The following is a 113,261-nucleotide window of genomic DNA, read 5'->3' as shown; positions in this document are numbered from 1 at the left end:
AGTTGTTCGCTGCCTGTAAAACGCACTTGGCCAAACTGATAGGCTTCGCCGGTATTGAGCTCGATGTTAATAAATACTTCGCCAGTATGAGGATTCACCCGGAATTCACGCTGAGTAAACTGCGCATCCAAAAAGCCATTATTGTGTGCTAGGGTGCGAAGGTCACTGAGGGTATTAATATAATGGTCGTGACGAAATATTTCTCCCTCGGTGAGACGTTGATTAAATTGACGATATTCGCGCCAGACATTTAAGCGCCGACCCTCGCCGCGAATACGGAGTTGATAGTCTTTAATTCGTACCGGCTCGCCAAGCGTCAGGGTAAAGCGTGCACGTGTGCGACCCTCAAAACGATTGAGTTGAGACGCTACTGTTGCTTGATAGTAGCCCAGGCCGCGTAAAATTTGTAAGATCTCATTTTCAGTGCGATTGAATAAAAAGTCGGTTTGTGCCGGGAATTGATCGTGACTGAGTAGATTTAAGCGGAGTTCTTGCAGTAGGCGTCGCTCAATGTCAGCATTTGGCGCATCAGTAAAACGAATTTGTACTTCTAGTTCGGGATGCGCTACCGCTGGCTGGCTGACCAGAAAGCTACAGGCAATACACCAAAATGCTATCAATAGCCGCAGATGAGGCGTCTTTAGTAATGGCAAGCTAGGTATCACGGTAACCTTGGATTAGTTTTCAGCCAGGGACTGGTGGGTTTCGCTGACTGGCTGGTCTTGCATCGCAATATTTTTCATCAGCGACTCTAATTGTTCTTCGAGGTGATTGGAATAACTTAAAGTATCTTGTCGAAGACGGATATAGTCGTAACATAGGTTAAGCGCAACCATCAGCACTTTATTTTCACCTTTTAAATGGGGTACTTGGTCTAATTTATCTTCTAATAGTGTTGCTGCCTGAATAAGAGTTGGACGATCCTCTTCAGTGCAGGGTACATCGAAATGGTGATTAAGCAGTGTTAACGTGACATGAGACATATTTTCAACCTATTTCGGTAGCGCCAGTAAAGGAACGAATGAACAAGCATATTCTAAATAAGATGCTATGTTATTATTTATCGTTTATTGAATTGTAACAAAAGACGTTTATTTAATGAGTACAAAGTTAGATTTTGATCACTACCATCAATGGATCGCCCCGATTTCACAGCTTGAGTCGCCGGCCTTTGTGCAAGGCTTAATGATTGGACAAATTTGCGCTGACACCAGTTTAACCGAAGCTTTATGGTTAAAGCAGTTTTTGACCGAAGCCGGGATAACTAAAATCAAAGAAAGTTGGCTGCATGACTTGCATCAGCTTTATGAGCAAACTCTACTCGGTCTTAATAGTGATGCATTTGAATTAGAGTTGTTATTACCCGATGATGCGAGCAGCTTAGCGCAACGTGTTCATCACTTAGGTTTGTGGTCAGAAGGCGTGTTGCATGGTTTAGGACTTGGCCAATTACCAGAACTGAATACCGAGCTGACTGAATTGATTCAGGATTTGAGCGAATTGGCAATGGTCGCGCCGCCAGAAGATGCTGACGATATGGCTGAAGAACAATACATGCAACTCTATGAATTTGCCCGTTTGGCGGCGATGATGTTTTATGATCAGCTGCACCCAATGGCGACCAAGGCACCGGCCAAAGCAGCGTCGGATGCAGCGGTCACATTGCATTAAAACATTGATTTAAAACGAGGTCATCTTAAGTTAGGTTATATATGAATATTGAGCCATCTCAGATTGCGTTTTCTTGCGCACAACGTCAAGCGTTACTGGCATCTTTACCGCCTTGCTCGATTTGGTTGGTTTTTGCCGGCCAAGAGCAGATTCGTAATCGGGATGTCGATTTTCCTTTTCGCCCCCAGAGTGATTTTTGGTACTTAACCGGATTCAATGAACCTGATGCCACTTTGGCGCTGGTCAGTGCAGATTTAATTGCACGTTTACCCGCTGAATGGCAAACCCAGTACCTAATCAACGATACAGCGCACAATGAAACAGCGCAATCTCAGGCCTGGTTGTGGCTTAGACCAAAAGACTCACTGCAAGAACGTTGGCAGGGTCGGCGTTTAGGCGTTGATGCCGCTGTTGCCGAACTAAAGGTGCAGCAGGCCTGGTCGCATGAGCAGCGTGATGAGATGCTCGCTCAGTTGGTTGGTTTTGCTGACCAAATTCATATAAGTTTCAGTATGATGGATTATTGGTCGCCTTATTTACCAGATTGGATGGCGAAAGCCCAGCGCAAAGTTCGTCAGGGCGGTCAAGTGCCCAGTCAAATTGTTAATGCCGATGACAGGTTACATGGCTTGCGGCTGATTAAATCCCCTTACGAAATAGTCCAGTTGCGTCAAGCGGCGCAACTATCGGTGCAGGCCCATTTAGCGGCGATGCAAGCCACGCGTCCAGGTGTGCAGGAGTATCAGGTGCAAGCTGCTTTGGAGGCCAAGGCGCACCAGCTGGGTGCAAGGCGCATGGCGTTCAACTCGATCGTGGCAGGTGGCGAGCGCGCTTGTATTTTGCATTACACCGAGAACCAGGCCTGCTTAAGTGAGGGTGAATTGGTGCTGATTGACGCAGGCGCTGAATGGCAGGGCTATGCGGGTGATATTAGTCATACCTATCCAGTATCTGGGCGCTTTATTGAGCCACAACGCCAACTCTATGAGTTGGTGTTAGCCGCGCAGCAAGCCGTTATCGCGATGATCAAGCCTGGTATTGCCTATGACACCCTGCATGAGACGGCGGCACGCGTGATAACCGAAGGATTGTTAAAGCTAGGTATCTTAACGGGTGAGTTAGAAGAATTGCTCAAAAGTCAGGCTTACAAAGCCTACTTTATGCATGGTACTGGACACTGGCTCGGCTTAGATGTTCATGATGTAGGGCCTTACAAATTGCAAGGCCAATCGATTCAATTGCAGCCTGGGATGCTGGTAACCGTGGAGCCTGGTTTATATATCGATCAGGATGCGGCTGAAGTAGCTGCTTGTTGGCGGGGTATCGGCATTCGTATTGAAGATGATGTGTTGGTGACTGAGCAGGGGTGCGAGGTTTTGAACCTTGGACTACCACGATCTTGTGAGGAGATAGAGCAATGGATGCAACAGAATCGTCAATAAAGGCTTCACAGGCTTTGCCGATGGTCATTGCCGGAGGCGGGCCAGTAGGCTTAAGCTTGGCATTGGGTTTGGTGAAGCAGGGCCATCAGGTCTGTTTGGTCGATCCGACCGAGCCACAACAGGTTTTAAGTGAAAGCTTTGATGGCCGGATGTTGGCCTTATCGGCTAGCTCTATCGAATTATTTCGTCAGGTGGGTGTTTGGGATGCGCTAAAGGCGTGTTGTACGCCCATTAAGCATATTCATGTATCGCAAAAAGGTTACTTGGGTTTGACGCTAATCCATGCGGAAGAACTTGGTTTAGCCGCCCTGGGTTATGCGATTCGTGCCGCTGATTTAGGGCGCGTATTATGGCAAGCGGTGTTAGCTGAACCAACAATTCAGGGCTATTACCAGGCACGGGTAACCGACGCTGAAGTTCAAGAAGAACAGGGCTTAGCGGTGATGATTGAAACCCCTGCAGGTTTAACAACGATTAGCGCGCAGATGCTGATCGGAGCCGATGGCACCGAGTCGAAAGTGCGCGAATTGATGGGCGTGGCGTTTGAAAAAACGCATTACCAGGCCTGGGCTTTTTTAGCGCAAGCGACCAGTCGCGAGCCTCATCAAGGCTGGGCTTATGAGCGCTTTACGCAGCAGGGTCCAGTTGCCTTGCTGCCTATTGATAGCCATGATCATAAGCTGGTTTATGTAGTACCCGACGCTGAAAAAGCGCGCGTAGCGGCTTTGAATGATGAGGCTTTTTTAGCTGAGTTCTACCAGCAGATGGGGGTTAGAATGGGTGGTTTTAGCCGTGTTTCGAGTCGCATGGCCTACCCGCTCACCGAAGGACGCACGACACAACTAGTTAAAGGGCGGATGTTGCTGATGGGGAATGCCTGTCACACCCAGCATCCAGTTGCAGCCCAGGGTTTAAATCTTGGCTTACGCGATGTCAGTGATTTTTTGGCTATCAGTGCCGATCATAAGCTGTCTTCCAGTGCCTTAGCCGACTATGAATCTACGCGACTGGCTGATCATCAACAAGTGATGCGTTTAACCGATGGCCTGATACGGGTATTTCAACATCCATCGCCTATAGTGGGTCATTTACGAGGCTTGGGTTTGATGGCCTTACAAGCGCTGCCGCCGTTAAAAAAACGCCTAGCCAAATTTGCCAGTCGTGGTCGCGCCGCGGTGAAAGTAAACGGGAGGGCTTAGTTATGCAATCAAATGCTTATGATGTCGTGGTGGTTGGCGGGGGCATGGTCGGTGCGGCCTTGGCTTTGGCACTTAAAACGCAGGCGCGGCTAAGTGTAGCGCTGATTGAGCAAGATCCGGGCAGTGAACATTGGCCTAGCACGGATTTGGCGGCTTATCCTACCCGAGTTAGTGCGATTAGTCGTGCGTCGGAAAACTTATTAAAGAATTTAGGCGTTTGGTCTTGGTTGCTTGAGCAACAGCCGCTTTATCCATTTGTCGGCATGCAGGTATGTGATGCGGACATGACGGGTGAAGTTCATTTTGATGCAATGGATATTGATGAACCTAATCTGGGTCATCTGGTCGCCAATCAAGCAATTCAAATGGCGCTCTGGCATGGCTTGCGTCAGCATGGCATCACGGTGATGAGCGGTCAAACTATTACGGCTTTAGCGGTCGATACCGAATGGGCGGAAGTGGGTTTTGCTAATCATGCCCCTTTAAATGCCAAGTTAGTCGTTGGGGCTGATGGCGCCTTTTCAAAGGTTCGTCAACTGGCAGGCATTGGGCTTGATCAGCATGATTATCAACAAATTGCGCTTGTCGGTTGTGTGCAAACTCAAGCGGATCATCAGCAGATTTGTTGGCAGCGCTATACGCCAACCGGCCCGTTTGCATTTTTACCCATAGCACCTAAGATTAGCTCGATTGCTTGGTATATGCCTGCCGATCAGCAGGCCTGGGCCATGTCGCTTTCAAAAGACGCCTTTCATCAGCAGCTGTATCAGGCGAGTGCCGGTCATTTAGGCGAGATTGTTGACTCCTGGGAGCGTGCCTCCTTTCACCTCAGTCGTCGCCATGCGCAAGCCTATGTTAAACCTCGCATAGCCTTGGTGGGGGATGCGGCGCACACGATTAACCCGCAAGCTGGCCAAGGAGTTAATTTAGGGTTTTTGGATGTGGCAAGTTTAGTGGATGTGATCATACAGGCGCAATCAGCGATAGACGATCCGAAACTGTTTGATCCAGGTCGTTTTAGCTTGCTGCGCCAGTATGAGCGTTGGCGACGGGGTGATAATGCCCTTATGCAGCGTGCGATGGAAGTGTTTGATTGGGGGCTGGGTCAACAAGCAGGCCTGGTGAACCAAGTGCGCCCTGAGTTAATGAAACTCGCCAATATTGCGCAGCCCGTTAAGAATAAGTTGATGCGTGAAGCGCTTTATGGGCGCCAGCCATATCCGCAGCTGACCAGCAATCCATAGACTAAGGTCAAATTAAACCCCATAAAGCTTTGACATTTGAAATTCAAGGTTTTATAGTTTGTGCAATAATAAAAAAATTTTATACACTTTGATTAATTCAAAAGTTAGATAAAAAATTTAACTACGAGTAGTTTACTAAACGAGGGATAGACGGGCATGGCTGATAGACGACTTCAAGTATTTCACACCGTTGCGAAAGTAATGAGCTTTACCAAGGCGGCAGAAACCTTGCACATGACCCAGCCTGCCGTCACATTTCAAGTCAAACAGTTAGAAGATTTCTTTAACACCCGCCTTTTTGACCGCACCCATAACAAGATTACTCTGACTGAAGCCGGTCGTATTGTGTATGACTATTCCGACAACATCTTGGAGATGTATGAAAAGATGAATGCGGAAGTGCGTGATCTAACCGGTGAAGTATCAGGTAGTTTGGTGATTGGTGCCAGTACCACTATTGCAGAATATATGCTTCCATTTTTACTTGGCGCGTTTAAAAATCAATTTCCTGATGTCACAATCCGTTTGCAAGTGGGTAACACCGATGCTGTTGTGTCGATGGTTGAAAACAATATGATTGATTTAGGCTTGGTGGAAGCGCCGGTTCACAATAAAAACCTAGATGTTGAGGTTTGCCGTATTGATGAGATGCAAATGATTTGTTCGGTCAATCATCCTTTAGCGAAGCGTGAAAAGGTATCGGTTGAGGATTTCCGTAAGTATCCATTTATTGTCCGTGAGGAAGGTTCGGGTTCGCGTGCGGTCATAGATAACTATATTCGCGAGCAGGGCTTAAGTCTGAGCGATTTAAATATTGTCATGGAGCTTGGTGCACCTGAATCGGTTAAAATGGCGGCAGAAGCCGAAGTTGGTTTGGCGATTGTGTCGCGTTCTACCTTAATGAAAGAGCTGAAGCTGGGGACGATTAAAGCGATTCCGTTAGATCCACCGTTGACGCGTCCATTTTCTCATGTACGTCAAAAACAAAAATTCCGCCACCGCGCAGTGGGTGAACTGCTAGACTTCGCAATAGATTATTGTAAGCGTCGTGCTTTAGAGTTTGGTTTTGAGGTGCCTAACCCGCCTAAAGATTTAAAGAAATAGTTTAGTCAGCTTAGGGTGATAAGCCAAGTATGCCAATTTTTTTTGGGTTGGCACAAGGGCAAGGTTTGGTTTTTGTTTGGGTTAATCACGACAAACCCGAGATGTTGATAAAACCGGTCTAGTTCAGGTTTTGCCATTGCATAGATTCGAGTGGTTGAATTATCCGTCATTGTACGTGTTAAACAAAAGTTTATTAACTGAGTCGCTAATCCATTGCGGCGTAGGCTTGGGTTTATCCATAATCCACGTACAAGCCAAGCGTCGTTAATAATGTCGTCGTCAGCTAAATCCATTGGTACCAACCGCATTAACCCCACTGGATTATTGTCAACAACGTCTTCTATCCAAAATACATTATCATGCTGTTGTGGCTTACGCTGTTTACTAGTCTTGCATAGTTTAGTTACTTGGGTGCTGAAGGGCGCACTTTCATGGTGTAATCTATAGTTTCGTTTATCAAGCTGAACAAGGTGGTTATGCGCAAAGTCTGTGATCATTGTCAATTACCTTTAAAAAGCTGTTTGTGCCAATGGACTCATTCTATTGACTATGAGTGTGATTGGGCGGTTTGGCAAGATCCTGCTGAAGCAAAGCATGCTAAAAACACCTTGCGTTTATTATCCTTATGTTGGCCAAAGCTAAAGCTTTTTAGATATAGCCAATTGGACGATGTGTCCCATTTTCAGCAATGGCTTGCGAAAGGACCTGTTTATTTAGTTTTTCCAGTAAATAAGGCTTGTTTACCGGGTTATCCGGCACCTAAAAGTCACCATCTAGACGATTGGTTATCATCGTTAACTCATTCTAACTCAACAGAGTGTATTAAGCCTAGGTTGCTTTTTATTGATGCTACATGGCGTAAGGCAACGGCTATGATTCTTCAACACCAAGATATCGCTTGTTTGCCTCGATTAAGTTTGAACCTACCCGAACACGCGCAATATGTGATTCGCAAAAGCCCGAATGCACAAAGTTTATCAACCTTTGAAGCCGTTATGGGTTGCTTGTCTATTTGGTGTCAAGCTAATCGTCAGTTGTCAGGAGGTTCGGATGAAGATGAAGTTCATTTGCAAAGATTATGGCAAGGTTATCGCGCTTGGCAAGCGAGTATTATGGCGTTTAGAAAAGCCGGTGAGATGGGGTGCCAGCACAAGGGTTAATGTGCTGGCTGTTAAAAGTTACTCCTATTTATACCTGTTCGACCTGTTTATCTTTTTGTGTCGTTGTAGCAGGCGTTTTTTTAGACTGCTCCTCTGACTCGGTATCTGTAGCTTCTTGGGTCGCAGTGGTTTGTACAGCAGCTTGGCTCTGTTCAGGTACGACAGGTGCCGGCGTTTCTGGGTTTGAACCTTGCGCATTCTCATGCCCCTCGCTAGCCTTGTTACTATCACTAGCAAGCTTAGTGGTTTCAGTGGCTTGTGGCACAACAGGGGATTGCTCATTTGGTGTCGTCGATAGGTCTTGAGATTCAGCCGACTCAGCACTGAAATCATGAATACTCAGATTTATTGCATCACGAGGGGCGCGCCTACGATTAAGTTGCGTCCGCGTGTTATAGCGACTACGGCGACGACGAGGTTGTGATTCGCTCGCATCAGGAGCTGATGTTTGACGAGTTGACTTCGTTTGAATGCCAGTATCTTCTGAACTCACATCACTATTGGTACGCGCTTGGTCAGTATTGTTAACTGAGGGTTGCGCTTCCGCTTGTTGTTGTTTGTCAGTAACATGAGGCTCGGTATTTGATCGATTGCCTTTTGGACGATTGCGTCGACGTGGCTCATTGGTCGCGTTGGAGTCTTCTTTGGCGTTATTGGGTTTTTCGATCGAATCAACCTTATCTGTTTCACCATGGTTACGACGACGATTGTTACGACGACGATTATTGCGACGCCCAGTTTCTTGGTTGTTTTGTGACCGAGATTTTTGTTGTTCTTGCTTCGAACGGTTTGGCTGTTTCGACTCTTCTGATTGGTCTTTAAATAACCATCCCCAAAGTTTGCTTAGCAGGCCTGGCTCCGTCTTAGCACTGGCAGTAGGACTCGCTTTTTCAGCGGGTGCTGGCATGGCCGGCAAGTTAACACTCTTAATAACAGGCTCTTCTTTTTTATGTTCTGTTTGTTCAAGAGCAGGTATGTCAGACGGTAGGATGGTTTTAGTTTGATAGCTTGTTTCACGGCCAAGCTGTTCACCAACACGTGAGCGCTCAATGATATATTGGGGCGTTTCCATGTGCTCATTCGGCACGATCAAAATATGCAGTTTGTATCGGTCTTCGGTTTTGATGATTTGTGCACGTTTTTCGTTTAATAAAAAGGTCGCTACATCGACTGGAATTTGTATCGTTATTCGTTTGGTACCCTCTTTCATAGCCTCTTCTTCAATGAGGCGTAAGATAGAAAGCGCTAAAGACTCTACGCCGCGAATAACCCCGACCCCTTTACAGCGAGGGCAAACAATTTGGGTTGATTCTTCAATCGAAGGGCGTAAGCGCTGACGCGACATTTCAAGCAACCCAAAGCGCGAAATTTTGCTAATTTGAACGCGTGCACGGTCGTTTTTGACCGCTTCACGCATTTGGTTTTCGACTTCACGCTGATGGCGTGATGAGTGCATGTCGATAAAATCAATAACGACTAGGCCACCTAGATCACGTAAGCGCAGTTGGCGAGCGATTTCGACCGCCGCTTCCATGTTGGTGTGGTAAGCCGTTTCCTCAATGTCTCCGCCTTTTGTAGAGCGGCTTGAGTTAATATCGATAGCGGTTAGCGCTTCAGTGATATCAATAACAATGACGCCACCAGAGGGCAGTATCACTTCACGTTGATAAGCACTTTCAATTTGAGACTCTATTTGGAAGCGTGTAAATAAGGGTACTTTGTCTTGATAGGGTTTTACTTTATTGGTATATTGCGGCATGACTTGTTGGATAAAGTCGCGGGCGCGGTGGAAGGTGTCCATATCATCAATCAAGATTTCCCCGATATCTTGACGCAAATAATCGCGAATGGACAGGGTTACAATATCAGATTCTTGGTGAATTAAAATGGGTGCTGCACTTTCTTGTGCGGCATGCTGAATCGCTTCCCAGAGTTTAACAAGATAATTGATGCCCCATTGTAATTCTTCCGGGTTTTTCCCTACCCCCGCCGTTCTGACAATAAGCCCCATTCCTTCTGGTATATCAATGTTGCGTAAGGTTTCTTTTAAATCTGAACGTTCATCGCCATCAATGCGGCGTGAAATACCCCCTGATTTTGGGTTATTCGGCATCATGACGACGTAAGGACCGGCAAGGGTAATTTGAGTTGTTAGAGCCGCGCCTTTATTGCCACGCTCTTCTTTTTGGACTTGAACAATGACATCTTGTCCTTCTTTCAATACTTGCTGAATATTGAGCTGAGGGTCATAGTCTTTATTGGGGTAGTATTCTTCGGCAATTTCTTTGAAGGGTAGAAAACCATGACGTTCAGCGCCGTAATCTACAAATGCAGCTTCCAAACTCGGCTCAATACGAGTGATTTTGCCTTTATAAATATTGGCTTTTTTCTTTTTTTGTTGCGGTGTTTCGATATCAAGGTCGTATAAGTTTTGACCATCAACTAGAGCAACCCGCAGCTCTTCTTGCTGGGTTGCGTTGATCAGCATTCTTTTCATGCTCTTCTCTTTTGTATGTTAAGGGCATAGGCACAGGCAGAGTTGGATGCAAAAGAATGTTGCAAGGAAGGTCAACGTAATGACATCTTGAAATACTTATATATCGCGGCAGGTCACTGACACTGCACATAACCGGGTGGGTTGTTAAGTATGTTTCGTTTTTGTCAAGCTAATCGATTTTGTGCACTCGCTAGCTTTTAGTCTTGTTTTAGTTGATGCAATGCGTATTCATTCTAACTCGGTGATTGTGACGTCTTATATTCATGTTTAGCGATAAAATTGCGTGACAAATCGAAGAGTTGTGGGGAGTTGTGTGCCCCGTCTCATCCAAATAACACTGTGGCTTAGCCAGGTTATTAATCAATAATTAACTGTTTGTTTAATTCTGTATCTTTGTTTAGCATGGGCTATTTTTCATAGGTTTCATGCATTGTTACTGACTCGCTTTATTGGAATCAAAATAACTTTCTGAATATAGCACCCATTGATCCATAGCGCAATCTAAAAAATAAAGCTTAAGCCAAGTCAATCAGTTATTATAAACAAAATTTTTGCAGTGGAGTGTTTGAGTGGCTGGGGTGCGATTTATTGAAGTGGGCACGGAAGAGGCCGGACAGCGTCTTGATAATTTCTTATTAAAACATTTACGTAAGGCACCTCGTCCGCTTATTTATCGCATAGTTCGTAAGGGGGAGGTGCGAGTTAATAAAGGCCGTGCCCAGGTTTCGCAACGTTTACAAACCGGCGATGTGGTTAGGGTGCCGCCAGTAAAACTTGCGGACACGCCCGAACGGGTTACGCCTCCTGTTGCACAAGTACCGCGTATTGAGCAGGCCATATTATTTGAAGATGATGATTTGATCGTGATTAATAAACCACCGGGTATGGCGGTGCATGGCGGGAGTGGTGTTAGCTGGGGGTTAATTGAATTGGTGCGTAATGCTCGTCCATTGGCTAAGCGGGTGGAGTTAGTGCATCGTTTGGATCGCGATACGTCAGGTGCGATTATCCTAGCCAAAAAAATGTCGGTGTTGCGAGACTTACATCAACAGGTGCGCGATCATCAGGTAACGAAAATTTACTGGGCGCTGGTCAAAGGTCAGTGGCCCAAAGCACGCACGAAAGTTGAGCAGCCGTTACGTAAGTTTAATCTGCCATCTGGCGAGCGTCGCGTTGAGGTGCATCCCGCGGGCAAACCAAGTCTAAGCTTTGTACGGGTGTTAGCGGATCTACCCAATGCCAGTTTATTGGAAGTCAAGTTGGCAACCGGTAGAACACATCAAATTCGGGTTCATTGTGCTGCAAATGGTCACCCCATTGCGGGTGATGATAAGTATGGCGATGCTGGCTTTGATCGCTGGCAGCGACAACAGGGTATGACGTCTTTAGCTTTGCATGCCAGGCTGGTGAGCTTCAGACACCCAAAGACCGGCGAGCAGGTGACACTTACCGCGCCTTTATACCCCGATTTTGACAAGTTATTAATGAGTCAGCGTATTAACCAAAAGGATGTAACGTGAGTAGAGTGCAGTATCGCGGGGTGATTTTTGACTGGGATGGCACCTTAATGAACTCGGAAGCGAGAATCGTGGCCGCCATTCAATATGCTGCAAAAAAAAATGGTTTGCCCGTGTTAAGTGACCACGAGTCTAAACAAATCATTGGGCTGAGTTTGCAGAACGCGGTAGCGCGCCTTTATCCCGAGATTGCAGATAACAATGATGCCATTCAAGCGGTTGCTGATGCCTACACGGAGCACTTTCTTCATCAATCTGCTGTACCCATGATGCCGTTTCCGTTTGCCTATGAAATGCTAGAAGCTTTACTTGATCATGGCTATAAGTTGGCGGTCGCAACAGGTAAGAGCCGTCGCGGTTTGGATGAGGTGTTGAAGTTGACTGGGTTTGGACGATTTTTTGATATTACCCGCACTCCGGTGGAGTCGGCTTCTAAACCCGATCCATTGATGTTGCGACAGATTTTAACCCATTGGAATTGGGCGCCTGAGCAAGCTGTCATGGTGGGTGATACCACCTTTGATATGGAGATGGCGGCCAATTTAGGTATGGATCGTATTGCCCTGCATCACGGTGTTCATCAGCCTGCGCAATTAGCTGAATTTAAGCCGGTGGCGTCATTTAATGACTTGTTGGCGCTGCAGAATTACTTGTTAGGCTCTGCCGTTTAGTGGCAGTTGCAGGCCTGCTGAATTCAATAAATCACACAACTTAATGAGCGGTAGGCCGATTAAGGCGTTTGGATCTTGGCTGTGAATTGCGCTAAATAGCATGATGCCTAAGCCTTCTGATTTAAAGCTGCCGGCACAATCGTAGGGCTGTTCCTGTAATAGGTAGTTATTAAGGGTTTCAGTGGGCAGGGAGCGAAAGATAACCTCAGTAGGTTCGTGTGCATAATGATAGGTTTGTTGCTCAGGATTATATAGACACACCCCAGTATGGTAAATGAGCGTCTGGCCTTGTTGTTTTTTGAGTTGCTCAAGCGCTTGACCATGTTCATGGGGTTTGCCAAGGATGTCAGTACCAAGTGCGGCACTTTGATCCGATGCAATAATCCAACTATTTGGAAAGTGTGTGGCAATGGCCTGCGCTTTTTGTTGACTGAGGCGCGCCACAAGATCGGCAACCGACTCTCCAGGCTGGCGAGTTTCATCAATATTGGGGCTGTGACAGTCAAAGTTTGCAATGAGCTTTTTTAACAGCAGTTTGCGATAAGGCGATTGCGAGGCCAATATGAAATGCGGTTCAGATTGATCGAGTGTGTGGTTCATAGTGAATAAAATTTCATTTGTTAGGGTGTTGGGCATTTTAGAACATTTATGTCAGGGTTCAAGTTATTATTATTTTTGACAAAATTATCGACAAGAGGTATTATCTCGCGCCATGTTTACTAGACTTCCAGATTTAGTCGATCCGTTGTTTTATGCAGAGCAAAGACGACAGATAAAAGCCAAGGTTCCGCAATTTCAGTGTCCTAGGCTTTTAAAAGCCATTTCTGAGGCTAATGGTGAAATTCTAGTTGAAATGGATTTTTTTAGACAAAAGCAAACGGGTGCTCCTGCATTTGATTTGCGACTAAAAACGGAATTAAAACTAAGGTGTCAACGAAGTCTGCAAGTCTTTGATCTTCCGGTTGATGTCTGTATTCAAGGCGTATTTTTGCCCTCTATGCAGTTGGCGGATGAACTGGATGCAGATTGGGAAGTGTATAACTTACCTGATGATAAGATTTCATTACTCCCCATCATTGAAGATGAGGTGTTATTAGCTATTCCCATGGCGCCAAAATTAGCTGATGAGGCTATGCCATGGCCCGATTCATTGAAGTCGGATGAAGTCGATGAGTGTACCGATAAGCCTAATCCTTTTTCGGCACTAGCAAAATTGAAAAGTCAGTTGAAATAATTTTGACTGACTAAAGTTGTTTTAAATTTATTCTGCAGAATTTTCTGCTTTTTTAGGAGTAACTACCATGGCTGTTCAACAAAACAAAAAATCACCTGCTAAGCGTGGTATGCGTCGTTCGCATGATGCATTAACTGCAACCGCAATCACTACCGACCCAACTACCGGTGAACTTCACCGTCGTCATCATGTAACTGCAGACGGTTACTACAAAGGTAAAAAAGTTGTTCAAGATAAGGCCTAATTTCTCTTGAATATTCGTATTGCTATCGATGCGATGGGCGGGGATAAAGGCCTTGAGGTCACAATCCCTGCCAGCATAAACGCGCTAAATAAATTCTCAGATCTCCATTTAATACTTGTCGGCGATGAGCCGAAAATAAACCAAGTACTTGCCAATTTGGATGATTTTCCTCGCGAACGTCTTAGTGTTCAGTCTGCTTCTCAAGTTGTGGATATGGATGAACTTCCTTCCCAAGCGCTTAGAAGCAAAAAAGATTCTTCGATGCGTGTTGCATTGGACTTGGTAAAACAAGATCAAGCTCAGGCCTGTGTGAGTGCGGGCAATACGGGTGCCTTGATGGCTACGGCAAAGTTTGTGCTTAAAACCTTACCTGGTATTTATCGTCCAGCTATTTGTACGGCGATGCCGACGATGAAAAAACCGGTTTATATGCTGGATTTAGGTGCCAATGTTGGCGCAGATGGTGAGAGTTTAGCGCAGTTTGCGATTATGGGATCGGTACTCGCTAAAACACTTCATCCAGATATGGCGCCCCGAGTTGGCTTACTTAATATCGGTGAAGAAGAAATGAAGGGGCATGACCGTATTAAGCTTGCCCAGCAATTATTGCGTGATGCGCCTATAAATTATATTGGCTATGTTGAAGGCGATGATATTTTCAAAGGCGATGCCGATGTCATTGCTTGTGACGGCTTTGATGGCAATGTTGCCCTTAAAGCAAGTGAAGGCGTAGCTAAGATGATTAGTTATTACCTTAAACAAGCCTTTATGCGTAATGCGTTAACCAAGGTCGTCGGTTTAATGGCTGCGCCGGTATTAAAAGCCTTTAAAGCGAAAGTAGACCCACGTAACTATAATGGTGCTTCATTTTTAGGTTTGCGAAAATGCGTCATCAAAAGCCATGGTGGTGCAGATAGTTTGGCCTTTGAAAATGCGATTAAAGTCGCGCGCATTGAGGTTTTGCATGATGTGCCTAGTCGGATTCGTGATGAAGTCGCCCGGTTATTAGATGAGCAAAATCACACTACTCACAAGGACGGATTAGATGACTAGCTCACGGATAAGTCGGATTATCGCAACAGGAAGCTATTTACCTGAGCGGGTTATGTTAAACGCAGACCTTGAAGCCATGGTTGAAACGACGGATGCCTGGATTCAAGAACGTACAGGTATCAAACAGCGCCATATTATTGCCGATGATCAAGTCACCAGTGACTTGGCGGTGGCGGCTGCCAAGCAAGCAATAGCGCGTGCAGGCTTAACCCCAAATGATATTGATTTGGTATTGGTTGCGACCACTACACCGGACAAAATTTTTCCAAGTACCGCAACGATTGTCCAGCGCGAGCTTGGTATTACCAATAGCTGTCCTGCCTTCGATTTACAAGCCGTGTGTACTGGATTTGTCTATGCCTTAAGTGTCGCTGATCAATTTATCAAAACAGGCATGGTGAAGCGTGCGCTCGTTATTGGTGCGGAAAGCTTATCACGGATTACCAATTGGTCAGATCGCAGTAACTGTATTCTATGGGGTGATGGTGCCGGTGCGGTGATACTAGAGGCCGTTGCACAGCAAGATGGCCAGCCGGTAAAGTCTGGCATTATTGCGACGCACATTCATGCTGATGGTCAGTACGAGCAGCTGTTGCACGTCCCATCTGGACCATCGCGCGTTGCTCAAACCGACGATGTTGCCGAACGTACGATGACGATGAAAGGCAATGAGGTGTTTAAAGTTGCGGTGAATACCTTAAGTCGCATTGCAACTGAGACCCTAGCCAAAAATCAGATTGATGCCAATGAACTGGATTGGCTCGTTCCCCATCAAGCCAACTTGCGTATTATTAAAGCGACCGGTAAAAAACTAGGTTTAGATGATAGTCAAGTCGTGGTTACTGTTGATCAGCACGGTAATACCTCCAGCGCGTCCATTCCACTCGCCCTAGATCAAGCGATTACTGATGGGCGTATTCAGCGCGGCCAATTAATGCTACTAGAAGCCTTTGGTGGTGGCTTTACTTGGGGTTCAGCACTGATTCGCTACTAGGTTGTTACTCTACAATCTGATACCAAATTTTAATGTTAAACAGAGGGTTGTTATGAAAACTGCGGTCGTTTTTCCTGGTCAAGGTGCACAGTCAGTCGGTATGTTGTCAGATTTGGCGGCAGCAAATCCTGCGGTGAGTGAATATTTTGCACGTGCCTCTGCTGTACTGGGATATGACTTATGGCAGGTGGTCTCGGCAGGGCCTGAAGATAAGTTAAATGATACTGCGGTGACGCAGCCCGCTATGCTGGTAGCCGGTTATGCTTGCTACGCCAGTTTAAAAGCCCAGTTGCCTGAGTGGCAGCCCAATTACTTTGCAGGCCATTCGCTAGGTGAATACACTGCTTTGGTGGCCGCGGAGGCCTTATCGCTGGAGCAGGCTGTGGCCTTAGTTGCCAAGCGAGGTAGTTTGATGCAGCAAGCGGTTGCACCCGGTGCCGGTGCGATGGCTGCCGTACTTGGGTTAACCGATGAGCAGGTTGAGCAGGCCTGCTTATCAGCTGCACAGGGCGCAATAGTGTCGGCGGTTAACTATAACTCGCCGGGTCAAGTCGTGATAGCGGGTGAGGCGGCTGCCGTGGAGCGTGCCATGGCGCATGCTACCGAGCTGGGTGCTAAGCGGGTAGTCCCTTTAGCGGTCAGTGTGCCATCTCATTGTGCCCTGATGAAACCAGCTGCCGATGAATTAGCAAAAGCGATTGCGGACGCAGACTGGCAGATGCCTAGAATCCCTGTTTTGCACAATGTGAATACGCAGGCCTCAACCTCTATTGTGGATTTGCAAGCTGCATTAGTTGCGCAACTTTATCAGCCAGTGCAATGGGTTAAAACCATTGAATATTTGGCGGCAGACGGCGTGACGCAACTGGTTGAATGCGGACCAGGCAAGGTATTAGCCGGTTTAAATCGCCGCATTGATAAGAACATGGCGGTTGCAAGTATTTATGATTCTGCTACATTAGCCAACACAGTTAACGCAATAAAGGACAACTAAATGCTGGAAGGACAAATCGCATTAGTGACGGGCGCAAGCCGCGGTATTGGTAAGGCTATCGCACTTGAATTAGCGCAACAAGGCGCGACGGTTATTGGTACGGCTACCAGTGAAGCCGGTGCTGCGCAAATTAGTCACTATTTAGCAGAGGCCGGTTTGCATGGTGAAGGGCGTGCGCTTAACGTCACTGAGCCAGCGCAGATTAGTTCATTAATGGATTGGATAACGACCAGCCACGCTACTCCTACTATTCTAGTGAATAATGCGGGTATCACCCGCGATAATTTGCTGATGCGTATGAAAGATGATGAATGGGATGACATTATTCAGACTAACCTAAATTCAGTTTATCGGATGTCAAAAGCCTGTTTGCGCGGCATGATGAAACAAAAACATGGTCGGATTATCAATGTGGCTTCGGTAGTGGGCGTGATGGGTAATGCCGGTCAAACCAACTATGCCGCCGCTAAAGCCGGTATTATTGGTTTTGCCAAATCCTTGGCTCGAGAAGTCGGTACGCGTGGTATCACTGTAAACACCGTTGCGCCTGGCTTCATCGATACGGATATGACGCGTGATCTGGCTGAAGAACATCGTCAGCAATTAATCAATCAAATTCCACTCGCACGTTTAGGTCAGCCAGAGGACATAGCTAAGGCCGTGGCATTTCTAGCGTCCCCTGGTGCCGCATACATTACCGGTCAAACGATTAATGTCAACGGCGGGATGGTGATGGTTTAAAGCTTATAAGCGTTTATAAGCCTCTTTCAACCCTGCTATGTTTAGTCTTGTGATGACATAAAAATAAAAAGCTTGAAAAAAGCAGGCGAGCAGTACAAAATAAGCGAAATTTTTTCATTATTATTAATTCGGAGAGAAATCCATGAGCAGCATTGAAGATCGCGTAAAGAAAATCGTAGTAGAACAATTGGGTGTTGAAGAAGCACAAGTTACTCCAGATGCGTCTTTTGTTGATGACTTAGGTGCCGATTCACTTGATACTGTTGAGTTGGTCATGGCCCTAGAAGAAGAATTCGATTGCGAAATTCCTGATGAAGAAGCAGAAAAGATTGCGACTTTGGCGCAAGCTGTTGCTTACATCAACGAGAACCTAGAATAAGTTTCTAGCAAGCCTTGTTAAGAAAAGCCGTGAAAACGGCTTTTTTTTTGTCTAAAATCATAAAGTATCGCCTTCTAATCGGAAAAAAGGAGAACTGCCTTGTCAAAGCGTCGTGTAGTTATTACGGGTATGGGGTTAGTGACCCCACTTGGGTTAAACGTTGAGCAAACATGGCAGAATATTCTGGCCGGAAAAAGTGGCATCAGTAAGATTGAAAAATTCGATACCAGCGCCTTCTCGGTGGGCTTTGCCGGCATGATTAAAGACTTTGATGTCACTGATTATATTTCGGCTAAAGAAGCGAAGAAAATGGATCCCTTTATTCACTATGGTATTGCCGTAGGGAGTCAAGCTTTTGAAGACAGTGGACTGGTGGTAACCGAACAGAATGCCGAACGTATCGGTGTGTCGATTGGTTCGGGAATTGGCGGGATTGGCACCATCGAAGCGCAGCATAGTGTGTATGCGGCATCAGGGCCCCGTCGTGTGTCACCTTTTTTTGTGCCCAGTGCGATTATCAATATGATTTCGGGTCATGTATCGATTAAATATGGTTTAAAAGGCCCCAATCTTTCAATTGTAACGGCCTGTGCAACCGGTACGCACAGCATTGGGGATGCGGCGCGTTTAATTGAATACGGCGATGCCGATGTCATGATTGCGGGTGGAGCCGAGTATGCGACCACGGAACTCGGTTTGGCTGGTTTTGCTGCGGCACGTGCATTATCGACCCGAAATGATGATCCGCAGGCGGCAAGTCGTCCATGGGATAAGGACAGAGATGGCTTTGTATTAGGTGATGGTGCTGGCGCCGTGGTACTTGAAGAATATGAGCATGCTAAGGCTCGTGGCGCCAAAATCTATGGTGAAGTGCTTGGTTTTGGTCTCAGTGGTGATGCGTATCACATGACGCTGCCTGCAGAGGGTGGGGCTGGCGCCGCGCGCTGTATGGCCATGGCGCTGAAAAATGCGCAATTACGTCCAGAGCAAATCGGTTATATCAATGCGCATGGTACCTCTACGCCGGCAGGGGATGTCTGTGAAAATGCCGCGGTTAAATCGGTATTTGGTGAGCATGCCTATAAGCTAGCGATGAGTTCAACTAAGTCAATGATTGGGCACGCGCTGGGCGCGGCAGGTGCGATTGAGGCGATTTTGACTGCCTTGGCATTGCAAGATCAAATGTTACCGCCAACCATTAATCACGATAATCCAGAAGAGGGATGTGACTTAGACTATGTGCCTAACCAAGCCCGTGCGGCGCAGTTTGATTATGCACTATCCAATTCATTTGGTTTTGGTGGCACGAATGCCACGCTCGTGCTTGGACGAGTCGCTAATTGATTGTTCAGCCGTTAAATAGTGTTTGCGTGACGCTAGTCCGTCAACCTTGGGCTGCGCAGGATTTATTGCCCTTGCATCGACAGGCTCCGCAGCGCTATCAGCAGCTGCTAGAAAGTGTCGCTAAATCAGATGCCACGCTAGTTGACTCAGCCGCCTTAGGGCGGTTTGATATTTTATTCGCCTATTGTGAAGCGCCATTGCGTTTAGATGTGCTGGAGCAAGCGGCTCATTTTCGTCATAACTTTGAGCAGGCCTGGTTTTCTGAGCAACGTCAGCTTTCAAAAGTGGATCGTGAGTTGCTTGGGGATGTGCCTTTTTGGGGGGGCTGGTTTGGTTATTTTGCCTATGAGTATGCGGCGGTCATTGAACCCAGTTTAAAGCTCACCACCAGTGATTTGCCGCTAGCGTGGTTGGCTAAAGCACCGGCCGCGATTATCCTTGACCATGCTAAACATGACGTCATTTTTGTTGCGCCAATGGATCAACCCGCAATGTTAGCGCAGATGCAAGCGGATTATGCTGCGCTAACGGCACAGACCCAGACACCTCCATCATCGACCCAGCTTGTTGCCGGTGCGTGGCAGGAAGATCAGCCCGCGAGCTATACCGACAGTGTGTTAAAAATTCGTGACTACATTTTGGCCGGCGATGTGTTTCAGGTCAATATATCGCGGTTATGGCAGCAAGCTCAGGTGGACTTTACGCCTGTCGAGCTGTATGCCCAGTTGCGAGTACATAATCCGGCACCGTTTGCTTGCTTGGTCAACCTAGACCAAGCCAAGGGCCAGGCCTGGTCGATTATCTCCTCTTCGCCCGAACGCTTGGTGAGAGTGCGGGATCAATGGGTAGATACTCGTCCTATTGCTGGGACGCGCAAGCGTAGCGACTCTTTAGTGGCAGATCAGGCGCTGATGGCTGAGTTGATCGCGCATCCTAAAGAGCGGGCTGAACATATTATGTTGATTGATCTTGAACGCAATGATTTGGGGCGTATTTGTCAACCGGGTAGTGTTGAGGTCAATGAGCTGATGGTGATTGAAAGTTATCAGCATGTTCATCATATTGTGTCTAACGTACGCGGCAAACTACAAGCCCAGTTGACGCCATTGCAAGTTATAGAGGCGATGTTCCCAGGTGGCACGATTACGGGTTGTCCAAAAGTGCGTTGTATGGAGATTATTGCCGAGCTTGAGATGTCGCCACGTGAAGCCTATACCGGTTCGGTGGGTTATATTAATTATGATGGCAGTATGGATTTTAATATTTTGATCCGCAGTTTTATTCAGCAAGGACAAGCATTACGTTTTCGAGCCGGCGCGGGCATTGTTATCGACTCGGATCCGGATGCTGAACTTGCTGAAACTCGCCACAAGGCGAAGGGGTTATTGAAAGCCTTAAATGGTGGTGAGTGCTAATGAGAAAGTTTTGGCGGCAGGGGCGAGGATTAACCGATACCCAGACAGAATTACTCCAAAGTCGTGCCGGTCATTATGGTGATGGCTGTTTTACTACCGGTGTAGTGGTGCAAGGAAAATGGTTGGATGGTCAGGCGCATTTAGCCCGCATGGATTGGCAGTTGTCACGGTTAAAGTTTGCCCCTATATCCCAAGATCATTGGTATGCTTGCATTGAGCCGGCTTTGCAAGCGAGTTTAGTCAGTGAACAAGCTTATGTCATCAAACTTTGGGTGGCGCGACAAGGACCTTTAGGTTATATGCCAGAACCCAATAGTCAGGCAGATATTATGGTGAGCCTTGCACTTATGCCGCCAGAGGCTTCGGCGGCGGCACTGAAACTCGGTGTTTGTCAAACACCTGTTTCGGAAAACGCGGCCTTAGCAGGTATAAAGCACCTCAACCGCTTAGATAGCGTATTGGCGAGAGCAGAACTACCCGTTTATGGTTGGGATGAGGGCATTATGCTCAACCAACATCAGCAACCGGTTTGTGCCACGCAGGGTAATCTGGTCTGGTATGCGCAAGGGCAATTTTTTACCCCTGCGATTACGCAGGCGGGTGTGGCAGGATTAGGTTTACAGCTATGGCAGCACTCCGAAACGGCCAGTAATTGGCAGCAAGATTTAGTGGCGCTAGATCAGCTTTTTGAGGCGGAATGTTTGTGTGTTTGTAATGCGGTACGGGGTGTTCAGTGGGTCGAGTCCTTAGAATTGCCTAACATGACTACTCATAGTGAGGGCAGAATATTTTCAAAAGTATGGCCTGCTGAGGCACAAGATTTGGCCCAATGTTGGCAACAAAATTGGTTGCAAGCTCGCGCTGCAGCGCCAGCGCTAACCTTAAAATAATGCCTACATTTTTGCATTATGAGTCAATAAGATATTTCAAATCATGACAGATCCGAGTAACTCAGACGCAAACACAGATTCAGGGCAATCGAATAATGCGCCTAAGAAGCCTAAAAAACTGGCTTGGGTTAAACTGATCCAGTGGATGTTAGTTATTAGTGGATTACTGGTGCTACTAGCAGGCCTGGGAACCGCGATTTCAGTTTGGCATTGGTGGCACGCGCCGATTGCCGGCAATACACATTCTCAACAGCTAGATGACACTGAACTGGTACGCATTACACTGCAACCCGGCCAGTCTGCGCAGCGCATTGCTAATGAACTTGCCAGTCAGAATTTACTTGAACGTCCAGAATGGTTTGTCTGGTGGTTACGTTGGCAAGATCAAGCGCACCTAATTCGGGCTGGTGAGTATGATATCAATCCATACTGGACACCCGCACAACTGCGAGATGCGTTACTGGTCGGTGGCCGGGTGCGCCATCCTTTTACGATTTTGCCAGGGGAAACCTTGGCGCAAGTGCGGCAAAAAATACAAGGCTTGGATAATATTCGTCACACCCTAAACGACGAGGCGTGGTTAAAGCTAGGCGAACGCTGGGCTGCCATGGGCGTGACGCCTTTTCTAGAAGGCTGGTTGCTACCTGAAACCTATTTTTATCAAGCCGGCGAAGCGGATTGGCAGCTTGTTGAACGTGCAGTACTGGCAATGGTCGCCACCCTTAACCAGGCCTGGTCATCATCGAATGAGGCTGAAGGCCTGCCGTTGCGCTCGCCGTATGAGGTATTAATCTTGGCATCAATTATCGAAAAAGAAACCGGGGTTGCGCACGAGCGTGAGATGATTAGTGGCGTGTTTGTGCGGCGCTTACAACGTAATATGCGCTTACAAACTGACCCCACGGTGATTTATGGCATGGGTGATGCCTATCAGGGCCGCATTGGGCGCGCAGGTTTGGATACCCCTACACCCTATAATACCTACATTATCAGAGGCTTGCCGCCCACGCCGATAGCCATGCCATCTGCGGCAGCGGTCATGGCCGGGGTGAATCCAGATCAGGGCGATTACTTGTTTTTTGTCGCCAAAGGCGGTGGCGAGCATCATTTTTCGGTGACCTATGAAGAACACCGTCGAGCTGTGCGACGTTACATTCTCAATCGTCCATAATTAATTAGGCGCAAAGGAAAGAGATGACAGGAAAATTTATCGCGTTAGAAGGCGGCGAAGGCGCTGGAAAATCCACCAATGCGCAATTTATTAAGCAGCAACTTGAGGCGCGCGGTCTTGAGGTGCTGTTGACACGAGAGCCGGGGGGGACGCCACTTGGCGAAAAGGTGCGAGCGATTTTGTTGGATGCGACCTTACCAGCCATGACGCCGACCACCGAAGCCCTGCTGATGTTTGCCGCCCGCGCCGAGCATTATGCGCAAGTGATTGCACCGGCCTTGGCGGTGGGGCAGTGGGTAATCAGTGATCGATTTGTCGATGCCAGTTTTGCCTATCAAGGCGCGGCGAGAGGACTTGGCAGTCACAAAATCGCTGAATTGACCGACTGGACCTTGCCGAATGTGCAAGCCGATTTGACCTTGGTCTTTGATTTGCCGGTTGAAGTCGGCATGATGCGGGTGCAAGCGCGCGGTGGGGTCATTGATCGTTTTGAACAAGAGCCCCCCGCGTTTTTTGAGCAGGTACGTCAAGCCTATCTTGAGCGTGCAGCGAAAGCACCTAGCCACTATTGTGTGTTGGATGCCAGCCAAGATTTAAGCGCCGTGCAGCGGGTGATTGCTGAACAATTGGATCGCCTATGTCTAGGCTAGCGGCCTTAACAGACTATCCTTGGTTAACCCCGGCCTGGCAGGCCTGGTTACAAGCCAAAACGCGACTGGGTCATGCCTATTTGTTGAGCGGCTCGATGGGTATTGGCATGGATATCTTGTTGCGTCACATGGCGTATTCGTTGATGTGTGATCAAGTGGATGAGTCCGGCCATAAATTAAAACTTGATCAACATCCTGATTTTATGAACCTGATACCCCTTGAAGGTAAAAAAGAACTGACTATCGATCAAGTGCGCAACCTGCAACTCTGGTTAAGTCAAACCGCGCATCAGGGCGGCCGCAAACTGGTGGTCATTGAACAATTAGAGCGCCTTAATCTAGCGGCGTTTAACGCCTTGTTGAAAAGTCTTGAAGAACCTCCGGCTAATTGTATTTTTTTGTTATCTACCTATCAGCCTGGACGGTTGCCGGCCACGATTCGTAGTCGCTGTCATTGGCTAAAAATTGCCTCCCCCACAATGGAGCAGGCTAAAAAATGGTTAGCCATTCAGCAGCCTCATTCGGATGCTCAACTTGAACGCGCACTCTTAATGAATTGGCAAGCGCCTTTAGCAGCCTTAGCTTGGTTAGAGCAGGGGTTCTTAGAATTAGATGCGCAATGGCAAGCCGATTTAGCAGGCCTGGTGGCGCGCCAAAAACCTGTTACAAAAGTGGTGCAGAGTTGGTTAAAGTGGGATGAAAACTTTAATATCCTGCAGGCTTTTCAGGTTGCGGTACAACAAGCCTTATGGGCGAGTTTGGCGGATGAGGGGCCGCAGCAGGCCTGGTTAGACCTAGCGCAGCAGCTGTTGTGGGCCGAAAAAGATCTGCGCGGCAACGCCAATAAAACACTGTTGTATGAAAACATCACCATGGCCTACTTAATGGCTCACCATCAACCAACCCAGCCCTTAACTCGAATTGATTTTAGTCCTATTCCGAGTCAAGGTTTTGGGTTGTAAAGTTTTAGGCTTTGCAGCCAGCGAAAAGTGGTAGCCGCGAACATGCCTTAAGTTTACTGAATCAAGTGAGCGATAGCCCAGCGGAAAAACTAGCTCAGCTTGGTTGAGTGAGATTTTAATTAGCTTTTGCAATTGGAGGGTTAGAAAGTTAGTACTGAACCCAATTTTCAACAGGTAAGCCAACCACACGTTCAAACTCTTTGGCATTGTTGGTAATTAGGGTAGCCTGTAAATTTATGGCGTGTGCAGCAATGAGCAGGTCATAACCCCCAATAACCAAGCCTCTAGACTCTAAATCTGACCTGATATCCCCATAAATTGCAGATGCACTTTGATCAAATTCAAACACCTGTAAGGGAGATAAAAACGTATCAACGGCCTGCTTTAGTTTTTGGCTATTCTTCTTTTTAACGCCGTAATAAAGTTCGGCCGTCGTGATGGATGACACACCCAATGTGGCGGTTTTAGCCGCTAGCTCAAATTTATCAACCAACTTTACATCTTGTGCCTTGATGATATAGGAAACAATATTCGTATCAAGCAGGTAAATCAAAACAAGTCTCGCGTTTGCGGTGCGGGTTGTTCTCTGGTTAAGTCTAGGTTTTTTAACAAGGGTAGCGCTTTACGCATGGCATCCCAGTTATTTTGTAGAGATTGATCCACATCCATATTTTGAACACTGACTTCACCATCAGGCAAACGTTTAATAAATGATAGGAGCTGTTGCCAAGTTTCATCGTTATTGATTTTGAGTGTTAAAGTGTGCATAACTTTATTCTCCAATATTTAGTTTGATTTAATAATTTTAGCATAACAATTAATCTGCAAGCACAGTAAAAGCCTGCTCAATAACTTATGATAACTGGGTTTTTTTTCGAAAAAATCCACTTGAAAAACGCCGCATCCGAAAGCACCAAAAAACTGGATGCTAATGAGGTGGTTGAAATAATGAAACGTGCCGTAAAGCGCGAACTCAACCGCAAACGCGCGCTCGGGCAATATGCCGTGATTTGCGAAAACGGCGTGGTTAAGAAGATCCAGTTTTAGCCTCACAACCAGCAAAGGGTATTTTGACCGATTGCATAGAAATTGAACTTGTCATACACTGTAAGACGATTTTTTAGGAGAACAATATTATGGGTTCTTTAACGATTCGCTTGGATGATGAAACCGAACATTTATTAGACCATTTTGCACAGGTTTTAAATCAAAATAAGTCAGCTGTGGCGCGTGCCGGAATTTTGGATTATCTACAGCGTCAACAGCATCTTGAAGCGCAAAAGCGAGAGCTTGAGAACTCAATCAAGGTTTCAAGCATTGAGGCGGTTCAAAAACGCGTTGCGGAATCGGAAAGCAGTTGTCGGCTTTCCGATGAAGAGTATGAGCACTCCATGAATGAGTTTTTTGCTAGTGAGCTTGGCTTGGTTCGATGAACTTGATAAAAACGCGGTCTTACGTTGCAAGTTTGCAATCGATACTTCGTTATATTGCATTAGATAATCCACCTGCGGCACTGAGTTTTGAGCGTGAATTACAGGTCAAATTTGAATTGATTAAAAATCAACCGCTTATGTGCCGACCTTCCCATTACCTCAATGATGAAGCTTATCGTGACCTCATTCATCAGGGATACACCATCATTTATAAAGTCGAGCAGGATTCGATTGTATTGCTTGATATTTTTAAATGGCAACAACGTTAAATTTAACCAGGCCTGGCGGGCTGGTTGAAAATTAAAACTGCAGCCAAAATAGTTTGATTTTTGAATGTGAAGTTAAAAGTTTAAAAGCGAGTGTCCGCCAAGTAAGTCAGAAATTGTTCAATTTCAAGCTTACCCATTTCAGCAGGGTGACGCTTACTATGAAAAAATATAAATTTTTTAATACAGCCTACATAAGTATCCTCGGTGCGTAAGGAATAATACTTGGTTCAGATGCGTTCACGCACAAGGTTTAAAAAGCGTGGTTTAGTCGCCATAATTTATGCAGCATAAAACGGAAAGGATTAGGATCATATTCAATAATAACATACTGTTATGTTAATTAAACTGTAATCATCGAAAGGGCTTGGATAGTCAGGCTGTTAGATACTTTGGAGTTTTAAACTGTGAAACCAAAATGCCACCGTAAAGAAATTACAAATCCTGCTGTTAGCCTCCCCGAATTTTCATGATATCCGGCAGGGCGTTCTGATTAAGATTAACAAATTGTCATGACACTGTCACGACAATTGCGTTAGACACTTTTTTTCAGTAGTGATATCATATTTGATATTAAAGAGTGGGTTATCTAATGAAGATCGTATGTGACACCAATGTTTGGCTTTCTGCGTTGACATCTAATCAAGGTGCATCTCATGTTCTAGTGAAATGGTTATTTGAACAATCTAGCCAACTTCATTGTGTTTCTACCCCTTTTATTATGGAGTTGGAAGATGTACTGCTCCGCCCAAAAAATAGAGAGCGAATGCCTCAGTTTTTAGAGCAAGACTTGCGACGTTTTATTGATGACATTTGCTGTATTTCAAATCACCAACCCATTTATTTTTTATGGCGTCCGTTGATTAAAGACCCCAAGGATGACATGGTGCTTGAGCTTGCGGTTAATGCTCAGGCTGACTACCTCATTACCTTCAATATCCAGGATTTTAAAGCCATCGAAGGTAAGTTCAACTTTACTCTCTGCACCCCTAAAGCGTTTTTGCAACAACAAGGAGTTTTAAAATGAACTATGCATTAAGACTGCCCGACTATTACAAAAAAGAAATCGAAAACCTCAAGGGTGAGGTATCCATCAATCAATTTATCGTTACCGCAGTGGCTGAAAAAATAGCCTCACTTAAAACGGAGGATTATTTAATGCAGCGAGCGAAAAGCGGTAGCCGCGAACATGCTTTAAATTTACTAAATCAAGTTGGTGATGGCCCAGCGGAGAAACAAGACCAGCTTTAATAGGGTTCTTTAGGGTTACTGTGGATTATCTAGATTGCACCTTTACACTGAAAGTTTTTATTCATGATGAAAATGTTAAAACTGTTACAAATCTTGTACATGCTTGGTTAAAATGATAAAAATTCTAACCAACCCAGCCCTTGGCTCCAATTGATTTTAGTTAGCTTCCAAGCGAAGGTTGTGGCTTACAGAGGACGTTATGATTATCGATTCACACTGTCATTTAAATATTCTCGATCCAGAAGTGGTGGGTACCACCGAACAGGTTATTGCTCAAGCGGCTGATTTGGGCGTCCATAGAATGATGTGTGTCGCGATAGGCCCAGATGCCTGGGATGAGGTGCTGGGTTTGTGTGATCGTCACGACCCAGTTTATGCCAGTATTGGTGTGCATCCTTGTAGCGGACCGGAGGTGGTGGTCAGCGATGAGCAATTGCGCACAGCCTTGGCGCATCCTAAAGTCTTGGCGGTAGGCGAAGTCGGCTTGGATTATTTTCATCAAAAACCTGATGAGGTGGACTTGAGCTATCAGCACGCGCGTTTTCGCCAGCATATTCGGATGGCCAAAGAAGTCAATAAGCCGCTGGTGATTCATACTCGTGCCTCCACACCCGATGTGTTGCAGATTTTGCAACAAGAGGGTGCTGATCAAGTGGGTGGCATCATGCATTGCTTTGTCGAAGATTTAGCCACGGCTGAGGCGGCGATTGCACTGGGCTTTTATATTTCCTTCTCGGGGATTGTGACCTTTAAAAACGCCAAAGCGCTGCATGAAGTGGCGAAAGCCTTACCATTAGAGCGGATTTTGGTTGAAACCGATGCGCCTTATTTAGCGCCTGTTCCTTATCGAGGCAAAACCAATCAACCGGGTTATACCCGTTATGTGGTAGAGCAACTCGCGCAATTGCGCGGTGAATCATTCGAAACCGTTGCTCAGGCCACTACGGCCAATTTTGCGCGTCTATTTCGGCTGGAGGCCTAAACCATGAGTCAGTCATCAACGCTTAACATCAAAGACGGGCAAGTGACCTTAGCGGCTGATGCGATTGGTACGCAATGTACCCCGCCTTATTCATGGCAGCGCATTTTCGATTTAGTGTTGCAGCACAAGGGTTTGTTGGTTAAAGCGCATATTATTGCGATTTTAGCGACGCTGGCCACCGTGCCGCTGCCATTATTGCTGCCCTTGTTGGTTGATGAGGTGTTGTTAAATGATCCTGGTTGGATTGTAGCAGGCCTGCAAGCTATCGCACCGGAGAGCTGGTATGGGGCGATTTACTATATTGTTGCCATAACGGTGATTACCATTCTGTTACGCGCTATTGGCGTGGGTCTTGGTGTGTGGCAAATGCAGCAATTTACCGTGATTGCCAAGGATGTAACCTATCGTATTCGCCGCGATTTATTGGCGCGGGTGCAGGGCGTATCCATGGCGCAATATGAAACCTTGGGTACCGGTTCGGTGAATGCCACCCTGGTTAATGATGTCAATACCATCGACACTTTTATTGGCACCACGGTGGGCAAGTTAATTGTCGCGGTGCTCAGTTTGGTGGGTATGACGTTGATTTTGTTGTGGTTACATTGGCAACTGGCGGTGTTTATTTTGTTGATGAACCCGATAGTAGTCTATTTCACCATGCGGATGGGACGTCATGTTAAAAGCCTGAAGAAAAAAGAAAACTCCGCGCTGGATGCCTTTCAACAATCCTTATCAGAAACGCTGGAAGCTTTGCAACAAGTGCGGGCGGCGAATCGCGATCGTGCTTTTTTTGATCGCGTCCGTGGCAAGGCCAAAAACGTCAAGCAACATTCTGAAGCCTTTACCTGGAAAAGTGATGCGGCTTCGCGCTTGTCCTTTTTAATTTTTTTAGTCGGCTTTGATATTTTCCGTGGCGTGAGCATGCTGATGGTGGTGTTTTCAGATCTGAGCATTGGGCAGATGATGGCCGTGTTTGGTTACTTGTGGTTTATGATGGGCCCAGTACAAGAATTATTGGCGATTCAGTATAGTTATAACGCGGCAGACGGTGGCTTATCGCGAATTAACAGTGTGCTGAATTTACAACAAGAGGGTCAGTATCAACCTAAAGTACAGGCGTTTAATCAGGCAGATAAAACCAAAGTGGAAGTACGCGATTTGGTATTCCATTATCCAGGCAAGCAACACAAGGTGTTAGATGGGTTGAGTTTTACCCTCAATCCGGGTGAAAAACTGGCGTTGGTTGGGGCCAGTGGCGGTGGTAAAACGACCTTGGTGAGTATGTTATTGGGCTTTTACCAACCTGATTCCGGCCAAATACTTTATAACGGCCATGATATTCGTGATATTGGTTATGAGCCGTTGCGTGAGCAGGTCGCGACCGTTTTGCAAACGCCGATGCTGTTTAACCAGTCGGTGCGATTTAACTTAACCCTTGGCCGCGATTTGGATGACCAGGCCTGCTGGGACGCATTAAGAATGGCGCAGTTAGATGAAACCATTCAAGAATTGCCTGAGCAGTTAGATACCGAATTGGGGCGCAATGGTATTAAGCTTTCCGGTGGTCAGCGTCAGCGTTTAGCGATTGCGCGCATGATTTTACAGGATCCAAAAGTGGTCATTATGGATGAGGCGACTTCAGCACTGGATATGGCTACAGAGCGAGAGCTGTATCAAGATCTCGCACCGTTTTTTGCCCAGCGCACCACGCTGATTGTTGCACATCGCTTGAGTTCCATTAAGCAGGCGGATCGGATTTTGGTATTTGAAGATGGCAAAATTATTGAAACTGGCGACCATGAATCTCTGTTGCAGCAACAAGGGACGTATCATAAGCTATACCGGTAATAGATTGTCTTAACTAAGGAGTATTCGTGATGACATGGCAGCAGATTAAAGCAATTCCAGTGGTCACTGCGCTGAGCTTGGGTTTGGCCGCAACGTCAGTATCAACTCAGGTATTGGCTGAACGCAACTTTGTATTGGCAACCCCTGTTGTGGTGTTGATGCCACACGTGATGCCAAATGCTGATTTATTGGAGCTGACGCCTGAGCAACGTCAAGAAGCGCGCTTGATTGCGAATCAGATGAATCATGAGCGGGAAGATAACGAAATCCTGACGCGTTCATTGCGTCGTGAAATGTGGGAGTTGCTATCCAGTTCGCAAGCGCCCGATCCTGACGAGTTGCAAAAATTAGTCAAGCTAATTAGTGAGGCCGAGCAAGCCCGTGTCGCCATGAGCGTTGAGTGTGCCACGCGTCTGCGCGCAGTTTTAGACAACGATCAGTGGGAGTTGTTAGTTGATCTTGCAAGCGACTTGCAATAAGTCGCTTGCATATCATTAACGATATTGGCGTAAATAGAGTTTCTCAAAAACCCGCTTCGCATAATGCATGATGCGCAGCGGCGGTAACATTAGCGTACCTTTATCGGTGCGCTTAATCAGTATGCCTTTGTCTAAGGTATCGACAATACAAATCAGCTCGTGTTTTATTTTGGTCTGAGCAGGTTTTTGGTTCAGGTACTGGCTCAAGTTGATGGCGGCGGTTTTGGCCTGAATATCAGCAGCATGTGCTTGTTTGGGCTGCCACTCCGGCCCAGGGAAGCTGCCCGAATCACCAGCAACAAAGGTACCAGGGCAATCCACTACTTGGGTAAATTCGTCAGCTTGAATCATCCCACCGGGCGAGAGGGGAAGGTCGCTGTTTGCAAGCCAAGCGGGACCGGTCATGCCCGGCATAAATAAGATTAAATCAGCAGTAAAGCTTTCATTGGCTAATTGAACTTGTTTAGAACCAAACCCCATGACTTTTTGACCGAGCTTAGCTTCGATGCCGCGGTCGGTCATCATTTTGAGTATTTTTTGCGGTACTTTTTCACCTAGGCGCTTACCGGGTTCTTCAGCTGGATTAAAAAACACAATTTTGAATTTGTCACGACGGCCTTGGCGGCGTAATAGCGTGTCAATGCCAAATAAAAACTCAAACATCGGGCCGCCCCGCATCGCGCTGGGTTCTTTTGGATTGCCGCCAAAACCGATCGCAATGGTTCCGCCGTCAAGTTGGGTGAGTCTGTCACTCAACGCCATCACTGGGTCAATGCCTTCACAAGGGGTAAAGGCGTGTTCAATGCCGGGGAGTTTTTTGATAAAACGCCCACCTGATGCAATGATTAAGCCGTCATTGTGTAATTCACCAGCACTGGTCTGAATTGAACGACCCTGTGCGCTGACACCCGTCACGCTGGCTTCAACCCATTCAATTTGATTGCGGCTAAAAAAATTGTTTAAGTTGACAGTTAAATCACTCGGCTTGCGTAAGTCAGATGGTAACCAAATTAAACTCGGGTAATATACCAATTCATCACGCGGTGAGATGAGTTGAATGCGTGCCTGAGGTTGTTGTTTGCGTAGGTTTTTGGCGGCAGTCAGCGCGGCAAAGCCACTGCCGATGATGTGTAGAGTTGATGCTGTTGATGATGTCATAAGTTACCTTGGTATAGTAATGAACATTAAGCAATACGCGCTTTTAGAATAAGTTTTTTAACGGGTTTACTCGGTTGCCCTAAGCAGGGAAGGTGTGCATCTTGAGGCATAAAAATGACAAAATGATGTTGTGCTACATGGATCATTTGTCCCTGTAGATCATAAAGAGCAAAGTCTTGCTGTTCTTCGTAAGCTTGCACAGGTGTTTGGTCAGTTAAAGTGGCTACTTGCATCATTTCACTGCCATCAAGCATTAGCTGCAAATCGACAAAACGACGATGCGCTTCAAGATAGCGGTCTTGTGATTGTCCGGTCATATACTGATCAACAATGGCATCAAGCTGGGGTGAAATGGTTTGGCGACCAAAAGAAAGTTGTGCAATCGCACTTGGGTCTTGAATAAATTCAATCGCTTCGTCAATAGCCTTGTGCAGGCCAAGATAGTGTGATGCATGCAGCTGGTGATCAAATATCATAACGTAATCCAAAAAACTTACATTATATTATAACTTGCTTATCTAATGCAGTTGGTGCTGATTTCTGGGCTATGGTAGAATTTACCCTTTGAATTTTAATATCGGGTAAGTCCACATGCTAAGGCTGAATCGTTTATGGGGGTTGCTGTCACTATCGGCAGTATTTGCGCTTTCTGGTTGTGCGCAGGTACAAGTTCAGGATTTGACTCCGGCCTCTAGTGAAGCTTCGCAAGAAAAGCCACTTGAAACTTATCGATTAACCCAATTTCGTGATGCCGCACCAAGCAGTTTTGAAAGTCGCGCACTCCGCAAGCAGGCTGAGAGCTTGTGTCCAAATGGCTACAAAATCTTATCACGGCAAGCTTTTGCTCATGAGGTGCTAGCCAACCATCAAGCCGAGTGTTCGAGCGGAGCCTGTGCGCATCAACTTGAATGGCAGGTTCAGTGTGGTGATATTCCGCGAGAGCCATTTCGCTTTTTTGGTCGAATTGAATAAGGAAGAATGAACATGGTTGAGCAATCACAACGGATCGCAGCAGGCCAGCAAGTCGCTATAGCATTTGAAATAGCTTTGCCATCTGGGCAGGTGCTTGATAGGGCAGATGAAGCTGAACCTTTGGTTCTTGAATTGGGCGATGGTCAATTACACCCGAATTTGGAAGCCCTTATCACTGGCTTAGAAGTGGGTACTGAGGCAAAGTTTAGTGTGCCGCCGGAAGATGGTTTTGGTTATCCTGATCCCAATAATGTTTATGACATTGATAAGGTTGAATTTGCCGGGGATATGGATCTTAAACCAGGCCTGGTCATTGGCTTTACCACGCCGACAGGCGATGAGATACCTGGTACCGTTGTGGCGGTTGATGATGAGCAGCAACAGGTGAAGGTTGATTTTAATCACCCATTAGCGGGTGAAAACTTCGTGTTTACTGTTAAGGTCTTAGCTGTAAAGGGGCATTAATCGTCATCTACATCAGTGTAGGATGAATTAGGGGCGACCTTGGGACCTTTACGCATGTGGCCCTCCGAGCAATAGGTGTGACGTCCATCAAAATAGGCTTCTGATTGGGGGAGGTGGATCCCGCAGTGTGCACAGCGTACCATTTGTTGCGAATCCTCTAGTTTTGGCTGCTTGTCGGATGAGTTAAGTTTTTCGCGCGCTTCAACAATAAGATTGAGGAGCATGCGTAATACCAAAAACACCAGTATAGCTAGGCTAATGAACAGGATAGCTTGCATTATTTTAGACCCATATTTGTAATTTAATTTTTATTCTGATGAATTTAACGGTATTTTGCAATCAGTTATCGTCAGCTTCAATCTATTTAATTTTTTGCGTTTAGGAGAAGAGCGTTTCATGAATTTGCATGAATACCAAGCAAAAGCATTATTTTCAGACTATGGTTTGCCGGTGCCTGCTGGCCAGGTTATTAGATCGCTAACGGAACTAGCCGATGCTTATCAACAATTACCGACGGACGCTTGTGTGGTAAAAGCACAAATTCATGCGGGCGCGCGCGGCAAAGCGGGCGGGGTGGTATTGGCAAAGAGTTTGACCGATGCACAAGCCGCGGCCGAACGTTTGTTGGGCAGTGCACTCGCCACCCATCAAACTGCAGGTAAGGCCTTGCCTGTTGATGCCTTGTTGATTGAGCAAACGCTCGATATTGAACATGAATATTATCTAAGTTTGTTGTTAGATCGGGTGACTAAACGCTATTGCTTCGTATTGAGTTCTGAAGGCGGGATGGATATTGAAGAGGTAGCGGCTGAGCAGCCAGAAAAAATCCACCGTTTTAGCGTTGATCCATTATTAGGTGTAATGCCCTATCAAGCCCGTGAAATGGGTTTTGCGCTTGGATTAACGGGCACCACTTTCAAAGCACTTGGACACTGGTTAAATCAGCTTTATACCCTGGCTGTTGAGCGCGATTTAATGCAGGTGGAAATCAATCCATTGGTGAGCACGGCTGACGGACAACTGATTGCGCTGGATGCCAAGGTCAATATTGATAGCAATGCGCTTTATCGCCAAGCAGGCCTGCTAGCCCAGCGTGATATGCGCCAAGAAGATGCGCGTGAAGCAGAAGCCTCCACCCATCAACTTAACTACATTGCGCTGGAAGGCAATATCGGTTGTATGGTAAATGGTGCGGGTTTAGCCATGGCCACCATGGACTTAATTCAATTACAGGGCGGTCAGCCGGCTAACTTTTTAGATGTAGGTGGTGGAACGACGCCGGCACGAGTTGCGGCGGCATTTAAATTAATTTTGTCAGACCCCGAAGTGAAGGCGATTTTAGTCAATATCTTTGGCGGGATTGTGCGTTGTGATTTAATTGCGGAAGGCATTATTACTGCGGTTAAAGAGGTGGGTTTAACCCTGCCGGTAGTGGTGAGATTAGAAGGCACCAATGCTGAACTAGGGCGTCAGATGTTAGCGGATAGTGGTTTATCCATTGAAGCGGCCAATGATTTAGCGCAAGCCGCGGCGCGCGTAGTGGAGTTAGCATCACAGGGAGGCGCGCAATGAGTATTTTAATCAATCAGCATACTAAAGTGATTTGCCAAGGATTTACCGGCAAGCAAGGGACGTTTCATTCTGAGCAGGCTATTGCCTATGGTACGCAGATGGTTGGTGGGGTGACGCCGGGCAAAGGTGGCCAAACCCATTTAGGTTTACCGGTGTTTAATACGGTTAAAGAGGCGGTAGCGACCACTGGCGCTCAGGCCTCAATGATTTATGTGCCGCCAGCCTATGCTGCCGACTCTATTATTGAAGCGATTGATGCGGGTATTGAGGTCATTGCATGTATTACCGAGGGTATTCCGGTGCAGGATATGCTGAAGGTGCGCGCGGTATTAGAAAGATCAAACAGTTATTTAATTGGTCCGAACTGTCCGGGACTCATTACCCCTGGCGAATGTAAAATCGGCATTATGCCGGGGCATATTCACCTGCCGGGCAAAATCGGCATTGTATCGCGTTCGGGCACCTTGACTTATGAAGCGGTTCATCAAACCACCCAAAATGGTTTAGGCCAATCAACCTGTGTCGGGATAGGGGGTGATCCTATTCATGGTATGAACTTTATTGACTGTTTAGCCTTGTTTGAACAAGACCCTGACACGGCTGGGATTATTATGGTCGGTGAAATTGGCGGGCAAGCTGAAGAACAAGCCGCTGAGTTTATTCAACATCATGTGACCAAGCCTGTTGTGGCGTATATTGCCGGTGTTACGGCGCCGGCTGGTAAGCGAATGGGCCACGCCGGTGCTATTGTCTCCGGAGGGCAAGGTACAGCAGAAGCCAAGTTTGCCGCACTTGACGCTGCAGGGGTGACTATTGTGCGACGGCCTACCGATTTAGGTTCGGCGATCTTGGCAAGATTAACTGAAATGGGCGCTCACTAAAATGTCGCACCTAGTCATTGTAATGGCGCAAATTAATCCGCTGGTGGGTGACATCGTCGGTAACGAACAACGTATTGTGGAGACTATTGCTCAGGCTAAAAAGCAGTATCAAGCCGATATGGTGGTATTTCCAGAACTGACTTTAATCGGTTATCCGCCAGAAGATTTACTGTTGCGTGATGGTTTATATTTGCAAGTGAATGCGGCGCTTATGCGTATCGCGCAACACACCCAAGATTGTGCCGTTATTCTAGGCGCTCCTTGGTGTAATGAATCTGGTCAGCGATTCAATGGTGCGATTTTGTTGGAAGGTGGCCAGTTGATGGCCCGCTATGCCAAACAGGTTCTGCCTAATTACAGTGTCTTTGATGAGCAGCGTTATTTTAGTTCGGGTACGGAACCCTGTGTGGTGCCCTGGCAGGGTATCAAGGTAGGTTTGGTCGTATGTGAAGATATTTGGCATCCAGAACCGATTGCCAAGGCGCAGCAAGCCGGCGCTCAGTTAATCGTAGCGTTAAACGCGTCGCCATTTAACGCTGATAAACATGAAGATCGTCTTGCGGTGGTGCGCGCGCGTATCGCTGAAGCAGGCCTGCCGATTATTTATGTCAATCAGGTGGGAGGCCAGGATGAGCTGGTGTTTGATGGTGCCTCCTTTGCCATGTCGGCAAAAGGGGAGCTGATGTGCCAAGCTGATGCCTTTGTCAGCGGACTTTACCCGATTAAGCTTGATTGTAATGCCAACCACTCTCAACCTGACCTCGGCGGAAGTCAGCACCCTTTTGCGCAGATACCTAAAGATGAGGCACGCGTTTACCAAGCCTTACAATTGGGTATTCGTGATTATGCGCTTAAAAATGGTTTTAAAGGGGTGTTGTTAGGCTTATCTGGCGGTATTGATTCTGCTCTTACGTTAGCCTTAGCTGTTGATGCTTTAGGTGCTGATCGAGTTACAGCAGTGATGATGCCATTTCACTATACCGCCCAAATGAGTATTGATGATGCTCAAGAACAAGCACAGCTGTTAGGCGTGGCCTTTGAACAGATTGCGATTGCGCCGGTATATGATGCGTATGATCAGCTATTAACTCCGATTTTAGGTGATGCACCGGCTGATATTACCGCTGAGAACCTGCAAGCGCGTATCCGTGGCACGCTGTTGATGGCGCTGTCCAATCGCTATGGCGCATTGGTATTGGCAACCAGCAATAAGAGCGAATCGGCGGTGGGTTATAGCACGCTGTATGGCGATATGGTCGGTGGTTTTTCGCCGTTAAAAGATGTACCTAAAACCTGGGTTTATCGTTTAGCGCGTTATCGCAATAGTCTCGCCGAGGTGATTCCAGAGCGGGTCATTACGCGACCACCCTCAGCCGAATTGCGTCCTGATCAGTGTGATCAGGATTCGTTACCTGATTATGACGTGTTGGATCAAATTATTGCGGCCTATGTGGAACAAGATTTGTCACCGAGCGAAATGCTGGCAGCGAATTTGGCCGATGCGGCGACGATTGAACGAGTTGTGTCGATGATTCAGCATAATGAATACAAGCGTCGGCAGGCAGCGCCCGGCATTAAGGTGTCAATGCGCGCTTTTGGTCGCGATCGTCGCTATCCGATTACCAGTGGTTATCAAGAAAAGTTAGAGTGAGTGCTCACCTGTGCAGCAGCAGATCCTGATTCACCTTGCAACCCAACAATTGCAACTGATTGAGGACGATCTGACGGTTGCGAACTACCCGATTAGTAGTGCCAAGCAAGGCGTTGGGCAGCAACTGGGCAGTATGCAAACGCCCTTGGGGGAGCATTATATTCGCGCTAAAATTGGCGCTGGCGCAGCAATCAATAGTGTATTTGTTGGACGACGTCCAACCGGTGAAATCTATAGCGCGGCTTTAGCCGCAGCCTATCCCCATCGCGATTGGATTTTAACCCGAATTATGTGGCTTTGTGGTTGTCAACCTGGCTTTAATCGATTAGGTTCGGTTGATAGCTTTCGTCGCTATATTTATATTCACGGTACTCCTGATTCAGGGCCAATGGGTAGGCCCGCATCCCATGGCTGTATTCGTATGCGCAATACCGATGTGGTGAGCTTATTTGATCGTGTTCGCTTAGGCACAACGGTGAGTATTCAATTATGACCGGATATCTTAGCCGTCTAGTCGTATCAACGTTACTGGTTACTTGGGTAGTCAGTAGCCTAGTGTTTTTATTGATTCATTTGGTACCTGGTGACCCTGTCGCCGTAATGCTAGGTGAATGGGCCAGTCCTGCGGATGAGGCCGCGTTGCGAGCACAGTTAGGTTTAGATCAACCGCTGTGGGTGCAGTATGTTCAGTATTTTGGGGGATTATTACGATTAGACTTAGGGCAATCGCTTTATTTTGAGCAGCCTGTAAGTCAAATTCTGGCGGAGCGGATTCCGTTAACGGCTTATTTGGCGGTTATGGCGTTATTGATTGCTGTGTTGATTGCTTTTCCCTTGGGGATGATTGCCGCCTATTATGCTGGCCGATGGCCTGATTATGCCGCCATGTCTATTTCACTCCTAGGGGTGTCGATACCTAATTTTTGGTTGGGTCCGCTGTTTATTTTGTTGTTTGCTATTGTGTTGGGCTGGTTGCCGGTGAGTGGCGCGGCACACCCGCTTGCATGGGTTTTGCCGGCGCTGACCTTAGGCACGGCTTTGGCGGCGATTTTAGCGCGCATGCTGCGTTCATCCTTACTCGAAGTGTGGCATGAAGACTATATTCGTACTGCGCGAGCTAAGGGCTTGTCGGGCGCGAGGGTTTATGGTGTGCATGCATTACGCAACGCATTGTTACCGGTGGTGACTATTCTCGGCTTGCAGCTTGGTACCCTGTTAGGGGGAGCGGTTATTACCGAGGTGGTATTTGATTGGCCTGGTCTAGGTCAGCTGCTTGTCGAGTCGATTCAGCGTCGTGATTATCCAGTGGTGCAGGCCTGTATCCTTATTATCAGTTTGGCCTATATTGTGGTGAATGCGCTAACAGAGTTGGTCTATGCGTGGTTAGACCCTAGGATTCGTTTAGCATGATCAAGTTAGCACTCGCCATCGTTTTGTTATGGGTGTTGATGGCGCTATTGGCCTTTGGTTTAGGTGAAGGTGCCAATGCGGTTAATCTTGACCAACTCTTAACGCCGCCGCACCTTGGTCAGTGGTTAGGTCATGATGAACTTGGACGGCCGGTCTGGCAGCGCCTGATGTTAGGCGCCCAAACTTCGTTGCTAGTGGCGATAGGGGTCGTGACCTTGTCGGCTATCATTGGCATTAGCCTTGGATTATTAAGTGGCTATATCGGTGGTCTGTTTGACCGCATGATGGTTAAGGTTATTGATGTGTTTTTGGCTTTTCCAGGCCTGCTGCTGGCGATTGCCTTGGCCGCCGTGTTGGGCCCGGGTATTGAAAATGTCATTATTGCCTTAGCGGCAGTGGGCTGGGTAGGTTTTGCGCGCCTTACGCGCGCCCAAACGCTAAGTGTTAAAAATCGTGAACATGTGATGGCGGCACGCGCCTTAGGGGTTGGCTCGCCGACCATCATGCGTCGTCATATTTTGCCACTCGTTAGTGCACCGCTGTTGGTTGAGGCGACCTTTGGCTTTGCCGGTGCAGTCATTGCCGAGGCTGGCTTGTCTTTTTTGGGTCTGGGTGTGCAACCGCCAGCCGCCTCCTTGGGTAATATGATACGAGAGGGCACGCGTTATTTATTGGTGGCACCGCATCTGGTGCTGATTCCCGGTTTAGCCCTGTTACTGATGGTGTTAGCGATCAATATTTTAGGGGATAGATTGCGAGACCGTTTTGATGTGCGGGATATATCAAGACGAAAGTGAAGATAACAACAGCAATCAAGCGATAGGGAGCAGGTGTTTGGCGAGTCAATTAGGGTATTTGATGATAGGTATTGCTGGGCCAAGATTGAAACAGCATGAGCGAGAATGGTTAGCCCATCCAGCGGTGGCTGGGGTTATTCTATTTCAGCGTAACTTTGAATCAGTCAATCAGCTACAAAGTTTATGTGCAGACATTCATAGCATCCGACAACCACGCTTATTAATTGGCGTAGACCATGAAGGAGGGCGAGTTCAGCGCTTTACTCGTGAATTTACACGCTTACCGCCGATAGCCGCATTAGGTGAACTTTATGCAAAAGATACGCGTGAAGGGCTTGTTACTGCTGAGCAGCTTGGCTGGTTGGCCGCGACCGAGTTATTAAGTTGTGCTATTGATTTGAGTTTTGCGCCAGTCTTAGATATTGACTATGGCCATAACCAAGTGATTAGTCATCGTGCTTTTGCTGCAAGCGGTTATGAGGTATCTGAGTTAGCTTTAGCGTTTCATCAGGGTATGCAACGAGCCGGCATGGCGGCTGTGGCGAAACATTTCCCTGGGCATGGTTATGTGAGTGTCGATACGCATTTAGGTGTGGCAGAAGATTCGCGCAGTTATTTAAGTATTGAGCAGCAGGATATGCAACCTTTTGTTGCGTTAGTCAATGCAGGTGTATCTGCGATTATGCCCGCACATGTAATTTATTCAGATTGTGATGCTGAGCCTGCAGGTTTTTCGCATTTTTGGTTACAGCGTGTGTTGCGAGAGCGTCTTGGTTTTGAGGGTGCGATTATTAGTGATGATTTAGGCATGCAGGCGGCGGTTGCGAAAGGTAGCCTTATAGAGCGAGTAGCCTTAGCGCTAGAAGCAGGATGTGATTTGGTTTTGGTCTGTAATGACTTAACAGAAATACCCAAGCTATTAGATCAGGCTTCAGATAAAGCACAGGATCCACTGTCACAGCTTCGCTTGATTCGTTTGCATGGTCGTAAAGGTGTTGGGCGCTTTGATAAGCTCAAGTTAAATAGCGATTGGCAAGCGGCTCAACATTCTCTTCAGTCTATGCAGACAAAGTTAGCCAGCTTTTAAGCGCATCCGGCGCAGGATAGTGGGGTTTAAATTAGATTAACTTCAGGTTCTAGATGAATACCAAACTGGTGCATAACCTGGTCTTGAATCTTATGTGCTAAGTTTAAAATATCATGGCCACTCGCTCCGCCCAGGTTAACCAACACTAGAGCATGCTTATCTGACACTGCAGCGCGCCCTTCGGTGAGTTGGTTAGCACCACTTCGTTCTATTAGCCAGGCAGCGGGAATTTTAATCTGACCGTCAAGTGTGCGATGGTGAGGTATAGTCTTGAACTCATTGAGTAAACTTTCAAAGTAGTCATTGTCGATAATCGGGTTTTTGAAAAAACTACCCGCGTTACCCATGTATTTAGGATCAGGGAGTCGTTTTTGTCGAATCGCAATGACGGCTTCAAAAATATCACGTGGTGACAGGTCAGGTTTTTCTAAACTATGAACCGCTATTTTTAGCGGTTCATAAACTAAGTTGGCCTGCCCAGCATGGCGTTTACGCAATCTAAAAGTAACCCGATGTAATAATAGGCGGTTTTGATATTCTTGTTTAAAAATACTGGTGCGGTAACCAAATTCACAGTCACTATTGCGAAATTCAATACGTTCACCATCAAAAATATTGAGTGCTTGCACACGTGTGATGGTATCACGCGCCTCAGCACCATAAGCGCCAATATTTTGCACGGGTGCGGCTCCAACCGTGCCAGGGATATAAGCTAAGTTTTCAAGCCCCCACCAGTCCTGATTGATGGTATATTCGACTAATTCGTGCCAGTTCATGCCCGCACCTACCGATAGCCAGACCCCGTCTTCATCCTCTTTTACTATTTTGATCTTATTATAGCGACAGCGTAAAACAACCCCTTCAATATCGTGGGTTAAAAGCACATTACTCCCATCGCCTAAGATTGTCCAAGGCAAAGAAGCGAGTTTTGGATCTGAGCGCAGCACGCGGATATCACTTTGTTTATCAAGCTCCACAAGGTAGCGTGTTTTGGCTTTAATATGAAAGCTATTAAGTTGAGTGAGAGGAAAATTGGCTTGAATGTGCATGGCCGTATGAACTTGTTATAAAATGCTGTTAAAAATGCAATTATTATAAAGGAAAAGCCATGGCGCAAACGAAAGTTTCCATCCCGGTTTGGTCATCACAATGGGTGTTTATTATGGCCGCTGTGGGATCAGCGGTGGGGTTGGGCAATATATGGAAGTTTCCCTATATTGCTGGGGATAATGGTGGTGGCGCATTTGTTTTAGTTTACTTAGCCTGTATTGTGTTAATTGGCTTACCTATTTTAATTGCAGAAATTAGCCTGGGTCGTGCAGGTAAGGCAAATCCTATTCAGGCCATGCTAAATAATGCTTTGGCCAATAAAGCCTCTAAAGCATGGGCGGGTTTAGGGGCTAATGGAGTCGCTGCGGGTCTATTAATTCTTTCTTTTTATGCCGTCATCGCGGGTTTGGCTTTAGCTTATTTTGTTAAAAGTGTTCAAGGTGGTTTTTTAGCCATGGATGCCAGTGAAGCTCAAGCACTGTTTGATAGTGAAGTAGCCAGTCCTTGGGTGTTAGGTTTTTGGCACAGTGTATTTATATTGCTTACGGTACTTATTGTGGCCCGCGGTGTTCAAGCGGGATTAGAAAAAGCGATTAACCTAATGATGCCCGGGCTGATGCTGATTTTGCTGATCTTATTGGGTTATGCCACCATGACGGGCAGCTTTGGTCAAAGTGTCAGTTTTATGTTTCGTCCCGATTTTAGTCAGCTCACTTGGAATGCTGTTTTGGTAGCAATGGGGCATGCTTTTTTTACCCTGAGTATTGGTTTGGGCACGATGATGGCCTATGGCGCTTATGTCGGTCGTAAAATGTCAATCGTCCAAGCCAGTGTATGGATAGTTGTGATGGATACCTTAATTGCTATTATTGCTGGTTTGATTGTGTTCTCAATTGTATTTGCCAATGCACTTGAACCCGGTGCTGGACCAGGTCTGCTGTTCCAAACCTTACCAATCGCGTTTGGTCAAATGGCGGGGGGTTGGTTTTTTGGGAGTTTGTTTTTCTTATTGGTTGTGATGGCAGCGTTATCCTCATCCATTTCACTACTTGAACCTGCGGTTAGTTGGGTGGAGCAGCAAGGGCGTTTGAGTAGGATTCAAGCTACGGCATTGCTTGGTGGACTAACCTGGTTTGTTGGCTTGGGAACGGTGCTTTCATTTAATTACTGGGAAAGTATTTATATCTTTGGTGAGCGTAATATTTTTGGAACACTGGACTTTTTAACATCAAGTTTAATGTTGCCATTAGGTGGATTATTAATTGGCGTTTTTGCCGCATGGACTTGGCAAAAAACAAAGCGCAAAGAGGTGGTTCGTTTTTCGAGTCAACTGGCAGAAGGTTTGTTTGACATGAGCCTGCGCTATATTACGCCATTTGCAGTCTTGGCAGTCTTTGCGTTTAATTTAGCCTTAGGCTGGGTGTGTACATTATTGATCTTAATGATAGGTGTGCTGGTGTATTTGGGTTACGCTTGGCGGTGCCACCAAGCGCGGGTCAACTAATCTCGCGATAAGCAGGCCTGCTAGTTTATCAGTCAACAGATGATTACATGTATTGGTTGGTCACAAAGCGACTCATTTCCATGAACTGGGCGTTCATATCACGCTGTAGTTGATGTGAAGCTCGTAAAATTCCCCGCATCAGGTTGAAAACCAAGCGTGGTTGGGTGTCAATCAGAGGTTCAAAGTCTTGGCGTTTAAATTTTAAGACTTGCGCCTTCTTCTGAGCGCGAAGAGTTAGGGTGTGGGCATCGCCATCAATAAAACTTAACTCGCCCGCTAAGGCACCTGGTTTTAGGGTCGAAAGCACCATTTCGCCCTTTAAGCCAGCGTTTTTAACTACTTCTAGTTTGCCTGTAAGCAAAATATAAAGCGTATCACCTTTTGTTTCGGCATGAAAAACTACCTCATTCTGATTATAGTCAGTCGGATGAGTCAGCTCAATCAGCAAATCAAGCTCAGTTTTTGAGAGCTCTTTACCCCAAGTGGTTTGAGCGATAATATCCACTGGATTAGTTACATCTATACTCATATTAGTCCTCGCAGAATAAGTAATGGTTGAAATGTTAATAAAGAGGTTGTGGCGCAAACAACATATCAAATGCGGCCGTCATGCCAAAAATAAACAAAAAAATTAATATAAACACAATGATCAACGATAAGGCTTGCTTATTTTTAATAAACTTTTCTTTCCAGTTCTCATCACGAATCATCGGCCAGACCAGCCAAGCAAAACCAAGTACTGCTGCGATTTGAATAAATATAAGAAAAATCGTAACCCAGCCAGGTGTTTCCATTTATACCGCCTTTACCAATAAATTGACGAGAGTATGATAGTAGATATCGGTTAACTGGTTTAGGTCAGCTACGCTTACACGCTCATTAACCTTATGAATGGTGTCATTTAGGGGGCCAAACTCAATAACCTGCGCACCGGTCGGGGCAATAAAACGACCGTCAGATGTCCCGCCACTTGTAGAAAGAGTGGGGCGATATCCCAAGCAGTGTTCAATTGCATCACTGGTGGCTTGAATCAGTATGCCTTCTGCGGGTGTGATAAAAGGTAATCCCGATAAATTCCAGTTAAGTTCATAGTCTAAGTCAAACGCGGCTAAACAACCGATGACCCCTTGTTTGAGTGTCTCTGGTGTATGTTCAGTTGAAAAGCGAAGGTTAAACATGACTTGTAAGTCGCCCGGAATCACATTGGTGGCACCGGTGCCGGCGTGAATATTAGAAATTTGTAAGGACGTGGGTGGAAAATAGTCATTGCCCTGGTCCCATTCAATTGCGGTTAAGGCGGCCAGTGCCGGCAAGGCTTTATGCACCGGGTTATCGGCCAGTTGTGGATAGGCTATGTGACCTTGCACACCTTTAATCGTCAGGGTGGCATTGAGTGAGCCTCGGCGGCCATTTTTAATCGAATCGCCAAGTTTTTTATCACTAGAGGGTTCACCTACTAAGCAAAAATCAATTTTTTCTTGGCGTGCTTCTAGCGTTTCGATCACTTTAACCGTGCCATCAACAGCGGGGCCTTCTTCATCACTGGTGATTAAAAAGCCAATCGAACCAGGATGATCGGGATAGTCATGGATAAAGCGCTCGGTCGCGACCATAAAACAGGCGATAGCACTTTTCATATCGGCGGCGCCACGAGCACAAAGCATATCTCCATCAATTTGGGCACTAAAAGGCGGGTGCTGCCACTTTTCAATCGGTCCTGTTGGCACCACATCTGTGTGGCCAGCAAACACGACCAGAGGCGCCGTTTGTCCACGACGAGACCACAAGTTGGTTACCTCACCAAATGGCATGGGGTCGTTATTGAAACCTAGCGGTGTTAAAAAATCAGCAATGATTGTCTGGCACCCTTTATCTTCCGGTGTAACAGAGTCAATACGTAATAAAGTTTGTGCAAGGGTGATGGTAGCCGTTTGATTCGAGTTCATAGTTGTTGATACTCACTGGCATTAAAGCCGATTAGTAATCCAGACCCGGTATCGAGTAGCGGGCGTTTAATTAGAGTGGGGTGTTGACAAACTAGTTGTAGATCTTGTGATTCAACAGCCTGTTGCTCTAATTCGTTGAAGCCTTTCCAAGTTGTGCTGCGCTTGTTGATCAGTTTGCTGTAATCGGTATGCGTTAACCAATCTTGTATCATTTCGGCGGTTAAGCCTTCTTTACGAAAATCGTGAAAAAGAAAGGAGTGTCCTGCTTGCTCTAGCAGTTTTCTGGCTTTGCGAACCGTGTCGCAATTAGCTATGCCGTAGAGAATCATAAGCGTCCTCAAATATGGTTTAGGCGTTGTTTTACGCCTAAACGATTGCATGAGAATAGATCAAAGGTATTAAATATCGCGTAAAAGGTCGTTAATGCCCACTTTACCAAGGGTCTTGGCATCCACTTTTTTCACAATCACAGCGCAATATAAGCTGTATTTACCGTCTTTTGATGGCAAGTTGCCTGATACCACAACCGAACCGGCCGGTACGCGGCCATAATGAATTTCACCGGTTTCACGATCATAAATACGCGTGGATTGACCGATATAGACGCCCATTGAAATCACCGAACCTTCTTCAACGATTACACCTTCAACAACTTCAGAGCGTGCGCCGATGAAACAGTTGTCTTCAATAATGGTTGGAGCAGCTTGTAATGGCTCTAACACACCACCGATACCTACACCGCCAGATAAATGGACGTTTTTACCAATTTGTGCGCAAGAACCAACGGTTACCCAGGTATCAACCATCGTGCCTGAGTCAACATAGGCGCCGATATTGACATAGGAAGGCATTAAGACTGTGCTAGGGGCAATATACGAACCACGACGAGCCATAGCGGGTGGGACCACGCGAACACCAGCCGCTTCAAAATCTGCTTGTGAATAATCGGCGAATTTTGAAGGGACTTTGTCAAAATAACGTGTTTCAGATGAATTCATCACCACATTGTCTTCGGTACGGAAAGAGAGTAGTACCGCTTTTTTTAACCATTCATTAACGGTCCATTGGCCTACGCCTTGACGTTCAGCGACACGCATTTTGCCAGAGTCAAGTAGATGTAATGTTTCTTGAATGGCGTTTTTGGTTTCAGTATCGACATTTTTAGGTGTAATTTCGGCACGACGTTCAAAAGCTGATTCAATGATTTGTTGCAATTGGTTAGACATAACAATCCCTAGTTAGCGAGAGTAGATAAAAATTTATTTAGATATTGTAACATTGAACCGAAAAAACCGAAAAGCATAATCACAGGAGCGGACTATGATTACGGGAATCCATCATGTTAGTTTAGTTGTTAGCGATGCAGAGCGAGCGCTGGCCTTCTATCAGTCGGTGTTGGGTTTGGCGCAAGTACCACGACCGGAATTAGGTTTTCCCGGTTATTGGCTGGATTTAGGTTGTGGTCAAACGTTACACCTATTGGAAGTCGAAGACCCATACCAGTTTGTTGAGCGACCACAACACCCAGGGCGTGATCGTCATATCGCTTTGAGCGTGGATAATTTAGACGATATTTGTACAAGGTTGGACCATTTTAAAATTGCGTATAAATTAAGCCAATCTGGGCGGGAAGCCATATTCTTTATGGATCCAGATTTAAATGTAATTGAGTTAACTGAAGTCTAATGCGTATGTGTGCGCACTATACTTATTTGACGGGTTTTATTCGTTTTTTTAAGTAGATAGTATAGCCTCCTAAAGGAGTGAATATGGAAAGAATGAATATTATTGTTGCGCACCCTGAGCGGCTAGTTGGTCAAGCAGTAGCCGGTCTTCTTCAGTCTAAGTATGACAGATTAAGTGATTGTCACATACATTTGTATGATGATATGACAAGGATCCAAGCTTGTATGTTTAATCAACAAGCTTTAAATCTATTAGCGCATTTTGATGTGCAATTAAACTGGCTTTTGATTGTGGATCTGAACGGATTTTTACCCAAAGCTAGTGGTCAAAGCATGGCTCGTGGCTTAGGTGTTTTTTTATTACCAAAGGTTGCTTACAACGCGGGTAGTCTTGTTGTAGCGGCGGACCTGCTACCTTTGGGTGAATTATCTTATAACCTCAATAGCAAAGACTTTTTACCCATGCTGCGTGATTTAATCGCACGCATTCCTTTTCTCATAGCCTCTGAAACCACGTATTTTTCTAATGAGTTAAATAGTATTAATTGCTTAGAAGTGGCTGATAGTGTTGGCTCTAGTAATTTGAAATCAAGAGTTGGGTTACAATAGCAGCTTTAGTTTAGACACATTGAGAACCCTTAAGTATGAGTACTGTTGTATCTGCCCGTAACCCCAAAGTAGGTGTTGTTAGTTTAGGTTGCCCGAAAGCAACGGTTGATTCTGAGCGTATTTTGACCCAATTACGCAGTGAAGGGTATGAGCTGACCAATTCTTATGAGGGCGCGGATACGGTGATTGTTAATACCTGCGGGTTTATTGATTCGGCGGTACAAGAGTCGCTCGATGCTATTGGTGAAGCGCTGCAAGAGAATGGCAAAGTAATCGTTACAGGTTGTTTGGGTGCGCGTGATGAAGAAGTACTGGAACATTATCCTCAGGTGTTGTCGGTTTCAGGTCCACAGGCTTATGAGACGGTACTCAATGCCGTACATGATGTGGTAGAGCCACCTGAGCACAATCCATTTATCGACTTAGTGCCACCTCAGGGGATTAAGTTGACGCCGCGCCACTATGCCTATTTAAAAATTTCTGAAGGCTGTAACCATAATTGTTCGTTTTGTATTATTCCTTCAATGCGAGGCAAGTTAGTGAGTCGACCCATTGAAGAGGTGCTAGATGAAGCTAAGCGTCTCGTTGAAGCCGGGGTGCAGGAATTACTTGTCATCTCACAAGACACTTCGGCTTACGGAGTTGATGTCAAACACAAGCTTGCCTTTTGGAATGGTCAGCCGGTTAAAACCTCGATGACAGGACTGGTCAAAGCGCTAGGTGAGATGGGTGTCTGGGTGCGTTTACATTATGTCTATCCCTATCCTAATGTTGAGGAAGTGATTCCGCTAATGGCTGAAGGCAAGTTATTGCCCTATCTGGATATGCCGCTGCAACACGCAGACCCGCGCGTGCTTAAAGCCATGCGTCGCCCAGGTAATATTGATCGCCAATTAGAGCGGATTCAACAATGGCGTGAGCAGGTACCAGATTTAACTTTGCGTTCAACCTTCATTGTCGGCTTTCCCGGCGAAACTGAAGAAGAGTTTCAGCGTTTATTGGACTTTTTAGAGGCGGCGCAGTTAGATCGCGTTGGCTGTTTCCAGTATTCGCCGGTCGAGGGCGCGGCGGCAAACGAGATTGCCGAGCAGGTGCCAGATGAGATTAAGCAAGATCGTTACGACCGTTTTATGCAAACCCAGCAAGCGATTAGTGCGCAAAAAATGCAGGCTAAAATAGGTCGTGTTTACGACGTCTTGGTGGATGAAGTAGATGAGGAGGGCGCCATTGCGCGTTCTCAAGCCGATGCGCCCGATATTGATGGTATGGTATTTATCCCGGATGGTCATGAGTTGTCACCGGGTGATCGTCTCAAAGTAAGGATTTTTGCTGCAGATGAATATGATCTTTGGGGTGAACAGGTTGACCTAGATGCTAAATAGTTTTAGGCTTTTAGATTAAATATTTATATACCCATAGTTTATTTTTATCTTATTAAGGAGTGTGTTGTGAAATCAGGTTTTATTAAAGTTGTTAGCTTGTGTGCGTTATTGGTTTTGGCCCCTTTTGCTAAGGCACAAACGCTGAATGCTATCGAGTTTGAAGATCAGCATGGTGCACCTATTGTTCTCAATGAAAGCGTTACTTGGATGATTTTTAGTCATCACAACGATGGGGCTAAGTTAGTTAAAGAAGCGATAGACCGTGCCGGTTTGACGAATTTTGCGCAATATAACGGCTTGTATGCCGCTGATATTTCGCGGATGCCTGCACTCGTGACGCGTTTATTTGCGATGCCTGCAATGCGTAAATATGAGTTTAATATGGCGTTGGATCGTGACGGTGATTTAACTGAGGGCTTACCACGTGAAGCAGAACAGGTTACTTTGGTAAAGCTAGATAACCTTAATGTGGTTGAGAAAAGCTATGTTAGCTCAGTAGATGAGATTCTCGCCTTCATTAACGCTAACCGATAATCACACTTGTTAGCGCGCATGAATCTATGCAGTGTCATAGCTTAGCGCCTGTTGTGCCCCAACCCGCTGTGATGCGGGTTTTGATTTTAGGCTCCATGCCAGGTGAAGCCTCGCTGCAGGCGCAGGCTTATTATGCCCACCCACGCAATCAGTTCTGGCCCATTATGGCGCAATGCCTAGGGGTAAAAACCTGGCCGTCTCATCTACCAACGCGTTATCAACTTCTGGCTGAACAGGGTATCGGCTTGTGGGATGTGATTGCTCAATGTCAACGCCAGGGCAGTCTAGATAGCGCAATAAAAGCCGATAGTATCACCCTTAATCCCATATTGTCGTTACTTGAGCAACAGCCTAACTGCCAGCTTATTATGTGTAATGGTCAAAAAGCAGGCCAGCTATTTAAACGTTATCTTGCCGCGTCGGTCATTGAAAGCTTTCCCAATATCGAATGGTGTGTGATGCCTTCAACGAGTCCTGCCCATGCTGCGCTAAGTTTTGCTGACAAATACCAGGCCTGGCAAGACAAACTGATTAATTTCCGATAAAATAAGTCGGGAATTTTTGAGGGGACTCCACGCATGTTTAAATCTGAACTCTTATCACCCGCTGGCACCATGAAAAACATGGAATATGCCTTTGCCTATGGTGCCGATGCTGTTTATGCCGGCCAGCCTCGTTACAGCCTGCGCGTGCGTAATAATGAGTTCGATCACGATAACCTTGCTAAAGGCATTGCGCGCGCGCATGAACTGGGTAAAAAGTTTTATGTGGTGACCAACATTGCCGCCCACAATTCTAAGTTAAAAACCTTTTTGAAAGATATCGAGCCGGTGATCAATATGAAACCGGATGCATTGATTATGTCAGACCCCGGCATGATTATGATGGTGCGTGAGCACTTCCCTCAGCAAGAAATTCATCTATCAGTACAATCGAATGCGGTGAATTGGGCTACCGTTAAATTTTGGCACCAAATGGGCATTACGCGAGTGGTGTTGTCGCGTGAGCTGTCAGTGCAAGAAATTGCCGAGATACGTGAGCAAGTACCTGAAATGGAATTAGAAGTTTTTGTGCACGGCGCTTTATGTATTGCCTACTCGGGGCGCTGTTTGTTATCAGGTTATATCAATAAACGTGACGCCAATCAAGGCACCTGTACTAACGCTTGCCGCTGGAATTACAACACCTATGAAGGCAAGGAAAATGCAGCGGGCGATGTGGTCGGCGTCGAGCGGATTACCGATTTAACCGGTACGACGGACCGTCCTGCGCCCAGTGTTAATGAATTAGCAAATCCGGAGCCGACCTTGGGTGTCGGTGAGACCACGGATCGCGTCTGGTTGCTTGAGGAGCAGGGGCGTCCAGGTGAATTGATGCCGGCCTTTGAAGATGAACACGGCACCTATATTATGAACTCAAAAGATTTGCGCGCCGTTGAGTTGATCCCCGACTTGGTGAAGATGGGGGTGCACTCCCTTAAAATTGAAGGTCGCACGAAATCGCATTACTATGTGGCGCGTACGGCACAGGTCTATCGTAAAGCGATCGATGATGCAGCGGCCGGTAAACCGTTTGATTCAGATTTATTATTACAACTTGATGGCTTAGCCAGTCGTGGCTATACCGAAGGGTTTTTGCGTCGTCATGTGCATTCAGAATACCAAAACTATGACTATGGCGTATCTAAGTCAGAATATCAGCGTTTTGTCGGTGAAGTTATTGCGTCAACGGATGAATGGCTGACTATTGACGTAAAAAATAAATTCTGTGTCGGTGATTCAATTGAAATTATGACACCTGCCGGCAATATGACCATGGTGCTGGATCAGCTGCTCGATAAACACGATCATCCGATTGATGCGGCGTTAGGTTCCGGTTGGATTGCCAAAATTCCGAATCCGTTTAAAGGACTGGCGGCCGATGTGTTGGCGTTTGGCTTATTAATGCGTAACGAAAGCTGGGGCGGTGATCCGGTGCGTGATCAAGCCGCTGTTGCGGCTTCGGCATAAGTATAGCTATTCTTAGCCAAACTTAAGTGTGATTGAGGGCAGGTATCGATGGCATTAAAAATTTTATCCGGTTGCATTAACTGCGATATGTGTGAGCCAGAGTGCCCCAATCAAGCGATCTCGATGGGCGAGAAGATTTATGAAATCAACCCTGACTTGTGTACCGAGTGCGTGGGGTTTTATGACAAGCCCACCTGTATTAGTGTTTGCCCAATTGATGTGATTATTACCGATCCGGCGCATATAGAATCGAAAGAATCCCTGTTAGAAAAATTTACGCATTTGGTCAATACTGATCGAATTTGATACATCTAAACGAGGTGCTAGCTATGACAACTCCTGCGATTCCTAAACTTAAATTAATCAGCTTTAAGCTTTGTCCTTATGTGCAGCGTACCGTGATTACCTTGCTCACTAAAAACGTGCCTTATGAAATTGAATACATTGACTTAAATAATCCACCAGAGTGGTTTAAAGCCCTCTCCCCCCTAGGCAAGGTGCCGGTCATGCAGGTTAATGACGATCAAGTGTTATTTGAATCGTCGGTGATTCAAGAATATGTTGATGAAATTACCCCGCCAAGTTTGCATCCGGTTGATCCGTTGGTTAAGGCTAAAAACCGCGCGTGGATTGCGTTTGGGGGGGAGCTAATGGGTATGAATGGCTTGCATGGTATTGTTCATGAACAAGATCAGCAGGCCTGCGATAAGATTATTGCGTCGATTCGTAGTTTACTTGAGCGCTTGGAGCAGGTGCATTCGGGTGCGCGCTTTTTTAATGGCGAAACATTCAATTTGATTGATGCTGCCTATGCGCCGATGTTAATGCGTTTTGAATTGCTAAAAAACCATTGTGATTTAGATGTGCTTGAAGGACTGCCTAAATTGCAGGCCTGGCAGCGTGAACTGATGACGCTAGAGGCGGTACAAAGCTCAGTGGTGCCTGAATTGCCGCAACTTTATCGCGGCATGATTAGTCACTATGACGGCGTCATGGCGAAACGTTTAAAATAACAGTCTAATCCTGCCTTAATAACTTCTGTCTTAATGACGGCGAAATAAACTTTCGCCGTCTTGTCGATCGTTTTTAGGTCGATACATTGATTGCGCAATCCGTAAAATCTTCTTACGACTCCATAACAACTTCCAACGACTGCCGCCACATTGCCGCCATAAAATCGCCGAGCGAATGCCTGCTAGTAACAGTGCCCGGATTTTATTGGCATTATGGGTGTTTTGTAGGTGACCATGCTGTCCTTTAACCATGATGCGCGGCGAAAGTTCGCTGACATTTTTGGCATAGACATTAGCCAATGATGCAATGACATTTTCATGAAAATCATCAAATAATAAGCGTTGTTTTCCGGCTTGGCTTAAACCCTGTGCGATTGAGCCTAATACCCCATCGGCCTGATGAACACTGCGTTCTAAGGTAATCAGATTAATAGCATAACGGGTGATTTCTAAGTTGCGGAGTTCTTCTGTGCTACTGCTACCCATCTGCGCAAGCAGGGTTGAAACCCCTCCCTGCAAGTTAGCCATATCACCGCCATAGACATCAAGGGTGTTATCAGGATTCATAATGAATAGCGAGTTGATTGCCGTTTTAAAAGCCAGATCATCGTGTTTACCGGTGGTAGCGATGTCATACACACATTTGGCTACTTGGTAAATACCTAGCAGGGCTTGAGTGCGGTCTTGTTCAGTGTAATAGTCGGCCATGAAAACTCTACCTTCTGTGTTTAATTTATATAGGTGCGTTTGAATCTAGACGCAGTGCTTGCCAGCTATCATGGCGTGCGTTGATAACACCGCCACCTAAGCATAGCTCACCATCATAAAACACGATCGACTGCCCTGGGGTGATGGCTTTTTGTGGCTGTTCAAACTCTACAACAATCTGTGCTTTGTTTTGGTCGTCAGGTTGAATATCACGAATCCAGCAGGCCTGCTCGTGTTGGCGATAGCGAATTTTAGCAGTGAGGAGTCTATTTAAGGCTGGCGCTTCACCCGATACCCAATCTAAATCTTGCGCCGATAGGGCGCGGTGATACAAACTAGGCTGTTGATCACCCTGGGCGACAATCAGTTGATTCGTCGTGAGGTTTTTGTCAACCACAAACCAGGGTTCACCGGACTCGCCGTGACCACCACCAATCCCTAAGCCTTTACGCTGGCCGAGTGTGTAATACATTAAACCTTCATGCTGACCCACCTTGTCACCTTGCTCGTTAACAATATCACCCGGCTGGGCGGGTAAGTAGCGCTGTAAAAAGTCCTTGAATTTGCGTTCACCAATAAAACAGATGCCGGTGCTATCTTTTTTATTGTGAACCACCAGGCCTGCTGCCTCGGCTAACTGACGCACCTCAGGTTTAGGTAAATGACCAATTGGAAACAGGGTGTGAGAAAGTGCATACTGCTGTAAGGTATATAAAAAATAACTTTGATCTTTATTGGGGTCTAAGCCTTTTAATAGTTGGTAATCGCCATTAGTGGATTGCTGCACCCGCGCATAGTGGCCGGTGGCAATTTTGTCGGCGCCCAATGCCAGCGCGTGATCTAAAAAGGCTTTAAATTTGATTTCTTTATTACATAAAATATCGGGATTCGGGGTGCGGCCGGTTTGGTATTCGGTTAAGAAGTGTTCAAAAACATGTTGCCAGTATTCTTGAGCAAAGTTTTCAACATGCAGGGGAATATCAAGGCGCTCGCATACCGCAAAGACATCTTGTAAGTCTGCCGCGGCAGGGCAATAATCATCGGTATCATCGCCTTCCCAGTTTTTCATAAACAGGCCTTCAACCTGATAGCCTTGCTGTTTAAGTAACCAAGCGGTGACTGACGAATCAACACCACCGGACAGACCGACAATCACTTTAATGGTTTGGTTAGCTGGGTTAAACATAGATACCTAATCGTTTTATATAAATACGGGCATTATTTTAACAGATTCAGTAGGGGTGCAAACTGCCATTCACCGGGGGCTAAATTGTCTAACTTGTATGGCCCTATTTGATAGCGAATCAGGCGTAGAGTGGGAAGGCCGACCGCAGCGGTCATGCGTCTTACTTGCCGATTACGCCCTTCGCTAATCGTTATACTGAGCCAAGCAGTGGGAATGCTTTTACGTTCACGAATCGGTGGGTTTCGTGGCCAGAGTTCTTTAGGTTCAGCTATTAAAGTGACGTTTGCCGGTAGGGTTGGGCCATCTTTTAGCGTCACGCCCTTGCTTAATGCGTTCAGCGCCTCTTCAGTGGGTGAGCCTTCTACTTGCACCCAATAGGTTTTAGGCAGTTTAAACTTGGGGTGGCTGATTTTATGTTGTATCCGACCATCATTGGTCAAAAGCATTAAGCCCTCACTATCACGGTCAAGGCGTCCGGCAGCATAGTAACCCGGTTGATCAATAAAATCGGCTAAGGTCGCGCGTCCTTGTTCATCGGTGAACTGACATAGAACATCATAGGGTTTATTAAAGAGTAGGATGGGCTTGCTTGGTGTTGGCATTTTTATTGCTTAGATTGCTTCAATTAAACAAATTATAACGCATCCTTAACGCTAATTAAGGCAGGAATCCATATGCTGGCACAACAATTTGATCTCACTAAAGACTATTTTGCCGTGTTAGGCGTGCCTTTTGAGGCATGTGATAAAACCATCAAAGCGGCTTATCGCAAAATGGCACGACGCTTTCATCCCGATGTGTGTGTGCAAGAGGATGCGAAAACACGCTTCCAAGAAGTCGCTGAAGCCTATGAGGTATTATCTCGTCATAAGCAAGCTTATACGCGAGCTCGAGGGCAACATCAGTCGCGCACGAGTCAAAGTCAGCATGACACATTTTATCGTTCGCAGTCATGGCGTGCAGGCAGTAGCCCCATAAGAGGGCGTGATCGAGTCATGACTTATCCGCTAACACTACGTTATGCCATTCGCTTATTACATCAAGGTTATTTTTATTTGCCTGGCATTAAAGTGAAAATGAAGTTTAATCGTGATGCTTTTGAGGGCAAAACTTTCCGTATACCCGGCAAGGGGTATCCGGGTCTGTATGGCGGCGCTTCGGGTGATTATTTGGTGAGGTTTAACATCAGTAAGGAAAGTCTGAGTTGGCGGCTAGAGGGTGCAGACTTGTATGGTGAGGTCAAGGTGCCTGCGTGTTTATTAGTACCCGGCAAAAAAATTCAATTTGAATCGCCTGTTGGCCGATTGAGTTTAGTGGTTCCACAAAATTATCAACAAGGTAAGCTTGTTCGTCTTCAGAATAAAGGTTTGCCATGCGAAAAGCATGGATTGACTGGGCATTTGTATGCTAAGTTAGTCGCTGCCTAGTCAATAAAACTATTCAATTATATTTCTAAACATCCAACTATGACTGATGCTGTTGTATTAAGTCCTGCTAAGCAGGCAGTGAAGCCACCCAAACGATATAAAGTGGTGCTACTTAATGACGATTTTACCCCAATGGACTTTGTTGTCGATTTGTTGATGAAGTTCTTCCGAATGGATTATGATAAGGCTATGCAGGTTATGTTAGCCATACACCATCATGGCAAAGGGGTATGCGGTATTTACACGCGAGAGATTGCAGAAACCAAGTGTTATCAAGTTAATCGCTATGCACGAGATCACCAACATCCATTGTTGTGTCAAATAGAAGCCGAATAATTTACCTTTAATACGGAAGATGCCACTATGTTAAGCAAACCCGTTCAAATGTCACTTAGTAACGCTTTTAGCGTTGCACAAGAATATGAGCATGAATTTGTGACGCTTGAGCATCTATTGCTTGAGTTGCTCAATCTTCCTGACGTACAGGAACTTCTCAACGCCTGTGGTGCCCACATTGACAAAATAGAACTTGATATAGAACGTTACCTTGAGACAGAGCCCAAACAGCCACAGTCAAGTCAAGCCTTAGAAATTCATCCCACTATGTCATTCCAACGTGTCATTGAGCGCGCTATCTATATGGTGCAATCCAATGGTAATAATGAAGTATTGGGTGTGCATCTAATCGCGTCTATGTTTGCTGAACCGGATTCTCATGCTGTTTATATTTTAGAATCCAATGGCGTTGAGCGCGTAGATGTTAAAAGTTATTTGGCTCATGGTGTGGTTACTGATGGTGAGCAAGATGACCTCAATCAAGATTTGCAACAACAAGTCGATCAAGATGGTGATGAGTCAAATGAGTCAGCAATAACTAATTTTGCGCTTAACTTGAATAAGCATGCATTAGAAGGCCGCATGGATCCTATGATTGGCCGTCAATGGGAGTTAAGTCGTACCTTAGAGATTTTGAGTCGCCGTCGTAAAAATAACCCACTGCTTGTGGGTGAACCTGGTGTCGGCAAAACGTCTATTGCCGAAGGTTTGGCCTACAATATTGTCCATGGTGAGGTGCCGGAGTCTTTAAGTGATGCGGTGGTGTTTAGCTTGGATATGGGGGCTTTATTAGCCGGCACACGTTATCGTGGTGATTTTGAAAAGCGCTTTAAAGCCTTGCTCAATGAATTAGCCCGTCAGCCTCATGCCATTTTATTTATTGATGAAATTCATACCATTATTGGCGCAGGAGCCGTGCAAGGAGGCGCAATGGATGCCTCGAACTTGATGAAGCCAGCATTGGCCAATGGTCAGCTGCGTTGCATTGGCGCGACGACCTATGAAGAGTATCGCGGTATTTTTGAAAAAGATCGCGCCTTGGCACGACGCTTCCAAAAAGTAGAAGTACGCGAACCGAGTGTGCCCGAAACAATCCAGATTTTAAAAGGTTTGAAGGCGCAGTTTGAATCTCATCACGAAGTTAAATATACCCAGCCAGCGTTAAAAGCAGCAGCTGAGCTCGCTGAGCGTTACATTACTGATCGTCACTTACCTGACAAAGCAATCGATGTAATTGATGAAGCCGGAGCCAAGCAACGTTTGGTGCCACCTAGTCGTCGGCGTAAGCAGATTGGTGTGCATGAAATTCAGCAGATTGTGGCCAATATTGCACGGATTCCCATTGCAAATATCACGCAAAAGGAGCGAGATAGCTTATTTGATTTGGAATCGCATTTAAAGCGGGTGGTATTTGGGCAAGATCATGCGATTAGTCAAGTTGTGTCAGCGATTAAACTTGCGCGGTCTGGGTTGGCTAATCCAGACAAGCCGAGTGGGTCATTCTTGTTTGCAGGCCCAACAGGAGTGGGTAAAACAGAGTTAACGCAACAGCTTGCTAAGCACCTTGGTGTAGAGCTGGTTCGTTTTGATATGTCTGAGTATATGGAGCGTCATACGGTTTCACGTTTAATTGGTGCACCGCCAGGCTATGTTGGCTTTGATCAAGGTGGGCTACTCACTGAAGCGGTTAATCGCCAACCTCATTCAGTGGTGTTATTAGATGAAATTGAAAAAGCCCATCCTGATGTATTTAACCTTTTGTTGCAGGTGATGGATCACGGTACGTTAACTGATAATAACGGCCGTAAAGTTGATTTTCGAAATGTGGTGCTGATTATGACCTCCAATGTCGGGGCCGAGATGATGTCGCGTTCGAGTATTGGCTTTACCGAACAAGATCACAGTCAAGACTTCGAGTCCGAGTTAAAGAAAATGTTTAAACCCGAGTTTCGCAACCGTTTAGATGCGGTGATTCAGTTTAATCGTTTAAGTGAAGCTTCAATGGGTTCAGTGGTGAATAAGTTTATTTTTGCCCTTGAACAAACCTTGTCTGAGAAAAAGGTGTCGCTAGTATTAGATAACGATGCTCGCGACTGGTTAGCTAAAAAAGGCTTTGATCCATTGATGGGCGCACGACCGATGTCGCGTTTAATTCAACAGCAAGTTAAGCAGCCGCTGGCTGAGTTGCTCTTGTTTGGTGATTTACAACAAGGTGGTGCGGTTAGAATTAAGCTAGACAAGGCGACTGATAGTTTAAGTTTAGAAGCCGAGTCGGCGAAGCAACTAGCTGATGCCTAATCCTTGCTTGAAGTAATAAACAAGAAACCCAGCAACGGCTGGGTTTTTATTGGCTTAAACGGGCTAAACGAAGCTAGGGTTTATTCGTAAGTTACACCGTATTTTTTAAAATAGACGATATCTGGATCAATGTCATAAGTCCAAGGCATGCCAGAGTTTTTCCAACCATTCACTAAGCGGAAGCCTTTTTTGTCGCCTTCGCGAACCACGCTGCCTTCAAAACCACCTAGCAGTAGGTACACATTTTTATAACCGTATTGATCTAAAATCCGTGCCATCGGCGCCGCGCGCTCAGACGCGGAGCGGCACATAATAATAAATTTGCTATCTTGATCAGCATTTAAGTCCATTAAGCGCTCTTCAAACTCACCAATCCAGTTTGGATGCGGCGCTGGCATATAACGTGGCATATTTTGCACGGTGTCCATTTGTGAGTAATCAAACATCACCGATGGCAGCATAATTTGGGCAAGGGGTGAATAGCCAACAAACATCCATTCTTCCGGAGTACGAACGTCTACTAGAAAGGCATTTTCATCCGCTTTAACCATTTCATAAGCTTGTTCAGGTGTGATATATAAACCCTGTGGGATTTGGTGTGCTTCACGTTCTGGCGCAGGCGACGGCGAGTTAGGCAGCGCATTAGCCATTAGGTTGGCGGATGTGATCATACCGGCTGATAATAGCAGGCCTGCTAAGGCGTTTTTAAGTTTCATTGTGCGAATCCTTATAGGTAAAACGATTAAAAGTAATTAAAAAACAAGTGCTTGCGATGTTTTTTTATATTGCATGAAAGTATAAGCATTTGCTTATATTGAGTCAAGGGTTTTGTCGCCTGGATCCTAATCGCTAGTTCGATCCAGATGTTCTACCTTGTAACCCACCACTATGGTAGAGAATGATTCTGCTCTGTTCGGGAAAACAGGCTTGTTGTAGCAGAGTATCAAAGGCATAAATGAGTTTTGCGGTATAAATTGGTTCGAGTTGTAACTTATGTGTTTGTTCAAAAGACTGTTGGGTGGCCATAATCTCAAGCGTGGTTTTGCCATAACCGCCACCATGAAACGCAACCTTGCCAGCCTGACTTAATAGCCGCCAATTAGTCTGGTGCTGGCCAATCCAAGCTTTAATTTGGGGTATTAAATATTCGGCTTGTTTTAAGCTAGCAATTCCCCATATCTGCTTGTCCGGTGCCGCTTTAGCCAGGCCTGCTAGGGTCGCACCGGTGCCTACTGCGCAGACTAGATGGGTCCAATCGGGGCATTGCTGATTAATTTGTTGAACCACATCGCTCATCGCGCTAACGGCTAAATCATTACTGCCGCCCTCAGGAATGAAATAATAATCAGGGTATTGACTGTGCAGCTGCGCCAACCACTCAGGATCGTGACGGTATCGGTACTGTTGGCGGCTAACAAAGTGCAACGCCATGCCTTGTAGCTCAGCTTGGTTAAGTGTGGGTGACCAGGCCTGCTGCTGATTAGCTAGCTCATCACCACGAATAATGCCAATTGATTTCAAGTTGAATGCCAAGGCGGCAGTGGCTGTCGCGGCAATATGGTTAGAGTAGGCGCCTCCAAAGGTCAGTAGGCCGGCACAGCCGGCTTGTTGTGCTGCAACAATATTGAAGCGTAACTTATGCCACTTATTACCTTGTATAACCGGGTGATTAAGATCATCTCGCTTAATCCAGGCCTGCTGGTAAGTGCCTAAACCGGCCCAATATACCGGTTGCAGCGGTGTTAAAGGGGGTTTAGTCAAAACTTTATTCGTCTCTAAGGGGGTTTGATACAATACGCACCTATTTATTGAGTGGACATTCGCATGCAAAAACTTTGTGTAGACCAACTATATCGTCAAACCCAGATTGATGCACAAGCATTTGAACAAAATGAAATTAGCACCGAAGCTTTTATGCAACGCTTCCACCCGCGTGCTTATCAGTCATTAAATTTTGGTCTGCACCTAAAACGTAACCATAATCATATTTTTATTATGGGTGAACCCGGTGTGGGTCGTATTGGTATGACCAAAGCCTTGCTCAATAAAGCGGCAGCGGCAAAGCCCATGCCCGATGATGTTGTTTTGGTGGCTGATTTAAAGGAGTCGCCCAAAACGCGTTATCTTTACTTTCCGGCCGGTCAAGGTCATGAGTTTAAAGTGGCTATAGAGCAGTTTATTGCCCAGATTAAACATCAACTGCCGTTAGTCTTTGATGGACATGGGTATCAATTACGTTCGCAACAGCTTGAGCGCAAAATGGCCGCCCAGCAAGAAGAGGTGCTGCGTCCGGCTTTCGAATTGGCTGAACAACTCAGTATCGATATCTTGCAGACAGAAAATAATTTTGTGTTACATGCAGTGGTCGATGGCAAAAAGATGCGTTTGGCAGAACTTAAATCTTTGCCGGCTGATGACCAAGTTCGTTATACCGAAGCACTTGATTTAGTTGAAGCGAAACTCAATGAAGGTTTAACCCGTTTTCCAACCATTCAGCATGAGTTTATGGAGGAAGGAAAAGAGCTAAATACGCAGGTCGCTAAAGAGCAGGTCATGCCGCTGGTTAAGGAGTTGAAAGCGCGTTATGACTGTAAAAATGTTCAGGCTTATCTAGACGATTTAGCTCAAGCGGTATTGGCAAAGCTGCATTTGTTTTGGGATCAAAGTGCAGACCAGGTCACAACATCCAATACAGGCAGCGCTAGCTCTGTTTCCTCGCTAGAAGAACTGATTGCAGATCAGCAACAAAATTTAAGTCAGTTTAATGTCAACTTGCTAGTTGATCATCGTGGCTTGGCACATGCGCCAGTTATTTATGAGCAGAATGCTAGCCTGCCAAAACTGTTCGGTTATGCAATTCAATCTGGGCATCAAGGTCTGGGTGGCGACACCCTTGGTTTGGCTATGAATCACCAGGCAGGCCTGCTGCAAAAAGCGAATGGCGGTTTTTTAATGCTTAGCATGGAATCGATACTAAAAGATCCTGAAATTTGGTCAAGCCTTAAAGCGGCGCTGATGTCGCGTCAGTTGAGTTTTGATGTCCCCTCTAGTAATAGCGTGGTGCCTTATCATTTAGCCGATTTCCCATTAAATCTTACGCTCGTACTTTTCGGGCAGGCCGCGCATTTTTACGCTTTACAAGAAATTGATGCGCAGTTTAGCCGTTTATTTAAAGTGCAGGTGGAGTTTGAGGTGGAGTTAGATCGAACGCCTGAACATGAGTTGGCACTTGTGCAACAGCTGGCGAGTGAAGTAGCCGATTGGGATGACTTGCCTGTCGAGCTGTCGGCGTATGAGCGCCTGACAGAATATGCCTCTCGTCTTGCTGAGGACAAAAACCGCCTATACACAAATAAAGCCATTTTGCGTGATGTGTTAGCTGAAGCCAATGCATTTGCGCGCGCAAAGGGTGAGTTTCAAGTCACACGAGATACGATTGAAGCCACTATTGCTCAGCGTGACTTTCATACCGGGTTAATGGAAGACTACTACCATCGCGCTATCATCGAACAACAGGTATTAATATCCTTAACCGAAGAGCATGTCGGCCAGGTCAATGGTTTGACGGTTATGACTGTAGGACGCCAATCTTTTGGTCAGCCGGTGCGAATTACTGCACAAGCTTCAGCAGGCGATGATGGTATTGTCGATATAGAGCGCGAAATTGAAATGGCAGGCCCGATTCACTCCAAAGGCATGTTAATTTTGTCTGGTTACCTTCGTGGTCGTTATATGCGTTATCGATCGCTTGGCTTTAGTGCATCAATTGTTATCGAACAAACCTATGATGGTATTGAGGGTGACAGTGCCTCTTCCCCAGAGCTTTACGCGCTGCTGTCGGCCATTGCTCAGGTGCCTATGAGACAAGATCTAGCCGTGACGGGTTCGGTGAATCAGTTTGGTGAGATTCAGCCTGTTGGGGGTATTAATGAAAAAATTGAAGGGTTTTTTAAAGTCTGTAAAGCACGTGGATTGACGGGACGACAGGGTGTGGTCATTCCTCAGGCTAACCTACGTCATTTAATGCTGAATGCTGAGGTGCGTGATGCGGTTGATCAGGGCGTGTTTCATATTTACGCCATTGAACATGTTGATGAAGGGCTGGCTTTACTAAGCAATCTTGAAGTCGGGGAGCTAAACGAAGAAGGTCACTATCCTAGCCATAGCTTTAACGGTCAGTTGCTGCAAGCATTAGAACGGATGAATGAAAAGCCAAGCGACAGTGATTAACGCAATCGCAGTTAAGGGTGAATTTTAGACTTAACCGCGTGGCTTTTTATAATCGGTTTGTTCTTCCCGTTGGCGCTGTCTTGAGCGCCAACTTAATCGCACTTGTAATTGCCAAACCAGTTGCACCAGTAAGTAACCCAATGTTCCGGCACTGATACCAACCACCAAGCTACCCAGCATTAAGGGTTGCCAGATCGCGACAAAGGTGTGGCCTATCCAGGCCCAACTCATTTCAAAGGCTAAGTTTTCCTTGGCCGCTTCGCCCAAAAGCACCGACCCTAACCAATAATTAAAATACCAAATGAGTCCCATCGTGATAGGATTACTTATCCATACCAGTAAAACACTTAGTGTTAAGTTGGCTTTAAGGCCAATGGCGCTGATGGCGGCGACCAGCATTTGCCAAGGCATGGGCATGGCAGCCCAGAAAGGCCCAATAAAAAAAGCCTTGGCGACAGAGCTGCGGTTTAGGTGCCAAAGATTGGGCTCTTGTAACCAATGCGCAATCCGTGCCAAGCCTGGCTTCTCAAGTAGTTTACCTGGATGAGGTGTCCATTTTTTAAAGAGTTTTTTTGCCATGTTTGTTTGGTTTGCCCTCGGCTGGATCGCCGTCACCCTATGGTTATTTCAACTGCCACACTTGCCATCACCGGTCATTTTTGTGGTTTTTTTAGTGTGGGGTATTTTAGCACAGAGTTTTAATTGGCAACGCCTAGGCCAAGGGTTAATTGGGCTGGCTTTAGGAGGGCTGGCATTGGTGTTGGTGGAGCGTTGGACAGCGCCTTTGCCCTTAACAGCGGTGTCTGATCAAGCGATGATTACGGGACAGCTGGTCAGTCTAGTCACCGAGCAATCGCGTTTTGGGCGTAGCCAGCAGCAAGCGGTGTTTGCGGTGCGTCAGATTGAAGAGATAAATGGCGCAATGCAAGTGCGCTATAGACTACGGCCACGCTATGTCCAATTAAGTTGTTGGGATTGTCCCAATTTACGGCCAGATCATATTTATCGTTTGCAGGTGCAATTGCAGCCAATGCGGGGTTTAAGTAACCCGGGTGGGTTTGACTATGAAACTTGGGTTAAACAGCAAAATCTAGCGGCTCGTGCTAGGGTGCGCATGGATGCAGCAGCCTGGCAGGACGGCCAGTGGGATCTTGGTGCAACCTGGGGTTGGCATCGCTACCGTGATGAGTTAGCCCAGCGGATGCGCAAGCACTGGGGAGAGTCCGAGTTTGCCGGGATTTATTCTGGGTTGCTGTTAGCGGATCGTGGTGCGATTAGTGAAGCGCAGTGGCAGGTGATGCGCGCAACCGGAACGATTCATTTGATGGCGATATCCGGTTTGCATCTGGCACTGGTGGCTGGCATGGGCTATGCACTGGGGGCAATTATCTGGTGGTTCGGTGTGAGACTGCTAGGTTGGTGGCATAGCTGGCCACGGGTCTGGATAGCGGTGCCGGTAGGTTTGGTGTTCGCAACCGTCTATGCTGTTTTAGCGGGTTTTACCCTACCAACGCAACGTGCTTGGTTAATGGTGTTAGTGGTGTTGGTGTTTTTGTTATTGCGGCGTAAACGTCAACCCTGGCCATTATTGTTATTAGCAGCCTGGCTTATTGTGCTCTGGCAACCGGCGAGTGTATTAGCACCTGGGTTTTGGTTGTCATTTTTAGCGGTGGCGATTATTTTTTTATGGCTAGGCTTACCTCGAAAACCGCGTCAAGCCGCTGCTCATCATCCTATTGCGCATAGTCTTCACCAGGCCTGGTCAATACAATGGCTTATTTCATTGGGTCTAATCCCGGGTTTGTGGTGGTTTTATCAGGCCTTTCCTACCTACAGTGTGCTGGCTAATTTGGTTGCGGTGCCGTTTGTCAGTTTTATTGGTTTGCCCTTGGTGTTGCTGACCGCGACCTTGGCAGAACTCGGAGAGTTATTGAGTTGCTGTAATGCGGGTTTAGAGTGGCTGTTAAGGCTATTAATCCGACTGGCTGATAGCCTGTGGTGGCTACTATGGTGGGGTTTGGAAACAGTGGCGGCCTGGCCGCATAGCGAAGTCTGGCTGCCACCGCCAAGTTTGTGGCAGGTGGTGGCGCTCTATAGCGTGATGTTTTTGTGGGTCGCCGGTCAGCAGCAGGCCTGGTGGTGGCGAGCACGCTGGATACTAACCGGCCTAGTGCTTGTTTTGGTAGCCTTAGTGAGTGGGTTTAATTATAAAAATGGCCTTATCAAACAAGAGACCCTTCGGCTGGGTGAGGCACGGGTAACCATTTTAGATGTCGGGCAAGGTCAAGCGGTTGTAATCGATACTCGCAACCATCGGCTTATTTATGATGCTGGCCCGCGTTTTGGGCTCCATAGTGATGCCGGCGAAAGAGTGATTGTGCCTTTTTTAAAACAACGACCTGTTAAAGATAGTCAGGGTTTAATTATAAGCCATGCGGATTTGGATCATGCCGGTGGGGTGGCCTCTTTGCGTCGTGAGCAAACATTCGCTTTGCGTTTAACCGGTGAACCAGCGCGCTTGGCTGAGCAATATCAACAGGATGACTTTGCGTTATGCCAAGTTGGACAGCAGTGGATTTGGGATGAGGTGCAGTTTAGGATTCTCGCACCTGGATATTTTCCGGTGTTGGATCATAACGATGCCTCTTGTGTGTTACGTGTTCAGGGCGGTGCTCAGGTAGTGTTGATTACCGGTGATTTAGGGCGAGCACATGAACGTGCCTTAGTCCGTTATTATGGTGAAGAGGAGGTCAAAGCGGATATTCTGGTGGCTGGGCATCATGGTTCACGTCATTCATCTGATCCGCAGTTTTTAGCAGCCGTCGCACCTGAATGGATTATTTTTAGTGCCGGTTTTCGAAATCGCTTTGGAATGCCGCACCCGGATGTGCTAGCGCGAACCGAGCGTTATACCCAAGCTAAGCCTCTGAATACGACTTGCAGTGGTGCGATAGAATTTACCCTAAACCAAGCGTGCCTGGTACCGCAGTTGTGGCGTGAACGGGCCAAACGTTGGTATCATGCGCCCTGTGATCCATGATAAAAATTCTATTTTAGCCTATTAATTTTAGTTAAAAGCTATAAAATTCAATAGGTCAAGTTAATAACCTTACATCAAAATCCCATTAAGAGGTGAAGCATGAAATTTGTGGCGTTGGTAGTGATTACCTCAGCTGAGTGTGAGTCAGAAGTTAAAGCGCTTGCAAAAGAGGCAGGTGCAGCAGGTGCAACCATTATCGAAGCTAAAGGAAGTGGCGTTGAAGAAAATAAATCTTTTTTTTCGTTAACCTTTGAGGGTAACCGTTCCATTTTATTGTTTGTGCTGGAAAACGGCTTATCAAGAAAGGTGTTACGTGCCTTAAAGCAATATTTTGAAAGCCCGGATAACGATGGCTTAGCTTTCACAGCACCAATTGACCATATCGTTGGTCTTGATAAGGCATTATTAAGTAAATTTGAAATCAATATTGAACAAGAGGAACGTTTGTAATGAGCATGCCTAAAGTACTCGTCAAAGACGTGATGAAAACCAACGTTATCACTATTAAACCTCATGCTAGTCTAAAAGAGGCGATGCAGTTGATGAAGCGACACGGTTTAAAGTCATTAGTGGTTGAGAAGTGTTCAGCGAGTGATGCCTATGGCATTGTCACTAATTCACAAGTGCTGAAAGCTATTTTGGTGGAAGAAGGCGATATTGAGCTATTGAATGTATTTGATGTTTATAACAAGCCGGCTTTTTCGGTATCAGCTGAAATTGATGTGAAGTATGCCGCCAAAATGATGCTTGAACTCAATATCAAGCGCGTCATTGTCAGTGACAATAATGAGTTAAAAGGAGTGTTGAGTGTCACCGATTTAAGTGACTATTTGTTAGCGATGGTCGAAGAAGCCTAGTGTTGTTATGAACGAAATCCTAAAACAACTGCAACACGCACTGTTGGAGTCTGCCCGCAATATCTTGCCAATTTTGATCATTATTATTGGTTTTCAATTGCTGGTTTTTCAAACCGTACCGGATAACGTTATATCCATTGCGATAGGCTTTGCGATAGTTGTTATTGGCGTGGCGTTTTTCCTGGTTGGTCTAGAAGTCGGGGTGTTTCCGTTAGGGAACTCGCTGTCTAACGAGTTTCTGCAAAAGCGCTCGGTGGTGCTGTTTGTATTATTTGGCTTTGCGATTGGTTTTTCCGCCTCAATCGCCGAACCAGCGATTATCGCGGTCGCGCTGCAAGCCGAAGAAATCACCCAGGGGGCGATTGATGCCTTTACTCTGCGCTTAATTATTGCCTCGTCGGTGGGTGCGATTACCGCCTTTGGTATTTTGCGAGCTTTGTTTGGCTGGTCGGTGTCGAAGATCATTATTACGGGTTACATTATCGTATTGGTCATTACCGCTTTTACCCCGAAAGAAATTATCGGCTTAGCCTATGACTCCGGCGGGGTGGCGACCAATGTGGCCACGGTTCCGCTGATTGTCGCGATAGGTATTGGTATTGCCTCCTCGATTCGTGGCCGCAGTGTATTGCGTGATGGGTTTGGTTTTGTCGCGCTGGCGGCGATTACACCGATGATCAGTATTCAGCTCTATGGTATTTTTGCGCTGGGCGACGACTTGAGCATGTTGGGTGTCGGTTATGAAAAACCGATTGAAGAGGCCTATACATTGGCGGACTTTGCGCCTATGGCGATTTTAGCGGGCATTTTCGATACCTTCTTAAATATCTTGCCGATATTAGCGACGATTTTTATCTTCCAATTTTTGGTATTACGTAAGCGTTTACCAAATTTGCCGCGTGTGGTGATCGGTTTTGTATTCTTGGTAATCGGGCTTTATGGCTTTATTCTAGGGATCAAACTGGGCTTATTCCCAATTGGTGAATCCATTGCCGGCAGTCTGGTAGATATGAATAGTGTGTTCTTTATTCTGTTGTTTGCGTTTTTGGTCGGCTTTGGTACCACCATGGCCGAACCGGCTTTGGTGGCGGTGATTAAGCAGGCGGATAGATATTCAGAACTGAGTTTAAACGTGACCTTGATTCGTATCTTGGTAGCGGTAGGCGTTGGTTTTGGTATTTTGCTCGGCACCTATAAAATTGTCCACGGCATGGATATCTGGTTGCTGATTACCTTGCTTTATACGTTTGTGGTGGTGTTGGTGTTTTTCTCGCCGAAAGAAATGCATGCCTTTGCGTTTGATTTGGGTGGGGTGACCACGTCCGAGATTACCGTACCGTTGATTACCGCGTTTGGGATTTATCTGGCGACCAATATTGAAGGCCGAAATATCTTAATGGATGGCTTTGGTTTGATTGCATTTGCTTCGGTGTTCCCAATGATTACGGTATTGGGTTACAGCATTATTGCGCAGAAGATGACAAAACGCCGCTTGCGAACGCCTTCAAAACCCTAGTTAGGAGTGGTTGTGACTGAATCGACCCAGACAGCAATTAGCAAACAACCGGATGATAACCTATCTAATTGGCATGCTAATAAGGCTGATAAAGCCTTGGCGCACTTTAATAGCAGTGAGCAAGGGTTAAGTTCGGAGCAAGTGGCAGACCGATTGGCGGAGTTTGGGCCGAACCGCATCGAGACCAGCCAACGCAGCGGGCCACTGGTGCGGCTGTTGCGTCAGTTTAATAATATCCTGATTTATATCTTGATCGCGGCGGCGGTGGGTACGGCGTTTTTAGAACATTGGGTGGACACCTTTGTTATTTTGGCCGTGGTGTTCATCAATGCGAGTATTGGTTATGTGCAAGAAGGTAAAGCTGAGCAGGCATTAGATGCCATTCGTAATATGCTATCACCCCAAGCGGTGGTGTTGCGAAATGGGCAGCGTCAAACTGTTGAAGCGGATCAACTGGTGTCGGGTGATATTGTTTTACTTCAAGCCGGGGATAAAGTGCCAGCGGATTTGCGCTTGATTGATACGCGCAGCTTGCGTATTGAGGAGGCGGTATTGACCGGTGAATCGGTGCCAGTCGAAAAACGCACTGAACCGGTCGCGACCAGTGCCTCTTTAGGTGATCGATTATCCTTGGCTTATTCTGGCACCCTAGTCAGTTTTGGGCGCGGGCGCGGCGTGGTGATTGCAACCGGTCAGCAAACGGAAATTGGTCGGATTAGTGCCATGCTATCTAGTGTGGAAACGATTTCGACACCATTGTTGCGCCAAACCGCCGAGTTTGGGCGCATTTTATCGATCATTATCATTTTCTTATCGGCACTCATTTTTGCTTTTGGGTATTGGGTGCGAGATTACGCTGCGGCCGAGATGTTTTTGGCGGCAGTGAGTTTGGCAGTATCCACCATTCCTGAAGGGTTGCCAGCCATTATGACCATTACTCTGGCCATTGGTGTGCAAAAAATGGCTAAGCGTAACGCGATTATTCGCCGTCTACCAGCGGTCGAAACCCTGGGTGCCGTCACCACCATTTGTTCTGATAAAACCGGGACCCTAACCCGAAATGAAATGACGGTGCAGGCCTTGGTGACGGCTGATCATGAATATCAACTTACCGGGGTAGGCTATGCACCGCAGGGTAGTATTGAACTGGCAGGACAGATGTTGGAACAGGATCAACTGGAACCAGCCTTGGCGATGGGTTTAAAGGGCGCCTTGTTATGTAATGATAGCTGGTTGGTTGAAAAAGAAGACGATTGGCAGGTTAATGGTGATCCAACTGAAGGGGCATTATTAGCGGCTGCAATGAAAGTAGGGCTCGATCCGCAGACGGAAGCGGGCCTCTGCCCTCGTACCGATTTGATTCCATTTGAATCCGATCACAAATTCATGGCCACTTTGCATCATGATCATGAGCAACAGGGCTATATTTTTATCAAAGGTGCGCCTGAAAAAATACTGGCGATGTGTCAGCAGCAGCGTACTCAGCAGGGCGATGTGCCGATTGATGTGGATTTTTGGCATCAGGCAATGGAAAAACTGGCGGAGCGTGGGCAGCGAGTTTTAGCGATTGCGGTAAAACCTGTACCGGCTAGCCAGTTAGAGCTGGGCTTTAATGATGTGCAAGACGGGGCGATATTGCTCAATTTATTTGGCATTATTGATCCGCCAAGAGAAGAAGCGATTGAGGCCGTCGCAGAATGTCATCAAGCCGGTATTCGGGTAAAAATGATCACCGGTGATCACGCCGCCACTGCAAAAGCAATTGGTTTGCAACTTGGCATTGGCGATGGTCAAACTGCGGTGACAGGTCAAGAGATTGAGCAAATGGATGACCAGACCTTGCAAGAGGTGGTCACTCGGGTAGATATTTTTGCGCGTACTAGCCCGGAACATAAGTTGCGGTTGGTGGCGGCTCTGCAGGCCCAAGGCCATGTCACTGCGATGACCGGTGATGGGGTGAATGACGCCCCGGCGCTAAAACGAGCCGATGTCGGTATATCCATGGGGCGCAAAGGCACTGAAGCCTCAAAAGAAGCGTCTGAGATGGTATTGGCTGATGATAACTTTGCATCCATAGCGCGTGCGGTTAGAGAAGGTCGAACGGTGTATAACAATATCCGTAAATCGATTTTGCACATGCTGCCCACCAATGCCGGTCAATCCTTGACGATCATATTTGCGATTTTACTCGCGCATCAATTACCTTTGACGCCGGTGCAGGTATTGTGGGTCAACATGGTGACCTCGGTCACGCTGGCGATGGCGTTAGCTTTTGAGCCTACCGAACCGGGCGTGATGCGCCGCCATCCGCGCCGACCTGATATGCCGTTATTATCTGGATTAATGCTATGGCGAATTCCGTTTGTAGCATTACTGCTGTGGGCGGGTACCTTTGGTCATTTCGTTTATATGGATATGCAGGGTGTGATGGATGAATATGCCCGAACAGTCGCTATTAATACCTTGGTAGCGGGTCAGATATTTTATCTATTTAATTTGCGCTACATTGATCAGCATGTTTTTAGTATGGATGGTTTGTTTGGCAGTAAGGCTATGTGGATTGCAGTGGGTACTTTGGTGGTGTTGCAGTTAGCATTTACCTACGCGCCTTTCATGAATACGCTGTTTGGAACCACGCCGATTGCGGCTGAAGACTGGATTCGTATCTTGATGTTTGGTTTGTTGGTGTTTATTTTGGTTGAAATGGAAAAATGGGTGCGCAGACGCTATTTTACGGCAACATAAGCTCAATTAAACACTGAAATAAGCCTGCGCTAATAGGCTTATTTTTGCTAGAATCTTACATAATTCATTTCAAAGCCACCGAGGCAAACTAGCATGCTAGAACAAACCTTGACCCAAGTTATTATTCTGCTTGGGTTAACTGTTTTTATTATTCTGTTGTTCAAGCGTTTGCAGATACCTGCTAGTTTGGGCTATCTTGCTGTAGGTGTCTTATTGGGTTCCTACACGCCCGGTCCGGTTATTGAAGAAGAATTTATTCGTCTGATTGCTGAGTTTGGTATTGTCTTTCTGCTATTTACTATCGGGTTGAGTTTTTCGATGGCGCAAATTTATGCGTCACGCCATACGATTTTGGGCTTGGGTACCGCGCAAGTTGTACTCACGACAGCAGTGGTCGCCGTGATCTTGTGGTTAATGGGCGTCCCCGCTATCGCCGCATTTGTAATTGGTGCGGTGTTTGCCCAGTCATCCAGTACGATTATTATTAAACAGCTAGCGGAGCAGGGCGAAGGCCAAACGCGTCATGGTCGCTTAGGCACAACCCTGTCAGTGTTCCAAGATATTACCGCGGTGCCCTTTGTGGTGGTGATTCCTGTGCTAGCGATTGCCAGTACGCAAGCCATGGCGATGGATTTAAGTTGGGCATTATTAAAAGCGGTGTTGGCGTTTTTATTAGTGTTCTTTTTAGGTCGCTATTTGTTTAAGCCATTTTTTCACATGGTGGCACAACGTAATTCGGCGGAGTTGTTTACGCTAACTGTGTTGTTTGTGTCCTTGGTCGCGGCTTGGACGACCATGAGTTTGGGTCTATCCATGGCATTTGGGGCCTTCTTAGCGGGTATGATGCTAGCGGAAACAGAATTTAAACATCAAGTTGAATCGACCATTCGTCCGTTCAAAGATGTCCTGTTGGGCTTGTTTTTTATTAGCATTGGTATGCTGTTTAATCCTTTTTCGCTACCCGATATTTGGGTTGAAGTCCTGCTGGTCACCTTAGCTATCTTTGTGATTAAAATTTTATTAGTTACATTGATTGTCAGAGTGTCTGGCATTGATTTGCAAACCGCGATTCGCACCGGCTTAATTTTAGCGGTTGGGGGTGAGTTTGGTTTTGCCTTATTGGCTATTGGTATTGATGCCAGCATTCTAGAAGATCGCATGGCGCAGATTGTTCTTACTTCTGTGCTATTCTCAATGATCTTGGCACCTTTTTTAATTCGTTATAATCAAACGATTGCTAGTTGGTTTAAACCAAGAAAACCTATATTGGCAATGACAAGTGATTCGGAATTAGCGCCTACTGCTTCTGAAGAGCATGTGGTCATTTCAGGCTATGGTCGGATTGGTCAGATTGTCGGGCATATGCTTGAAAAAGAAAAAATTAATTATGTGGCCTTGGACATGGATGCTGGACGGGTTAAAGAAGCGCGTTTGGGCGGTGAGCCGGTTTATTATGGGGATTCGTCTGATTTAACCGTGCTGGAAGCGGTAGGCGTGCCAAAGGCGAAGCTGTTACTGATTTGCCATGATGATTTGCCGGCCACACTTAAAACCTTAAAGCTAGCGCGATTACTCAACCCTGAAGTGCCTATTTTAGTTCGCACCCGTGATGAAATTCATGTCGAAGAGCTGCGTCGTGCGGGAGCCACTGAAGTGATTCCAGAAACCTTCGAGGCTGGCATTATGTTGAGCTCACATGCAATGTTGGCTTTGAAAATGCCCCTAGCGAAAGTCGCGCGAACCTTGCAAGACTCGCGCGTTGACCGCTATCAAATGATGCGTGAGTTGTTTCGAAGTACGGTGGAGATTAACGACTGTATTAATTTGCCTGAATATTTGCATTCGATTGCCTTAACCGAAGGCAGTTCGGCGATTGGCAAGCGTTTAGACGAGTTAGACCTGGAAGGGGATCAAGTTGAGCTAAATGCGTTGGTTCGAGATGGTGAACGCAACTTAAGCCCACAACCCGATACGATACTCATGCCGGGTGATGTGTTGGTGTTATTTGGCACGCAGGAAAATTTAACCAGGGTCGAAAGTCGTTTAACCAATTTGTGTGTTATTTGCTGATGAGTTGGCCTGCTTTTTGGCTTAAAGATGATTGGCGTAGTAGGTTGCTTAGCCCTCTGGCGGCACTGGTTGCTAGGGTAGCCACTAAGCGTTATCTAGGTTTTAAGCAAGCGAAGCGTGCAGCTGATACGAGTCAAGGTCTGGCTAGTCCAGCCAGTCCATTGGTATTAGTGGTAGGTAATTTAGTGGTCGGCGGTAGTGGTAAAACACCGTTAATCAGTTGGCTGATTCCATTGTTTCAAGCGCAAGGTTGGCGAGTCGGCGTGATTGCCCGAGGTTACGCTAGTGCAACGCGGTATCAGCCGGAGCGGGTCACGCCTGTCAGTGATCCTGTTCAAGTTGGCGATGAACCTTTAATGTTGGCACAAGCCTTTGATAATCCGATTGTGGTTTGTCGAGATCGCGCCGCAGCCTTAGCAGGCCTGCTAGCCATCGAGCCGGTTGATATTGTGATTAGTGATGATGGTTTGCAGCATTATGGTTTGGCGCGTGATTTGGAACTGGTTGTATTTGATGCGAGTCGCCCCAATGCGGGTATTGGTAATGGCCGATGTTTACCTGCTGGACCCTTACGTGAATCCTTAGATCGGCTGCAAGACATTGATTTTGTGTTATTTAATAGGTCTTTGTCCGATGTTTCCTGCACACCACCCGCCTGGCTTAAAGAGGGACCGCGTTGCTTTGATTTTCAGCTGCAGCTCGGCGATGCCTATGCTTTAACAAAACCGAATCAGACGCAAAAATTAACCGACTTTATAGGTCAGCCTGTCTATGCGGTGGCTGGAATGGGACATCCTGAACGGTTTTTTGCTGCACTTACCCAGGCGGGGTTAGCTATCGAACCCCATTCGTTTAGTGATCATCATCCTTTTACTGAACAAGACTTTGCTTGCTTTGATCCGGCAAAACCCTTGCTTATGACCAGTAAAGATGCGGTAAAATGTCAAAAATTTGCACGATCGAATTGGTGGGTATGCCCTGTAGAGGTCAAGATGGCCGATGATTTTGCCGCAAACCTGTTACAGGCCATTAGGCAAGATCCACGATTCGTTCGTTAATATCAGTCAATAAGGCGAGGAATGCTATGAGTTTAAATCCCAATCTACTCGATATTTTGGTATGCCCGGTAACTAAAACCAAGCTCTATTATGATAAAGACAAACAAGAGCTGATCGCGACGGCCGCTAACCTTGCTTATCCGATTCGTGACGATATTCCGGTGATGTTAGAGGACGAAGCTAGAGTGATTAGTGCTGAGGAAGCTGAACATTATCGCAAGTTAAAAGGCTAGTGCTATGGCTTTTACTGTCATTATTCCTGCTCGTTATGCCTCGACCCGTTTGATGGGTAAGCCATTATTGGATATCGCCGGCCAACCGATGGTGTATTGGACGTGGCAAAATGCCATTAAAAGCGCCGCAACTCGGGTGGTAGTCGCTACTGAATCCTTTGAAGTTCAGCAGGCCTGCTTAGCCATGGGTGCCGAGGTTTGTTTAACCTCAGATCGTCATGAATCGGGTACAGAGCGTATTGCTGAAGTGATTGAGCGACTTTGCCTTCCCTGCGATGAGGTGATTGTTAATTTACAAGGTGATGAGCCTTTGCTGCCGCCGGAGCTGATTGACCAGGTTGCGCATGCCTTAATGGGGCGGCATGATGTAGAAATGGCGACCCTATCGGAACCCATAACAGATTTAGACACTTTGTTTAGTCCGCATGCGGTGAAAGTGGTGACCAACGCTAAGGGCTTTGCCATGAGTTTTAGTCGTGCCCCCATGCCTTGGGCGCGAGATGAATTTGCACAAGAGCCCAAACAATGGCCAACTTGGCCTTATCGCCGTCATATTGGCCTCTATGCCTATCGCGCTGGATTTGTAGAACGCTATATAAAATGGCCGCTTTGTGAGCTTGAAATGCTTGAGCGTTTAGAGCAATTACGCGTTTTGTGGCAGGGTGAGCCTATCCTGGTATTAGATGCTTTAAAAGATGCGGGTATTGGCGTTGATACCCAGTCGCAGCTTGATAAGGTGCGTGTCAAAATAGCAGGCCTGCTAAATGCTTAAGTTTTTGGGTTTGCTGCTGGTTATTGTTTTTTTCGTTTGGTTTATAAAGTACAAATGGGAACGTAAGAAAATGCAGTGGCGGGGCGAAGCGTTACCAGAGCAAAAAGGCATTAAAGGTTTACGTCCTATTACGTTATTAAGCGGCGTGTTTGTGGTGATGTATGGCGGATATATTATTTGGTATGTATTGGATGCTTGGTTAGAGTTTTAGGAGGGATGGCGTGCTAGCATATATTCATGGTTATCAATCAAATGGTTTGAGTTTTAAAGCGAGACACTTCAAGCGAACCTTTGGCACCAACCAGGTTTTTTGTCCTTCCTTGCCGGACAACATATCGTTAGCTATCAATACGCTAGAGCAGTGGTTAGAAACACAAACTCAGCCGGTGGGGCTTATCGGCGCGTCATTGGGTGGATTTTATGCCTTATATTTAGCGGAAAAGTTTCAGATTCCGGCCGTACTGATTAATCCGGCTATTCCACCTTTGGCGCCTCTTGGTGATGTGACTGATCAGACCAGTCAAGACCAACGTTTTATCTGGACAGCTGAAGTTTGCAAAGCTTTGGAACCTTATTTTATGGCGCAGCCGTCTGAACGCACTCTCCAAAGTGTATTGTTATTACAGCAAATGGATGATGAGGTGTTAGACCCGAAACGCGCATTAAGTTATTTGCAAGGGGCATCGATTCATCGTGCGGTAGGTGGCGGGCACAAATTCGAAAAAATAGGTCTATTTGATAAACAAATCAGCCAGTTTATGCAACGTCATGGTGTCAGCGTATCACTGGTTGAGTCTTGTGATGCGGATTAAATAAAGAGAGAAATCATGCCCCAACCTGTTAGTCTTAAAGGCTCAGTACTATCGTTATCTATTTTAAAGGTAGCGAGTGCTGATATTGATCAAGTAACGCAAGCTTTAGCAGACACAACAAGTAAAGCGCCTGCTTTTTTTAAAGGTCTACCAATTGTCATTGAGTTAGATGTCACTATTGAAGACCCGATGTTTCTGGCTTTGCTAGTCGAGTTTTTACATCAACAAGAACTTGTGCCGATTGGCGTGCGTACTCAAGAAAAGGGCGTGATAGAGCAAGCAAACTATGCCGGGTTAGCGGTGTTTGATCCAAAAGATAAACCGCATGTTGACAAGGCGCTAGATTCGGCTGCACCAGTTGTTGATGCTGAAGCCAAATCGTTACCACAAACCGCAATGATGGTGCGCGGAGCGGTGCGTTCTGGCCAACAAATTGTGGCCAAAGATCGCGATCTTGTGATTAAAGGGAGTGTTAACCCAGGCGCTGAAATTATTGCCGATGGTCATGTCCATGTTTATGGTGCGATGCGTGGCAAACTTTTTGCTGGTAGCAACGGTAATGTAAATGCACGCATTTTTGTGCAGAAATTCGATGCGGAACTAGTCTGTATTGCTGGTTTCTTTTTACTAGCTGATGACATTGCGCCTGCATATCGTGGCCAAGCCGTTGAAATTTATTTAGTGGACGAAAATGTTCGTTTTGAGATTTTAAGCTAGTTTTTTTTAATATTTATTTATTGATGTTTGATGAAGGAGTAGATGTGGCACGTGTCATTGTAGTGACTTCTGGAAAGGGAGGCGTGGGTAAAACCACAACAAGCGCGAGCGTCTCAGCTGGTTTAGCGGCTCGTGGTCATAAGGTTGCTGTGATCGACTTTGATGTGGGTTTGCGCAATTTAGACTTAATTATGGGCTGTGAACGTCGCGTTGTTTACGATTTCGTTAATGTTGTTCAGGGTGAAGCGACGATTAAACAAGCCTTAATTAAAGATAAGAAAACACCAAATTTATATGTCCTCGCTGCATCACAAACGCGTGATAAAGATGCATTAACTCAAGAAGGTGTTGAACGCGTTATTGACGAGCTAAAAGCAGATGGTTTTGATTTTATAATTTGTGATTCGCCTGCCGGTATTGAAAAGGGCGCTCAGTTGGCACTGTATTTTGCTGATGAAGCCATCATTGTTACTAACCCAGAAGTCTCTTCAGTGCGCGATTCTGACCGTATTTTGGGCATTTTACAGGCTAAATCACGTCGCGCTGAATTAGGTGAGGCGGTTAAAGAACATTTAGTGTTAACGCGTTACAATCCAGCACGTGTTGAGGCAGGTGAAATGCTAGCGATGAACGATGTCGTTGAACTATTAAGCGTGGACTTATTGGGTGTTGTTCCAGAGTCACAAGATGTATTACAGGCTTCGAATGCAGGTACGCCCGTCATTTTACAAGAAGGGACAGATGCGTCCGAGGCTTATAAAGATATCGTCGCGCGTTTTCTGGGTGAAGAGAAACCACAGCGTTTTTTAACCGTTGAGCATAAAAGTCTTTTTAGAAAGTTATTTGGGAAGTAGTCATGAGATTATTGGATTATTTACTCGGACAAAATCGCAAAAGCTCGGCTAATCACGCAAAAGATCGTCTGCAAATTTTATTAGCACATGAGCGATCACAATCAAAAGCACCCGATTACTTACCTAAAATGCGTCAAGAAATTTTAGAGGTCATTAGTCGTTACGTCGATATTGATGAAGAGAATTTACAAATCTCGTTGGATGCGGATAACGGCTATGAGGTGCTTGAACTTAATTTAATTTTGCCCGATGCTAAACGCGGTGCTTAACAACCAGGCCTGCTCATAAGTGGGCCAGCTTCAGCTACCCATTAACCCTCAGGTTGAGTAACGCGGCTGACATGAATCAACACGCCAAATAACGGGTGGTCGACATAATGGAGTTCACCCGGTCTTACTCGTCTCGATTCATCGATCATAAAAGTCCAACTGTCTGGTAGGAATTCAAGTGCTATGCCTTGGTGCTCGGCAAAGCGTTCACGCAGTCGCACCGGAATACGTCTATCTAGCTCTAATTTGATTTCAACATGGTTAAAGCGTTCTTGATAAGCGCGTACTTGACCATAGATGGGTGCGGTTTCGTGGCGGCGTTTTTGCAACTGGCTATCAATAATTAGCGGTTGTGCTGTGTTTCTATTAAAGGCGGGTTGTTGCCAGGCAATATGCGCTAATACATCATAACCACGGTCGGTTGTCATTCTGCTGCGTTCCTCTGCAAGCTGCAAATCTTCAGCTGCGACTGGGGTCGCCCAAGGTGTGGTCTCTAAATTACCCAAACGATTGACATTGTTTTCTAGCACCAGGCCTGGCGTTAAAGGCCAATACTCTTCTGTCCAGCCACGTTGTGCCAAACTTTGAAAAATAATAATTTCAACGTGAACCTGCGGCGTGTTTTGCGATTGCGCTGGGTTAGGTGTTAAAAAAAAGAGGCCGGCAAACAGCAATAGGACCCAATAGCCTTGCGGTTTGATCAGTGTAAGCAAGCGGTGATAAGGCGATAGAAATGGCATAGGATTATATTCTCATTAATCAAGTGCTAGCATGGCTTTAAACGGGCTTTAAATGGCTAAGGGTAAATTGCAGTTGTTTAACCCGATTTTCAACAGATTCCATCTTATCAAAAATCTTTAATTCTACCTGGCCTTTCAGCTTATAGCGCTGTGGGTGGGTTTGAATCAGCTGAATCAGACGATCAGCAGCAATGGTCGGTTGCGCATTAAATTGGATGCGTACCATTTGGGTACTCGCATCAATTTTGATGATGCCCATCGGTTGCGCAAGCAATTTAATTTTGGTGGCACTAAATAGGGTTTTAACTTGATCGGGCAATAGCCCGAAACGATCTATCATCTCGATTTCAAGCTCGTGCAACTCGGCATCGGTTTCAGCGCTAGCAATGCGTTTATAGAAAACCAATCGCGTGTGTATATCGGCTAGGTAATCTTCAGGAATCAGTGCCGCACTGCCCAAATCGACCTCGCAATGCGCATCGAGCTCTAGGCTTAACGCGGGTTGCTTGCCTGATTTGAGCGCTTTAACCGTTCGCTCTAATAACTCATTATACAAGCCAAAGCCAACTTCTTGAATCTGCCCTGATTGACCTTCACCGAGTAGTTCACCGGCGCCACGAATTTCTAAATCGTGACTGGCGAGCATAAAGCCGGCGCCCAGGGTGTCGTGCTTGCCAATGGCATCCAGGCGTTTGCGCGCATCATCGGTCAGGCTGTTGGGTTCACCGGTGAGCATATAGGCATAGGCTTTGTGATGTGACCGGCCCACCCGACCACGTAACTGATGCAGTTGCGCCAAACCAAATTTATCCGCACGGTAGATTAAGATCGTATTGGCGTTGGGGACATCAATCCCGGTTTCAATAATGGTCGTACACACCAGTATTTGGCTGCGGCGATGGTAAAAATCCTGCATGACTTGTTCGAGTTGGCGCTCATTCATTTGGCCATGGGCAACCGCGACCTTGGCTTCAGGAATCAGTGTCGCGAGATCATCGGCCATTCGGTCAATCTTATCGACTTCATTAAATAAAAAGTAGATTTGACCGCCGCGGCGTAGTTCTCGCAAACAGGCTTCGCGAACGGTTTGGGGTTGCCAGGCCTGCACAAAAGTTTGCACTGACAAACGTTTAGCCGGTGGTGTAGCAATGATAGACAGGTCACGTAACGCATTCATCGCCATACTGAGTGTACGCGGAATGGGCGTCGCGGTCATGGTTAGAATGTCTACTTGGGTGCGCCATTTTTTTAGTTGCTCTTTTTGCCGCACACCAAAGCGATGTTCTTCATCAATAATTAATAGGCCAAGCCGGTTAAATTTGACATCCTTTTGAATCAGTTTATGAGTGCCTATAATAATGTCGATGCCACCCTCGGCAAGTTTTTCTAGGGTGAGTGTTTGTTCTTTGGCGGTCTGAAAACGAGATAACACGGCAATATTAACCGGCCATTCGGCAAAGCGATCACGAAAGCTTTCAAAGTGTTGTTGAGCCAGCAGGGTGGTTGGTACCAAAATCGCGACTTGTTTACCGGCGTAAGCGGCCACAAAGGCGGCTCGCATAGCCACTTCGGTTTTACCAAAGCCGACATCGCCACAGACTAAACGATCCATGGGTCTAGGGGATTGCATATCGGCTACAACCTGCGCAATGGTTTCAAGTTGATCGTCGGTTTCTTCAAACGGAAAGGCGGCACAGAATTGTTGATAGGCTTGTTCACTGAGCTCAAATGCCATGCCCTGTTGCGCGGCGCGTTTGGCATAAATTTCTAATAGTTCGGCAGCCACATCACGGGCTTTTTCAGCCGCTTTGCGTTTGGCTTTATCCCATTTATCGGTGCCTAATTTATGTAAAGGGGCATGCTCGGCAGACGTACCGGTATAGCGACTGACTAGGTGCAGCGAGGTAACCGGTACGTAAAGCTTGTCTTGGTTGGCATATTCCAGCACCATAAACTCACGATTTTCGCCTTGAATCTCTAGGGTTTGTAAACCTTGATAACGCCCGACACCGTGATCATAGTGCACAATCGGGCTGTTGATTTCGAGTTCAATTAGATTGGCGATGGCCTGATCAAAATCCTGATGGCCTTTTTTGCGCCGACGTTTTTGTTCAACACGCTGACCTAATAACGCGGATTCGGCAATCAAACAAACAGGCCTGCTATGACTGCTGTTTATAACCGGCGCAACCGCCAGATTTAAACCATGAGAAGGCTGTAAATCGACCAGACTTAGATGACCTGGCAGTGCCTGATCAATAATTTCAACGTCGAGCGCATGTTGGCGCAATAGTTTAAATAAAGCTTCACGACGCCCTAAGGATTCGGCACAAATAATCACCGGTTTGGCAAGGCTGCTTAACCAGTCCTGCAGCGGCGCAAGCGGTTGTTTAACTTGATGATTAATCTGTAAAGTAGGCAGCGGCAAGTTATCAAACTGTACATTTAATTGCGTCACCGGACGCGATTGTTCATTGGTGTGCATGCGAATGCGGTGATAGTGTTTAAGTGCCGCAAAGCAGGCCTGGTTCTCCATCAGCAAACTTTGTGGCGGTAACAGTGGACGTTGGTTATCATGGCGCCCGATTTCATAGCGCTCAAGATAATCTTGCCAGTTATGCTCCAATGCCGCTTCTAGCTCAGCATGTTCAATAAAGAGTGTGTTGGCAGGTAGATAATCGAACAGAGTAGCCGTGTGTTCAAAAAACATCGGTAAGTAGTATTCAAGGCCGCCCGGGTTTTGATAGTCACTGATTGTTTTGTAGAGTTGAGAGGTGCGTACATCGCCACCAAAAATTTCACGCGCTTGCAAACGGAATTGGCGAATACCCTCTTCAGAGAAATCGTATTCCTTAGCGGGGAGCAGATTAATCTGTTCAATCTGGCTTTGGCTAATTTGGGTGTCTGGGTCAAATAAACGAATTGTTTCAAGTTCGTTATCAAACAGGTCTAGACGAATCGGTGCTTGGCTGCCAATAGGGAAAAGATCAATGAGTGCGCCGCGAACTGCAAGTTCGCCAGGCTCCATTACTTGGTTGACCCGTTGGTAGCCAGCTTGCTCAAGGTGGCTTAAAAACGCGCTAATATCAAGTGTGTCGCCCACAGCAAGTTGTAGGCTTTGGCGTTGCACATAGTCTGTTGGCGCTAGCCGCTGTACCAAACTGTTTATTGGAATAACCAGACAGCCTTGCTGGAGTTGTGGAAGCTGGTAAAGACTACTTAAGCGGCTCGCGATAATATCCTGATGCGGCGAGAAGCGATCATAGGGCAGGGTTTCCCACTCGGGTAAATTAATAATTGCCTGATCGGGTGCACAAAAAATCGTCAGCTGTTCCGTGAGGGTTTGAGCTTGCGCACTATCTTGGCACAGGCAGACAATTAATCCATGATGTTGCGCCAACAATTGACTGATGCACCAGGCCTGCTCGGTGAGGTTTAAATAGCCCCAGTCAGAGCGGTGGCCGGTGAGTTTGGGTAAGCTAAAGGGGAACAATGATTGTTTAGACGCACTGACAGACATAACGATTTCAAAAGGTCAAAATAAATGAGGGATTATTCTAACCTGAATCATCATTTTCTTTGTAGGCTTTTGCCGTGCTTTTAATCTGGCTGAATGGGTGCGTTTTGGTGAACGACTGCGTATAATTGGCGCACTATGACCTTTATTGACGGCATTTTTTATCTTGATTTACTGGGCACGCTGGTGTTTGCTATCACCGGCTTGCTGGCGGCTGTCCGCAAGCAACTAGATCTGTTTGGGGCGCTGGTATTGGCGACGGTTACCGCAGTGGGCGGGGGTACGATTCGTGATTTGATTTTAGATACCCCGGTATTTTGGACTCAGCAGGTCATCTATTTGTATGTCATTTTATTTGCCAGTGTGTTCACCTACATCTATATTCGCTTTTTTACCTTCCCTAACAAATTATTATTGTGGTTAGATGCGTTAGGATTAGCGGTTTTTACCATTATTGGCGCGCAAAAAGCGCTTGATTTTGGCTTAGCCATGCCAGTGGTTGTATTAATGGGGGTGATGACAGGTGTATTAGGCGGTATTATTCGTGATGTCTTGGCCGGCGAAGTGCCGCTAATCTTCCGTAAAGAAATCTATGCCACGGCGTCAGTGTTAGGCGCCATTGTCTATGTCATTGCGCTGGAATGGTTTGCCGTGATGGAGTGGGCCGCCATCCTAGCAATTGTTTTAGTCTTTAGCTTAAGGGTGTGGGCGATACATGCTCAAGCCAGTCTACCGACATTTGGTAATCCTAATCAGTCGGGTCAATAAGGAATTTTTGTATGTTTAAGATGCCAGTCGAATTATTATTAGGCACCCGATACATTCGTGCCAAGCGGCGTAATGGTTTTATTTCGTTTATCTCCATGTCATCAATGATTGGCATTGCCTTAGGGGTGATGGCCTTGATCACCGTGATGTCGATTATGAACGGCTTTCAACATGAATTGCGTGAGCGGATTCTAGGCATGACAGCCCACATGACAATTAGTAATCAACCCAGTTATTTAGCCGATTGGCAGACGACAAGATCCATAGCTTTGCAACACCCTCAAGTAATTGATGCCGCCCCAAATATACAGGAGCAGGCGATGTTGAGTCATCGTGATCGGGTGCAAGGCGTGATGGTGCGTGGCGTTTTGCCTGAGTTAGAGTCTCGAGTAGCCAATATTGAAGATATCATGACCTTAGGTAGCTGGGATCGGTTAATACCTGGCGAGTTTGGGGTGGTATTGGGGCGCGATTTAGCAATTAATTTAGGTGTAGCCGTTGGTGATCAGATTACTCTATTGGCGCCACAGGGTGCAGTAACACCAGTAGGCGTAGTGCCGCGAGTTAAACGCGTGACAGTAACCGGTGTGTTTAATGCCGGTATGTATGAATATGACTCGGGTGTGATTTATATGCATCTCGATGACGCGTCGGTGTTGTTTCGCTATCGGGATGGCGCGGTATCCGGTTTGCAGTTGAAAGTAGCGGATATGTTTCGAGTATTTCAAGTTAGACGTGATTTTGCGAGTATAAGTGGCGAGAACTTCTTTATTCGTGATTGGACGCAACAACACGCCAATTTTTTTAAGGCGATTCAACTTGAAAAGCGCATGATGTTTATTGTATTAGCGCTGATTATTATGGTGGCAGCGTTTAATATTGTGTCCACTATGGTGATGGTGGTCACCGATAAGAAAAAAGATATTGCCGTTTTGCGCACGCTAGGTGCAACGCCGGCCAGTATTCAAGCGATTTTTATTATTCAAGGATTAATCATTGGCATTATTGGCGCTACCCTAGGACTCATTTTAGGGGTGCTGTTATCACTAAATATAGATGTTATTGTGCCGTTTATCGAAAACCTGTTTGGTTTTGAGTTTTTTCCTGCCGATGTCTATTACATCAGCCAAGTCCCTTCCAAACTACTTTGGAGCGATGTCTGGTCGGTTTCAATATTAGCCTTTGGCTTGACCCTCATTGCCACGCTTTATCCAGCCTGGCGTGCATCACGCATCCAACCTGCGGAGGCGCTTCGTTATGAATGATTTACCGCAACCCGTCCTGCAAGCACAGGGTATTAATAAAGTATTCAAAGAGGGTGTCTTAGACACCCCCGTGTTACACGACATTAACTTTTCGCTTAATCCAGGAGAGCGCTTAGCCATTGTCGGTGCATCGGGTTCGGGTAAAAGTACGCTGCTACATCTGTTAGCAGGTCTGGCACAGCCCACTGAGGGGGAAGTGTTTTTACAGGGGCAGGCATTTGCAAGTTTGTCCGAGGCGCAGCGCAGTAAACTGCGTAATCAGCATCTTGGTTTTGTCTATCAATTTCATTACTTACTGGCCGAGCTGACGGCATTAGAAAATGTCATGCTGCCGCTGCGCATAGCACGGGTACCAGCGAAACTGGCACAGCAAAAAGCCCAGGACTTATTGGCAGCAGTCGGTTTGGCAGGCCGGGTGGCGCATAAACCGAGTGAGTTGTCAGGCGGTGAACGCCAACGCGTTGCAATTGCACGGGCATTGATCACTGAGCCAGCGTGCATTCTCGCCGATGAGCCAACGGGCAACTTAGACTCAAAAGCGGCTGAACAAGTATTGCAGTTAATGTTGAACTTAAATGAACAGTTTAATACCGCTCTATTGGTGGTGACTCATGATTTGCAATTGGCTGAGAGCCTAGGTAGCAAAATTGAATTGGTCGATGGACAAATCCAGCGAGGCGTTGATGCTCACGCTTGAAAAGGTTCAGCTATTTGCCGGTACCAAATGTCTATTAGATCACGCGTCGATGACTTTGCACCCTGGCCAAAAAATGGGTGTTGTGGGGCGAAATGGTGTGGGTAAATCGAGCTTATTTAGAGCCCTATTAGGTCACAGTCATTTTGATGCCGGACAGATGCGTTTACCGAGTGAATGGCGTTTGGGGTATGTTGACCAACAGGACGACCTGCCTGAGGTAGCCGCGTTGGATTTTGTGATGACCGGTGATACCGAGTATGCGCGTTTAAGCACAGCGCAGCAGGCCTGCGAAGCACAACTCAATCAACCCACTCTTAGTGATAGCCTGCGCCATGACGCCCAGCAGCGGTTAGTTAGCCTACATGATGATTTAGATCGGATTCAGGCCTATCTAGTGCCGGCTAAAGCGAAACAACTCTTAATGGGTTTGGGTTTTAATGAGACTGATTTTGTCAAACCGGCACCGCATTTTTCAGGCGGCTGGCGGGTAAGACTGAAATTAGCACGCGCCTTGATGCAACCGGCGGACTTGTTGCTGTTAGATGAACCAACCAACCACTTGGATGTTGAAGCCGTCGCTTGGTTAGAGCAGTGGCTAGCGAGTTATCCTGGCGCCTTGTTAGTGATTTCGCATGACCGGCATTTTTTAGATCAGGTGGTTGATCATATCCTGGTGATAGACCAACAAAATCTGACCAGTTATAAGGGTAATTTTGCTGCCTACGAGCGTCAGCGGGCCGCGGCGATTATGCAACAACAAGCCTTGGCCGATAAGCAAAAGCAAAAAATGAAGCAGTTAAAAAGTTTTATTGCGCGTTTTAAAGCCAAAGCCAGTAAAGCCAAGCAAGCGCAAAGTCGCGTTAAGGCGCTGGCCAGGATGGATGACGTTGCCCCTTTGCAGGCACTTAATCCGTTTCAATTCAATTTTGCCAGTCCTGAATACTGCCCAGATCCAATGGTACAGTTTGAAAAAATCGACTTTGCCTATCCCGAATCACCGCCACAATTTATTGATGTAACACAAACCCTCCGTGCCGGTGACCGAATTGGTTTAGTGGGAATTAATGGCAGTGGTAAATCGACCTTTATTAAACTCCTAGTCGGTGAGCTAAAACCAGAGTCAGGGCACATCCTGCGAGCAAAAGGGCTAAAAATTGGCTATTTTGCCCAGCATCAAATTGAAACCCTAGAGCCGTCTCATACGCCTATTCAAGCGATGCTGCGGCGTTTTCCGGATTTAACTGAACAGCAGGCGCGTGATTTTATCGGCGGTTTTGGGTTTGGTCAGGAGATGGCCGGACAAACTATCGCGTGTTTTTCGGGCGGGGAAAAGGCTCGGTTGTGTTTAGCGTTTATTGTCTATGAACAGCCGCACTTAATTATTTTGGATGAGCCAACGAACCATTTGGATATGGATAGTCGCGATGCATTAGAACATGCATTACAAGATTTTAACGGTGCCTTGATTATGGTGTCGCATGATCAACTCCTCTTAGCAGGCCTGGTAGATCAATATTGGTGGGTCCATGAACAACAAGTAACCCTGTTCTATGGTGATTTAGATGCCTATTTGCAACAGCGTTTAGCGCTGTTAAAGCAGCAGAGACAAGAGCAAAAACAACAAAAACAAGATAAGCTCGGTGTAAAAAATGATGTCGCACCGGTGATGCAGAAGAATAAAAAAGAACAACGTCAAGAGGCGGCGGCGTTACGTCAACAGCAGCAAGCATTAACGCGCCCTTTAACTAAACGAATTAAACTGCTTGAACAACAGATGAACGATTTATCAAGTCAATTGGCCGAATTAAATCAACGCTTAGCAGATCCGACTCTTTATGAAGATAGTCAAAGCTCAGTAGTTATTGCAGACCTATTACAACAACAGGGTGGCGTGCAGCGAGAGTTAGATGAAGTTGAAATGGAGTGGTTAGCTTGTCAGGAAGAACTGGAAGCCTTGTTAGCGAGTATCGCTGTGAAATGACAAAAGCGCCTGAGGCGCTTTATGTCAAGATCGCTTTACGCCAATATTTAACGCTTAAACTTCACGTTTGGTGAAAGGTGAACCGTGCTTTAGACCTAGTTTTCTAAGTACCAGTACCATGGGACAAAAGCCGGTGATGCTGGAAAAAATCAAGTTGGCACCAACAAATGCGGTTAAAAAGAACCAGTAAGGGTGAAACATTAAGCCTAAAATTAAGCTTAATAACACCATTGTGCCAGCGACCATCAATACGATACGTTCAATATTCATTAAATACTCCAAAAAGTGTTGTTAATTATTAACTTGGTTATATTAACGGATTTAGTGACGAAAAGCGATGGGGCTTATTAGGAAATTCTAATATTTGCAGGCTAAATTCGAATATCTATTAACTGGAAATCCTGTTGCAGTTTCAAAGGATCGGGTGCCTCGGATAAAAGATATACTCTGGCAAGATTAAAACCCTGATCGTCAAGCATATCAGCAAGTTGGTCGGTTAGCGCCATAAACTGATCTCGCCAAGGTTCCAAATCACTAAATATGCCCAAAGTGAGTTTTGTCGGCGCATACCAATCGAGTTGCAAGTAATGACGTTTTCCATCTACAGGGTGGGTTGAATCCATATGCATTTCCAAGATAACTTGCCAGTGGTGATGCGCCTCTGTTTGGCTCGGGTTTCTAAAGTAAAGCTGTACTAGATAATCCGATTTCTCTAGAGCCAATAAATGCTGGCTAATCCAGTTATAACCCTGTTCCAACCATTGAATCTGCTGTACTTTTACTTGATTTATGGCACCGTCTATTTGTCCGAGCAGGGTGCCAATGAGTGTATGCTTGTTAGCAGGCGCGCTAGTTTGCCATTGCTGTAAAGCCTGGCTTAATCGCAATAAAGCGGCTTTTAGATTGGTATTCGGATTGGCTTGACCATTCAACAACTGTGTTTCTAAATTAGTCGTGTTTTGATTAACAGCTTGTGCCAGTTGTTGACTGGTTGGAGGTTGATTTTGTAGGCGCAGCATGGCCAATAGCTGCTGTAAAGGTTGTACAACGGGCGCTGGTAAGCTGGTTTGTATTTGCACCAACTGAGTGAGCGCATGTTGAAGGTTCACTTGATTGGGTAACGCCTGGCGCAGTGTTTCAAGTTGTACTGGTGGGCTTGGCGATTGAATTTTTAGTAGAATCTGCCCGGTATGATTGGTTTGTCCCTGCACTAATAGTGTTTGGCCTGGTTGCAACCTTAAATCCGTTTGCGCTACAAGGGTTTGACCATTTAGATTAATTTTCACCTGGGCTAAAGCAAATTGAGTCTGAGGTTGTACCTGCAGCACTTCAACTTTGAGTAATGGGCCTAAGGGTAAGTTTAATTTTGTTGCCGCCGTGCCGAGTATTTGTAGTTGTGTACCCGTTGTCGTTAACGGGTTAGAAGGCGGTATTTTAAGCATCGCAAGCCACCATATTTTATTCTTTATGGGTTTAAATGGTTTAAACTACAGCTAGAATAAAACATTTAGACTTCAGTCGCTATGTTGGCTGGACAAATTTAACCTGCGGTTTTTAGGAAAGCTTGTCATGAGTGGAACAGAGTTTACTTTTACCGACCAAGATTTTAAACGCGTGCGAACGCTGGTGTATGAGTTTGCCGGTATTGATTTAAGTGAATCAAAGCGCAATCTGGTTTATAACCGCCTTGCTAAACGCATCCGGTTTTTAGGCCAAGACAGTTTTAATCAATATCTAGATTATGTCGAAGCACAGGGTGAAGATGAGTTTGTGATGTTAATCAATGCCATTACAACAAACTTGACCTTTTTCTTTCGCGAAAATCACCACTTTGACCACCTGGCTAATACCGTTATTCCACAATTACTGCAGCAAAATGCAGCCAGTAAAAAGATCCGAATATGGTCAGCAGGCTGTTCTACTGGAGAAGAGCCTTACTCAATCGCTATTGTGCTAAAAGAGACGGTACCTGCTGGTTGGGATGCCAAAGTTATCGCTACCGATTTAGATACCAACGTGCTTGATACCGGTCGACAGGGTGTATATGCCATTGACCGTCTTAAAGGCGTAGAACATGCAAGAGTAAAACGTTGGTTTTTGAAAGGGGTGGCAGTTAATGACGGTTTGGTAAAAGCGAAACCAGAACTGCAAGATATGATTAAATTTGGGCAAGTGAATTTGATGCAAGACTGGCCAATAAAAGGCCCGGTAGATGTTATCTTCTGCCGTAACGTGGTGATTTATTTTGATAAGCCAACGCAAACGCGTCTTTTTAATCGTTATGCAGATCTTTTAGTCAATAACGGACATTTATTTATAGGCCATTCTGAATCACTCAATAAAGTAAGTGACCGATTTGAATTACTGGGCCAAACGATTTACCGAAAAATAAAATAGTCGAGGGTGCTATGAAAAAAATCCGCGTCTTAGTGGTAGACGACTCACTACTAGTGCAACAAATGTTAACGCAAATGCTTGATGCAGACCCAAGAATTGAAGTTGTAGGTGTGGCAGGCGACCCATACGAAGCGCGTGAGCAGATTAAAAAGCTCCATCCTGATGTATTAACACTCGATGTTGAAATGCCAAAAATGAATGGCATTAGCTTTTTAAAAAATTTGATGCGTCTGCACCCAATGCCGGTTGTGATGATTTCAACTTTGACGGAGCGGGGAGCGGATATTACCTTGCAAGCGCTTGAAATCGGTGCGGTCGATTTTGTCACGAAACCCAAAGTAGATTTATCCAATACGTTGGATAAGTATGAATTTGAAATATGCCGAAAGGTTAAGCAAGCAGCGAAGGTTAATTCAACGTCCTTAGCGGAACAGTACCAACGACATGCTTCCAATCAGACTCAAAAGCCGCGAGTAGAATCATTTGCGACGGCTAAGGTCATGCCTAAGTTAAGTGCGGATGCCGTTATCAAAAAAACAGCTGTGCCAAGTAAGTTCCCTAAAACGCAGCAAAAAATTATTGCATTAGGTGCATCTACAGGGGGTACTGAAGCGATTAAAGAAGTTTTAATGCGCCTGCCAGCTGATACACCGCCGATTGTGATTTCTCAGCATATCCCTGCGGCCTTTAGTGAACCTTTTGCCAAAAGAATGGATACCGTTACACCTATGACGGTTTTGCATGCCCAACAACGGCAAAAGCTCGCAACAGGCCATGTTTATATTGCGCCTGGAGATCGTCATTTAATTGTTGAACGAGAAGGTAGCCAATATTTTGCTAGCTTAAACGACGGCGCCCCTGTAAATAGGCATAAACCTTCGGTTGATGTGATGTTTCGCTCTGTTGCGCAAGCATGTGGCCCCAATGCAGTGGGTATTTTATTAACCGGTATGGGAGCGGATGGGGCACAAGGTTTGCTTGAGATTCAGCAGGTAGGCGCGCATACTATAGCGCAAGATAAAGCAAGTTCCGTTGTTTGGGGTATGCCGGGTGAAGCCGTTAACCTCGGTGCTGCTGATCAAATTGTATCGCTAGACAAGATACCTAGAACCCTGTTAGAAGTGTTAACGCTGATGAAGTAGCAGCTAGATCAAACGATTAAAGAGGAAAAAATGACAGAATTTATCAAAAACTTTTGGCTGGCATGGTTATTAAGCTTAATTACCGCTGCCACACTTTTTTGGCCGCTACCTTGGCTAACATTTGGCTTGCTGATAGTGACGACTGTAGTTTGGTCAGCTTTAGCATGGTCCAAAATGCAGCAGCAGATGGAGGCAGACAAGACTGAACCTGCCGCAACGGTCGCTGCTGAGGAACCTGATACGCACCTGACCACCACGGCGCAGCATGACCCGCAGCCATCGGGTTACCACGAACACCTGCACAACGCCCATCAACCGATGGTTTCAGTGGTGCAAGATATGGATGTGGCCATTAATGAAGAAGTGGCATTAGTGACCACCGAGCTAAACCAAGCAAAAGAATTGGTGGCAGAGTCTATTGTGACTCTTAACAATAGCTTCACAGGATTACATGAACAAACCAAACAACAGTTTGAGGTTGTGTCGTCGTTAATTGCCAACCTGGGTGGGGGGTCTGATAGTGGTATGACGATTCAAAAATTCTCGTCAGAAACTAAAGATGTGTTGGAACAATTGATTGATATGATCATGAATGCCAGCCAGCGAAGCAGTGTTACGGTTGTTAAGATAGATGATATGGTGTCACAGATTGAAGGCATTTTTAATTTGTTGGAAGATGTAAAAGGCATTGCTGATCAGACTAACCTTTTAGCATTAAATGCCGCTATTGAAGCCGCGCGTGCGGGTGAGGCTGGACGAGGCTTTGCAGTAGTAGCGGATGAAGTACGCAAACTATCTTTACATTCAAATCAACTTAACGAGCAAATTCGATTGAAAGCGCAAAAAGCGCGTCAAACGGTTGATCAGGTGCATGGTATTGTTAGTGACATGGCCAATAAAGATGTTGAGCAGGTATCCACCTCTAAAGCACGTGTGGATAACATGTTGGTAGACCTAGAAAATATGAATGAAACTATTTCAGGGCGACTGGGCAACATGTCTCACTTGATTAAGGGCATAGAAGTAAGCGTATCAGATGCGGTACGCTCCTTGCAGTTTGAAGATATAGTACGACAGTTAATTGAGCAGGTAATTACTAACTTGGATAACTTAAACGACTTTTCATCGGAAATTAACCAGTTTATGGTGAACTATCAGGAAAATCCGGCAGAAAGTTTTGAAGAGTACCATCAACGTATGTCGTCATTCATTCAGGCAATACAGCTGAAGCGAGAAGAAATAGAACATAAACGTGTAAAGCGTGTTTCGAGTAACTCAATGGATGAAGGGGATATCGAACTCTTTTAGAGCAAAAAGGCTTAGGGTAAGGGCTGTTAATTCAGCCCTTCTTGTTAAGTTTGATTTATTACGCCATGCCGCCAAACTGGTGATTCCATAGGCTGCCAAATATTAAACTGGCAAAAATACCAAAGCCCAGTACGAAGTACCACATTTTGCGCCATCTTTTGTCCTCTAATGCTTCCGCCGAGTTTTCATCCCAGTCCTCAGGACGGTCTTTAAAAAATAAATACATAATGCCCATGGCACCTATAAAACCGGCTAGATTAGCGTAATAGACAATACCGGTGAAATAAGACAGCATCGCAAGGGTTAAAATAGTGATATAAGTCAGGGCAATTTTCATCATTGGGGTGAGTGTCATAGATGGCTTTCCTTTTATTTAAGCTTGCCCTATTGTAGTGAAATTTTAAGGAGGTAAAAAGGTGTCTAGCTATAAGTTAATCGTTTTTGTACCCCAAGCATCGATTGATCAGGTCAAATCAGCGCTATTTGCAGCGGGAGCGGGGCGTTTGGGAAACTATGATGAATGCAGTTGGCAGGTGTTGGGTGAGGGGCAGTTTCGACCTTTAGCGGGAAGCCAGCCTGCGATAGGTCAGCAGGGGCAGGTTGAGCGGGTGGCGGAATATCGACTTGAAACCCTAGTGGCTGAAGCAGATTTAACGGCGGTAGTTGCTGCATTAAAGCTGGCTCATCCTTATGAAGAGCCAGCTTATGAAGTGCTGCAACTAGTGAATATTTAGTGGTGACGGTGCATTCCATGACCGCCTTGGTGACCTTGTCCCATGCCCATGCCCATGCCCATAATTTTACGCACTGGCGCTTGCAGCGTTTTCTCACTGCCATCAGCCATGACAAGAGTAATATCAACCAGATCACCTTCGGTGAGTGCACGAGTCGGGCCAATCAGCATCACGTGAAGGCCACCGGGTTTTAGTTCGGCCTGCCCCATGGGGTCAATGGCGATTTCGGGGATTTCACGCATGCGCATAACGCCACCATCGTTAATATGCGTGTGTAGCTCCACGGTATTTGCGGCATCGGATTTGGCACGCACGACGGCAATGCTGCTATCACCGGTATTAATTAAAGTCATAAACGCACCAGTCGCTGGCGCCATCGGTGGCATTTCTCTAACAAAAGGATTATCAACTTCTAATTGTGCCGCCTGATTAGCCATAACTGAAAAACTGCTTGCCATAAGCAGGCCTGCTAAAGCGAAAGTCTTACGAGAGAATAGCGATTTCATAATTAAATCCTTTCTAGGTGTTGTAGGATGGTTTGATAATAAAACTCGGTGCCTGCGGCATGGGGCAGCTGGGTTTGCAGCTCGCCCTTATGGTCAATGACATAAGTAAAGGCGGAATGATCAACCGCATAGTTTTCACTGCCATCATCGATTTTTAAATAGACCGCACCATAGCGTTGGGCGACCTCGGCAATGGTGCTGGCATCAGCAGTTAAACCCAACATATCGGCATCAAAATAATTGACATATTGGCGTAATCGAGTGGGGGTGTCTCGCTCAGGATCAACCGAGATAAATAAAATTTGTACCTGCTGCTGCTGCTCAGGTGTAAGTTGTCGATAAGCAAAAGACAGCTCACCCAAGTTGGTAGGACAGATATCTGGGCAAAAGGTGTAGCCAAAATAAGCTAATACTAATTGACCTTCAAAATCACTTAAGGATACTGGCCCCAGATCCGAGGTTAAAGTGAAGTCGCCACCCGGTGGCGCGTCCATGCTGACTGACTGCGCACTAGGGTGGGTTGATTTCGGTTCTAATGTAAAGATTAGCGCATAGCTGCCAGCTAAAAAGACCCCGAACGCCAGTAACAGTAATAAAAAGGCTTTGTTTATTTTGCGTTGCTGCATGGTGAACTCCTATTATTAAGTGCCTTTATTTTACCCAATTTTATTAGCAGGCCTGGTTAAAAGCGTGCGTTGAGTTTCGCCCAAACGCTGCGACCGGGTTCATTAATTTTATCCAGGGTGTCGCCCGTTGTAGGGTCGTTACGGTTTATATGGTTAAAATAGGCCTTATCAAAAAGATTGTCTACGCCAGCTTGTAGGCTAAATGTTTGATTGATTTGATAGCCAGCATAGAAATCAAGTGTGCTCCAAGCAGGCGTTTCACGTTCATTGAGAAGTGTGTTAACTTGGCTTTGCTGGGTCGCAAAATTGGCACGAAGCCCGGCATAGCCTTGGTCAATGGCATACTCCGCAAAAACTTGACCATTTAGCGGCGCCATACTACTTAAGTTGCGGCCATCGGTTAAATTACGCCCTTCGGTAAAGGCAAGGTGTCCCCCGACCAACCAACGGCTATTGACCAGATAGCTCAGATCAAATTCAGCACCATAGATTTCTGCATCGATATTGACGTAGATGTTGTTAATGCCAGTGTTATTAGGAACGCCATTTACCATAACAGGCCGAGCATTAGCTGAATCTTGGTTTCTAGCTTGGTCGCGCAAAATATAATCGGTAACACGGTCGTAATAGACACTCGCCGACCAATTTAATGCGGCACTGGTATGACTTATACCTAAATCCACTTGTGCATGACGCTCAGGGTTCAAATCCGGATTACCGGTCCAGTCAGCACGTGCCATAAAACGTTCAGTTTCATCAGCGGTGCGCGTGGTGAGGCTCAAACCACCAAACCAGGCGAGATTTGAATTCAAACTTTGTTCGTAGCGCAATAAGCCGTTCCAGTTAGTTTCATTAATGCGGGATTTTCCCGAATAGTCGGTATAGGCGGCATTATAAAGGTTTACAGGTTCTCTAGTAATATTGCTTGGTGCTGGTACGGGCGCATTATTATCCGGTGCCTTGTTCGCATCGCGGGCATTGGCTCGAACGCGATCAACGCGCACACCATAAATTAAGTTTTGTGTGTTTGATAGTGCGGTATTCGCTTCAACAAATAGGCTGTTTTGCTCGGTAATAGTATTGGGCCACATCAAAAATTGCGAATTATTTAATTGCATCCCCGGAGAACGATTAAATAACGTCGCTTGTTTCTCAATGGTTTGCAACAATACCCCATAATCAACAGAGGTCTGGCCAAGATTCGAGGTTAAGCGGAGTTTGCCACCTTGGGTCGTCACCTCACTAGGTACTTCATTTCGCGTACCACTGTTCGGGCGCAAACTAAAATTATTCATCACATGATCTACTTCAGAGCGATAGACTGAGATCTCAATGCCGTTTACCAGGCCTGCAAGTTCGTCCGCCTCATAACTTAACCGCGTCATGGTGCCATCAGACTTGGGGGAATCCATCCCCGCACCTTGAAACAATGCGTCAGCGGTATTAGCAATTTCATGGGATAGCTTGATGTGTTGATTAGCGGTGGGATTCCAACCTAAATCGATATGCCCTTGCGTGGTACGATAACTGGAACGTACCTCATCGCCATTGCCATCGCGGTAGTTTTCGGCATCCTTATAACTGCCTTGTAACCGAATATACACTTGATCGTTACCGGCGGTCACCTCGGCACCATAGTTTTCGCGTAAACCATTGCTGGCCGTACCGATATACGCCTCACCCATAATGGATTGGCCTGGCGCAAATTCTGGACGGTCACGATGCAAAATGACCGTCCCACCCGTGCCACCGACACCATATTGCAGTGATTTAACACCTTTAACAATTTCGATGCGATCAAAACTACTCAGTTCAGTGTAGGCTGTGGGTGGGTCCATGCGATTGGGGCAACCCCCTTCGATTTTGCCGCCATCAATTAATACATTCACCGCTGATTGTCCTTGGCCGCGAATAATCATATCTAGACCATGGCCACCTAAGCGTTGGCCATCGACACCTGAAAAGTTGCGTAATACCGCACCTGATTCACTATTGCCTTGGCGACTGAGCAGTTCGTTAAGCTCGGGTGTGCTATCTAGCTGACCAGACACGGCAATCGCCGGTAGGGTGGGCGTGTCAGTAGTATTGGCCTGCGCAAAGACAGGCGTGGCTAATAAACTGGTAATGGTCAGGTGTAATAAAGTTGGACGCATGATGTCATCTAGCCTCGATTTGATTGAAATTGCGCATTAGTTTAGACAGGTTTTTACACAAGAGTATTGAGAGAGTATTGAGATGTGTTAAAAGTGGGATGAGTGCAAAGTGGCTACCAGTTAATCTCACTATTTGACTCTTTTGACAGCTGCGCTAAGTAGGCTTTGTGCGCTGCCAATTCTTCATCGCTAGGATGGATAAGCCGCAACTGTTCAACTAAGCGTGATTGCGATAACGAACTCGACAGTGTGCCAGGATCGAATTGTGACTCCTGCTGTGTTTTCAAGCCTAAGCTAACTTGGCCGCCGGTCATGGCCAGATAGACATCAGCGAGGATTTCAGAGTCCAGTAAGGCACCATGTAAGGTACGATTACTGTTATCAACCATTAAGCGTTTGCAAAGGGCATCTAGCGAAGCGCGTTGGCCAGGATACATGCGCCGTGCCATTTTAAGCGTATCAGTAATTTTGCAATGGTCTTCAATTATGCCCCAATTGTTGGGCGTTAACAGGCTGAGTTCATGATTTATAAAACCCACATCAAAGGGTGCGTTATGAATGATTAATTCTGCGCCTTTAACAAAGTCTATAAATTCGTCGACTATCGCTTGAAACAAGGGTTTGTCCGTTAAAAATTCATTGGTTATGCCATGAACATCAATCGCTTCCTGCTCAACTTCGCGTTCAGGGTGAATGTATTGATGGTAATAACTACCAGTGATTCGGCGATTGATAACCTCAACAGCCCCTATTTCAATAATACGGTGGCCTTTTTTGGGATCAATGCCGGTGGTTTCAGTATCAAGGATAATCTGGCGCATGGTCTATTCCAAATCGAGTAAAATAGCTGTTATTTTAACACGCTCAATTGTTTATATACGCTGCAAAGGAAAGGTTATGCGAATTAAAAAAGGTGCAAAAGTCACATTTCATTATGAGTTACGTGATGACAAAGGTGAGTTATTAGACTCCACATTTGACACGGATCCAGTGGTATACATTCATGGTGAAGAAGAAATAATAGAAGGCCTAGAGAGCTTTATGGATGGAGAAGATCCTGGCTTTACGGGTAAAACCACTATTCAACCAGAACAAGCCTATGGCGTTGGGCGTGATGACTTAATAGTCGTGGCTGGGCCAGAAAATTTCGATGATACTGTTGAGTTAGCCGAGGGCACTGTTGTGCAAACTGAAGACCCAGACGGACAGATTGTTAACTTTAGAATTACCAAAGTATCGGGTGACAAGGTGTTTTTAGATGGTAACCATCCACTATCAGGAAAAACGCTAAATTATAAGGTTGAAGTCGTATCCGTTGAATAGGAGGAAAGATGTTCCAAATTCAAGATATAGATCCAAAGGTTTATCGTACCAACACCCGCAACGCAACTATTCGGATTATGGCGTTGTTTATTTTAGTGGGTTTTAGTACCTCTTATGGTTTTTACAGCTTATTTGATAATCCGCATAACCCATTAACGATTCAGATTATTGGCGCATTGATGGGGCTGGTTTTGGTGTTTTGGATTACGGCTAAGTTCTTTAAAGATAAGCCTTGGATGAAAGAAGCGATGTATGGCTGGAAGTTAAAGCGTAGCCTGATGCACATTACCAATGCCATGCGTCAACTACAAGAAAAAGTGGCCGCCGGTGATCAAGATGCGATGAAAATCATGCGCTTCTACCATTTAGGTGTTACCCAAATGTATACACTCGAACAAAACACCAGTGGCTTAATTGATCTTAAAGCCGAAAAAGAGCAGCTTGAGGCGCAAATGCGTGAGCTAGGTTTGGATGTTGAGCAAACGACTTTTGAGCTTGCCAAGCTTAAAGCGGTTGTGGGTGATGCGTCAGCGGCAAAATGAAAAAACATTTAACAACAAGGAGTATTTTATGAAAATTGTTCGAGTTCAAGACATTATCGGTACGGAGCGTGAAGTGACAGGACCGGGTTGGACAAGTCGCAGGATGCTACTAAAAAAAGATGGTATGGGCTTTTCGTTTCATGAAACTATTATTCCCGCCGGCGCTGAACTTAACCTGTGGTACAAACACCACCTAGAAGCCGTGTATTGTGTGGCTGGTAATGGGAAAATTCTGGATAAAGCAACCGGAGAAACCCATGACATCACCGATGGAACACTTTATGCGCTTGATCAACATGATCAACACACCCTATATGGTGGCACTGAAGACATGCGCTTAATTTGTGCATTTAATCCACCTGTAACAGGTCGTGAAGTGCATGACGAAGACGGCGCTTACTTACCAGATACCATTGAATAACAATTAACTTTATTATGACTGGTTAAAAAACACCGATCATCATCCTTTGATTGCCAGCGCGGTATTTCATTATGAGTTTGAATTTATTCATCCGTTTGCCGATGGCAATGGGCGCATGGGGCGTTTGTGGCAAAGTTTGATTTTGGCGAAGTGGAATCCGTTGTTCGCTAACTTGCCGATCGAAAGTTTGGTGCATGCCCATCAAGCGGATTATTATCAGTCAATTGGGCAAAGCACCGAGCAAACCGACTGTGCGCTCTTTATTGAATTTATCTTGTCGATTATTGAGCAAACTTTGCGCGAACAATTAACCGAGACCCCGCAAGCTACCCCGCAAGTTTTGCGTGAGATTCTGCAGCAACAACCAGGCCTGGTGGCCTATTGTCAAACACCAAGAACACGTGCAGAACTGCAACAATTCTGCGGTTTAAAAGATCGCGAACATTTTAGAAAAGCGTTTTTGAATCCCTTGTTAGAGTGGGGTTGGTTGCAGATGACCCAGCCGGATAAACCTAAAAGTCCAAAGCAAAAATATTATTGTTCCCTCTAGATTGACAAAGATAGATTGACGGAAATTTAAGGCTAACACTGACGATTGAATGAACGAATGGATTAAGGTTTAATGTTGTACAATATATTGTCATTAATCAAGCGGGGTTGATAACCATGCAAGCAGTTACCTATTCTTGGGCGCGCAACCATTTAGCGGAAAGTATTAACCAGGTGTGTGATAATCATGAAGCGATGGTGATCACCAAAAAAAATGATCGTGCAGCGGTCTTGATGTCACTTGAGGACTATCAAGCGCTAGAAGAAACCGCTTACTTGCTGCGTAGCCCGAAAAATGCCAAGCGTTTAATGGATTCGATCCATGAGCTTGAAAGTGGACAGGGTCAAGCGCGGGCATTGGTTGAATGCGATTAATATTTTCAGAGCATGCTTGGTCTGATTATCTTTATTGGGAAACGCAAGACAAAAAGACCCTCAAGAAAATCAATGATCTGATCCATGAAATTCAACGAACGCCTTTTGAAGGGCGAGGTAAACCAGAACCGCTTAAACATGCATTAAGCGGTTATTGGTCGCGCCGTATTAACCAAGAGCACCGCATTGTTTACAAGCTGGTGGAGAATGATCTTCTCATTGCTCAACTTCGCCATCATTACTAAATTTAAAATACTCATGTTCTCATTTCCTAAAAATCCAGCTGAACTTTTCCCGTTGATAACGCAAGCGCAAAGTCGTGATCAGTTTCGATTAAAACGTGATTTAAAGCGGTTAAACCTGAGTGCTGACACCGAGCAAGACAAGCAGGCCTGGTTGCGTTGGTGTGAAAGATTACAGCAATCGTTGGATAAGGTGCAAGCACGCAAAGCCTTGGTGCCGACCATCAATTATGATGCCGCTTTACCGGTGGTGGGGCGGCGTGATGAGTTATTGGCACTGATTAAAAACCATCAAGTGGTGGTGATTGCAGGTGAAACCGGTTCGGGCAAAACCACCCAGATCCCCAAACTCTGTTTAGAAGCCGGACGCGGTGTGATGGGACGAATTGGTTGTACGCAACCGCGACGTTTGGCTGCGCGCAGTGTCGCGGAACGTTTGGCAGAAGAACTCGGTTCGAGCTTGGGTGAGTTGGTCGGTTATCAAGTGCGTTTTCATGATCAGGTACACGAAACCAGTTTAATCAAAGTGATGACCGACGGGATTTTATTAGCTGAAATCCAAAACGACCGTTTTCTCAGTCAATACGATACGATTATTATCGACGAGGCGCACGAGCGCAGCGTCAATATTGATTTTCTGCTCGGCATACTTAAACAGCTGCTGCCCAAGCGCCCGGATTTAAAAGTGATTATCACCTCGGCGACCATTGATACCGCACGCTTTGCTGAGCATTTTAAACAACCCGGTCGGGTGGTGCCGATTGTCGAGGTGTCTGGGCGCACCTATCCGGTGGAAGTGCGCTATCGTCCGTTGGGTCAGGTCGAAATGGACGATGGCACGGTGATTGAGCAGGATTTAACCGATGGCATTATCGAGGCGTTGGACGAATTGGCGACGCATGATCCGTTTGGCGATGTACTGGTGTTTCAAATCGGCGAGCGCGATATCAAAGAAACCGCCGAGGCACTACGTAAACAAAATTTAAAAAACACCGAAGTCATTCCACTTTATGCCCGTTTGTCGATGAGCGAGCAAAACAAGGTGTTCCAAACATCCAACAAGCGCCGGATTATACTGTCCACCAACGTCGCCGAAACCTCACTGACGGTGCCGGGCATTCGTTATGTGATTGATCCAGGCCTGGTGCGCATCAGCCGTTATAGCGTGCGCTCAAAAGTCCAGCGACTGCCGGTCGAGAAAATCTCGCAAGCCTCGGCCAATCAGCGTAAAGGGCGTTGTGGGCGTGTGGCGGACGGTATTTGTATTCGCTTGTATTCCGAAGAAGATTTTAACGCGCGCCCTGAATTTACTGACCCGGAAATTCACCGCACCTCGTTATCCTCGGTGTTATTGAATATGGCGCAGCTTAAACTCGGCAAGGTGCAAAGCTTTCCATTTATTGAGCCGCCGGAAGAAAAAGCCGTCAATGACGGTTATCGTCAATTGATTGAAATTGGCGCGTTGGATGACAAAAAACAACTGACTGCCTCTGGGCGTGATTTAGCGCGCTTACCGCTCGAACCGCGCATTGCCAAAATGGTATTGGAGGCGGAAAAAAACAATGTGCTGGCCGAGGTGTTGATTATTGCCGCCGCCATCAGTATTCAAGACCCGCGGGACATTAATGAACAAACCATGCAGGCCGCGCGCACCAAGCACAAGCAATGGGAAGATCCGCGTTCAGACTTTTTGTTTTTCCTCAATTTGTGGCGGTTTTATGAATACCAAGCGCGTCACCTCAGTCAAAACAAACTGCGCAAACTCTGCAAAACCAATTACCTATCGTATTTACGTTTGCGCGAATGGCATGATTTATTTCACCAGCTTAAAGTCAGCTTAAAGTCGATTGGCTTAAAAGTCGGTGAACTGCATTTATATGAAGAAGTCACTGAAAATGGCCAAACCCTTGAACGGCTGAGTGATTTGCATAGCATCAATCTGCATCGTTCGCTTCTAGCAGGCCTGCTTGGGCAGATTATGATGCGCGATGATGCGCAGGGCTATCTGGGTGCACGCGGCACCAAGCTGTTTATTCATCCGAGTTCGGTGTTGTTTAAACGCAAACCGAAATGGCTGATGTCGGCTGAAATGGTCGAAACCAGCAAGCTTTACGCGCGTACCAATGCCGAAATTGATGTGCGTTGGGTCGAAGACTGTGCGCCGCATTTAATAAAACGCAGTTATGCCGACCCGCATTGGCAGAAAAAAACCGGTCAGGTTGGTGCCTATGAATCGGTGACCCTCTATGGTTTACCGATTGTCAGCCGTCGTGTTTGCAACTACGGGCCGATTAACCCAAAAGATGCGCGTGGCATTTTTATCCGTGCCTTGGCGCAACAAGAGGTGAACACCCGTGCCGCTTTTTATCAGCATAATCTCAAGCTGATAGAAAATATCGAACGCTACGAAAGTAAATTGCGTCGGCCTGATTTATTGGTGGACGAGCAGGTGTTGCAAGATTTCTACGCCGCACGGATTCCTGAACACATTTATAACCAACTGGCCTTAGAAAGTTGGTTGAAAAAGGCCGATAAAAAGCAACATGAGGCATTAAAACTGACTGAATCTGATTTATTAAAACAGGATTTAGACCGTCAGTACGAGCGCGATTTTCCTGATCAAATTCAACTCAGCCAGCGCATCCCCTTGCAACTGGATTATCGTTTTGAGCCGGGCAAACAACAAGACGGTGTGGTATTTAAAATTCCATTAGCCGGTCTGAACCTGGTGAATGAAAGCCAGTTTGAATGGCTTACTCCCGGATTTATTAAGGAAAAAATAACCTGCTATATCAAAGCCCTGCCAAAACAACTGCGCAAACAGTTTGTGCCTGCACCTGCGGTGGCCGAGCGCGTGGCGCAACATATCAGTGCCGAGCAGGGCGAGTTTGCGCCTCAGCTAATTCAAGCACTCAATCGCAGCGCACAGCACAAAATCGGTCTCGATGATTTTAACGCGGTCAGCTTGCCCGCCCACCTATTGCCTTGGTACCAACTGCTGGATGACAAAGGCAAGTTGATTGCCGAAAGTGCCGATTTGGCCGAACTCAAACGACGTTATCAACATCTGGTTGAAGCGAAAATTCAGCAAAGTGGTGGTGAGCAAAAACAGGCGGTCACCGAATGGAATTTTGGTGATCTTAAAGACAATGAAACCATTAAATCCCACGGCAAGCAATTACAAGCCTATCCAGGCCTGGTGATGGAGCAGGGGCGGGTGTTTTTAACCCGCAGCGGCGACGAACGTCAGGCAAAAAAACACCATGGCTATGCGGTCTGGGCGTTGTTAAAAATGCAGCTGCACGACAAGGTCAAATATCTGCAAAAACATCTTAATCTCAAGCAGGCCTGCTTGTGTTTTGCGCCCTATGGTTCCTGTGCCCATTTAACCGAGCAGATTATTGATAAATCGCTGCGCCGTCTCGTGCCGGAACCGCAAGCCATACGTCAACAATCAGAATTTGAAGCTGCCTTGGCTACCCTCAAAGCCGACTGGGTGGCCGATGCGCAAACCTTAGCAGGACTGGTGACGGAAATTTTAACCGGTCATCAACAACTGGCTAAACAAGTGAAAGGCAAAGTGAATCCGCGTTGGTTGGCTTCGATGGACGATATTAAAAGCCAGTTGGATGGTTTGGTGAATCTGAATTTTGTGCTGGAAACCCCGGATACCTGGCTCAAACAAATGCCACGTTATCTAAAAGCCTTGCAATTGCGCCTGGAAAAACTGGATTTAGACCCGCAAAAAGATCAACACACCCAACGCCAAATGCTGGGTTTACTGGCCGATTATGACACCCTGGCACAGCGTTATGGTGCGCATCCGCCGTCTGAATTAATCGAGCTGCGTTGGATGCTGGAAGAGTTGCGCATTTCATTGTTTTCACAACCGATGAAAACCATCCAAACTGTGTCGATTACCCGGTTAGAGAAGGCACTAGCCAAGCTGTAATAAAAACGCACTCGCGAATAGTCATTCTGGCAAAGTTTGTGGTATTGTTAGTTGGTGCAAAACTAAATTTAGACTCAGGAGAGACTTATGCGACTCAATAAACTAACTGCAACATTTTTTGCTGCAACGCTGGCTGGTTCATCATTAATGCTAGTTGGATGTGGTTCTGATAACTATTCGGATGCAGAAAAAAAGGTTGATACCCGCGAAGTAGCTAAACCTGCAGAACCTTCAATGCCAAGCTTGTCTAGCCGTGTTGAAAGTGACATTCCCGCTACTTTTACGGGATCAACTGATTCACAAGCCATGCCCGAAACAACCACTAGCCCAGGCCAACCTCCTATGATGGCAGAAGAAGTACCTGAAACATTAACAGAAGCGACTGAAACAGTAACGCAAGTAGCCGCGGCGCCTGCTGCCAATGGCCAACAGCTTTATAGCACCTGTATGGGATGTCATGGCGCCACAGGCGGCGGTGGCGTGGGTCCAAAACTGCAAGGTCAAGACCGTGACGACTTTATAAGCAAAATGAACGCCTATCGTGCGGGCGAGCAGGTCGGACCAATGACGGCGATGATGGCACCGATGGCTGCAAATCTAACCGATGCAGAAATCGAAGCACTAGCGGATTACATTGTGACTTTCTAAGTTATTGCGCTTATTTGCGGCCTGAAGGGCTGTAACTCGATAACCCTCTTGTGCGTTTGTACAAGAGGGTTTTTTATTGGGTTAAATTAGGGTTTAATACCACCTTAACTAAGATTAATTAAGGTGGCTTAATGGATAAGGTGATTCGACTTAATAAGCTCAGTCAATATTTGCAACAGTCTAGCGGCCCGATTGGATTGGCCGAAATTGCCGATCAATTTGACTGCTCTACCCGCACCATTCGGCGCGATCTAGAATTACTTGTTCAAGAAACAGGTGCGCCGTTTTTTATTTCAGATAACCGAGTTTACCGCGACAAAAGCCATAGCCAAAAAGTGCCTATTGCCGGGTACTGGTTAACGCCAGAAGAACTGCAAGCGCTCTTAATTCTAAGCAACAGTTTGAATCAGTTACAAGCAGGCCTGCTCGCAGAACAACTGGCGCCTTTTAAGACGCAAATTGAGCGCAGGCTGGGTCAGCAAGGGCAAGCTAACCCAGCGCTTAGCGAAAAAATCAAAATTATTCAAATGGCCAGCGGTCCTTTAAACCAACACATCTTCACTCAAATCGCCCAAGCCCTGGCCAACCAAAAACGGCTCAACATAACATTCTGGAGCCGGCAGACTAATGAAATCAACGACCGAGAGATTTCACCGCAACAACTGATTCGTTATCGCGATCACTGGTTTCTCGATGCATTTTGTCACCACCGCCAAGCGATTCGCAGCTTTTCGTTAGAGGGCATCAAGCAGGCCTGTCTACTCGAGCAAGCCGCGCTCGAGGTCCAGCCTCAAGACCTATCCGAACACTTTGAAACCAGTTACGGTATTTTTGCCGGTCAAGCCGACCAACAGGCCGTGCTCAACTTTAGCGCCTACCAAGCACGCTGGACACAATTTGAAACTTGGCACCCCGAGCAGCAGGCCTGCTGGTTAAACGACGGGCGCTACCAACTCACCATTCCCTACAAGCACGACACCGAACTCATTCAAGACATCTTAAAACACGGCCCCGAAATCGAAGTGATCGAACCGCCCGAACTCAGGCAGAAAGTAAAACAACGCCTAGAAGCAACACTCAAGCAATATTCCAGTGACAGGATCTGACAACGAGGGGTGGTAAACTTCAACTATCCGGATTAAAGCGCTAGAATTATGAAAGGAAGCGATATGCTGCGTAGAACACCAAAGTTATCTGAACCCACACATCAAGAATCATGCAATGCTGTTTTCCCGTTAAAGGCGTGTTTGGCAAAAACTTGGAAGCAAACGGATGGTAGTGTTTTAGCCGGGCGTGATGTTTTTACCCATTGTTTAATTGTCGGGCAAGTCGCTCAGTCCTTAATTGAGCAAATGCCAGAATGGTTGTGTGACGCGTTTTTTCCAAAAGGTTCAGCGTTGGTCGTCGCGTGCCATGATGATGGCAAAGTGAGTCCGACCTTTCAGCGCAAGATATACGCGAATCTGACGCAAATCCCTGCAGAACGATGGTCGAGTATTCAAGACGCAACACTCGATGAAAACAAGTTATGGGGTGGTCATGCAGGTGTCAGTCAAGTCACTTTAGAAGAGATCAAGGCGGGCCAATATATCCCTGAAATCGCCGGACAACATCATGGTTGGTCACCAAATACTGGTGCCCGCCAAGCGAAATCAGAGGTGTTCGGTGGTGAAGCTTGGTTGGCGCAACGTATTACCTTAATCGAACAACTTAAAAAGGCCTTAAACCAAGATTTCCCAACAATTGAAAGCCCGTTACATGCAAAACTGATTGCCGGTTTAACGACAGTGGCCGACTGGATTGGGTCGGGCAGCTTGTTTGACAGCCCAGCGGAAGACTGGCAACCCAAAATTCAGCAAGCGATTGAAGCGGCAGGATTTATTGCGCCCAAAGTGAAGCCCAATCTGACCTTTGAGCAGGTGTTTGGTTTTCAGCCGCGCGAGGCACAAAGCCAGTTATTTGAGCTGGCCAATCAGCCAGGCATCTATGTGCTCGAAGCGCCTATGGGGTTAGGTAAAACCGAAGCCGCGCTCTATGCAGCCTATCAACTGCTTGTGCAAAACAAAGCCACCGGTATTTATTTTGCACTGCCCACACAACTCACCTCAGAAAAAATCCATGAACGGGTCGGCGAGTTTTTAAACAAGATGCTCGAAGACGATTCGCTTCATGCCAGCCCAATTTTATTGCACGGCCAGGCCAGGTTAAAACAGCAAATGGGCGAAGAGGCGGCACCGGGCGGACAATGGTTCAGTCAAGGAAAAAAAGGCATTTTGGCACCATTTGCGGTCGGCACGATTGATCAGGCGTTAATGGCCGTGCTTCATGTTAAACACGGCTTTGTGCGCACTTTTGGTTTGGCTGGCAAAGTGGTTATTTTGGACGAAGTTCATACTTATGATGCCTATACCGGTACGGTGATGGATGAACTGGTTGATGAGCTTCGTAAGCTGCATTGCACCGTGATTATTCTCAGTGCAACCCTCACCCAAGATCGCCGCCAAGCTCTACTAAAAACAACCGTGGTTGAAGAGGCCTATCCCTTGATTAGTGGATTAGCCAATCACACACTCACTGAAATTGCGATTCAGCCTGCTGAGCAAAAAACAGTCGAGATAAAAATCGAATCCGATACCGAAAACGCGATAGAAGAAGTCCTCATTCGCGCTGAACAAGGGCAACAAACTCTCTGGATTGAAAACACTGTGGCCGAAGCGCAGGAACGTTTTTTAACCCTTTCTGCACGTGCTTCTGGTTTAGACATTGATACCGGTTTGCTTCACTCACGCTTTACTCAAACCCACCGCCAACAAAACGAACAGCTGTGGGTCACCTCGTTTGGTAAAGCCGGTTGGCCGGAACGTCGTGCCAAGGGACGTATTTTAGTGGGCACACAAGTTTTAGAGCAGTCACTGGATATTGATGCCGATTTTCTGGTCACGCGTCTTGCCCCCACCGACATGATTTTGCAACGACTTGGTCGTTTATGGCGACATGAAAACCCCCAACGCCACCCGCAAGCAAAACAACAGGCCTGGTTATTGGCACCAAATTTAGAGGAAGCGATTGAAAAGCCGGAAAAAACATTCGGTGTTTCTGCCAAAGTCTATGCGCCCTATGTGCTATGTCGAACACTAGAGGTTTGGCAAAATCGAACGCAAGTTAATTTGCCACAGGATATTCGCCCGCTGATTGAAGCGACTTATCAAGCACGCGCTGAACAAGACAAGTTAGCACTCTATTTGCACGACATTGAGAAAAAACGAACCACCTTGCGGAGCTTGGCGTTACAAGGCATGAGTGCGATAGGGCGTGCTAAACCGGATGAAGCCGTGACTACACGTTATTCGGAGCAAGAAACGGTTGAGGTTTTACTGTTCAACCAGGTCGAGCTTAACCAACTGCATCAAAACCAAAAAGGTACTTGGCTGACCTTTAGCGACGGACAACGCGAATTTTATCCACACAATGGTCGTACGTTTGGTCACACAAGGTGGCGTGAACTCGCCGCTAAACTGCAAATGAATTTGGTCAAAGTCGCCACGCATACCGCGCCTAATGCAATGTTGCAATCATCATTAAGTTGGTTAAAAGATTATGTCTATTTAGGGCATCCAGAACAATCGGATGCACAAGTCCGAGTCGCCGTAATTCGTGAAGACGACCAACTTAGCGCCCTCGACGGTAACACGCAAATAAACGATAAATATCAACTGAGTTACAACGACTGGTTGGGTTACCAATCCCAAAAAAATACTTAGGAGAAACCATGACAGAAAACCGATTTAATTTAATTGATGAACCCTGGATACCTGTGGTGGATGTCGGGCGGGTTAGTTTAAAAGACATTTTTAGCAATCCCAATTTAAAAGCGCTGGGTGGTAATCCGGTGCAAAAAATTGCGCTCACTAAGTTGCTGTTAGCGATTGCGCAAAGTGCCAACACTCCAGAAAACGACCAGGCCTGGTTGGAACTTGGGACGGAAGGATTGGCAAAATCCTGTTTAGCTTATTTAGAAAAATGGCACGACTGTTTTTATCTCTACGGCGAACAACCTTTTTTGCAAATGCCAGCCATTGCAAAAGCGGCGATTCAACCTTTTGGTGCGGTATTGCCCGAAATCGCCACAGGCAATACCACGGTGCACACCCAAATCCAGCAAGAAAAAACACTGGACGATGCTGACAAGGCTTTGCTTGTATTGCAATTGATGGGGTTTGGATTGGGTGGCAAAAAAACGGATAACACGGCTGTTTTAACCCAAGGCTACCAAGGCAAAACCAAAGAGAATGGCAAGGGTATGACTGGTAAACCGGGAAGCTCAATCGGATTTATGGGCTTTTTGCATAACTTTCTACAAGGTCAAAACTTGCAGGGTTCAATTTGGCTCAATTTGTTTACTCAAGATCAAATCAATCAAATGCGTGTGTTTGAAGCGGGATTAGGTCAAGCGCCTTGGGAACAAATGCCAGCAGGCGAAGCAGATACAACAGCTAAATCACTTAGCCAATCTTTAATGGGGCGTTTGATTCCCTTGAGCCGTTTTTTGCTTCTGAGTAAAGAAGGATTGCATTATTCAGAGGGGATTGTTCACGCAGGTTATAAAGAGGGTGTGAGTGATCCAAGTGTGTCGGTGAACTATTCAGGCAAAGACCCGAAAGCCATTTGGGTGGATACTGAAAAACGCCCGTGGAGGATGTTAACGGCTCTATTAAGCTTTATGGCCACGCAAACCAAGGAGGTTTTTACCTGTCCGCAATTGGAGTTTGGTTTGACGCGCGGTGCAAAACAGTTAAAGCAAATTGGGATTTGGTCGGGTGGTTTGCGTGTCAGCAGCAATGCAGGGGAGCAATATGTATCGGGTTCAGATGATTTTTTGGAATCGACCGTTTCTATCCCAGCAGAATGCATTGGTGCGACTTGGTTTGAACATTTGCAATCAGAAGTGTCCGAATTGGATGCGTTAGCCAAAACCCTGTATGGCTGTGTCATGAGTTATTACAAGCATCAATTAGTCGAGGGTAAAAACCAAGCAGCACGTGCTACCAACTTATTCTGGCAACTTTGCGAAGGCCGTTTTCAGGAACTCGTTAATGGTGCAGATAACGCTCAACAGCGCTTCGCTTTACGTAAAGTGTTTGCCGGTTTTGTGTATCAAGCGTTTGAACTTTATTGCTCTAAAGAAACGGCTCGCCAATTGGATGCTTGGGCGCAGTCACGCCCCAATTTAAGTAAATATCTCGCGCAACCCAAACAGCCTGATCTCGGGGCGGTGGGTCAAGAGCAAATTAAAACAGTTTAAGGAGGTGATATGAGTGAACGAAGTCAAAAGTTTGTGGATTACATTATCCAACGAATCAAAAACAACAAGGGTGACGCCGCCGCATTACGCCGCGCCGATAACCCCAGCACCGAATATCAGTCATGGGAAATATTGGCTGGTTTTAATATCAAACTCGATAGCGAAAACGAACGTTTGCCATTTGCCACGGTTGCCGCCGATTTGGCGCGTACCAAAGCGGAGGCGAATGGCAAAACCTTAATCGGCCAAGCGATTGCCCGTTGCTATGAAGACGGCAATCAAAGCGAGCAAGCCAAAGCCAAATTGCGCCGCTTGTTAGCTTGTGATACCACCGCAGAAGCCTGTCGAATTCTGCGCCCATTATTGACGCTCGCTGAGTCTAAAGGCGTTGCACCCCTGAATTACGCCGCCTTGCTGGATGATTTACTCTGGTTCAGTCACGATGAATCTCGTCAAAAAATCAAATCCCGCTGGGCGCAAAACTTCTATGGCAAGCAAGCTGAGGAGGGCGTCGATGAATAATGACGTTTTGGCTTATGCCTCGGTACTGCGTTTAAGTCGCAGCGACATCAAAACTCTGAAAATTACTGATGCCTATTCCCTGCATAAACAGGTTTATGGCCTGTTTGATGATATTCGCAGCGATGCGGATAAAGCCAACAGCGAATCAAGCGGCATTTTGTGGGCGGACAAGGGCGGTGATTTTCATTCTCGGAACATCCTCATGCTTTCCACGCGCAAGCCACATCAAACCCCACAATTTGGTGAAGTCGAAACGCGCATTATCAAGCCGGACTTTGTGCAACACAATCGCTATGGATTTGAAATCACCCTCAACCCAAGCAAGCGCAACAAACACACAGGCAAAATCGAAGCCCTTCGCAAAAGAGACGGGATTGCGTTGTGGGCCATCGAAAGGGCGCATAAAAGCTGGGGCTTTGTAATCCATCCTGACCATTTGCAAGTGCAGATCAACCCGGTTTTGCAGTTTGAAAAAGGCGGTAAAACCATTACCCATAGTTCCGCGCATTTAAAAGGTGAATTAAACGTCACCGACCGCGCGCAATTTACCTACAGCTTTTTACAGGGCATCGGGCGCGGCAAAGCCTTTGGTTTTGGTTTACTGCAAATTGTGCCTTTAATTGACTAATTTATTTAAAACTTAATTTTTACCTTGGAGTATCCAACATGAACAACGCTAACCCATTAAAAAATACCCGCATTGAATTCCATATTTTGCAATCCTTCCCGGTGACCTGTTTAAACCGTGACGATGTTGGCGCCCCTAAAACCGCCATGGTTGGCGGTGTGCCGCGTGCGCGAGTGAGTTCGCAAGCCTGGAAACGCCCTGTGCGTTTGGCGATGCAGGGATACGGTGCTGTAAACTTAGGTTCAAGAACTAAATTTGTTTCTGCGTTAGTGCAAGCCGAATGTAAAAAGTTAGGCGCAACAGATGAGCAGGCGAAAGTTTGCGGCGATTGGTTGGAGGGCGCTTTCATTAAGGCAAAAGAACCTAAGAAAGGCAAAAAAACTGAAGAAGTTGAGGTTGATGATGCAAAAGAATCTACTTCTGATGCCTTGATTTTTTTATCACCTAAAGAGGTGACTAAATTGGCTGAGTTATTTGCCGAAAACGGCTTTGATGCGATTAGTGTTTTAAAGCAAACTGACCAGAAAAAAAGAGCAAAAGAAGTTGCTTCAATTTTAGATAAATCAAATATGAATGCAGTTGACATTGCGCTCTTTGGTCGCATGGTAGCGCAAGCCGCTGAATTAAATGTGGAAGCAGCCTGCTCATTTGCACACGCCATTTCAACCCACAAAGTAGCCAATGAAGTCGAATTTTTTACCGCTGTCGATGATGACCCTATGGGTATTCGTGAAGATTCGGGTTCAGCTCACATGGGCAGTTTAGAATTTAACTCCGCGACCTATTACCGTTATGTCAGTTTAGATTTAGGCCAACTGTACCAAACACTCAATGGTCAAAATATGGCGGGTGCGATTGAATCCTTTGTTAAGGCACTTTACGTTGCCGTACCTACCGCACGCCAAACCACCATGACCGGTTTATCCGCTTGGGATTACGCCAAAGTCTTCGTGCGTAAAGGCCAAGCTCTGCAAGCCAGTTTTGACAATCCGGTAAAAGCCAAAAGCGAAGGCTATCTTGCGCCGAGTGTTGAAGCACTGAATGCCGATTTAGACAAAAAACAACAGATGGCGGGTTCACTGTTTGGCAAGTTAGATGAAATCGAATTGCCACCGAGCAATATTGACGACCTGATTGCCAAACTTGTCGCGCATTTACCAGCCGATGCGGAGTAAGTTATGACCCAACCAAATACTACAGACCCCTATCTGTTGCTTTGGTTTGAAGCGCCCCTGCAATCATGGGGCGCGGATTCCAAATTTGGCCGGCGCGATACGCTGAAATTCCCCACTAAGTCTGGGGTACTAGGTTTAGTGTGCAGTGCTTTAGGCGCAGGTGGCGAACAAACAGAATTGTTAGCCCGTTTTGCATCACTAGATATGCAGGTAATCAGTTATCGTAAAACCAAACCGAATGGTCAAAAGCGCGACAAAGAACCTCTTTTACGCGATTTTCAAATGGTTGGTAGCGGTTATGACGAAAAAGACCCATGGCAGAATTTACTTATTCCTAAAAAAGCAGACGGTAGTAAGCCGAATGGTGCAGGCACAAAAATGACTTACCGTTACTATCTGCAAGATGCCGTTTTCGCGGTGGCTTTGCAAGTCCCCACTGATTTAACCGAATCCATCGCGCAAGCTCTGCAAAATCCGAATTGGGATATTTATCTCGGTCGCAAAAACTGCATCCCCACCGAGTTAGTGTTTCAAGGGCAATGTGATGATTTTGACAGCGTGAGCAACCAGGCCTGGTTGTTAGCAAAACAAAAAAACTTGATTGAAGATTTTCGAGTCCTGCAGGGAGAAATTGAAGGCGATGAACATCTCACCCTCAATGATGTACCGATTCAATTTGGCGAACACAAAAAATACCGTGATCGCCAAGTGACAGTGCTTTACATCCAAGAGGAAGCAGTGGATGGCTGAACAACAACCCGCCGACAAACCTGAAGTGAAACGGTTATTTATCAAAGTCACGCGCGACAGCTTGCCGCAAGTCAAAGATAAATATCCGTTTATTTACCTTGAGCGCGGCAGGCTGGAAATTGACGATGCCAGTGTTAAATGGATAGACAGCACCGGTAATGTTATTCGTTTACCGGTTGCGACATTAAATTGTTTGTTACTAGGCCCAGGAACCAGTATTACTCATGAAGCCGTAAAGGTAACGGCGGCGGCGAATTGCAGTATTTGTTGGGTGGGGGAGGATAGCTTGTTGTTTTATGCTTCCGGCCAAACGCCCGCATCCGATACCCGCAATTTACGTCATCAAATCGAACTCTCGGCTGTTCCTGAAAAATCAGTTGAAGTGGCACGGCGCATGTTTTCACGGCGTTTTCCTTCAGCAGATTTGGCCGAAAAAACACTGCAAGAAATGATGGGCATGGAAGGCTACCGTGTGCGCCAACTATATGAACAAAAAGCGCAAGAATACGGAGTCGGCTGGCAAGGTCGCAAATTTGTACAAGGCAAATTTGAGTTAAGCGACATCACCAACCAAATTCTTACCGCTTGCAATGCCGCACTTTATGGCATTTTAAGTTCATCAGTTCATTCACTGGGGTACTCGCCTCATATTGGCTTTATTCATTCGGGTAGTCCCTTGCCGTTTGTTTATGATTTGGCCGATTTGTATAAAGAACACTTGTGTATTGATTTGGCGTTTTCTCTAACCAAAGACATGGGCGGGCGGTACAACAAATATAAGGTTGCAAATAAGTTCAAAGATCGTGTAATCGAAATGGATTTACTGCAAACGATTGCAAAAGATATTGAATCGGTATTGGGAGAAAAAAATGCTCGTCGTCATCGCAAATGATTTGCCCCCTGCCGTGAGGGGGCGCATGAAGTTGTGGTTTATTGAACCTAGACCGAATGTGTTTGTTTCAGGCGTGAAAGATTCGGTGGCGAAAACGGTGGTCGAATATTTGTATGAACATTGTCCCGCCGAAAGCGGTTTAATGATCTTTCGGCGCACACCCAAAACGCCGGGCTATGAAATCCGCGGTATCGGTGATCACAATCGGGCGATTACTGAAATATCAGGCCTACAATTGGTTGTTGAAAAGCAATTAAGCGATAGTTAAATTTTGTCAAACACGAATTATTGTGTTTGAATAAGCGCTCATTAACAACTTATTGCTGTCTTCCCCACGCCCGTGGGGGTGTTTCCCAGCTTTTTAACCGGTATCCGTAGCCGACATTGTCTTCCCCACGCCCGTGGGGGTGTTTCTAAT

121 protein-coding genes and 2 pseudogenes (1 of these 123 only partly in view) are annotated in these 113,261 nt (G+C 46.2%); 91 read left to right on the top strand and 32 right to left on the bottom strand.

Annotation, left to right across the window (positions count from 1 at the left end; translation table 11 throughout):
• Together BM293_RS03220 and BM293_RS03215 are read right to left on the bottom strand one after the other, a co-directional pair.
• Positions 1–620, bottom strand: partial view of an autotransporter assembly complex protein TamA gene (locus BM293_RS03220; protein ID WP_234968875.1) — the beginning only. It extends 1,120 nt beyond the left edge of the window; 620 of the gene's 1,740 nt are visible here — the first part of the coding sequence; its start codon is at positions 618–620; the stop codon falls past the left edge of the window.
• A gap of 57 nt (positions 621–677) precedes the next feature.
• Positions 678–983 (bottom strand): cell division protein ZapA, encoded by a 306-nt coding sequence (locus tag BM293_RS03215; RefSeq protein ID WP_093446767.1) that lies wholly within the window; start codon positions 981–983, stop codon positions 678–680.
• Positions 984–1,098: 115 nt separating this feature from the next.
• Here BM293_RS03215 and BM293_RS03210 point away from each other — a divergent pair, with 115 nt between their 5' ends.
• The 5 genes from BM293_RS03210 (at position 1,099) to BM293_RS03190 (ending at position 6,660) form a co-directional block, all read left to right on the top strand.
• Positions 1,099–1,671: a UPF0149 family protein gene (locus tag BM293_RS03210; RefSeq protein ID WP_093446766.1), complete on the top strand. Its 573-nt coding sequence runs from the start codon at positions 1,099–1,101 to the stop codon at positions 1,669–1,671.
• Positions 1,672–1,712: 41 nt separating this feature from the next.
• Positions 1,713–3,113 carry an aminopeptidase P N-terminal domain-containing protein gene (locus BM293_RS03205; RefSeq protein ID WP_093446764.1) on the top strand — a complete coding sequence of 467 codons (1,401 nt, stop codon included), beginning with the start codon at positions 1,713–1,715 and terminating at the stop codon, positions 3,111–3,113.
• Positions 3,089–4,312 (top strand): FAD-dependent monooxygenase, encoded by a 1,224-nt coding sequence (locus BM293_RS03200; protein WP_093446763.1) that lies wholly within the window; start codon positions 3,089–3,091, stop codon positions 4,310–4,312. The genes BM293_RS03205 and BM293_RS03200 overlap by 25 nt, the downstream gene beginning before the upstream one ends.
• 2 nt (positions 4,313–4,314) lie before the next feature.
• Positions 4,315–5,556 (top strand): FAD-dependent oxidoreductase, encoded by a 1,242-nt coding sequence (locus BM293_RS03195; RefSeq protein ID WP_093446761.1) that lies wholly within the window; start codon positions 4,315–4,317, stop codon positions 5,554–5,556.
• A 156-nt stretch (positions 5,557–5,712) separates the two neighbouring features.
• Positions 5,713–6,660, top strand: coding sequence for a LysR family transcriptional regulator (locus BM293_RS03190; protein WP_093446759.1), 948 nt, complete (start codon positions 5,713–5,715; stop codon positions 6,658–6,660).
• 5 nt (positions 6,661–6,665) lie between these two features.
• Here BM293_RS03190 and BM293_RS03185 read toward each other — a convergent pair whose 3' ends face one another.
• Positions 6,666–7,157 carry a GNAT family N-acetyltransferase gene (locus BM293_RS03185; RefSeq protein ID WP_093446758.1) on the bottom strand — a complete coding sequence of 164 codons (492 nt, stop codon included), beginning with the start codon at positions 7,155–7,157 and terminating at the stop codon, positions 6,666–6,668.
• On the opposite strand from BM293_RS03185, the gene BM293_RS03180 reads away from it, so the two are divergent.
• Positions 7,137–7,820, top strand: coding sequence for a DTW domain-containing protein (locus BM293_RS03180; protein ID WP_093446756.1), 684 nt, complete (start codon positions 7,137–7,139; stop codon positions 7,818–7,820). The genes BM293_RS03185 and BM293_RS03180 overlap by 21 nt on opposite strands.
• A gap of 28 nt (positions 7,821–7,848) precedes the next feature.
• Here the strand turns inward: BM293_RS03180 and rne are convergent, their stop codons facing one another.
• Positions 7,849–10,317 (bottom strand): ribonuclease E, encoded by a 2,469-nt coding sequence (gene rne / locus BM293_RS03175; RefSeq protein WP_093446754.1) that lies wholly within the window; start codon positions 10,315–10,317, stop codon positions 7,849–7,851.
• Between the two features lie 569 nt (positions 10,318–10,886).
• Here rne and BM293_RS03170 point away from each other — a divergent pair.
• Positions 10,887–11,837 carry an RluA family pseudouridine synthase gene (locus tag BM293_RS03170; protein WP_093446753.1) on the top strand — a complete coding sequence of 317 codons (951 nt, stop codon included), beginning with the start codon at positions 10,887–10,889 and terminating at the stop codon, positions 11,835–11,837.
• Positions 11,834–12,505, top strand: coding sequence for an HAD family hydrolase (locus BM293_RS03165; protein WP_093446751.1), 672 nt, complete (start codon positions 11,834–11,836; stop codon positions 12,503–12,505). Before BM293_RS03170 ends, BM293_RS03165 begins: the two co-directional genes overlap by 4 nt.
• Here the strand turns inward: BM293_RS03165 and BM293_RS03160 are convergent.
• Positions 12,488–13,105, bottom strand: coding sequence for a Maf family protein (locus tag BM293_RS03160; protein ID WP_234968874.1), 618 nt, complete (start codon positions 13,103–13,105; stop codon positions 12,488–12,490). The two genes, BM293_RS03165 and BM293_RS03160, sit on opposite strands and share 18 nt — an antisense overlap.
• A 112-nt stretch (positions 13,106–13,217) precedes the next feature.
• Here BM293_RS03160 and BM293_RS03155 point away from each other — a divergent pair, with 112 nt between their 5' ends.
• The 13 genes from BM293_RS03155 (at position 13,218) to BM293_RS03095 (ending at position 24,576) form a co-directional block, all read left to right on the top strand.
• Complete coding sequence (locus BM293_RS03155; RefSeq protein ID WP_093446748.1) at positions 13,218–13,739, top strand: YceD family protein; 522 nt, start codon at positions 13,218–13,220, stop codon at positions 13,737–13,739.
• A 67-nt stretch (positions 13,740–13,806) separates the two neighbouring features.
• Positions 13,807–13,983 (top strand): 50S ribosomal protein L32, encoded by a 177-nt coding sequence (rpmF, locus tag BM293_RS03150; RefSeq protein ID WP_093446747.1) that lies wholly within the window; start codon positions 13,807–13,809, stop codon positions 13,981–13,983.
• Positions 13,984–13,989: 6 nt separating this feature from the next.
• A complete protein-coding gene (gene plsX / locus BM293_RS03145; RefSeq protein ID WP_093446745.1) occupies positions 13,990–15,036 on the top strand; it encodes a phosphate acyltransferase PlsX in 1,047 nt (348 codons plus the stop codon).
• Positions 15,029–16,030, top strand: a complete 1,002-nt coding sequence (locus tag BM293_RS03140) for a beta-ketoacyl-ACP synthase III (RefSeq protein WP_093446744.1) — start codon at positions 15,029–15,031, stop codon at positions 16,028–16,030. Before plsX ends, BM293_RS03140 begins: the two co-directional genes overlap by 8 nt.
• A gap of 52 nt (positions 16,031–16,082) precedes the next feature.
• On the top strand, positions 16,083–17,024 hold the full coding sequence (gene fabD, locus BM293_RS03135; RefSeq protein WP_093446742.1) for an ACP S-malonyltransferase: 942 nt from the start codon (positions 16,083–16,085) through the stop codon (positions 17,022–17,024).
• Entirely contained in the window at positions 17,025–17,765 is a 741-nt protein-coding gene (gene fabG, locus BM293_RS03130) for a 3-oxoacyl-ACP reductase FabG (RefSeq protein ID WP_093446741.1), read from the top strand.
• Positions 17,766–17,907: 142 nt separating this feature from the next.
• Positions 17,908–18,144, top strand: coding sequence for an acyl carrier protein (acpP, locus tag BM293_RS03125; protein ID WP_006459324.1), 237 nt, complete (start codon positions 17,908–17,910; stop codon positions 18,142–18,144).
• 99 nt (positions 18,145–18,243) lie between these two features.
• Positions 18,244–19,488: a beta-ketoacyl-ACP synthase II gene (gene fabF / locus BM293_RS03120; protein WP_093446739.1), complete on the top strand. Its 1,245-nt coding sequence runs from the start codon at positions 18,244–18,246 to the stop codon at positions 19,486–19,488.
• 26 nt (positions 19,489–19,514) lie between these two features.
• Complete coding sequence (locus tag BM293_RS03115) at positions 19,515–20,903, top strand: aminodeoxychorismate synthase component I (RefSeq protein WP_234968873.1); 1,389 nt, start codon at positions 19,515–19,517, stop codon at positions 20,901–20,903.
• The gene (locus BM293_RS03110) at positions 20,903–21,793 is read left to right on the top strand and encodes an aminotransferase class IV (RefSeq protein ID WP_093446736.1); all 891 of its coding nucleotides are present in this window, start codon (positions 20,903–20,905) and stop codon (positions 21,791–21,793) included. Before BM293_RS03115 ends, BM293_RS03110 begins: the two co-directional genes overlap by 1 nt.
• A 43-nt stretch (positions 21,794–21,836) precedes the next feature.
• On the top strand, positions 21,837–22,964 hold the full coding sequence (mltG, locus tag BM293_RS03105; protein WP_093446735.1) for an endolytic transglycosylase MltG: 1,128 nt from the start codon (positions 21,837–21,839) through the stop codon (positions 22,962–22,964).
• 23 nt (positions 22,965–22,987) lie between these two features.
• A complete protein-coding gene (gene tmk / locus BM293_RS03100; protein WP_093446733.1) occupies positions 22,988–23,614 on the top strand; it encodes a dTMP kinase in 627 nt (208 codons plus the stop codon).
• Complete coding sequence (locus BM293_RS03095) at positions 23,602–24,576, top strand: DNA polymerase III subunit delta' (RefSeq protein WP_093446732.1); 975 nt, start codon at positions 23,602–23,604, stop codon at positions 24,574–24,576. Before tmk ends, BM293_RS03095 begins: the two co-directional genes overlap by 13 nt.
• Before the next feature lie 148 nt (positions 24,577–24,724).
• On the opposite strand, the gene BM293_RS03090 is transcribed toward BM293_RS03095, so the two are convergent.
• Both BM293_RS03090 and BM293_RS03085 read right to left on the bottom strand, forming a co-directional pair.
• Positions 24,725–25,129 carry a type II toxin-antitoxin system tRNA(fMet)-specific endonuclease VapC gene (locus tag BM293_RS03090; protein ID WP_093446730.1) on the bottom strand — a complete coding sequence of 135 codons (405 nt, stop codon included), beginning with the start codon at positions 25,127–25,129 and terminating at the stop codon, positions 24,725–24,727.
• Entirely contained in the window at positions 25,126–25,344 is a 219-nt protein-coding gene (locus BM293_RS03085) for a hypothetical protein (RefSeq protein ID WP_093446729.1), read from the bottom strand. The genes BM293_RS03090 and BM293_RS03085 overlap by 4 nt, the downstream gene beginning before the upstream one ends.
• 120 nt (positions 25,345–25,464) lie before the next feature.
• Between BM293_RS03085 and BM293_RS10220 the strand changes: the two genes are divergently transcribed.
• The 3 genes from BM293_RS10220 (at position 25,465) to BM293_RS03070 (ending at position 26,278) form a co-directional block, all read left to right on the top strand.
• The gene (locus BM293_RS10220) at positions 25,465–25,623 is read left to right on the top strand and encodes a hypothetical protein (protein ID WP_159428444.1); all 159 of its coding nucleotides are present in this window, start codon (positions 25,465–25,467) and stop codon (positions 25,621–25,623) included.
• A gap of 89 nt (positions 25,624–25,712) precedes the next feature.
• Positions 25,713–26,009 (top strand): ribbon-helix-helix protein, CopG family, encoded by a 297-nt coding sequence (locus tag BM293_RS03075; RefSeq protein WP_093446726.1) that lies wholly within the window; start codon positions 25,713–25,715, stop codon positions 26,007–26,009.
• Positions 26,006–26,278, top strand: coding sequence for a type II toxin-antitoxin system RelE/ParE family toxin (locus tag BM293_RS03070; protein WP_093446724.1), 273 nt, complete (start codon positions 26,006–26,008; stop codon positions 26,276–26,278). The genes BM293_RS03075 and BM293_RS03070 overlap by 4 nt, the downstream gene beginning before the upstream one ends.
• Before the next feature lie 80 nt (positions 26,279–26,358).
• On the opposite strand, the pseudogene BM293_RS10440 reads toward BM293_RS03070, so the two are convergent.
• Positions 26,359–26,490, bottom strand: a pseudogene (locus tag BM293_RS10440) (phage integrase N-terminal SAM-like domain-containing protein); the annotation flags it as partial.
• Between the two features lie 377 nt (positions 26,491–26,867).
• Here BM293_RS10440 and BM293_RS03060 point away from each other — a divergent pair.
• The 5 genes from BM293_RS03060 to BM293_RS03040 all read left to right on the top strand — a co-directional run bounded on the left by BM293_RS03060 (position 26,868) and on the right by BM293_RS03040 (position 30,835).
• Positions 26,868–27,302, top strand: a complete 435-nt coding sequence (locus BM293_RS03060; protein ID WP_093446723.1) for a putative toxin-antitoxin system toxin component, PIN family — start codon at positions 26,868–26,870, stop codon at positions 27,300–27,302.
• The gene (locus BM293_RS03055; protein ID WP_093446721.1) at positions 27,299–27,526 is read left to right on the top strand and encodes a YlcI/YnfO family protein; all 228 of its coding nucleotides are present in this window, start codon (positions 27,299–27,301) and stop codon (positions 27,524–27,526) included. Before BM293_RS03060 ends, BM293_RS03055 begins: the two co-directional genes overlap by 4 nt.
• Before the next feature lie 199 nt (positions 27,527–27,725).
• Complete coding sequence (locus BM293_RS03050; protein WP_093446720.1) at positions 27,726–28,508, top strand: TatD family hydrolase; 783 nt, start codon at positions 27,726–27,728, stop codon at positions 28,506–28,508.
• Positions 28,509–28,511: 3 nt separating this feature from the next.
• Positions 28,512–30,356 carry an ABC transporter ATP-binding protein gene (locus BM293_RS03045; RefSeq protein WP_093446718.1) on the top strand — a complete coding sequence of 615 codons (1,845 nt, stop codon included), beginning with the start codon at positions 28,512–28,514 and terminating at the stop codon, positions 30,354–30,356.
• A gap of 29 nt (positions 30,357–30,385) precedes the next feature.
• Complete coding sequence (locus tag BM293_RS03040; protein ID WP_234968872.1) at positions 30,386–30,835, top strand: hypothetical protein; 450 nt, start codon at positions 30,386–30,388, stop codon at positions 30,833–30,835.
• Between the two features lie 15 nt (positions 30,836–30,850).
• Here the strand turns inward: BM293_RS03040 and BM293_RS03035 are convergent, their stop codons facing one another.
• Both BM293_RS03035 and BM293_RS03030 read right to left on the bottom strand, forming a co-directional pair.
• Positions 30,851–31,993 (bottom strand): NAD(P)/FAD-dependent oxidoreductase, encoded by a 1,143-nt coding sequence (locus BM293_RS03035; RefSeq protein WP_093446715.1) that lies wholly within the window; start codon positions 31,991–31,993, stop codon positions 30,851–30,853.
• Between the two features lie 26 nt (positions 31,994–32,019).
• Positions 32,020–32,469: a NanQ anomerase/TabA/YiaL family protein gene (locus BM293_RS03030; RefSeq protein WP_093446713.1), complete on the bottom strand. Its 450-nt coding sequence runs from the start codon at positions 32,467–32,469 to the stop codon at positions 32,020–32,022.
• A gap of 115 nt (positions 32,470–32,584) precedes the next feature.
• Between BM293_RS03030 and BM293_RS03025 the strand changes: the two genes are divergently transcribed.
• Both BM293_RS03025 and BM293_RS03020 read left to right on the top strand, forming a co-directional pair.
• On the top strand, positions 32,585–32,965 hold the full coding sequence (locus BM293_RS03025; RefSeq protein WP_093446712.1) for a hypothetical protein: 381 nt from the start codon (positions 32,585–32,587) through the stop codon (positions 32,963–32,965).
• A 12-nt stretch (positions 32,966–32,977) separates the two neighbouring features.
• Positions 32,978–33,430, top strand: a complete 453-nt coding sequence (locus BM293_RS03020; RefSeq protein ID WP_093446710.1) for an FKBP-type peptidyl-prolyl cis-trans isomerase — start codon at positions 32,978–32,980, stop codon at positions 33,428–33,430.
• Here BM293_RS03020 and BM293_RS03015 read toward each other — a convergent pair.
• Positions 33,427–33,708: a PP0621 family protein gene (locus tag BM293_RS03015; protein ID WP_093446709.1), complete on the bottom strand. Its 282-nt coding sequence runs from the start codon at positions 33,706–33,708 to the stop codon at positions 33,427–33,429. The two genes, BM293_RS03020 and BM293_RS03015, sit on opposite strands and share 4 nt — an antisense overlap.
• 118 nt (positions 33,709–33,826) lie before the next feature.
• Between BM293_RS03015 and sucC the strand changes: the two genes are divergently transcribed.
• Genes sucC through nagZ form a run of 7 tightly spaced genes read left to right on the top strand, consistent with a single transcriptional unit; the run spans position 33,827 to position 40,828 of the window.
• Positions 33,827–35,002 (top strand): ADP-forming succinate--CoA ligase subunit beta, encoded by a 1,176-nt coding sequence (gene sucC / locus BM293_RS03010; protein ID WP_093446707.1) that lies wholly within the window; start codon positions 33,827–33,829, stop codon positions 35,000–35,002.
• Positions 34,999–35,883 carry a succinate--CoA ligase subunit alpha gene (gene sucD / locus BM293_RS03005; RefSeq protein WP_093446706.1) on the top strand — a complete coding sequence of 295 codons (885 nt, stop codon included), beginning with the start codon at positions 34,999–35,001 and terminating at the stop codon, positions 35,881–35,883. The genes sucC and sucD overlap by 4 nt, the downstream gene beginning before the upstream one ends.
• 1 nt (position 35,884) lies before the next feature.
• Positions 35,885–37,534 carry an NAD+ synthase gene (locus BM293_RS03000; protein ID WP_093446704.1) on the top strand — a complete coding sequence of 550 codons (1,650 nt, stop codon included), beginning with the start codon at positions 35,885–35,887 and terminating at the stop codon, positions 37,532–37,534.
• A gap of 10 nt (positions 37,535–37,544) precedes the next feature.
• Positions 37,545–38,027, top strand: a complete 483-nt coding sequence (locus BM293_RS02995; RefSeq protein WP_093446703.1) for a L,D-transpeptidase — start codon at positions 37,545–37,547, stop codon at positions 38,025–38,027.
• Positions 38,024–38,944 carry a nickel ABC transporter permease gene (gene nikB, locus BM293_RS02990; RefSeq protein WP_093446701.1) on the top strand — a complete coding sequence of 307 codons (921 nt, stop codon included), beginning with the start codon at positions 38,024–38,026 and terminating at the stop codon, positions 38,942–38,944. The genes BM293_RS02995 and nikB overlap by 4 nt, the downstream gene beginning before the upstream one ends.
• Positions 38,941–39,741 (top strand): ABC transporter permease, encoded by an 801-nt coding sequence (locus BM293_RS02985; RefSeq protein ID WP_093446700.1) that lies wholly within the window; start codon positions 38,941–38,943, stop codon positions 39,739–39,741. The genes nikB and BM293_RS02985 overlap by 4 nt, the downstream gene beginning before the upstream one ends.
• Positions 39,742–39,778: 37 nt before the next feature.
• The gene (gene nagZ, locus BM293_RS02980) at positions 39,779–40,828 is read left to right on the top strand and encodes a beta-N-acetylhexosaminidase (RefSeq protein ID WP_200770592.1); all 1,050 of its coding nucleotides are present in this window, start codon (positions 39,779–39,781) and stop codon (positions 40,826–40,828) included.
• Between the two features lie 26 nt (positions 40,829–40,854).
• Here the strand turns inward: nagZ and murB are convergent, their stop codons facing one another.
• The gene (gene murB, locus BM293_RS02975; RefSeq protein ID WP_093446697.1) at positions 40,855–41,877 is read right to left on the bottom strand and encodes a UDP-N-acetylmuramate dehydrogenase; all 1,023 of its coding nucleotides are present in this window, start codon (positions 41,875–41,877) and stop codon (positions 40,855–40,857) included.
• Positions 41,878–41,936: 59 nt separating this feature from the next.
• On the opposite strand from murB, the gene BM293_RS02970 reads away from it, so the two are divergent.
• Positions 41,937–43,382, top strand: coding sequence for a sodium-dependent transporter (locus tag BM293_RS02970; protein ID WP_093446695.1), 1,446 nt, complete (start codon positions 41,937–41,939; stop codon positions 43,380–43,382).
• A 43-nt stretch (positions 43,383–43,425) separates the two neighbouring features.
• Here the strand turns inward: BM293_RS02970 and BM293_RS02965 are convergent, their stop codons facing one another.
• The 5 genes from BM293_RS02965 to dapD form a co-directional block, all read right to left on the bottom strand.
• Positions 43,426–43,911, bottom strand: coding sequence for a cyclic nucleotide-binding domain-containing protein (locus BM293_RS02965; protein WP_093446694.1), 486 nt, complete (start codon positions 43,909–43,911; stop codon positions 43,426–43,428).
• Positions 43,912–43,945: 34 nt separating this feature from the next.
• A complete protein-coding gene (locus BM293_RS02960) occupies positions 43,946–44,176 on the bottom strand; it encodes a hypothetical protein (protein ID WP_093446692.1) in 231 nt (76 codons plus the stop codon).
• On the bottom strand, positions 44,177–45,328 hold the full coding sequence (dapE, locus tag BM293_RS02955) for a succinyl-diaminopimelate desuccinylase (RefSeq protein WP_093446690.1): 1,152 nt from the start codon (positions 45,326–45,328) through the stop codon (positions 44,177–44,179).
• On the bottom strand, positions 45,325–45,657 hold the full coding sequence (locus BM293_RS02950; RefSeq protein WP_093446689.1) for a Spx/MgsR family RNA polymerase-binding regulatory protein: 333 nt from the start codon (positions 45,655–45,657) through the stop codon (positions 45,325–45,327). Before BM293_RS02950 ends, dapE begins: the two co-directional genes overlap by 4 nt.
• Before the next feature lie 69 nt (positions 45,658–45,726).
• On the bottom strand, positions 45,727–46,554 hold the full coding sequence (gene dapD, locus BM293_RS02945; RefSeq protein WP_093446687.1) for a 2,3,4,5-tetrahydropyridine-2,6-dicarboxylate N-succinyltransferase: 828 nt from the start codon (positions 46,552–46,554) through the stop codon (positions 45,727–45,729).
• Between the two features lie 94 nt (positions 46,555–46,648).
• Between dapD and BM293_RS02940 the strand changes: the two genes are divergently transcribed.
• From BM293_RS02940 to BM293_RS02905, 8 genes are all read left to right on the top strand, one after another.
• Positions 46,649–47,014 (top strand): VOC family protein, encoded by a 366-nt coding sequence (locus BM293_RS02940; protein WP_093446686.1) that lies wholly within the window; start codon positions 46,649–46,651, stop codon positions 47,012–47,014.
• A gap of 83 nt (positions 47,015–47,097) precedes the next feature.
• Entirely contained in the window at positions 47,098–47,622 is a 525-nt protein-coding gene (locus BM293_RS02935) for a hypothetical protein (RefSeq protein ID WP_093446684.1), read from the top strand.
• Between the two features lie 35 nt (positions 47,623–47,657).
• Entirely contained in the window at positions 47,658–49,004 is a 1,347-nt protein-coding gene (rimO, locus tag BM293_RS02930) for a 30S ribosomal protein S12 methylthiotransferase RimO (protein WP_093446683.1), read from the top strand.
• Positions 49,005–49,070: 66 nt separating this feature from the next.
• Positions 49,071–49,538 carry a hypothetical protein gene (locus BM293_RS02925; RefSeq protein WP_093446681.1) on the top strand — a complete coding sequence of 156 codons (468 nt, stop codon included), beginning with the start codon at positions 49,071–49,073 and terminating at the stop codon, positions 49,536–49,538.
• 26 nt (positions 49,539–49,564) lie between these two features.
• Positions 49,565–50,083: a DNA-deoxyinosine glycosylase gene (locus tag BM293_RS02920; RefSeq protein ID WP_093446680.1), complete on the top strand. Its 519-nt coding sequence runs from the start codon at positions 49,565–49,567 to the stop codon at positions 50,081–50,083.
• Between the two features lie 33 nt (positions 50,084–50,116).
• Positions 50,117–51,547, top strand: a complete 1,431-nt coding sequence (yegQ, locus tag BM293_RS02915) for a prephenate-dependent tRNA uridine(34) hydroxylase TrhP (protein ID WP_093446678.1) — start codon at positions 50,117–50,119, stop codon at positions 51,545–51,547.
• Between the two features lie 48 nt (positions 51,548–51,595).
• Positions 51,596–51,853: a YfhL family 4Fe-4S dicluster ferredoxin gene (locus BM293_RS02910; protein WP_093446677.1), complete on the top strand. Its 258-nt coding sequence runs from the start codon at positions 51,596–51,598 to the stop codon at positions 51,851–51,853.
• A gap of 23 nt (positions 51,854–51,876) precedes the next feature.
• Positions 51,877–52,560 (top strand): glutathione S-transferase family protein, encoded by a 684-nt coding sequence (locus tag BM293_RS02905; RefSeq protein ID WP_093446675.1) that lies wholly within the window; start codon positions 51,877–51,879, stop codon positions 52,558–52,560.
• A 30-nt stretch (positions 52,561–52,590) separates the two neighbouring features.
• On the opposite strand, the gene hflD is transcribed toward BM293_RS02905, so the two are convergent.
• The 3 genes from hflD to BM293_RS02890 are packed head-to-tail and all read right to left on the bottom strand — an operon-like array spanning position 52,591 to position 55,056.
• Positions 52,591–53,268: a high frequency lysogenization protein HflD gene (gene hflD / locus BM293_RS02900; protein ID WP_093446673.1), complete on the bottom strand. Its 678-nt coding sequence runs from the start codon at positions 53,266–53,268 to the stop codon at positions 52,591–52,593.
• Positions 53,269–53,293: 25 nt separating this feature from the next.
• Positions 53,294–54,454 carry a tRNA 2-thiouridine(34) synthase MnmA gene (gene mnmA / locus BM293_RS02895; protein ID WP_093446672.1) on the bottom strand — a complete coding sequence of 387 codons (1,161 nt, stop codon included), beginning with the start codon at positions 54,452–54,454 and terminating at the stop codon, positions 53,294–53,296.
• Between the two features lie 32 nt (positions 54,455–54,486).
• The gene (locus BM293_RS02890; RefSeq protein ID WP_093446670.1) at positions 54,487–55,056 is read right to left on the bottom strand and encodes an rRNA large subunit pseudouridine synthase E; all 570 of its coding nucleotides are present in this window, start codon (positions 55,054–55,056) and stop codon (positions 54,487–54,489) included.
• A gap of 72 nt (positions 55,057–55,128) precedes the next feature.
• Here BM293_RS02890 and BM293_RS02885 point away from each other — a divergent pair, with 72 nt between their 5' ends.
• Genes BM293_RS02885 through clpA form a run of 3 tightly spaced genes read left to right on the top strand, consistent with a single transcriptional unit; the run spans position 55,129 to position 58,515 of the window.
• Entirely contained in the window at positions 55,129–55,881 is a 753-nt protein-coding gene (locus BM293_RS02885) for a DnaJ domain-containing protein (RefSeq protein ID WP_093446669.1), read from the top strand.
• A gap of 39 nt (positions 55,882–55,920) precedes the next feature.
• Complete coding sequence (gene clpS, locus BM293_RS02880) at positions 55,921–56,217, top strand: ATP-dependent Clp protease adapter ClpS (RefSeq protein WP_093446667.1); 297 nt, start codon at positions 55,921–55,923, stop codon at positions 56,215–56,217.
• A 27-nt stretch (positions 56,218–56,244) separates the two neighbouring features.
• Positions 56,245–58,515, top strand: coding sequence for an ATP-dependent Clp protease ATP-binding subunit ClpA (gene clpA / locus BM293_RS02875; protein WP_093446666.1), 2,271 nt, complete (start codon positions 56,245–56,247; stop codon positions 58,513–58,515).
• An 80-nt stretch (positions 58,516–58,595) separates the two neighbouring features.
• On the opposite strand, the gene BM293_RS02870 is transcribed toward clpA, so the two are convergent.
• Positions 58,596–59,231: a rhodanese-like domain-containing protein gene (locus BM293_RS02870; RefSeq protein WP_093446664.1), complete on the bottom strand. Its 636-nt coding sequence runs from the start codon at positions 59,229–59,231 to the stop codon at positions 58,596–58,598.
• Positions 59,232–59,364: 133 nt separating this feature from the next.
• Positions 59,365–60,276, bottom strand: a complete 912-nt coding sequence (locus BM293_RS02865) for a 1-aminocyclopropane-1-carboxylate deaminase/D-cysteine desulfhydrase (protein WP_234968871.1) — start codon at positions 60,274–60,276, stop codon at positions 59,365–59,367.
• 63 nt (positions 60,277–60,339) lie between these two features.
• Here BM293_RS02865 and BM293_RS02860 point away from each other — a divergent pair, with 63 nt between their 5' ends.
• Positions 60,340–62,745, top strand: a complete 2,406-nt coding sequence (locus tag BM293_RS02860) for a Lon protease family protein (RefSeq protein WP_093446661.1) — start codon at positions 60,340–60,342, stop codon at positions 62,743–62,745.
• A gap of 30 nt (positions 62,746–62,775) precedes the next feature.
• Here BM293_RS02860 and BM293_RS02855 read toward each other — a convergent pair whose 3' ends face one another.
• On the bottom strand, positions 62,776–63,324 hold the full coding sequence (locus tag BM293_RS02855; RefSeq protein ID WP_093446660.1) for a DUF2062 domain-containing protein: 549 nt from the start codon (positions 63,322–63,324) through the stop codon (positions 62,776–62,778).
• Between BM293_RS02855 and BM293_RS02850 the strand changes: the two genes are divergently transcribed.
• From BM293_RS02850 to minE, 14 genes are all read left to right on the top strand, one after another.
• Positions 63,323–65,785 carry a DNA internalization-related competence protein ComEC/Rec2 gene (locus tag BM293_RS02850; RefSeq protein ID WP_093446658.1) on the top strand — a complete coding sequence of 821 codons (2,463 nt, stop codon included), beginning with the start codon at positions 63,323–63,325 and terminating at the stop codon, positions 65,783–65,785. The two genes, BM293_RS02855 and BM293_RS02850, sit on opposite strands and share 2 nt — an antisense overlap.
• 99 nt (positions 65,786–65,884) lie before the next feature.
• Entirely contained in the window at positions 65,885–66,235 is a 351-nt protein-coding gene (locus tag BM293_RS02845) for a P-II family nitrogen regulator (RefSeq protein WP_093446657.1), read from the top strand.
• The gene (locus tag BM293_RS02840; protein ID WP_093446655.1) at positions 66,235–66,642 is read left to right on the top strand and encodes a CBS domain-containing protein; all 408 of its coding nucleotides are present in this window, start codon (positions 66,235–66,237) and stop codon (positions 66,640–66,642) included. The genes BM293_RS02845 and BM293_RS02840 overlap by 1 nt, the downstream gene beginning before the upstream one ends.
• 7 nt (positions 66,643–66,649) lie before the next feature.
• Complete coding sequence (locus BM293_RS02835; protein ID WP_093446654.1) at positions 66,650–68,158, top strand: DUF1538 domain-containing protein; 1,509 nt, start codon at positions 66,650–66,652, stop codon at positions 68,156–68,158.
• Positions 68,159–68,170: 12 nt separating this feature from the next.
• Positions 68,171–70,903 (top strand): cation-transporting P-type ATPase, encoded by a 2,733-nt coding sequence (locus tag BM293_RS02830; RefSeq protein WP_093446652.1) that lies wholly within the window; start codon positions 68,171–68,173, stop codon positions 70,901–70,903.
• 93 nt (positions 70,904–70,996) lie between these two features.
• Entirely contained in the window at positions 70,997–72,973 is a 1,977-nt protein-coding gene (locus tag BM293_RS02825; RefSeq protein ID WP_093446651.1) for a monovalent cation:proton antiporter family protein, read from the top strand.
• Positions 72,973–74,031: a tetraacyldisaccharide 4'-kinase gene (lpxK, locus tag BM293_RS02820; protein WP_093447840.1), complete on the top strand. Its 1,059-nt coding sequence runs from the start codon at positions 72,973–72,975 to the stop codon at positions 74,029–74,031. The genes BM293_RS02825 and lpxK overlap by 1 nt, the downstream gene beginning before the upstream one ends.
• 26 nt (positions 74,032–74,057) lie before the next feature.
• On the top strand, positions 74,058–74,264 hold the full coding sequence (locus BM293_RS02815; RefSeq protein WP_006459266.1) for a Trm112 family protein: 207 nt from the start codon (positions 74,058–74,060) through the stop codon (positions 74,262–74,264).
• 4 nt (positions 74,265–74,268) lie between these two features.
• Positions 74,269–75,036: a 3-deoxy-manno-octulosonate cytidylyltransferase gene (gene kdsB, locus BM293_RS02810; protein WP_093446649.1), complete on the top strand. Its 768-nt coding sequence runs from the start codon at positions 74,269–74,271 to the stop codon at positions 75,034–75,036.
• Positions 75,029–75,247, top strand: a complete 219-nt coding sequence (locus BM293_RS02805) for a hypothetical protein (protein ID WP_093446648.1) — start codon at positions 75,029–75,031, stop codon at positions 75,245–75,247. The genes kdsB and BM293_RS02805 overlap by 8 nt, the downstream gene beginning before the upstream one ends.
• Before the next feature lie 10 nt (positions 75,248–75,257).
• Positions 75,258–75,848 (top strand): YqiA/YcfP family alpha/beta fold hydrolase, encoded by a 591-nt coding sequence (locus BM293_RS02800; protein WP_093446646.1) that lies wholly within the window; start codon positions 75,258–75,260, stop codon positions 75,846–75,848.
• A 15-nt stretch (positions 75,849–75,863) separates the two neighbouring features.
• Entirely contained in the window at positions 75,864–76,565 is a 702-nt protein-coding gene (gene minC, locus BM293_RS02795) for a septum site-determining protein MinC (protein WP_093446645.1), read from the top strand.
• 44 nt (positions 76,566–76,609) lie between these two features.
• Positions 76,610–77,419, top strand: a complete 810-nt coding sequence (gene minD / locus BM293_RS02790; RefSeq protein WP_093446643.1) for a septum site-determining protein MinD — start codon at positions 76,610–76,612, stop codon at positions 77,417–77,419.
• Between the two features lie 2 nt (positions 77,420–77,421).
• A complete protein-coding gene (gene minE / locus BM293_RS02785; protein WP_093446642.1) occupies positions 77,422–77,688 on the top strand; it encodes a cell division topological specificity factor MinE in 267 nt (88 codons plus the stop codon).
• A gap of 41 nt (positions 77,689–77,729) precedes the next feature.
• Here the strand turns inward: minE and BM293_RS02780 are convergent, their stop codons facing one another.
• Positions 77,730–78,428: a CsiV family protein gene (locus BM293_RS02780; protein ID WP_093446640.1), complete on the bottom strand. Its 699-nt coding sequence runs from the start codon at positions 78,426–78,428 to the stop codon at positions 77,730–77,732.
• A 37-nt stretch (positions 78,429–78,465) separates the two neighbouring features.
• Positions 78,466–81,948, bottom strand: coding sequence for a transcription-repair coupling factor (gene mfd / locus BM293_RS02775; protein WP_093446639.1), 3,483 nt, complete (start codon positions 81,946–81,948; stop codon positions 78,466–78,468).
• Positions 81,949–82,083: 135 nt separating this feature from the next.
• Here mfd and BM293_RS02770 point away from each other — a divergent pair, with 135 nt between their 5' ends.
• Genes BM293_RS02770 through BM293_RS02755 form a run of 4 tightly spaced genes read left to right on the top strand, consistent with a single transcriptional unit; the run spans position 82,084 to position 86,656 of the window.
• The gene (locus BM293_RS02770) at positions 82,084–82,713 is read left to right on the top strand and encodes a trimeric intracellular cation channel family protein (RefSeq protein ID WP_093446637.1); all 630 of its coding nucleotides are present in this window, start codon (positions 82,084–82,086) and stop codon (positions 82,711–82,713) included.
• A gap of 11 nt (positions 82,714–82,724) precedes the next feature.
• Positions 82,725–83,978, top strand: coding sequence for a lipoprotein-releasing ABC transporter permease subunit (locus BM293_RS02765; RefSeq protein ID WP_093446636.1), 1,254 nt, complete (start codon positions 82,725–82,727; stop codon positions 83,976–83,978).
• A complete protein-coding gene (locus BM293_RS02760; protein ID WP_093446634.1) occupies positions 83,971–84,675 on the top strand; it encodes an ABC transporter ATP-binding protein in 705 nt (234 codons plus the stop codon). Before BM293_RS02765 ends, BM293_RS02760 begins: the two co-directional genes overlap by 8 nt.
• A complete protein-coding gene (locus tag BM293_RS02755; RefSeq protein ID WP_234968870.1) occupies positions 84,626–86,656 on the top strand; it encodes an ABC-F family ATP-binding cassette domain-containing protein in 2,031 nt (676 codons plus the stop codon). The genes BM293_RS02760 and BM293_RS02755 overlap by 50 nt, the downstream gene beginning before the upstream one ends.
• A 54-nt stretch (positions 86,657–86,710) precedes the next feature.
• On the opposite strand, the gene BM293_RS02750 is transcribed toward BM293_RS02755, so the two are convergent.
• Together BM293_RS02750 and BM293_RS02745 are read right to left on the bottom strand one after the other, a co-directional pair.
• Positions 86,711–86,926 (bottom strand): YgaP family membrane protein, encoded by a 216-nt coding sequence (locus BM293_RS02750; RefSeq protein WP_093446631.1) that lies wholly within the window; start codon positions 86,924–86,926, stop codon positions 86,711–86,713.
• Between the two features lie 101 nt (positions 86,927–87,027).
• Entirely contained in the window at positions 87,028–88,098 is a 1,071-nt protein-coding gene (locus BM293_RS02745) for a hypothetical protein (protein ID WP_093446630.1), read from the bottom strand.
• 127 nt (positions 88,099–88,225) lie between these two features.
• Between BM293_RS02745 and BM293_RS02740 the strand changes: the two genes are divergently transcribed.
• The 3 genes from BM293_RS02740 to BM293_RS02730 are packed head-to-tail and all read left to right on the top strand — an operon-like array spanning position 88,226 to position 91,503.
• Positions 88,226–89,053, top strand: coding sequence for a CheR family methyltransferase (locus BM293_RS02740; RefSeq protein WP_093446628.1), 828 nt, complete (start codon positions 88,226–88,228; stop codon positions 89,051–89,053).
• An 11-nt stretch (positions 89,054–89,064) separates the two neighbouring features.
• On the top strand, positions 89,065–90,195 hold the full coding sequence (locus tag BM293_RS02735; protein WP_093446626.1) for a protein-glutamate methylesterase/protein-glutamine glutaminase: 1,131 nt from the start codon (positions 89,065–89,067) through the stop codon (positions 90,193–90,195).
• A gap of 30 nt (positions 90,196–90,225) precedes the next feature.
• Complete coding sequence (locus tag BM293_RS02730; protein WP_093446625.1) at positions 90,226–91,503, top strand: methyl-accepting chemotaxis protein; 1,278 nt, start codon at positions 90,226–90,228, stop codon at positions 91,501–91,503.
• Positions 91,504–91,561: 58 nt separating this feature from the next.
• Here the strand turns inward: BM293_RS02730 and BM293_RS02725 are convergent, their stop codons facing one another.
• Positions 91,562–91,858: a hypothetical protein gene (locus BM293_RS02725; RefSeq protein WP_093446623.1), complete on the bottom strand. Its 297-nt coding sequence runs from the start codon at positions 91,856–91,858 to the stop codon at positions 91,562–91,564.
• Positions 91,859–91,919: 61 nt separating this feature from the next.
• Between BM293_RS02725 and BM293_RS02720 the strand changes: the two genes are divergently transcribed.
• Positions 91,920–92,237 (top strand): YqfO family protein, encoded by a 318-nt coding sequence (locus BM293_RS02720; RefSeq protein WP_093446622.1) that lies wholly within the window; start codon positions 91,920–91,922, stop codon positions 92,235–92,237.
• Here BM293_RS02720 and BM293_RS02715 read toward each other — a convergent pair.
• From BM293_RS02715 to dnaQ, 4 genes are all read right to left on the bottom strand, one after another.
• Positions 92,234–92,743, bottom strand: coding sequence for a copper chaperone PCu(A)C (locus tag BM293_RS02715; protein ID WP_093446620.1), 510 nt, complete (start codon positions 92,741–92,743; stop codon positions 92,234–92,236). The two genes, BM293_RS02720 and BM293_RS02715, sit on opposite strands and share 4 nt — an antisense overlap.
• Positions 92,744–92,745: 2 nt before the next feature.
• Positions 92,746–93,369 (bottom strand): SCO family protein, encoded by a 624-nt coding sequence (locus BM293_RS02710; protein ID WP_093446619.1) that lies wholly within the window; start codon positions 93,367–93,369, stop codon positions 92,746–92,748.
• Positions 93,370–93,425: 56 nt separating this feature from the next.
• Complete coding sequence (locus BM293_RS02705) at positions 93,426–95,522, bottom strand: TonB-dependent receptor domain-containing protein (RefSeq protein WP_093446617.1); 2,097 nt, start codon at positions 95,520–95,522, stop codon at positions 93,426–93,428.
• A 113-nt stretch (positions 95,523–95,635) separates the two neighbouring features.
• The gene (gene dnaQ / locus BM293_RS02700; RefSeq protein WP_093446616.1) at positions 95,636–96,343 is read right to left on the bottom strand and encodes a DNA polymerase III subunit epsilon; all 708 of its coding nucleotides are present in this window, start codon (positions 96,341–96,343) and stop codon (positions 95,636–95,638) included.
• Between the two features lie 76 nt (positions 96,344–96,419).
• Between dnaQ and BM293_RS02695 the strand changes: the two genes are divergently transcribed.
• The 18 genes and pseudogenes from BM293_RS02695 (at position 96,420) to cas2e (ending at position 113,111) form a co-directional block, all read left to right on the top strand.
• Complete coding sequence (locus BM293_RS02695; protein ID WP_093446614.1) at positions 96,420–96,845, top strand: FKBP-type peptidyl-prolyl cis-trans isomerase; 426 nt, start codon at positions 96,420–96,422, stop codon at positions 96,843–96,845.
• Between the two features lie 8 nt (positions 96,846–96,853).
• The gene (locus tag BM293_RS02690; RefSeq protein WP_093446613.1) at positions 96,854–97,387 is read left to right on the top strand and encodes a DUF3087 domain-containing protein; all 534 of its coding nucleotides are present in this window, start codon (positions 96,854–96,856) and stop codon (positions 97,385–97,387) included.
• A gap of 28 nt (positions 97,388–97,415) precedes the next feature.
• A complete protein-coding gene (locus BM293_RS02685) occupies positions 97,416–97,808 on the top strand; it encodes an ectoine synthase (RefSeq protein ID WP_093446611.1) in 393 nt (130 codons plus the stop codon).
• Between the two features lie 28 nt (positions 97,809–97,836).
• Positions 97,837–97,941, top strand: a pseudogene (locus tag BM293_RS10435) (Fic family protein); the annotation flags it as partial.
• Positions 97,924–98,358: a Fic family protein gene (locus tag BM293_RS02680; protein ID WP_369793722.1), complete on the top strand. Its 435-nt coding sequence runs from the start codon at positions 97,924–97,926 to the stop codon at positions 98,356–98,358. The pseudogene BM293_RS10435 and the gene BM293_RS02680, both read left to right, overlap by 18 nt.
• Positions 98,359–98,474: 116 nt before the next feature.
• Positions 98,475–98,732, top strand: coding sequence for a type II toxin-antitoxin system Phd/YefM family antitoxin (locus tag BM293_RS02675; RefSeq protein ID WP_093446609.1), 258 nt, complete (start codon positions 98,475–98,477; stop codon positions 98,730–98,732).
• On the top strand, positions 98,723–98,977 hold the full coding sequence (locus tag BM293_RS02670) for a Txe/YoeB family addiction module toxin (protein WP_093446608.1): 255 nt from the start codon (positions 98,723–98,725) through the stop codon (positions 98,975–98,977). Before BM293_RS02675 ends, BM293_RS02670 begins: the two co-directional genes overlap by 10 nt.
• Positions 98,978–98,990: 13 nt before the next feature.
• Complete coding sequence (gene hrpA / locus BM293_RS02665) at positions 98,991–102,926, top strand: ATP-dependent RNA helicase HrpA (protein ID WP_093447838.1); 3,936 nt, start codon at positions 98,991–98,993, stop codon at positions 102,924–102,926.
• 87 nt (positions 102,927–103,013) lie between these two features.
• Positions 103,014–103,574: a c-type cytochrome gene (locus BM293_RS10315; protein WP_234968869.1), complete on the top strand. Its 561-nt coding sequence runs from the start codon at positions 103,014–103,016 to the stop codon at positions 103,572–103,574.
• 131 nt (positions 103,575–103,705) lie between these two features.
• The gene (locus BM293_RS02655; protein WP_093446606.1) at positions 103,706–104,680 is read left to right on the top strand and encodes a helix-turn-helix transcriptional regulator; all 975 of its coding nucleotides are present in this window, start codon (positions 103,706–103,708) and stop codon (positions 104,678–104,680) included.
• Positions 104,681–104,743: 63 nt separating this feature from the next.
• On the top strand, positions 104,744–107,335 hold the full coding sequence (gene cas3, locus BM293_RS02650) for a CRISPR-associated helicase Cas3' (RefSeq protein WP_093446604.1): 2,592 nt from the start codon (positions 104,744–104,746) through the stop codon (positions 107,333–107,335).
• A gap of 8 nt (positions 107,336–107,343) precedes the next feature.
• The gene (gene casA / locus BM293_RS02645; protein ID WP_093446603.1) at positions 107,344–108,876 is read left to right on the top strand and encodes a type I-E CRISPR-associated protein Cse1/CasA; all 1,533 of its coding nucleotides are present in this window, start codon (positions 107,344–107,346) and stop codon (positions 108,874–108,876) included.
• 9 nt (positions 108,877–108,885) lie between these two features.
• Positions 108,886–109,398, top strand: coding sequence for a type I-E CRISPR-associated protein Cse2/CasB (casB, locus tag BM293_RS02640; RefSeq protein WP_093446601.1), 513 nt, complete (start codon positions 108,886–108,888; stop codon positions 109,396–109,398).
• Positions 109,391–110,026, top strand: a complete 636-nt coding sequence (gene cas6e / locus BM293_RS02635; protein ID WP_093446600.1) for a type I-E CRISPR-associated protein Cas6/Cse3/CasE — start codon at positions 109,391–109,393, stop codon at positions 110,024–110,026. The genes casB and cas6e overlap by 8 nt, the downstream gene beginning before the upstream one ends.
• Before the next feature lie 38 nt (positions 110,027–110,064).
• Positions 110,065–111,201, top strand: coding sequence for a type I-E CRISPR-associated protein Cas7/Cse4/CasC (gene cas7e, locus BM293_RS02630; RefSeq protein WP_093446598.1), 1,137 nt, complete (start codon positions 110,065–110,067; stop codon positions 111,199–111,201).
• A 3-nt stretch (positions 111,202–111,204) separates the two neighbouring features.
• A complete protein-coding gene (gene cas5e / locus BM293_RS02625; protein WP_093446597.1) occupies positions 111,205–111,951 on the top strand; it encodes a type I-E CRISPR-associated protein Cas5/CasD in 747 nt (248 codons plus the stop codon).
• Entirely contained in the window at positions 111,944–112,843 is a 900-nt protein-coding gene (gene cas1e / locus BM293_RS02620) for a type I-E CRISPR-associated endonuclease Cas1e (protein ID WP_093446595.1), read from the top strand. Before cas5e ends, cas1e begins: the two co-directional genes overlap by 8 nt.
• Positions 112,821–113,111 (top strand): type I-E CRISPR-associated endoribonuclease Cas2e, encoded by a 291-nt coding sequence (gene cas2e / locus BM293_RS02615; protein WP_093446594.1) that lies wholly within the window; start codon positions 112,821–112,823, stop codon positions 113,109–113,111. Before cas1e ends, cas2e begins: the two co-directional genes overlap by 23 nt.
• Positions 113,112–113,261: the final 150 nt, after the last annotated feature.

Source organism: Thiomicrospira sp. ALE5 (assembly GCF_900112445.1).
Taxonomy (GTDB): Bacteria; Pseudomonadota; Gammaproteobacteria; order Thiomicrospirales; family Thiomicrospiraceae; genus Thiomicrospira.
This window is presented reverse-complemented; position numbering and strand designations above follow the sequence as displayed.

What these genes read in the sequence shown, in the direction of transcription:
- BM293_RS03215 (WP_093446767.1), bottom strand. Translation starts at nt 983, where the DNA reads ATGTCTCATGTCACGTTAACACTGCTTAATCACCATTTCGATGTACCC.
- BM293_RS03210 (WP_093446766.1), top strand. Translation starts at nt 1,099, where the DNA reads ATGAGTACAAAGTTAGATTTTGATCACTACCATCAATGGATCGCCCCG.
- BM293_RS03205 (WP_093446764.1), top strand. Translation starts at nt 1,713, where the DNA reads ATGAATATTGAGCCATCTCAGATTGCGTTTTCTTGCGCACAACGTCAA.
- BM293_RS03200 (WP_093446763.1), top strand. Translation starts at nt 3,089, where the DNA reads ATGGATGCAACAGAATCGTCAATAAAGGCTTCACAGGCTTTGCCGATG.
- BM293_RS03195 (WP_093446761.1), top strand. Translation starts at nt 4,315, where the DNA reads ATGCAATCAAATGCTTATGATGTCGTGGTGGTTGGCGGGGGCATGGTC.
- BM293_RS03190 (WP_093446759.1), top strand. Translation starts at nt 5,713, where the DNA reads ATGGCTGATAGACGACTTCAAGTATTTCACACCGTTGCGAAAGTAATG.
- BM293_RS03180 (WP_093446756.1), top strand. Translation starts at nt 7,137, where the DNA reads ATGCGCAAAGTCTGTGATCATTGTCAATTACCTTTAAAAAGCTGTTTG.
- BM293_RS03185 (WP_093446758.1), bottom strand. Translation starts at nt 7,157, where the DNA reads ATGATCACAGACTTTGCGCATAACCACCTTGTTCAGCTTGATAAACGA.
- rne (WP_093446754.1), bottom strand. Translation starts at nt 10,317, where the DNA reads ATGAAAAGAATGCTGATCAACGCAACCCAGCAAGAAGAGCTGCGGGTT.
- BM293_RS03160 (WP_234968874.1), bottom strand. Translation starts at nt 13,105, where the DNA reads ATGAACCACACACTCGATCAATCTGAACCGCATTTCATATTGGCCTCG.
- BM293_RS03155 (WP_093446748.1), top strand. Translation starts at nt 13,218, where the DNA reads ATGTTTACTAGACTTCCAGATTTAGTCGATCCGTTGTTTTATGCAGAG.
- rpmF (WP_093446747.1), top strand. Translation starts at nt 13,807, where the DNA reads ATGGCTGTTCAACAAAACAAAAAATCACCTGCTAAGCGTGGTATGCGT.
- BM293_RS03140 (WP_093446744.1), top strand. Translation starts at nt 15,029, where the DNA reads ATGACTAGCTCACGGATAAGTCGGATTATCGCAACAGGAAGCTATTTA.
- fabD (WP_093446742.1), top strand. Translation starts at nt 16,083, where the DNA reads ATGAAAACTGCGGTCGTTTTTCCTGGTCAAGGTGCACAGTCAGTCGGT.
- fabG (WP_093446741.1), top strand. Translation starts at nt 17,025, where the DNA reads ATGCTGGAAGGACAAATCGCATTAGTGACGGGCGCAAGCCGCGGTATT.
- acpP (WP_006459324.1), top strand. Translation starts at nt 17,908, where the DNA reads ATGAGCAGCATTGAAGATCGCGTAAAGAAAATCGTAGTAGAACAATTG.
- BM293_RS03110 (WP_093446736.1), top strand. Translation starts at nt 20,903, where the DNA reads ATGAGAAAGTTTTGGCGGCAGGGGCGAGGATTAACCGATACCCAGACA.
- mltG (WP_093446735.1), top strand. Translation starts at nt 21,837, where the DNA reads ATGACAGATCCGAGTAACTCAGACGCAAACACAGATTCAGGGCAATCG.
- tmk (WP_093446733.1), top strand. Translation starts at nt 22,988, where the DNA reads ATGACAGGAAAATTTATCGCGTTAGAAGGCGGCGAAGGCGCTGGAAAA.
- BM293_RS03095 (WP_093446732.1), top strand. Translation starts at nt 23,602, where the DNA reads ATGTCTAGGCTAGCGGCCTTAACAGACTATCCTTGGTTAACCCCGGCC.
- BM293_RS03085 (WP_093446729.1), bottom strand. Translation starts at nt 25,344, where the DNA reads ATGCACACTTTAACACTCAAAATCAATAACGATGAAACTTGGCAACAG.
- BM293_RS03075 (WP_093446726.1), top strand. Translation starts at nt 25,713, where the DNA reads ATGGGTTCTTTAACGATTCGCTTGGATGATGAAACCGAACATTTATTA.
- BM293_RS03070 (WP_093446724.1), top strand. Translation starts at nt 26,006, where the DNA reads ATGAACTTGATAAAAACGCGGTCTTACGTTGCAAGTTTGCAATCGATA.
- BM293_RS03060 (WP_093446723.1), top strand. Translation starts at nt 26,868, where the DNA reads ATGAAGATCGTATGTGACACCAATGTTTGGCTTTCTGCGTTGACATCT.
- BM293_RS03055 (WP_093446721.1), top strand. Translation starts at nt 27,299, where the DNA reads ATGAACTATGCATTAAGACTGCCCGACTATTACAAAAAAGAAATCGAA.
- BM293_RS03050 (WP_093446720.1), top strand. Translation starts at nt 27,726, where the DNA reads ATGATTATCGATTCACACTGTCATTTAAATATTCTCGATCCAGAAGTG.
- BM293_RS03045 (WP_093446718.1), top strand. Translation starts at nt 28,512, where the DNA reads ATGAGTCAGTCATCAACGCTTAACATCAAAGACGGGCAAGTGACCTTA.
- BM293_RS03040 (WP_234968872.1), top strand. Translation starts at nt 30,386, where the DNA reads ATGACATGGCAGCAGATTAAAGCAATTCCAGTGGTCACTGCGCTGAGC.
- BM293_RS03035 (WP_093446715.1), bottom strand. Translation starts at nt 31,993, where the DNA reads ATGACATCATCAACAGCATCAACTCTACACATCATCGGCAGTGGCTTT.
- BM293_RS03030 (WP_093446713.1), bottom strand. Translation starts at nt 32,469, where the DNA reads ATGATATTTGATCACCAGCTGCATGCATCACACTATCTTGGCCTGCAC.
- BM293_RS03025 (WP_093446712.1), top strand. Translation starts at nt 32,585, where the DNA reads ATGCTAAGGCTGAATCGTTTATGGGGGTTGCTGTCACTATCGGCAGTA.
- BM293_RS03020 (WP_093446710.1), top strand. Translation starts at nt 32,978, where the DNA reads ATGGTTGAGCAATCACAACGGATCGCAGCAGGCCAGCAAGTCGCTATA.
- BM293_RS03015 (WP_093446709.1), bottom strand. Translation starts at nt 33,708, where the DNA reads ATGCAAGCTATCCTGTTCATTAGCCTAGCTATACTGGTGTTTTTGGTA.
- sucC (WP_093446707.1), top strand. Translation starts at nt 33,827, where the DNA reads ATGAATTTGCATGAATACCAAGCAAAAGCATTATTTTCAGACTATGGT.
- sucD (WP_093446706.1), top strand. Translation starts at nt 34,999, where the DNA reads ATGAGTATTTTAATCAATCAGCATACTAAAGTGATTTGCCAAGGATTT.
- BM293_RS03000 (WP_093446704.1), top strand. Translation starts at nt 35,885, where the DNA reads ATGTCGCACCTAGTCATTGTAATGGCGCAAATTAATCCGCTGGTGGGT.
- nikB (WP_093446701.1), top strand. Translation starts at nt 38,024, where the DNA reads ATGACCGGATATCTTAGCCGTCTAGTCGTATCAACGTTACTGGTTACT.
- BM293_RS02985 (WP_093446700.1), top strand. Translation starts at nt 38,941, where the DNA reads ATGATCAAGTTAGCACTCGCCATCGTTTTGTTATGGGTGTTGATGGCG.
- murB (WP_093446697.1), bottom strand. Translation starts at nt 41,877, where the DNA reads ATGCACATTCAAGCCAATTTTCCTCTCACTCAACTTAATAGCTTTCAT.
- BM293_RS02970 (WP_093446695.1), top strand. Translation starts at nt 41,937, where the DNA reads ATGGCGCAAACGAAAGTTTCCATCCCGGTTTGGTCATCACAATGGGTG.
- BM293_RS02965 (WP_093446694.1), bottom strand. Translation starts at nt 43,911, where the DNA reads ATGAGTATAGATGTAACTAATCCAGTGGATATTATCGCTCAAACCACT.
- BM293_RS02960 (WP_093446692.1), bottom strand. Translation starts at nt 44,176, where the DNA reads ATGGAAACACCTGGCTGGGTTACGATTTTTCTTATATTTATTCAAATC.
- dapE (WP_093446690.1), bottom strand. Translation starts at nt 45,328, where the DNA reads ATGAACTCGAATCAAACGGCTACCATCACCCTTGCACAAACTTTATTA.
- BM293_RS02950 (WP_093446689.1), bottom strand. Translation starts at nt 45,657, where the DNA reads ATGATTCTCTACGGCATAGCTAATTGCGACACGGTTCGCAAAGCCAGA.
- dapD (WP_093446687.1), bottom strand. Translation starts at nt 46,554, where the DNA reads ATGTCTAACCAATTGCAACAAATCATTGAATCAGCTTTTGAACGTCGT.
- BM293_RS02940 (WP_093446686.1), top strand. Translation starts at nt 46,649, where the DNA reads ATGATTACGGGAATCCATCATGTTAGTTTAGTTGTTAGCGATGCAGAG.
- BM293_RS02935 (WP_093446684.1), top strand. Translation starts at nt 47,098, where the DNA reads ATGGAAAGAATGAATATTATTGTTGCGCACCCTGAGCGGCTAGTTGGT.
- rimO (WP_093446683.1), top strand. Translation starts at nt 47,658, where the DNA reads ATGAGTACTGTTGTATCTGCCCGTAACCCCAAAGTAGGTGTTGTTAGT.
- BM293_RS02920 (WP_093446680.1), top strand. Translation starts at nt 49,565, where the DNA reads ATGCAGTGTCATAGCTTAGCGCCTGTTGTGCCCCAACCCGCTGTGATG.
- yegQ (WP_093446678.1), top strand. Translation starts at nt 50,117, where the DNA reads ATGTTTAAATCTGAACTCTTATCACCCGCTGGCACCATGAAAAACATG.
- BM293_RS02910 (WP_093446677.1), top strand. Translation starts at nt 51,596, where the DNA reads ATGGCATTAAAAATTTTATCCGGTTGCATTAACTGCGATATGTGTGAG.
- BM293_RS02905 (WP_093446675.1), top strand. Translation starts at nt 51,877, where the DNA reads ATGACAACTCCTGCGATTCCTAAACTTAAATTAATCAGCTTTAAGCTT.
- hflD (WP_093446673.1), bottom strand. Translation starts at nt 53,268, where the DNA reads ATGGCCGACTATTACACTGAACAAGACCGCACTCAAGCCCTGCTAGGT.
- mnmA (WP_093446672.1), bottom strand. Translation starts at nt 54,454, where the DNA reads ATGTTTAACCCAGCTAACCAAACCATTAAAGTGATTGTCGGTCTGTCC.
- BM293_RS02890 (WP_093446670.1), bottom strand. Translation starts at nt 55,056, where the DNA reads ATGCCAACACCAAGCAAGCCCATCCTACTCTTTAATAAACCCTATGAT.
- BM293_RS02885 (WP_093446669.1), top strand. Translation starts at nt 55,129, where the DNA reads ATGCTGGCACAACAATTTGATCTCACTAAAGACTATTTTGCCGTGTTA.
- clpS (WP_093446667.1), top strand. Translation starts at nt 55,921, where the DNA reads ATGACTGATGCTGTTGTATTAAGTCCTGCTAAGCAGGCAGTGAAGCCA.
- clpA (WP_093446666.1), top strand. Translation starts at nt 56,245, where the DNA reads ATGTTAAGCAAACCCGTTCAAATGTCACTTAGTAACGCTTTTAGCGTT.
- BM293_RS02870 (WP_093446664.1), bottom strand. Translation starts at nt 59,231, where the DNA reads ATGAAACTTAAAAACGCCTTAGCAGGCCTGCTATTATCAGCCGGTATG.
- BM293_RS02860 (WP_093446661.1), top strand. Translation starts at nt 60,340, where the DNA reads ATGCAAAAACTTTGTGTAGACCAACTATATCGTCAAACCCAGATTGAT.
- BM293_RS02850 (WP_093446658.1), top strand. Translation starts at nt 63,323, where the DNA reads ATGTTTGTTTGGTTTGCCCTCGGCTGGATCGCCGTCACCCTATGGTTA.
- BM293_RS02855 (WP_093446660.1), bottom strand. Translation starts at nt 63,324, where the DNA reads ATGGCAAAAAAACTCTTTAAAAAATGGACACCTCATCCAGGTAAACTA.
- BM293_RS02845 (WP_093446657.1), top strand. Translation starts at nt 65,885, where the DNA reads ATGAAATTTGTGGCGTTGGTAGTGATTACCTCAGCTGAGTGTGAGTCA.
- BM293_RS02840 (WP_093446655.1), top strand. Translation starts at nt 66,235, where the DNA reads ATGAGCATGCCTAAAGTACTCGTCAAAGACGTGATGAAAACCAACGTT.
- BM293_RS02835 (WP_093446654.1), top strand. Translation starts at nt 66,650, where the DNA reads ATGAACGAAATCCTAAAACAACTGCAACACGCACTGTTGGAGTCTGCC.
- BM293_RS02825 (WP_093446651.1), top strand. Translation starts at nt 70,997, where the DNA reads ATGCTAGAACAAACCTTGACCCAAGTTATTATTCTGCTTGGGTTAACT.
- lpxK (WP_093447840.1), top strand. Translation starts at nt 72,973, where the DNA reads ATGAGTTGGCCTGCTTTTTGGCTTAAAGATGATTGGCGTAGTAGGTTG.
- BM293_RS02815 (WP_006459266.1), top strand. Translation starts at nt 74,058, where the DNA reads ATGAGTTTAAATCCCAATCTACTCGATATTTTGGTATGCCCGGTAACT.
- kdsB (WP_093446649.1), top strand. Translation starts at nt 74,269, where the DNA reads ATGGCTTTTACTGTCATTATTCCTGCTCGTTATGCCTCGACCCGTTTG.
- BM293_RS02805 (WP_093446648.1), top strand. Translation starts at nt 75,029, where the DNA reads ATGCTTAAGTTTTTGGGTTTGCTGCTGGTTATTGTTTTTTTCGTTTGG.
- minC (WP_093446645.1), top strand. Translation starts at nt 75,864, where the DNA reads ATGCCCCAACCTGTTAGTCTTAAAGGCTCAGTACTATCGTTATCTATT.
- minE (WP_093446642.1), top strand. Translation starts at nt 77,422, where the DNA reads ATGAGATTATTGGATTATTTACTCGGACAAAATCGCAAAAGCTCGGCT.
- BM293_RS02780 (WP_093446640.1), bottom strand. Translation starts at nt 78,428, where the DNA reads ATGCCATTTCTATCGCCTTATCACCGCTTGCTTACACTGATCAAACCG.
- mfd (WP_093446639.1), bottom strand. Translation starts at nt 81,948, where the DNA reads ATGTCTGTCAGTGCGTCTAAACAATCATTGTTCCCCTTTAGCTTACCC.
- BM293_RS02770 (WP_093446637.1), top strand. Translation starts at nt 82,084, where the DNA reads ATGACCTTTATTGACGGCATTTTTTATCTTGATTTACTGGGCACGCTG.
- BM293_RS02765 (WP_093446636.1), top strand. Translation starts at nt 82,725, where the DNA reads ATGTTTAAGATGCCAGTCGAATTATTATTAGGCACCCGATACATTCGT.
- BM293_RS02760 (WP_093446634.1), top strand. Translation starts at nt 83,971, where the DNA reads ATGAATGATTTACCGCAACCCGTCCTGCAAGCACAGGGTATTAATAAA.
- BM293_RS02750 (WP_093446631.1), bottom strand. Translation starts at nt 86,926, where the DNA reads ATGAATATTGAACGTATCGTATTGATGGTCGCTGGCACAATGGTGTTA.
- BM293_RS02745 (WP_093446630.1), bottom strand. Translation starts at nt 88,098, where the DNA reads ATGCTTAAAATACCGCCTTCTAACCCGTTAACGACAACGGGTACACAA.
- BM293_RS02740 (WP_093446628.1), top strand. Translation starts at nt 88,226, where the DNA reads ATGAGTGGAACAGAGTTTACTTTTACCGACCAAGATTTTAAACGCGTG.
- BM293_RS02735 (WP_093446626.1), top strand. Translation starts at nt 89,065, where the DNA reads ATGAAAAAAATCCGCGTCTTAGTGGTAGACGACTCACTACTAGTGCAA.
- BM293_RS02730 (WP_093446625.1), top strand. Translation starts at nt 90,226, where the DNA reads ATGACAGAATTTATCAAAAACTTTTGGCTGGCATGGTTATTAAGCTTA.
- BM293_RS02725 (WP_093446623.1), bottom strand. Translation starts at nt 91,858, where the DNA reads ATGACACTCACCCCAATGATGAAAATTGCCCTGACTTATATCACTATT.
- BM293_RS02715 (WP_093446620.1), bottom strand. Translation starts at nt 92,743, where the DNA reads ATGAAATCGCTATTCTCTCGTAAGACTTTCGCTTTAGCAGGCCTGCTT.
- BM293_RS02710 (WP_093446619.1), bottom strand. Translation starts at nt 93,369, where the DNA reads ATGCAGCAACGCAAAATAAACAAAGCCTTTTTATTACTGTTACTGGCG.
- BM293_RS02705 (WP_093446617.1), bottom strand. Translation starts at nt 95,522, where the DNA reads ATGCGTCCAACTTTATTACACCTGACCATTACCAGTTTATTAGCCACG.
- dnaQ (WP_093446616.1), bottom strand. Translation starts at nt 96,343, where the DNA reads ATGCGCCAGATTATCCTTGATACTGAAACCACCGGCATTGATCCCAAA.
- BM293_RS02695 (WP_093446614.1), top strand. Translation starts at nt 96,420, where the DNA reads ATGCGAATTAAAAAAGGTGCAAAAGTCACATTTCATTATGAGTTACGT.
- BM293_RS02690 (WP_093446613.1), top strand. Translation starts at nt 96,854, where the DNA reads ATGTTCCAAATTCAAGATATAGATCCAAAGGTTTATCGTACCAACACC.
- BM293_RS02685 (WP_093446611.1), top strand. Translation starts at nt 97,416, where the DNA reads ATGAAAATTGTTCGAGTTCAAGACATTATCGGTACGGAGCGTGAAGTG.
- BM293_RS02680 (WP_369793722.1), top strand. Translation starts at nt 97,924, where the DNA reads ATGGGGCGTTTGTGGCAAAGTTTGATTTTGGCGAAGTGGAATCCGTTG.
- BM293_RS02675 (WP_093446609.1), top strand. Translation starts at nt 98,475, where the DNA reads ATGCAAGCAGTTACCTATTCTTGGGCGCGCAACCATTTAGCGGAAAGT.
- BM293_RS02670 (WP_093446608.1), top strand. Translation starts at nt 98,723, where the DNA reads ATGCGATTAATATTTTCAGAGCATGCTTGGTCTGATTATCTTTATTGG.
- hrpA (WP_093447838.1), top strand. Translation starts at nt 98,991, where the DNA reads ATGTTCTCATTTCCTAAAAATCCAGCTGAACTTTTCCCGTTGATAACG.
- BM293_RS10315 (WP_234968869.1), top strand. Translation starts at nt 103,014, where the DNA reads ATGCGACTCAATAAACTAACTGCAACATTTTTTGCTGCAACGCTGGCT.
- BM293_RS02655 (WP_093446606.1), top strand. Translation starts at nt 103,706, where the DNA reads ATGGATAAGGTGATTCGACTTAATAAGCTCAGTCAATATTTGCAACAG.
- cas3 (WP_093446604.1), top strand. Translation starts at nt 104,744, where the DNA reads ATGCTGCGTAGAACACCAAAGTTATCTGAACCCACACATCAAGAATCA.
- casA (WP_093446603.1), top strand. Translation starts at nt 107,344, where the DNA reads ATGACAGAAAACCGATTTAATTTAATTGATGAACCCTGGATACCTGTG.
- casB (WP_093446601.1), top strand. Translation starts at nt 108,886, where the DNA reads ATGAGTGAACGAAGTCAAAAGTTTGTGGATTACATTATCCAACGAATC.
- cas6e (WP_093446600.1), top strand. Translation starts at nt 109,391, where the DNA reads ATGAATAATGACGTTTTGGCTTATGCCTCGGTACTGCGTTTAAGTCGC.
- cas7e (WP_093446598.1), top strand. Translation starts at nt 110,065, where the DNA reads ATGAACAACGCTAACCCATTAAAAAATACCCGCATTGAATTCCATATT.
- cas5e (WP_093446597.1), top strand. Translation starts at nt 111,205, where the DNA reads ATGACCCAACCAAATACTACAGACCCCTATCTGTTGCTTTGGTTTGAA.
- cas1e (WP_093446595.1), top strand. Translation starts at nt 111,944, where the DNA reads ATGGCTGAACAACAACCCGCCGACAAACCTGAAGTGAAACGGTTATTT.
- cas2e (WP_093446594.1), top strand. Translation starts at nt 112,821, where the DNA reads ATGCTCGTCGTCATCGCAAATGATTTGCCCCCTGCCGTGAGGGGGCGC.